At 59.4% G+C, this 110,607-nt stretch carries 97 protein-coding genes and 3 pseudogenes (1 of these 100 cut by a window edge); 50 read left to right on the top strand and 50 right to left on the bottom strand.

Annotated elements, in window-relative coordinates; translation table 11 throughout:
- From IB244_RS02940 to IB244_RS02930, 3 genes are all read left to right on the top strand, one after another.
- Positions 1-1,148, top strand: a 1,148-nt coding sequence (locus tag IB244_RS02940) for a cytochrome b (protein ID WP_192303107.1), incomplete at its 5' end; no start/stop codon positions are given.
- A 26-nt stretch (positions 1,149-1,174) separates the two neighbouring features.
- The gene (locus tag IB244_RS02935) at positions 1,175-2,068 is read left to right on the top strand and encodes a cytochrome c1 (protein ID WP_169684410.1); all 894 of its coding nucleotides are present in this window, start codon (positions 1,175-1,177) and stop codon (positions 2,066-2,068) included.
- Between the two features lie 138 nt (positions 2,069-2,206).
- The gene (locus tag IB244_RS02930; RefSeq protein ID WP_018860191.1) at positions 2,207-2,356 is read left to right on the top strand and encodes a twin-arginine translocase TatA/TatE family subunit; all 150 of its coding nucleotides are present in this window, start codon (positions 2,207-2,209) and stop codon (positions 2,354-2,356) included.
- 305 nt (positions 2,357-2,661) lie between these two features.
- Here IB244_RS02930 and IB244_RS02925 read toward each other — a convergent pair whose 3' ends face one another.
- The 7 genes from IB244_RS02925 to IB244_RS02895 all read right to left on the bottom strand — a co-directional run bounded on the left by IB244_RS02925 (position 2,662) and on the right by IB244_RS02895 (position 9,249).
- A complete protein-coding gene (locus IB244_RS02925) occupies positions 2,662-2,838 on the bottom strand; it encodes a hypothetical protein (RefSeq protein WP_192303105.1) in 177 nt (58 codons plus the stop codon).
- Positions 2,838-3,095, bottom strand: a complete 258-nt coding sequence (locus IB244_RS02920) for a type II toxin-antitoxin system VapB family antitoxin (RefSeq protein ID WP_192303103.1) — start codon at positions 3,093-3,095, stop codon at positions 2,838-2,840. The genes IB244_RS02925 and IB244_RS02920 overlap by 1 nt, the downstream gene beginning before the upstream one ends.
- A 462-nt stretch (positions 3,096-3,557) precedes the next feature.
- A complete protein-coding gene (locus IB244_RS02915; protein ID WP_246734286.1) occupies positions 3,558-5,156 on the bottom strand; it encodes a copper resistance CopC/CopD family protein in 1,599 nt (532 codons plus the stop codon).
- A gap of 16 nt (positions 5,157-5,172) precedes the next feature.
- Complete coding sequence (locus IB244_RS02910) at positions 5,173-5,700, bottom strand: YcnI family protein (protein ID WP_192303101.1); 528 nt, start codon at positions 5,698-5,700, stop codon at positions 5,173-5,175.
- Between the two features lie 56 nt (positions 5,701-5,756).
- Positions 5,757-6,200, bottom strand: a complete 444-nt coding sequence (locus IB244_RS02905; protein WP_112660841.1) for a pseudoazurin — start codon at positions 6,198-6,200, stop codon at positions 5,757-5,759.
- Between the two features lie 358 nt (positions 6,201-6,558).
- The gene (locus IB244_RS02900) at positions 6,559-8,502 is read right to left on the bottom strand and encodes a PAS domain S-box protein (protein ID WP_192303099.1); all 1,944 of its coding nucleotides are present in this window, start codon (positions 8,500-8,502) and stop codon (positions 6,559-6,561) included.
- A gap of 18 nt (positions 8,503-8,520) precedes the next feature.
- Positions 8,521-9,249, bottom strand: a complete 729-nt coding sequence (locus IB244_RS02895; protein WP_169684065.1) for a Crp/Fnr family transcriptional regulator — start codon at positions 9,247-9,249, stop codon at positions 8,521-8,523.
- Between the two features lie 236 nt (positions 9,250-9,485).
- Here IB244_RS02895 and ccoN point away from each other — a divergent pair, with 236 nt between their 5' ends.
- The 10 genes and pseudogenes from ccoN to IB244_RS02845 all read left to right on the top strand — a co-directional run.
- Complete coding sequence (gene ccoN / locus IB244_RS02890) at positions 9,486-11,108, top strand: cytochrome-c oxidase, cbb3-type subunit I (RefSeq protein WP_025662553.1); 1,623 nt, start codon at positions 9,486-9,488, stop codon at positions 11,106-11,108.
- Between the two features lie 8 nt (positions 11,109-11,116).
- Positions 11,117-11,851, top strand: a complete 735-nt coding sequence (gene ccoO, locus IB244_RS02885; RefSeq protein WP_018860176.1) for a cytochrome-c oxidase, cbb3-type subunit II — start codon at positions 11,117-11,119, stop codon at positions 11,849-11,851.
- Positions 11,852-11,860: 9 nt separating this feature from the next.
- Positions 11,861-12,013, top strand: a complete 153-nt coding sequence (locus IB244_RS02880) for a cbb3-type cytochrome c oxidase subunit 3 (RefSeq protein WP_018860175.1) — start codon at positions 11,861-11,863, stop codon at positions 12,011-12,013.
- A gap of 1 nt (position 12,014) precedes the next feature.
- Complete coding sequence (ccoP, locus tag IB244_RS02875; RefSeq protein WP_062374556.1) at positions 12,015-12,878, top strand: cytochrome-c oxidase, cbb3-type subunit III; 864 nt, start codon at positions 12,015-12,017, stop codon at positions 12,876-12,878.
- A gap of 11 nt (positions 12,879-12,889) precedes the next feature.
- Positions 12,890-13,078, top strand: a complete 189-nt coding sequence (locus tag IB244_RS02870) for a hypothetical protein (protein ID WP_018860173.1) — start codon at positions 12,890-12,892, stop codon at positions 13,076-13,078.
- Positions 13,079-13,444: 366 nt separating this feature from the next.
- The gene (gene ccoG / locus IB244_RS02865) at positions 13,445-15,013 is read left to right on the top strand and encodes a cytochrome c oxidase accessory protein CcoG (protein WP_192242183.1); all 1,569 of its coding nucleotides are present in this window, start codon (positions 13,445-13,447) and stop codon (positions 15,011-15,013) included.
- A complete protein-coding gene (locus IB244_RS02860; RefSeq protein ID WP_192242182.1) occupies positions 15,010-15,495 on the top strand; it encodes a FixH family protein in 486 nt (161 codons plus the stop codon). The genes ccoG and IB244_RS02860 overlap by 4 nt, the downstream gene beginning before the upstream one ends.
- Positions 15,492-17,780 carry a cation-translocating P-type ATPase gene (locus IB244_RS02855; RefSeq protein ID WP_192303097.1) on the top strand — a complete coding sequence of 763 codons (2,289 nt, stop codon included), beginning with the start codon at positions 15,492-15,494 and terminating at the stop codon, positions 17,778-17,780. The genes IB244_RS02860 and IB244_RS02855 overlap by 4 nt, the downstream gene beginning before the upstream one ends.
- Positions 17,777-17,935, top strand: coding sequence for a cbb3-type cytochrome oxidase assembly protein CcoS (gene ccoS, locus IB244_RS02850; RefSeq protein WP_018860169.1), 159 nt, complete (start codon positions 17,777-17,779; stop codon positions 17,933-17,935). Before IB244_RS02855 ends, ccoS begins: the two co-directional genes overlap by 4 nt.
- 999 nt (positions 17,936-18,934) lie before the next feature.
- Positions 18,935-19,021 (top strand): annotated as a pseudogene (locus IB244_RS02845) (transposase); the annotation flags it as partial.
- Positions 19,022-19,242: 221 nt separating this feature from the next.
- Here IB244_RS02845 and IB244_RS02840 read toward each other — a convergent pair.
- The 4 genes from IB244_RS02840 to IB244_RS02825 form a co-directional block, all read right to left on the bottom strand.
- Positions 19,243-20,538 carry a M16 family metallopeptidase gene (locus IB244_RS02840; protein WP_192303095.1) on the bottom strand — a complete coding sequence of 432 codons (1,296 nt, stop codon included), beginning with the start codon at positions 20,536-20,538 and terminating at the stop codon, positions 19,243-19,245.
- Between the two features lie 21 nt (positions 20,539-20,559).
- On the bottom strand, positions 20,560-22,689 hold the full coding sequence (locus IB244_RS02835) for a peptidase domain-containing ABC transporter (RefSeq protein ID WP_192303094.1): 2,130 nt from the start codon (positions 22,687-22,689) through the stop codon (positions 20,560-20,562).
- Entirely contained in the window at positions 22,686-23,972 is a 1,287-nt protein-coding gene (locus IB244_RS02830) for an HlyD family secretion protein (protein WP_192303093.1), read from the bottom strand. Before IB244_RS02830 ends, IB244_RS02835 begins: the two co-directional genes overlap by 4 nt.
- Before the next feature lie 107 nt (positions 23,973-24,079).
- Positions 24,080-24,349, bottom strand: a complete 270-nt coding sequence (locus IB244_RS02825) for a hypothetical protein (RefSeq protein ID WP_169684050.1) — start codon at positions 24,347-24,349, stop codon at positions 24,080-24,082.
- A 909-nt stretch (positions 24,350-25,258) separates the two neighbouring features.
- On the opposite strand from IB244_RS02825, the gene IB244_RS02820 reads away from it, so the two are divergent.
- From IB244_RS02820 to IB244_RS02790, 7 genes are all read left to right on the top strand, one after another.
- Entirely contained in the window at positions 25,259-25,453 is a 195-nt protein-coding gene (locus IB244_RS02820; protein ID WP_409564043.1) for a hypothetical protein, read from the top strand.
- 381 nt (positions 25,454-25,834) lie between these two features.
- Positions 25,835-26,593 (top strand): response regulator, encoded by a 759-nt coding sequence (locus IB244_RS02815; RefSeq protein ID WP_246734285.1) that lies wholly within the window; start codon positions 25,835-25,837, stop codon positions 26,591-26,593.
- Between the two features lie 62 nt (positions 26,594-26,655).
- Positions 26,656-27,777 carry a c-type cytochrome biogenesis protein CcmI gene (gene ccmI, locus IB244_RS02810; RefSeq protein WP_192303092.1) on the top strand — a complete coding sequence of 374 codons (1,122 nt, stop codon included), beginning with the start codon at positions 26,656-26,658 and terminating at the stop codon, positions 27,775-27,777.
- Between the two features lie 4 nt (positions 27,778-27,781).
- A complete protein-coding gene (gene ccmE / locus IB244_RS02805) occupies positions 27,782-28,234 on the top strand; it encodes a cytochrome c maturation protein CcmE (RefSeq protein ID WP_192303091.1) in 453 nt (150 codons plus the stop codon).
- Positions 28,231-30,219 carry a heme lyase CcmF/NrfE family subunit gene (locus IB244_RS02800; RefSeq protein WP_192241324.1) on the top strand — a complete coding sequence of 663 codons (1,989 nt, stop codon included), beginning with the start codon at positions 28,231-28,233 and terminating at the stop codon, positions 30,217-30,219. The genes ccmE and IB244_RS02800 overlap by 4 nt, the downstream gene beginning before the upstream one ends.
- Entirely contained in the window at positions 30,216-30,680 is a 465-nt protein-coding gene (locus tag IB244_RS02795; protein WP_192303090.1) for a cytochrome c-type biogenesis protein CcmH, read from the top strand. The genes IB244_RS02800 and IB244_RS02795 overlap by 4 nt, the downstream gene beginning before the upstream one ends.
- 73 nt (positions 30,681-30,753) lie before the next feature.
- Entirely contained in the window at positions 30,754-31,449 is a 696-nt protein-coding gene (locus IB244_RS02790; RefSeq protein WP_192303089.1) for a CBS domain-containing protein, read from the top strand.
- Between the two features lie 304 nt (positions 31,450-31,753).
- On the opposite strand, the gene IB244_RS02785 is transcribed toward IB244_RS02790, so the two are convergent.
- The 3 genes from IB244_RS02785 to IB244_RS02775 are packed head-to-tail and all read right to left on the bottom strand — an operon-like array spanning position 31,754 to position 33,237.
- Positions 31,754-32,314, bottom strand: a complete 561-nt coding sequence (locus IB244_RS02785; RefSeq protein WP_192241321.1) for a DsbE family thiol:disulfide interchange protein — start codon at positions 32,312-32,314, stop codon at positions 31,754-31,756.
- Position 32,315: 1 nt separating this feature from the next.
- Positions 32,316-32,471, bottom strand: coding sequence for a heme exporter protein CcmD (locus IB244_RS02780; protein ID WP_192241320.1), 156 nt, complete (start codon positions 32,469-32,471; stop codon positions 32,316-32,318).
- Position 32,472: 1 nt separating this feature from the next.
- On the bottom strand, positions 32,473-33,237 hold the full coding sequence (locus IB244_RS02775) for a heme ABC transporter permease (RefSeq protein ID WP_192303088.1): 765 nt from the start codon (positions 33,235-33,237) through the stop codon (positions 32,473-32,475).
- A 272-nt stretch (positions 33,238-33,509) separates the two neighbouring features.
- On the opposite strand from IB244_RS02775, the gene hemA reads away from it, so the two are divergent.
- From hemA to IB244_RS02750, 5 genes are all read left to right on the top strand, one after another.
- Positions 33,510-34,724 (top strand): 5-aminolevulinate synthase, encoded by a 1,215-nt coding sequence (hemA, locus tag IB244_RS02770; RefSeq protein WP_192303087.1) that lies wholly within the window; start codon positions 33,510-33,512, stop codon positions 34,722-34,724.
- A 358-nt stretch (positions 34,725-35,082) separates the two neighbouring features.
- Positions 35,083-36,933, top strand: coding sequence for an ABC transporter transmembrane domain-containing protein (locus tag IB244_RS02765; protein WP_192303148.1), 1,851 nt, complete (start codon positions 35,083-35,085; stop codon positions 36,931-36,933).
- Between the two features lie 247 nt (positions 36,934-37,180).
- Positions 37,181-38,245 (top strand): class I SAM-dependent methyltransferase, encoded by a 1,065-nt coding sequence (locus IB244_RS02760; RefSeq protein WP_246734284.1) that lies wholly within the window; start codon positions 37,181-37,183, stop codon positions 38,243-38,245.
- Between the two features lie 251 nt (positions 38,246-38,496).
- A complete protein-coding gene (locus tag IB244_RS02755) occupies positions 38,497-39,243 on the top strand; it encodes a histidine phosphatase family protein (protein WP_192303086.1) in 747 nt (248 codons plus the stop codon).
- Between the two features lie 397 nt (positions 39,244-39,640).
- On the top strand, positions 39,641-40,354 hold the full coding sequence (locus IB244_RS02750; RefSeq protein ID WP_192303085.1) for a DUF899 family protein: 714 nt from the start codon (positions 39,641-39,643) through the stop codon (positions 40,352-40,354).
- A 25-nt stretch (positions 40,355-40,379) separates the two neighbouring features.
- Here IB244_RS02750 and IB244_RS02745 read toward each other — a convergent pair whose 3' ends face one another.
- Complete coding sequence (locus IB244_RS02745; RefSeq protein WP_025661259.1) at positions 40,380-41,270, bottom strand: AraC family transcriptional regulator; 891 nt, start codon at positions 41,268-41,270, stop codon at positions 40,380-40,382.
- A 203-nt stretch (positions 41,271-41,473) separates the two neighbouring features.
- Here IB244_RS02745 and IB244_RS02740 point away from each other — a divergent pair, with 203 nt between their 5' ends.
- From IB244_RS02740 to IB244_RS02685, 12 genes are all read left to right on the top strand, one after another.
- The gene (locus tag IB244_RS02740) at positions 41,474-42,940 is read left to right on the top strand and encodes an alpha-glucosidase/alpha-galactosidase (protein ID WP_192303084.1); all 1,467 of its coding nucleotides are present in this window, start codon (positions 41,474-41,476) and stop codon (positions 42,938-42,940) included.
- A gap of 122 nt (positions 42,941-43,062) precedes the next feature.
- Positions 43,063-45,150 (top strand): ABC transporter substrate-binding protein, encoded by a 2,088-nt coding sequence (locus IB244_RS02735; protein ID WP_192303083.1) that lies wholly within the window; start codon positions 43,063-43,065, stop codon positions 45,148-45,150.
- 112 nt (positions 45,151-45,262) lie between these two features.
- Positions 45,263-46,270: an ABC transporter permease gene (locus IB244_RS02730; RefSeq protein WP_018858448.1), complete on the top strand. Its 1,008-nt coding sequence runs from the start codon at positions 45,263-45,265 to the stop codon at positions 46,268-46,270.
- A gap of 1 nt (position 46,271) precedes the next feature.
- Complete coding sequence (locus IB244_RS02725; RefSeq protein WP_018858447.1) at positions 46,272-47,405, top strand: ABC transporter permease; 1,134 nt, start codon at positions 46,272-46,274, stop codon at positions 47,403-47,405.
- Positions 47,406-47,415: 10 nt separating this feature from the next.
- Complete coding sequence (locus tag IB244_RS02720; protein WP_025661263.1) at positions 47,416-49,083, top strand: ABC transporter ATP-binding protein; 1,668 nt, start codon at positions 47,416-47,418, stop codon at positions 49,081-49,083.
- Positions 49,084-49,104: 21 nt separating this feature from the next.
- A complete protein-coding gene (locus IB244_RS02715) occupies positions 49,105-50,475 on the top strand; it encodes an alpha-glucosidase/alpha-galactosidase (protein ID WP_018858445.1) in 1,371 nt (456 codons plus the stop codon).
- Positions 50,476-50,629: 154 nt separating this feature from the next.
- On the top strand, positions 50,630-51,556 hold the full coding sequence (locus tag IB244_RS02710) for an ArsR/SmtB family transcription factor (protein WP_192303082.1): 927 nt from the start codon (positions 50,630-50,632) through the stop codon (positions 51,554-51,556).
- Positions 51,557-51,662: 106 nt separating this feature from the next.
- Entirely contained in the window at positions 51,663-53,174 is a 1,512-nt protein-coding gene (locus tag IB244_RS02705) for an alpha-N-arabinofuranosidase (RefSeq protein ID WP_192241314.1), read from the top strand.
- A gap of 245 nt (positions 53,175-53,419) precedes the next feature.
- Complete coding sequence (locus tag IB244_RS02700; RefSeq protein WP_169683414.1) at positions 53,420-54,520, top strand: ABC transporter ATP-binding protein; 1,101 nt, start codon at positions 53,420-53,422, stop codon at positions 54,518-54,520.
- Positions 54,513-55,448, top strand: coding sequence for a carbohydrate ABC transporter permease (locus tag IB244_RS02695; RefSeq protein ID WP_169683416.1), 936 nt, complete (start codon positions 54,513-54,515; stop codon positions 55,446-55,448). The genes IB244_RS02700 and IB244_RS02695 overlap by 8 nt, the downstream gene beginning before the upstream one ends.
- Positions 55,445-56,296 (top strand): carbohydrate ABC transporter permease, encoded by an 852-nt coding sequence (locus IB244_RS02690; RefSeq protein ID WP_192303081.1) that lies wholly within the window; start codon positions 55,445-55,447, stop codon positions 56,294-56,296. The genes IB244_RS02695 and IB244_RS02690 overlap by 4 nt, the downstream gene beginning before the upstream one ends.
- Positions 56,297-56,389: 93 nt before the next feature.
- Complete coding sequence (locus IB244_RS02685; RefSeq protein ID WP_062376168.1) at positions 56,390-57,715, top strand: extracellular solute-binding protein; 1,326 nt, start codon at positions 56,390-56,392, stop codon at positions 57,713-57,715.
- A 92-nt stretch (positions 57,716-57,807) separates the two neighbouring features.
- On the opposite strand, the gene IB244_RS02680 is transcribed toward IB244_RS02685, so the two are convergent.
- The 6 genes from IB244_RS02680 to IB244_RS02655 are packed head-to-tail and all read right to left on the bottom strand — an operon-like array spanning position 57,808 to position 64,566.
- Positions 57,808-59,088 (bottom strand): MFS transporter, encoded by a 1,281-nt coding sequence (locus IB244_RS02680; RefSeq protein ID WP_409564046.1) that lies wholly within the window; start codon positions 59,086-59,088, stop codon positions 57,808-57,810.
- A gap of 8 nt (positions 59,089-59,096) precedes the next feature.
- Positions 59,097-60,533: a M81 family metallopeptidase gene (locus IB244_RS02675; RefSeq protein ID WP_192303080.1), complete on the bottom strand. Its 1,437-nt coding sequence runs from the start codon at positions 60,531-60,533 to the stop codon at positions 59,097-59,099.
- A gap of 8 nt (positions 60,534-60,541) precedes the next feature.
- Positions 60,542-62,461, bottom strand: a complete 1,920-nt coding sequence (locus tag IB244_RS02670) for a beta-N-acetylhexosaminidase (RefSeq protein ID WP_192303079.1) — start codon at positions 62,459-62,461, stop codon at positions 60,542-60,544.
- A 25-nt stretch (positions 62,462-62,486) separates the two neighbouring features.
- Entirely contained in the window at positions 62,487-63,263 is a 777-nt protein-coding gene (locus IB244_RS02665; protein WP_192303078.1) for an SDR family oxidoreductase, read from the bottom strand.
- Positions 63,264-63,290: 27 nt separating this feature from the next.
- The gene (locus IB244_RS02660) at positions 63,291-64,154 is read right to left on the bottom strand and encodes a MurR/RpiR family transcriptional regulator (protein WP_169683425.1); all 864 of its coding nucleotides are present in this window, start codon (positions 64,152-64,154) and stop codon (positions 63,291-63,293) included.
- Between the two features lie 22 nt (positions 64,155-64,176).
- Entirely contained in the window at positions 64,177-64,566 is a 390-nt protein-coding gene (locus IB244_RS02655; RefSeq protein ID WP_169683428.1) for a RidA family protein, read from the bottom strand.
- A gap of 112 nt (positions 64,567-64,678) precedes the next feature.
- Between IB244_RS02655 and IB244_RS02650 the strand changes: the two genes are divergently transcribed.
- The 4 genes from IB244_RS02650 (at position 64,679) to IB244_RS02635 (ending at position 69,847) form a co-directional block, all read left to right on the top strand.
- Positions 64,679-65,164 carry a hypothetical protein gene (locus IB244_RS02650; protein ID WP_062376155.1) on the top strand — a complete coding sequence of 162 codons (486 nt, stop codon included), beginning with the start codon at positions 64,679-64,681 and terminating at the stop codon, positions 65,162-65,164.
- A gap of 19 nt (positions 65,165-65,183) precedes the next feature.
- A complete protein-coding gene (locus IB244_RS02645; protein WP_192303076.1) occupies positions 65,184-66,644 on the top strand; it encodes a M81 family metallopeptidase in 1,461 nt (486 codons plus the stop codon).
- Positions 66,645-66,660: 16 nt separating this feature from the next.
- Positions 66,661-67,761, top strand: coding sequence for a D-TA family PLP-dependent enzyme (locus tag IB244_RS02640; RefSeq protein WP_192303074.1), 1,101 nt, complete (start codon positions 66,661-66,663; stop codon positions 67,759-67,761).
- Positions 67,762-68,164: 403 nt separating this feature from the next.
- Positions 68,165-69,847 carry an arylsulfatase gene (locus tag IB244_RS02635; RefSeq protein ID WP_192303072.1) on the top strand — a complete coding sequence of 561 codons (1,683 nt, stop codon included), beginning with the start codon at positions 68,165-68,167 and terminating at the stop codon, positions 69,845-69,847.
- Positions 69,848-70,443: 596 nt separating this feature from the next.
- On the opposite strand, the gene IB244_RS02630 is transcribed toward IB244_RS02635, so the two are convergent.
- The 6 genes from IB244_RS02630 to scpA form a co-directional block, all read right to left on the bottom strand.
- Positions 70,444-71,577 carry an ABC transporter ATP-binding protein gene (locus IB244_RS02630; RefSeq protein ID WP_192303070.1) on the bottom strand — a complete coding sequence of 378 codons (1,134 nt, stop codon included), beginning with the start codon at positions 71,575-71,577 and terminating at the stop codon, positions 70,444-70,446.
- Between the two features lie 86 nt (positions 71,578-71,663).
- Positions 71,664-72,866, bottom strand: coding sequence for an ABC transporter substrate-binding protein (locus IB244_RS02625; RefSeq protein ID WP_210258366.1), 1,203 nt, complete (start codon positions 72,864-72,866; stop codon positions 71,664-71,666).
- Between the two features lie 61 nt (positions 72,867-72,927).
- Positions 72,928-73,788 carry a carbohydrate ABC transporter permease gene (locus IB244_RS02620; protein ID WP_025661281.1) on the bottom strand — a complete coding sequence of 287 codons (861 nt, stop codon included), beginning with the start codon at positions 73,786-73,788 and terminating at the stop codon, positions 72,928-72,930.
- On the bottom strand, positions 73,785-74,669 hold the full coding sequence (locus tag IB244_RS02615) for a carbohydrate ABC transporter permease (protein WP_018858423.1): 885 nt from the start codon (positions 74,667-74,669) through the stop codon (positions 73,785-73,787). The genes IB244_RS02620 and IB244_RS02615 overlap by 4 nt, the downstream gene beginning before the upstream one ends.
- A 13-nt stretch (positions 74,670-74,682) precedes the next feature.
- Positions 74,683-75,840: a Gfo/Idh/MocA family protein gene (locus IB244_RS02610; protein ID WP_169683441.1), complete on the bottom strand. Its 1,158-nt coding sequence runs from the start codon at positions 75,838-75,840 to the stop codon at positions 74,683-74,685.
- Positions 75,841-76,089: 249 nt separating this feature from the next.
- On the bottom strand, positions 76,090-78,228 hold the full coding sequence (gene scpA / locus IB244_RS02605; protein ID WP_192303068.1) for a methylmalonyl-CoA mutase: 2,139 nt from the start codon (positions 78,226-78,228) through the stop codon (positions 76,090-76,092).
- A 246-nt stretch (positions 78,229-78,474) separates the two neighbouring features.
- On the opposite strand from scpA, the gene IB244_RS02600 reads away from it, so the two are divergent.
- A complete protein-coding gene (locus IB244_RS02600; RefSeq protein ID WP_169683445.1) occupies positions 78,475-79,500 on the top strand; it encodes a hydroxyacid dehydrogenase in 1,026 nt (341 codons plus the stop codon).
- A 415-nt stretch (positions 79,501-79,915) separates the two neighbouring features.
- Here the strand turns inward: IB244_RS02600 and IB244_RS02595 are convergent, their stop codons facing one another.
- The gene (locus tag IB244_RS02595) at positions 79,916-80,749 is read right to left on the bottom strand and encodes a universal stress protein (protein WP_192241298.1); all 834 of its coding nucleotides are present in this window, start codon (positions 80,747-80,749) and stop codon (positions 79,916-79,918) included.
- Positions 80,750-80,902: 153 nt separating this feature from the next.
- Between IB244_RS02595 and IB244_RS02590 the strand changes: the two genes are divergently transcribed.
- Positions 80,903-81,157, top strand: coding sequence for a hypothetical protein (locus tag IB244_RS02590; RefSeq protein ID WP_169683449.1), 255 nt, complete (start codon positions 80,903-80,905; stop codon positions 81,155-81,157).
- A gap of 19 nt (positions 81,158-81,176) precedes the next feature.
- On the opposite strand, the gene IB244_RS02585 is transcribed toward IB244_RS02590, so the two are convergent.
- The 5 genes from IB244_RS02585 to IB244_RS02565 form a co-directional block, all read right to left on the bottom strand.
- Complete coding sequence (locus tag IB244_RS02585) at positions 81,177-82,547, bottom strand: ATP-binding protein (RefSeq protein WP_192303066.1); 1,371 nt, start codon at positions 82,545-82,547, stop codon at positions 81,177-81,179.
- A complete protein-coding gene (locus tag IB244_RS02580) occupies positions 82,544-83,221 on the bottom strand; it encodes a response regulator transcription factor (protein WP_192303064.1) in 678 nt (225 codons plus the stop codon). The genes IB244_RS02585 and IB244_RS02580 overlap by 4 nt, the downstream gene beginning before the upstream one ends.
- Positions 83,218-83,784 (bottom strand): cytochrome b/b6 domain-containing protein, encoded by a 567-nt coding sequence (locus IB244_RS02575; RefSeq protein WP_169683454.1) that lies wholly within the window; start codon positions 83,782-83,784, stop codon positions 83,218-83,220. The genes IB244_RS02580 and IB244_RS02575 overlap by 4 nt, the downstream gene beginning before the upstream one ends.
- A 1-nt stretch (position 83,785) precedes the next feature.
- Complete coding sequence (locus IB244_RS02570; RefSeq protein ID WP_169683456.1) at positions 83,786-84,052, bottom strand: PepSY domain-containing protein; 267 nt, start codon at positions 84,050-84,052, stop codon at positions 83,786-83,788.
- 452 nt (positions 84,053-84,504) lie between these two features.
- The gene (locus tag IB244_RS02565) at positions 84,505-85,404 is read right to left on the bottom strand and encodes a LysR family transcriptional regulator (protein ID WP_169683457.1); all 900 of its coding nucleotides are present in this window, start codon (positions 85,402-85,404) and stop codon (positions 84,505-84,507) included.
- A gap of 126 nt (positions 85,405-85,530) precedes the next feature.
- Here IB244_RS02565 and IB244_RS02560 point away from each other — a divergent pair, with 126 nt between their 5' ends.
- The 4 genes from IB244_RS02560 to IB244_RS02545 all read left to right on the top strand — a co-directional run bounded on the left by IB244_RS02560 (position 85,531) and on the right by IB244_RS02545 (position 88,366).
- Positions 85,531-86,010, top strand: coding sequence for a carboxymuconolactone decarboxylase family protein (locus IB244_RS02560; protein WP_192303062.1), 480 nt, complete (start codon positions 85,531-85,533; stop codon positions 86,008-86,010).
- A gap of 75 nt (positions 86,011-86,085) precedes the next feature.
- Positions 86,086-86,838, top strand: coding sequence for an SDR family oxidoreductase (locus IB244_RS02555; RefSeq protein ID WP_192303060.1), 753 nt, complete (start codon positions 86,086-86,088; stop codon positions 86,836-86,838).
- A 23-nt stretch (positions 86,839-86,861) separates the two neighbouring features.
- Positions 86,862-87,281: a cupin domain-containing protein gene (locus IB244_RS02550; protein WP_169683461.1), complete on the top strand. Its 420-nt coding sequence runs from the start codon at positions 86,862-86,864 to the stop codon at positions 87,279-87,281.
- 74 nt (positions 87,282-87,355) lie between these two features.
- On the top strand, positions 87,356-88,366 hold the full coding sequence (locus tag IB244_RS02545; protein ID WP_192303057.1) for a mechanosensitive ion channel family protein: 1,011 nt from the start codon (positions 87,356-87,358) through the stop codon (positions 88,364-88,366).
- Here IB244_RS02545 and IB244_RS02540 read toward each other — a convergent pair.
- From IB244_RS02540 to IB244_RS02495, 10 genes are all read right to left on the bottom strand, one after another.
- Entirely contained in the window at positions 88,349-88,837 is a 489-nt protein-coding gene (locus tag IB244_RS02540) for an RrF2 family transcriptional regulator (RefSeq protein ID WP_169683465.1), read from the bottom strand. The genes IB244_RS02545 and IB244_RS02540 overlap by 18 nt on opposite strands.
- 215 nt (positions 88,838-89,052) lie before the next feature.
- Positions 89,053-90,672, bottom strand: a complete 1,620-nt coding sequence (locus IB244_RS02535; RefSeq protein WP_192303055.1) for an FGGY-family carbohydrate kinase — start codon at positions 90,670-90,672, stop codon at positions 89,053-89,055.
- 2 nt (positions 90,673-90,674) lie between these two features.
- Positions 90,675-91,403, bottom strand: a complete 729-nt coding sequence (locus tag IB244_RS02530) for an SDR family oxidoreductase (RefSeq protein ID WP_169683468.1) — start codon at positions 91,401-91,403, stop codon at positions 90,675-90,677.
- A gap of 54 nt (positions 91,404-91,457) precedes the next feature.
- A complete protein-coding gene (locus tag IB244_RS02525; RefSeq protein ID WP_192303053.1) occupies positions 91,458-92,717 on the bottom strand; it encodes a sugar ABC transporter permease in 1,260 nt (419 codons plus the stop codon).
- Positions 92,714-93,535, bottom strand: a complete 822-nt coding sequence (locus IB244_RS02520; RefSeq protein WP_169683470.1) for an ATP-binding cassette domain-containing protein — start codon at positions 93,533-93,535, stop codon at positions 92,714-92,716. The genes IB244_RS02525 and IB244_RS02520 overlap by 4 nt, the downstream gene beginning before the upstream one ends.
- A gap of 84 nt (positions 93,536-93,619) precedes the next feature.
- The gene (locus tag IB244_RS02515) at positions 93,620-94,705 is read right to left on the bottom strand and encodes a sugar ABC transporter substrate-binding protein (protein ID WP_112643212.1); all 1,086 of its coding nucleotides are present in this window, start codon (positions 94,703-94,705) and stop codon (positions 93,620-93,622) included.
- 238 nt (positions 94,706-94,943) lie between these two features.
- Positions 94,944-95,840 (bottom strand): helix-turn-helix domain-containing protein, encoded by an 897-nt coding sequence (locus IB244_RS02510; RefSeq protein WP_192303051.1) that lies wholly within the window; start codon positions 95,838-95,840, stop codon positions 94,944-94,946.
- A 376-nt stretch (positions 95,841-96,216) separates the two neighbouring features.
- A complete protein-coding gene (gene lhgO, locus IB244_RS02505) occupies positions 96,217-97,446 on the bottom strand; it encodes an L-2-hydroxyglutarate oxidase (protein WP_192303049.1) in 1,230 nt (409 codons plus the stop codon).
- An 805-nt stretch (positions 97,447-98,251) separates the two neighbouring features.
- The gene (locus IB244_RS02500) at positions 98,252-98,704 is read right to left on the bottom strand and encodes an Lrp/AsnC family transcriptional regulator (RefSeq protein WP_192303047.1); all 453 of its coding nucleotides are present in this window, start codon (positions 98,702-98,704) and stop codon (positions 98,252-98,254) included.
- 38 nt (positions 98,705-98,742) lie between these two features.
- Entirely contained in the window at positions 98,743-101,598 is a 2,856-nt protein-coding gene (locus IB244_RS02495; protein ID WP_210334199.1) for an FAD-binding and (Fe-S)-binding domain-containing protein, read from the bottom strand.
- A gap of 273 nt (positions 101,599-101,871) precedes the next feature.
- Here IB244_RS02495 and IB244_RS02490 point away from each other — a divergent pair, with 273 nt between their 5' ends.
- Positions 101,872-102,771 (top strand): LysR family transcriptional regulator, encoded by a 900-nt coding sequence (locus IB244_RS02490; protein ID WP_192303045.1) that lies wholly within the window; start codon positions 101,872-101,874, stop codon positions 102,769-102,771.
- A 35-nt stretch (positions 102,772-102,806) separates the two neighbouring features.
- On the opposite strand, the gene IB244_RS33055 is transcribed toward IB244_RS02490, so the two are convergent.
- The 3 genes and pseudogenes from IB244_RS33055 to IB244_RS02480 all read right to left on the bottom strand — a co-directional run.
- Complete coding sequence (locus IB244_RS33055; RefSeq protein WP_409564042.1) at positions 102,807-102,971, bottom strand: transposase; 165 nt, start codon at positions 102,969-102,971, stop codon at positions 102,807-102,809.
- A gap of 161 nt (positions 102,972-103,132) precedes the next feature.
- On the bottom strand, positions 103,133-104,134 hold the full coding sequence (locus IB244_RS02485) for an NADP-dependent oxidoreductase (RefSeq protein ID WP_169683516.1): 1,002 nt from the start codon (positions 104,132-104,134) through the stop codon (positions 103,133-103,135).
- Between the two features lie 58 nt (positions 104,135-104,192).
- Positions 104,193-104,316: pseudogene (locus IB244_RS02480) on the bottom strand (short-chain dehydrogenase/reductase); the annotation flags it as partial.
- A 107-nt stretch (positions 104,317-104,423) separates the two neighbouring features.
- Here IB244_RS02480 and IB244_RS02475 point away from each other — a divergent pair.
- Positions 104,424-104,887: pseudogene (locus IB244_RS02475) on the top strand (winged helix-turn-helix transcriptional regulator); the annotation flags it as partial.
- 144 nt (positions 104,888-105,031) lie between these two features.
- Here IB244_RS02475 and IB244_RS02470 read toward each other — a convergent pair.
- Positions 105,032-106,438, bottom strand: a complete 1,407-nt coding sequence (locus IB244_RS02470) for an adenylate/guanylate cyclase domain-containing protein (protein ID WP_192303043.1) — start codon at positions 106,436-106,438, stop codon at positions 105,032-105,034.
- A gap of 501 nt (positions 106,439-106,939) precedes the next feature.
- Here IB244_RS02470 and IB244_RS02465 point away from each other — a divergent pair.
- Positions 106,940-108,193, top strand: a complete 1,254-nt coding sequence (locus IB244_RS02465; RefSeq protein ID WP_169683483.1) for a D-amino acid dehydrogenase — start codon at positions 106,940-106,942, stop codon at positions 108,191-108,193.
- A gap of 83 nt (positions 108,194-108,276) precedes the next feature.
- Here the strand turns inward: IB244_RS02465 and IB244_RS02460 are convergent, their stop codons facing one another.
- The 3 genes in view from IB244_RS02460 to IB244_RS02450 are tightly spaced (at most 34 nt apart) and all read right to left on the bottom strand, a layout consistent with a single transcriptional unit that may run on beyond the window.
- Positions 108,277-108,918: a ThuA domain-containing protein gene (locus tag IB244_RS02460; RefSeq protein WP_025661301.1), complete on the bottom strand. Its 642-nt coding sequence runs from the start codon at positions 108,916-108,918 to the stop codon at positions 108,277-108,279.
- Between the two features lie 17 nt (positions 108,919-108,935).
- Positions 108,936-110,036, bottom strand: coding sequence for a Gfo/Idh/MocA family protein (locus IB244_RS02455; protein WP_169683485.1), 1,101 nt, complete (start codon positions 110,034-110,036; stop codon positions 108,936-108,938).
- Between the two features lie 34 nt (positions 110,037-110,070).
- Positions 110,071-110,607 carry the 3' portion of an ROK family transcriptional regulator gene (locus IB244_RS02450; protein WP_192303142.1) on the bottom strand. 663 nt of this gene lie beyond the right edge of the window, so the window shows 537 of its 1,200 coding nt (coding positions 664-1,200); its start codon lies beyond the right edge, outside the window — the gene reads right to left on this strand; its stop codon occupies positions 110,071-110,073.

Genomic DNA, 110,607 nt, shown 5'->3' with positions numbered 1-110,607 from the left:
ACACCTTCGGCGCCATGCTGGCGGTCATGCTCGTCGTGCAGATCCTGACCGGCGTCGTGCTGGCCATGCACTATGCGGCGGAAACGACGGTTGCCTTCAACTCCGTCGAAAAGATCATGCGTGACGTCAACCACGGCTGGCTGCTGCGCTATATGCACGCCAACGGCGCGTCGTTCTTCTTCGTTGCCGTCTATCTGCATATTGCCCGTGGTCTCTACTACGGCTCCTACAAGGCGCCGCGCGAGATCCTCTGGATCCTCGGCGTCCTCATCTACCTGCTGATGATGGCGACCGGCTTCATGGGCTACGTTCTGCCCTGGGGCCAGATGTCCTTCTGGGGCGCGACCGTCATCACCGGCTTCTTCTCGGCATTCCCGCTGGTCGGCGAGTGGATCCAGCAGTTCCTGCTCGGCGGCTTTGCCGTCGACAACCCGACGCTGAACCGCTTCTTCTCGCTGCACTACCTGCTGCCCTTCGTCATTGCCGGCGTCGTCGTCCTGCACATCTGGGCGCTGCATGTCGTCGGCCAGACGAATCCGACCGGCGTCGAGGTCAAGACCAAGACCGACACGGTTCGCTTCACGCCCTACGCGACGCTGAAGGATGCGCTTGGCGTTTCGATCTTCCTGCTGGTCTACGCCTACTTCGTCTTCTACATGCCGAACTTCCTCGGCCATCCGGACAACTACATCCCGGCTGACCCGTTGAAGACGCCGGCCCATATCGTTCCGGAATGGTACTTCCTGCCGTTCTACGCGATGCTGCGCTCGATCACCTTCAACATCGGACCGATCGACTCGAAGCTGGCCGGCGTCCTCGTCATGTTCGGCGCCATCATCGTGCTGTTCTTCGTGCCCTGGCTCGATACCTCGAAGGTGCGTTCGGCGGCTTATCGCCCTTGGTACAAGCTGTTCTTCTGGCTGTTCGTCGCCAATGCCATCGTCCTCGGCTGGCTCGGCTCGCGTCCTGCCGAAGGCACCTACGTGATCATGTCGCAGCTTGGCACTCTCTTCTACTTCGCCTTCTTCCTGGTGATCATGCCGGTTCTCGGCCTCGTCGAGACGCCGCGCCGCTTGCCCAACTCGATTACGGAAGCGGTTCTGGAAAAGCGCAACAAGGTGGCGGCCGCCGAGCCGGTCAAGGCCTGAGCGTGCGACAGGAAGGGAAGAGACACATGAACAAGCTTGTTACCAGCCTCCTGTCGCTGGCCGTCGTCGCTGGTTTGAGCGGCGCGGCACTCGCCGAGGAAGCCACCCCGAACGGGGCTGCGCCGGCAGAGCATGCCGAAGGCGCAACGCCGCACTATCCGCTCATGCATCCGAAGCATGAGCACTGGACCTTTGCCGGCCCGCTCGGCCATTACGACAAGGGCCAGCTGCAGCGCGGCCTGAAGGTCTACACGGAAGTCTGCGCCGCCTGTCACTCGATGAGCCTCGTGCCGTTCCGCACGCTCGGAGCTCTCGGCTACTCGGACGCACAGGTGAAGGCCTTGGCCGCCAACTACGAGGTTCAGGACGGCCCGAATGCCAGCGGTGACATGTTCACCCGCAAGGCCATTCCGTCGGACTATTTCCCGTCGCCGTTCCCGAACCACGAGGCGGCGGCTGCCGCCAACAATGGTGCGGCGCCGCCGGACTTCTCGCTGATCGCCAAGGCGCGCGGCATCGAGCGCGGCTTCCCGCAGTTCCTGATCGACATGATCCCGTTCGTCGGCGGCTATCAGGAAGGCGGTCCGGACTACATCTACTCGCTGCTGACCGGCTACGACCAGCAGCCGCCGGCCGGCGTCCAGGTGGCCGAGGGCACGCACTACAACCCGTACTTCGCCGGTGCTGCTGCTCTCGCCATGCCAAAGCCGCTCTCCGACGGCCAGGTCACCTATGACGACGGATCGCCGGCGACGGTCGACCAGTACGCCAAGGACGTCTCCTCCTTCCTGATGTGGGCCGCCGAGCCGCATCTCGAGGAGCGCAAGCGCACCGGTTTCATGGTCATGGTCTTCCTGGTCATCTTCTCCGGACTGATCTACCTGACCAAGCGCTCCGTCTACGCAAACAAGGAACACTGAGGGCTCTGGCAGCATCGTTCCAAAGCGCTTCTCTTTGCTCAAGACCAACGATGCGCTGCAGGCAGTCGATAGAGTGATGCAGCTTTCGAAGCCGCACGGAAGCCTCCCGAACAAGAATGCGGCGGCAGGAGTTTAATGATGGGTTCCTTCAGCGCGTGGCACTGGCTCATAGTGCTTGCAATCGTGCTGCTTCTATTTGGCCGTGGAAAGATCCCGGAACTGATGGGAGACGTGGCGCAGGGCATTCGCGCCTTCAAGAAAGGCGTCGAGGACGAAAAGGACGAATAGACCTTCCGGCGGAGATCCCGACAGCGATTGGCGCTTCAATGGCCAACACGCCCACGCCGATTTCCCTTCAGGACTGCCGCGACAAATTGGCTCGCCCTGAGGAACAGCGCAGGGAGGATCACTGTTTTGGGCAGACGTGGCGCAAAGCTTTAGCGCAAGGGCGAGATTGGTCGATTTCTTGTGACCGCGTCGGGTTTCGAACAATGTCATGATCTTCGCGAACACGTCTCTGTCTGACGCAGCGGTAAGTGGCAAGGCCGCGAGTAGGAGTCGCTAGATCGCGAAGGCATAATGCCCGTGGGTTTTCATCGGGTCCCATGCCTCCAAGTAGAGGCCGCAAAGCAGCGGTGCAGATCGTTGCCAACCTTGGCATTGTCATCCACCGAAAGCCTGTCACGCACCGTGTGCAGGGTTATTCGCAACACTTCGTAGGCGACGCGCTGCTCGCAGCCGAGCAGTTCCGAAAGTTCGTGTCGATCCATCAGTTCGGAATTCCGTGCTCGTCAAAGCCGACGATCTCCTCGTCGTTGCGATTGTCCAGTTCCGGCAATTGCGCCACTCTTTCGCGGATCCGGCGCAGTTCGTCAAGGAGACGTTGCTGGGTACCATCGCCGTAGCCCAGGCGATGCAGGCGTTCGCTGAGGGCCTGATGAATGGCGGCGGTCTTGCTGATACCCTGGCGGCGGGCAAGCTCGTCGGCAAGCGCGACGGTGGCCGGGTTTTTGATGTTCAGGGACACGACAGGCTCCAAAAGTCTACCTTTTGTCGATTTTCTCGCTTGTGAAGCCGAGGCCTGTCAAGTTCGTCCGATAAGGGTGTCATCCTGCTCATCATTTGACTTTCCGCGCACGGAAATGCTGACGACCGTTGGAGTAACAAGGCTGAGTATCGGCGCCAGCGACGTTCTTACTGACTGCCGCTGCTCATTCTGTCTCGCTGCAATCGAAAACCTTCGACGTATCCAGCTTTACGGCGGGTCCACCCGTAGCGGCAGGCGTTTTCTATCTAAGTCGGTCTGGACGTCGTCGCGGCCGGGGCCTGCCCGCGCGCGCGGCCGGGCGAGAGCGTTTGATCAGACCCTGAGCGACAATCCAATTAGCGATTCAAATGGCACAGGAAAGAATGCCTCGAAAGCGGTCGCATTGGCATGCACACTTTCCGGATGATCCGCTAGTTCGATACTTTTGCAGTGACGGCCCGGCTACGGCCGCAGCTCGCCTTCAAGGTGCTTCATGGTGAAGTCGTCGATCAGCACTTCGATGTCGACCTTCCAACCGGTCGGATCGAATGTTGGCAGGCCGCTTGCCTCCCATCCACCTTTGGACGATTTCCTGAGGTCATACTTGATCGGCTCCACGCCGGCGTCTGGATTCCACGCACGCAGCGTTGCGCCCTGCGGATCGATCGGATCGAAGTCCGGAGTCAGGAAGTCAACCTCCGCCTTCGCCGTGCCTGCGGCCAGGTCGGGCACAAGTTTCAGCTGAGCCATGACTTCACCGGAATGAAGATGAATGGAGAAAGCCTGCGGCCTTGCGGCATATTGCAGTTGATCCGGCCCGGCGAAGCGCCAGAGTGACGCCGTGGCTACGATTGCAACAGCAAGCGCAACTTCAGCGGCGATTGATCGGCGGAGCTTTCGGCGAGCAGCCTGATCTCCTGCAGCAGCGGGCCTCGTCAGCCAGAATCGATTGTATATTGCGAGAGCGCAGAGAATTCCAACCAGGGCCACCTTCAGCACGAGCAGCCGGCCGTAAAGCGACAGCGGAATGGTCTGGACACCGGGCAGCTCAAGCCACGCGAGCGCCGCGCCTGCCATCAACAGCACGAAGAACGGCAGTGGAATGACACGCGAGAAACCCGCAAGCGGATCCGTGGGCCCCGTTCGACTTAACCGCCAAAGGGGAGGCAGGCTACCGATCCAGAAAAGCAGCGTCGCGCCATGAAGAACAATGCATGCCCGGGCGAGCCAGGGTGTCGCTACGACGTTGCAATGACCTGTGAAGGCGAAGGACACGGAGGCCGAACCCATCGCAAGAACCGCAAGCGAAAGGTAGGCAGGGCTGGCTCGACAGACGGGTATCGAAACAAGAAGAACCGCCACTAACGCCATGCCTGCGGCGATCGCAGCGCCGCTCCTGGAGGCGACAAGCAGCGGCTCCAGGCCGGCGAACGCCAGGCCGAGGCCCATTTCGTCCAACCCCTGCAGATAGACACCCGACGAGAAGAGAAGGACGCCCAGAACGATGACAAGATCAGGTCGCCTTGTGAGCGACATCGCCGGATAAAGCCATCGAGTGAAGAGCGTTCCGCCGATCAGGACGGCGAGGTATAGAATCGAGACTGTGTGTATCGACCATATCGCACCCTGTAGCAGTACGGAGGTATCGGCAACAGCCGGTGCGGAAATGGCTGATGGTGCGCCGACGTGAAATACGATCGAGCCCCCGACCGGATGTCCATCCTCGGAAACCACGCGATAACTGACAATGGCGGTGCCGCTCGAGATCGACCGCGGGATCGCCAGGTCGACTTCGGAGCCTGATGTTGCGGGAAGGTCGATCGAGTTTCCTTCGCCGATCCTGATGCTTGCCCGGACAACGCTGACCGGTTCGCTGAACCGAAGCTGGATATTGGCTGGCGCTGCTTCCACGACAGCGTCATTGGCAGGTGAGGCGTTCAACAAGACGGCATGGGCATATGCGCCGGAAGGCGAAAGAAAGCCCATGCCTGCCACAAGCAGTGCGCAAGCCGCATTTTTGAATGATAGACGTGTCGCCCAGTTGCGATTTCTAAGCCACATGGGCGATCACCTTGGATCAGGAGCGCGGCTGTTCCACAACGTCGAAATAGGGAGCCGGCTTCTCGTAGTCGTCGGACGACTTGCCCGCCGCGGGAATCTCGATCCAGCGTTCGGACGCTCCGTCTGTGCATTCCTGCACGATCGGGACGTAGACCCGTGTGCCGAGCGGCAGTTCCTTGGCCACCGTCCCGCGGAACACGAACTCGTCATATTCGTCGTCGGCGAGATTTCCACCGCTCCAGATGATCTCGGTGAGACCTTCCTTCACCGGCTTGCCGTACAGATCATAGCTCTTTTCGTAGCTTCCCTTTATCTTCTCGACGGTCCAGCCCGCCTTCGGCATCGGCTTGGCTGACAGCAACCCCTCGGGGACTTTTACGCGAACCTTGAGGGTGGGCTTTCCCTCGCAACCGTGGCCAATCCGGACCACTGCCTTGTAGGCTTTGCCAGAGATGCCTTGAGCCTGCTCAAGCGTTGCATGTGCGTGTGCCGCGCCCACCGCGAAGACACTCAGTAGGAGGGTTGCTGCTACCTGTTTGATCATGAAAGTGGTCTCCCTGCGCGGACTGGCGCAGTGCGCCAGTCCCTGCAGATTCGGGGTTATTGGGTAACTTGCGCGAGGTCGGCATCGAGACGCTTGCGTACCATGTTCGGTACCTTCGCGGTCTTGATCGCGTCCAGGTTTGCCGGCTTGTCGCCGACCTGGATCAGTGCCACCATGCCCATGCCGGCGTGCGGCGTGCACTTGATAACGTAAGCGCCCGGAACGTCGAACTTGGTCTGAAACTGTTCGTTCGCCTTGGATTTGAACTCAGCCGCGCCATCAGGAATGAGACCCTTGAACGTCTCGACATTGTGGCTCTTGTCGGTGGGCACGAAGGTGACGGTGTCGCCGGGAGCGATCTTGATGAAGCCCGGTTCGAATACCATTGCGCCGTCGGTGCCCTTGTTGAGCATTTGCACCTGATGCTCTGCTGCCATGAGCGGTGCTGCCGAGGCGACAAGGGCTACCGTCGCAGCGATCAGGCCGAATTTCAAACGCATTGCTTATCTCCTATTTTACGGGGCCGAAACGTTGGCCTCGGGAACGGTTCTAGGGCATGCGGTTGCTGCCTTCTTTGACGCTCGTCAAATTTGGGCAACATCGATTGCATATTCGCACCGATGATGAACCGCGCAGTCGACCGGTGATAAGACGAAGAGACTGGAAGGGCGGGTCTCGTGCTCGACGACCGCCTTGGTCGCGTTCACTTCGTTCGAGATCACGATATCGGAGCAATTCATTGAGGCCACATCACTCGCCTGCCCGTCGGCCAACCCGCCGGCTCGACGCCTGAGGAAGGCCAGTCTTCCAGCCCTCTCGAGGCAAGACGACAGATTCGGCTAATAGTGTGAAAACTGGCTACGATAGGCTCTGCTGCTGAGCCTTATCGAGCATGTCTCGAACCTTGAAGGCGAGATCGCGGGCCGTGTACGGTTTGCGCAGCCACTCAGCGCCGGGAATGACTTCGTTCGTCGCCAGTGCCGGCTCCGAGTACCCGGATGTGAAAAGAATGGCGATGTCGGGCCTGAGGTCGCGAACCTCTCTGGCGAGCTCGTCTCCGGTCATCCCACCTGGCATCACGATGTCCGTGAACAGCAGCGCGACGTCATCGTTCTCATAGAGCAGTTCAAGCGCGCGGCGTCCGTTCTCGGCTTCGAGCACCTGGTACCCCATGTCGGCAAGCCTCGCCAACGCCACCCGTCTCACCCGCGAATCGTCTTCGACGACCAGGATCCGCTCGGTTCCGCGGGGCAGGGCGCTTTCGACCGTGCCCCGATCCTGGCTTCCGGCGTCCGGCCTGGCGCCGCTGATTGCGGGCAGGTAGATCCGGATCGTGGTGCCCCGTCCGACCTCGCTGTAAATCTGAAGATGCCCGCCGGACTGTTTGACGAAGCCGTAGACCATGCTCAGTCCAAGGCCTGTTCCGGAGCCCACCTCCTTGGTGGTGAAGAACGGTTCGATGGCCCGTTTCTTCACGTCATCCGTCATGCCGTCACCCGTGTCGGTCATGGCGATGAGCACGAAATTGCCGCTTCGCACCTCCGGATACATCTTCGCATAGTCGGCATCCAGGTGAGTGCGCGAGATTTCTGTTGTCAGGCTTCCGCCCTTGGGCATTGCGTCCCGCGCATTCAGGGCGATGTTGAGGATGGCGTTCTGAAGCTGGGAGCTGTCGACCAGCACATTGAAGTCGGATCCCGAGAGGACCGTGGACAGCTTGATGTTTTCGCCCAACGTTCTGCGAAGGAGATCAGAGAAGCCGGTGACGAGTTGGCCGAGGTCTGCCTGTTTGGGGCTGAGGGGCTGGCGTCTGCCAAACGCCAGCAACTGCCCGGTCAGCTTGGCGCCGTCGGCCGCCGCATCCTGCGCCTCGCGCAGAATGTCGCGGAGCGGCCCGGGCGGCAGCTTGTCCTCGATCATTTCCAGATTTCCACTGATGACGGTCAGAAGGTTGTTGAAGTCGTGTGCGAGACCTCCGGTCAACTGACCAACGGCTTCCATCTTCTGCGCCTGGCGTAGATCTTCCTCGATCTTGAAGCGGCTGGTCAGATCGCGCACGAAACCTGTGAAGATGCGCTCGCCATCGGCGGTCGCTTCCCCGACATGAAGCTCCATGGGAAACTGCGAGCCGTCAGCGCGCCGGCCGGTGACGACCCGTCCGTAACCAATGATGCGCTTCTCGCCGGTGTGGAGATATCGGTCGATGTAGCCGTCATGTGCGTCACGATAGGGGTTTGGCATGAGATTGCTGACATTGCGACCGCAGATATCCTCCGCGGCCATTCCGAACAACGTTTCAGCGGCCTTGCTGAATGAAAGAACGATACCCTTCTGGTCGATGACGATCATTGCATCGGGAACGGTATCCAGGATCGAAGTCAGGTGGGCCTCTCGCGATCGCACGACCTCTTCGGCCTTGCGCAGCGCGCTCACGTCGCTGTTGGCCTGGATGACCGCCGGTTCGCCGTCGGGCAGGTTGACCAGGACGCAGCGGGTCGCGACGTTGATGTAATAGCCGCTCTTGTGGCGGTGAACGACCTCGCCTTGCCAGAAACCGCGCGACTTCAGATGCGTCCTTATATCATCCACGGGTTCAGGGAACCGGGTGTCGAGCAGCTCGTCGACACTTTCTCCGACGGCTTCCTCCCGCGCCCATCCGTACATGCTTTCGCAGCCGATCGACCAGTGGGTGATCGTACCTTCAAGTCGATGCACGATGATGTCGGCCCCGTCCAGCACGTGCACGAGCGCATCCAGCTCGTGGGGCGATGCGGTGCGTGGCGCTATCAATCGATGGGGCATGTCGGCTCTTTCAAGACATCAATGAACGCTACCCCTATGACAGGTCTTCTCCGAAAAATCATCAGAATTGCCCGACAGCTGGGCGAGGCGGGATTGACTGACGATCCTGAGGTCATGCCTGCCTTCCGGGATGACGATATTCTTGGCGGCGAGCTTGGAGATGGTCCGCGAGACGGTTTCGATCGTGAGGCCGAGATAGTCGGCGATGTCCTGCCGGTTCATGGGGAGGCGCAGGAGACCCTTCTTGAGTTGCGACTCGCTGCGTAACGCCAGCTTCAAGATGAAGCTGCAAAGGCGCTCCTCGGCGTTCTTCTTGGAGAGAAGCACCATCTGGTCGTGGGCGGCAGCCGTCTCCTTGCAGAGCAGGTTGATGTAGGCTGGTCTCAAGGCGTCCGAGCGCGAAACCTCATCGTGGAAGGTTTTGCGCGAAACCCGACGGATCTTACAGTCTGTAACAGCCTCGGCGGTGAACAGGAGGTCGCCTTGCAGGAAAGCGCCGACCACGTCGCCAGCGAACTGGAATGCTGTAATGACCCGGCGGCCTTCACCAATAATCCGGTGGAGCCGGACCACGCCTTCCACAATCTGGAAGAGGTGCTTGGCGGCATCTCCCTCCCAGCAGATCGCCTCGCCAGCCTCGACCGTCTCGGTGGCCGACATCTGAAATACCGATGCCAGCGGCTGGTCGCAGCTCAACTTGCTGGTGGCCTCTACGTTTTCGAAAGCGGTGTTGCCCTGCATCAGCATGTTCGTGCCCCTCGTTGATGTGAGGGCATAAGACGTTGGTCCTGTCACACGGAAATGATCGGACTGTGAGAGTTGGTGCGACTTTGTAACAGTCTGTAACAGCAGCGCCTGGCCGGCAGCAAAGTCGTGCTTCGTTGACATAGATCAAGGAGCATGGGTCCCCGCCATGACAGTCGTTCCCGAAAGTACGAGAAAGGCGGTCGCGGAGCGGTCGTCTGCGCACTGGGGACGACACCATGAACTACTCTACGGAAACGATGGCGGTCGCGGTTGCAGCATTTCTGGCACTGCTGGCCGCCGCATTCGCGCATGACCATCTTTTTGCTGTCCATATGAGCATTCTGTCCTTCTGCTTATTGGCGGGCACCGTGCTCCTGATCAGGAGGATCGACTTCTCTCCTGCGGCACGAATTGCCAAGCCGGACACCTCGGGCTATTTCGACGAGGTCATCCGGTATGGGCTTATCGCCACTGTCTTCTGGGGAGTGGTCGGTTTTCTCGTCGGCGTCGTTGTCGCCGCGCAATTGGCGTTCCCGGATCTGAACATCGCGCCGTATCTGAACTTCGGGCGGCTTCGTCCTGTACACACGTCGGCGGTCATTTTCGCGTTCGGCGGTAACGCCCTCATCATGACGTCGTTCTATGTTGTTCAGCGCACCTGTCAGGCGCGGCTCTTCGGAGGAAGCCTGCCCTGGTTCGTCTTCTGGGGCTACCAGCTCTTCATCGTCATGGCCGCGACCGGATACGTCCTGGGCATCACCCAGGCACGCGAATACGCAGAACCGGAATGGTATGTGGACATCTGGCTGACGATCGTCTGGGTGGCGTATCTCGTGGTTTACCTGGGGACGATCCTGAGGCGCAAGGAACCACATATCTATGTGGCGAACTGGTTCTATCTCGGCTTTATCGTGACGATCGCGATGCTCCACGTCGTGAACAACCTCGCTGTTCCGGCGTCGTTCCTCGGCTCGAAGAGCTATTCCGCGTTCTCAGGCGTGCAGGACGCACTGACCCAGTGGTGGTACGGACACAACGCCGTGGGCTTCTTCCTTACCGCCGGCTTCCTCGGGATGATGTATTACTTTGTTCCAAAGCAGGCAAATCGTCCGATCTATTCGTATCGCTTGTCGATCATCCACTTCTGGGCCCTGATCTTCATGTACATCTGGGCTGGACCGCATCACCTGCACTACACGGCACTTCCCGACTGGGCACAGACACTCGGCATGGTGTTTTCGGTCATGCTCTGGATGCCTTCCTGGGGCGGCATGATCAACGGCCTCATGACCCTGTCGGGCGCTTGGGACAAGATCCGGACAGATCCGATCATCCGCATGATGATCGTTGCAATCGCCTTCTATGGCATGTCGACCTTCGAGGGGCCGATGATGTCGGTGAAGACAGTCAATTCGCTCAGCCACTACACGGAATGGACCATCGGTCACGTCCATTCGGGCGCGCTTGGATGGGTTGGGATGATCACGTTCGGCGCGGTCTACTATCTGACGCCAAAGCTCTGGGGCCGCGAGCGGCTTTACAGCCTGCGCATGGTCAACTGGCACTTCTGGCTCGCGACCCTTGGCATTGTCGTCTACGCGGCCGTCCTTTGGGTCGCCGGCATCCAGCAGGGTCTGATGTGGCGTGAGTACAATTCGCAGGGCTTCCTGGTGTATTCGTTCGCCGAAACCGTCGCAGCGATGTTCCCCTACTATGTCCTGCGTGTCGCCGGAGGTGCTCTCTATCTGGCTGGCGGTCTGGTGATGGCCTGGAATATCTACATGACCATCCGCGGCCACCTGCGAAACGAAGCAGCAATTCCCACCGCCTACGTGCCCCAGGCACAGCCTGCCGAGTGAGGTGAAACATGGCATCGATACTGGACAAACATCAGATCCTCGAGAAGAACGCGACGCTTCTTCTCGTCGGCTCGCTCCTCGTGGTCAGCATCGGCGGCATCGTCGAGATCGCACCACTGTTTTACCTGCAGAACACAATCGAGAAGGTTGAAGGGATGCGCCCCTACACACCGCTCGAGCTTGCGGGTCGCAACATCTACATCCGCGAAGGCTGCTACCTTTGCCACAGCCAGATGATCCGGCCATTCCGCGACGAAGTCGAACGATATGGCCACTATTCGCTCGCTGCGGAATCCATGTACGACCACCCGTTCCAGTGGGGCTCGAAGCGCACCGGTCCGGACCTTGCCCGTGTTGGCGGCCGCTATTCGAACGAATGGCACGTCCAGCACCTCGCAAATCCGCGAGCGGTCGTGCCGGAATCGATCATGCCGAGCTACTCCTTCCTGAAGGAGCAGGAGGTCACGGTGAAGGACGTCGGCATGGACCTCAAGGCAAACGAGGATGTCGGCGTACCCTACACGCAGGACATGCTCGCCAACGCCGAAGCCGACATGAAAGTCCAGGCCGACCCGAACGGCGATACCACGGCACTCCTCGAAAGATATCCGAAGGCGAAGGTTGGCGACTTCGACGGTGATCCGTCGAAGCTTACCGAAATGGACGCCCTTGTGGCTTATCTGCAGATGCTTGGCACGCTCGTCGACTTCTCGACCTACGACGACGCCACCGGTTATCGATGAGGTGAACTGATGGAAACCTATACCGCTATGCGGCACTTCGCCGACAGTTGGGGCCTCCTGGCGATGGCAGCGTTCTTCGTTGGGGCCGTGATCTTCACCCTTCGTCCTGGCAGCGGCCGGACTGCGAAGGATGCTGCCAGCATTCCCCTAAAGGACGATTGAGATGTCGGAAAAACATATTGATGAAATCAGTGGCGTCGAAACGACCGGACACGAATGGGACGGCATCCGCGAACTCAACAATCCGATGCCGAGATGGTGGGTGTGGACATTCTATGTCACGATCCTGTGGGCGGTCGCATACGCTGTCGCCTATCCTGCCATTCCGATGATCACCTCGGCGACGAAAGGCTATCTGGGATTTTCCAGCCGCGCGGAGCTTCAGCAGGATCTCAATCAGGCAAAGGTCGCGCAGACGAAGTTCCACGACATGATCGCGGCAAAGACGGTCCAGGAGATCGATGCCGATCCTTCGCTTCGCGAATTCGCGATCGCGGGCGGCGCCTCGGCATTCAAGGTCAACTGTGCTCCCTGCCATGGATCCGGCGCAAGCGGCGGACCGGGATTTCCCAACCTCAACGACGACGACTGGCTCTGGGGCGGAGACCTCGATTCAATTCAGGCAACCATCGCCCATGGCGTGCGCTACGAAGCGGACGCCGACACCCATGTGTCCGAAATGCCGGCATTCCGTGACATGCTGGATCCCGTACAGACCAAGCAGGTTGCGGCCTATGTATGGAGCCTGACGAACACGCCTTCCGACGCGTCCGGTGCGGAGGCTGGCAAGCAGATCTTCCTCGATAATTGTGCTGCATGTCACGGGGAAGATGCCAAGGGCAAACTTGAGATGGGAGCCCCGAATCTCGCGGACGCGATCTGGCTCAAAGGAAGTGGCGAAGATGCCATCGTCCGTCAGGTTATGGCACCCAGGCACGGCGTGATGCCGGCATGGGCGGGCCGACTGGGCGACACTGCGGTCAAGGAACTCACGGTATTCGTCCATTCGCTGGGCGGCGGTCAGTAGAGGAGATCACAATGACGACGCACGACCACAATCCATTGCTTGGCCTTTATGGTACCCCTCGCGCGGTGATCCATTCCCGTGTCTCCGCACGCACCAGCAAGACGACGAATCCTGCAAGCGAACAGGAGGATGCGCAAAAAATTGGCAATTCGATCGTCAGTTTGATCTGCCTCAAGGACCAGAAGCCGACCAGCCGTTAGAAGCACTACTGTCCAGCGGGATGTAAATGCGCACATCCCGCCCCAGTAAACTCCGGCCGTACCTTTGAAGGTGCGGCCTCTTTTTTTGTCTCGCGGCCGAGGCTTGCCTGGTGGCGGTGGCCCCTAATGGCAGCAAGATCGCGGATCGTTTGACCTGGCTCAAACAGAGCAGGGCCGAGCTCTGCTATGTTTGCTGTGTCTAGTGGAGGTCACATCGCGGACCTCCTTCCGCGATCCCTCCGGGCCACGCCATCTCTTCAGGGCGTGGCCCTCCCTTTTTCGGGAAGCGCCCGGATTATTGATCTGCGTCAAGGAACCGGGAACGGCAAGATGGGAAAACGGCCGGGTGAAATTCGGACGAGCCCAATGAACCTCTACACCGCGCCAGATCCAGACAACGTCGAACGCGTCAATGCCGAGCCGGTCAATGCACGCCGCAATCGCCAGCCGCTTTATGCACCGCGAAAAAAGATATTTCCCAAGCGGGCGGAAGGTCGCTTCCGCAGGTTCAAATGGCTCGTGATGCTGGTTACCCTCGGCATCTACTATGTGTCTCCCTGGATCAGGTGGGACCGTGGCCCTTACGCGCCCGATCAGGCCATCCTGATTGACCTCTCGTCGCGGCGTTTCTTCTTTTTCTTCATCGAGATCTGGCCACAGGAATTCTACTACGTCGCCGGTCTGCTGGTGATGGCAGGTTTCGGGTTGTTCCTGGTTACGTCTGCCATTGGCCGCGCCTGGTGCGGATACGCCTGTCCTCAAACCGTCTGGGTAGACCTTTTCCTTGTTGTCGAGCGGGCGATCGAAGGCGATCGCAACGCGCGAATGAAGCTGGACGCCGGTCCCTGGACGCTCGGCAAGATGCGCAAGCGCATCCTGAAACACACGGTCTGGCTCTTGATCGGCATTGCGACAGGCGGCGCCTGGATTTTCTATTTTGCTGATGCTCCGTCGCTCGCCGTCTCACTGTTTTCCGGCACGGCGCCCATCGTCGCATATGCCACTGTCGCCACACTCACCTTCACGACGTATGTTCTCGGCGGGCTCATGCGAGAGCAGGTCTGTACCTACATGTGCCCGTGGCCGCGTATCCAAGGGGCCATGCTGGACGAGAATTCCCTTGTCGTCACCTACAATGACTGGCGCGGCGAACAACGGTCGCGCCACGCCAAGAAGGCCCAGGCGGCGGGTCAGGCGGTTGGCGACTGTGTCGATTGCAACGCCTGTGTGGCCGTATGCCCGATGGGAATAGACATCCGCGATGGGCAGCAGATGGAATGTATCACCTGCGCGCTCTGCATCGATGCCTGCGACAGCGTCATGGACAAGATCGGAAAGCCGCGCGGGCTGATCGCCTATGCGACGCTCAGTGAATATGCGAGCAACATGGCCATCGCCACTGATGGTGGCAGGGCGCCCGTCCAGCCGGCGAAGGTGCGCAATGTTGATGGAACCTTCATCGCCGGGATCCGCCACTTCAACTGGCGGGCCATCGCTCGGCCCCGGGTGCTATTCTACGCCGTCGTCTGGGCCTCGATCGGCCTGGCCATGCTGATCCACTTGTCGATGCGTGAACGCCTCGAGCTCAACGTCGTCCACGATCGCAATCCGCAGTATGTCCTCGAGAGCGACGGCTCCATTCGCAACGGCTACACGCTTCGAATTCTCAACATGGTTCCCGCTCCGAGGAAGATCGACCTCTCCATCTCGGGTCTGGAAGGTGCGACGATGCGCATTCCGGAACTGAGCAAAACGGAGGCCCGCAACTTCACCATAGCTGCTGCGCCTGACGCGGTCACCGCGCTCAAGGTCTTCGTAACCCGAAAGCAGACCGGCGCCGCCCTCAACGAGTTTCTGTTCTCGATCGAGGACGAAGGCCATTCCGATCGCGCGACCTACCGCGCGGCGTTCAACGCACCAGGAGAGAACAGATGACTGCTCGCACCCATGGCTTCACTGGCCGCCACATGTTGTTCGTCACGTCTGCATTCTTCGGCGTCGTGATCGGGGTGAACGTGACCATGGCGTGGTTGGCCTCGTCCAGCTGGAGCGGTCTCGTCGTGGAAAACACCTATGTGGCCAGCCAGGAATTCAACAAGAAGGCGGCCGCAATAAAGGCGCTGGCGGCTACCGGGATCTCCGGCAGCATCTCGATGTCGCATGGAGTGTTCCACTACAACCTCAAGAACCGTGACGGGTCGCCGGTTGCGGCGGATATAGTTGTCGCCAACTTCAAGCGCCCCGTGGGCGATCACGAGGATTTCAATATCTCGCTCGAAAAGGCTGGCGAAGGCAGCTTCACGACAAGCCGTCACGTGCCTTCTGGCGACTGGATCGTCGAATTGATTTCGCGCCGAGGCGATGCCGTCGTCATGCACGAGGCCGTTCGTTTTGATACTGCGGGGTTCGGCCAATGACCTGCTGCACAATGGACGCCGACGGCGTGCTGGCAATGAGTGCGACATCCTTCAGTTCCGAGGAAGTTACCCTTGCCAGTCACCCACTCGGTTCCGGTCTCTTCCAGCTCGATCTCAGCGTCCCGGATGCTCACTGCGGAGCCTGCATCGCGACGATTGAAAGGGCACTTGCAAAACTGCCCTTCGTTCGCAAGGCGAGAGTAAATCTAACATCCCGTCGCGTCAGTTGCGTATATGCCGACCAGGTTGAGGGGCGCCCGACGGACCCTGCGGAAATCATCAACGCTGTAAATTCGGTGGGCTACCGAGCTCATCTGTTCGCGCCCGTTGCAGCGGAAAACGACAAGACCAGGAACCAGCTTCTTCTGGCGGTTGGCGTCGCAGGATTCGCGGCCGCAAACATCATGCTGCTTTCGGTGTCGGTTTGGTCAGGAGCAGATGCCGCCACCCGCGACATGTTCCATTGGATTTCCGCGATGATCGCAGCACCGGCGCTGGTATACGCAGGTCGCTTCTTCTTCCAGTCGGCATGGAACGCACTGCGGCACGGCCGCACGAACATGGACGTTCCGATCTCGCTCGCGGTGACGCTGTCTTATGCCGTCTCCCTGTGGGAGACGATGCACCACGGCGAGCACGCCTGGTTCGACGCGACAGTCTCGCTGCTCTTTTTCCTTCTTATCGGCAGGACGCTTGACCACATCATGCGAGAGAAGGCGAGGGCCGCGATCAACAGCCTCGCGAGAATCTCTCCGCGTGGCGCTCTCGTGGTGTCCCCCGACGGCTCGCGTCGCTACGTCGCGATCGAAGACATTTCAGTTGGCGACGAAGTCGCCGTTGCTGCCGGCGACCGTATTCCGGTCGATGGTCTCGTCTCCAAGGGGGAGAGCGACCTGGATCTTTCGATCGTCACCGGCGAAAGCAATCCGGTAGCGGTTTCAGAAGGCGCAGCCGTAAGTTCGGGAGCGATGAACCTGACCGGCTCGCTGGTGGTTCGGGCAACGAAGCTCGCCAGGGATTCGTTGCTTGCGGAGATCATCAACCTGATGGAAGCTGCCGAAGGAGGACGCGCGCGTTACCGACGCATCGCTGATCGTGCTGCAGCCTTGTACTCGCCTGTAGTGCATCTGCTTGCCCTCGTCTCATTTCTCGCCTGGGGGTTCCTGGGCGGAGACTGGAAGCAGGCCATGCTTGTGGCGGTGGCCGTTCTTATCATCACTTGCCCCTGCGCACTCGGCCTTGCTGTCCCTGTCGTACAGGTTGTTGCGGCAGGAGAATTGTTCCGGAAGGGAATAATGGTGAAGGATGGCTCGGCGCTGGAACGTCTGGCCGAGATTGACACGGTTGCGTTCGACAAGACAGGAACACTGACGCTCGGAACCCCGCGCCTTGTGAAAACCGTGGCGGACGGCGACGCCGACGTCGCGCTCGCGGCGGGGATGGCACTCCACTCCAGGCACCCGCTCTCTCAAGCCCTTGCCCGCGGCACCCCGATAGCTCCCATGCCGTTCGATCGCGTGAGCGAGATCCCGGGCGGCGGTCTGGAAGCACGTCACGGAGACGGGCACTACCGTCTGGGTAGTGCTGCCTTCGCCTGTGCGCAAACCTCAAATTCGGCCTCGCCCGATAGTCCCCTTTCGGAGGTTGTCCTTACGAGCGACGGCGTCGTGAAAGCTCGCTTCTTCTTCGAAGACGTGGTGCGGCCGGGCGCGGAAGAGACGATCGCCAGACTTGATGAAGGACGTTTTGAAACATTCATCTTCTCGGGTGATCGTCAGTCTGTCGTCGACGCTACGGCGGCCAAGCTTGGCGTTCGTCGTGCAGTCGGCGCCTTGTCGCCAAAGCAGAAAGTCGACGAATGCGAGACCCTGAACGAAAGTGGACGACGGGTCTTTATGGTCGGGGATGGTATCAACGACGCGCCGGCGCTTGCCGCTGCGCATGTTTCCATGGCGCCGGCTTCGGCCTCTGATATCGGGCGCCAAGCCGCTGATCTCGTGTTCTTTACCGAACGCCTCGATGCAGTTACCGAGGCTATCCAGATCGCACGACAATCGGCGGCATTGATTAGGCAGAATTTCGCCCTGGCGATCGGCTATAACGTGCTGGCGGTTCCGATTGCCATAGCTGGTCTCGCCACGCCCCTGATTGCCGCGGTTGCCATGTCCACCTCTTCCATCATCGTCGTGACAAACGCTCTCCGTCTCACTGCCTTTGGAACCCGTCCCTTATCGCGGCTTTCAAGGGAGCCAGTTGCGCTCGTCAAGGAGACAAAGACGGCATGAACATGCTCATCTACCTCATACCGATTGCCCTCTTCATGGGGGGCATCGGCCTCGCGGCTTTTCTCTGGTCGCTGAAGAGCGGCCAGTATGACGATTTACAAGGTGCAGCATGGCGAGTGCTCGCCGACGACGAGGCCGATAGCTCGAAACCGTGAAAAGGCATGGAACTCGATCGCTTAAGTTCGTTGTCCACCTTTCCAAATGTCGCCCAAATTGGCCCCGCCTCTTACGAGCGGGGCTTTTGTCTGGCGATCATCATCCGTACACAGAACGCGATCCGGTTTCGATCCTAGGCGTCGAATAGCGACGACGGCAACTCAACAGTTATTCGGCTCGGTCCCGCGAGGCGGATTGCCACGGCTTCTCGCAGGAGAGCAAAACGAAGCTCCAATGCGGTGATCTCCGGCGACGTTGGCAGCTTGGTCAATTCAGTTGCGAAAAGGTCGAACTCCCTTCCGAGCGAGGTTTCATCAAAAGGTGTGTTCACTTGCTCTCGACCGATGTTTGCTTGAAGACTCAACCGCCATGGACTTACAGCGAGTGCTGCGAATGCGCTAAACCTGCGAGTGGTCATGCTGAATATCCAATTAACAATCTCGCGGGCGGCGTAGAAAATTGGGCCGGTTCCGGAAGCTCCGAGGGGTTTTCACGCGAGGGGGCGTGCCGGAGCATCCCGGTGTCCGGTGAGTTTTGGACGGCACAAGTTATGCGGGACAGGGCGGGCTTGGATAGTGGACAAAGGTCCTGAAGCCATCAGACCCGAGTCCGATCTGTTTCGGACTAAGGTCTGATATTGTGGACTTGAACGCATCAAAGCTTCCTTTCCAGTCAGTCGCAAACTCCGGCCCTGCTTGTGAAACGAAATTTAGCAGCCAAAGCGCTGCGTCTTCATCGGTATTGCGAATTCAACTGACTATCTTATTGATCCGAGGGGGAAGGGGCGAATCTTCCGGTCGAGGTCACGGCAATCGACCTTCACGGTTTTTCGCATCGAACTCCAGTTCGCGGCCCTCGGAACCGGGCCGGCGCTGACGCATGCGGATTTCGTCGTGATGTAAGCAACGATCGACACCGTTGGTTGACCGCTATTGCGCAAGCCACCCTAGGCTTTATTCGAAAATCCGTTGGCGAAGGCATTGAAGCGATCAGACGGATCGAAGGGCGGACGTCCGCCGTTTCCGGCGGTGCTGATGTTCAAGATCCGGGTCTTGCAGGCGCTCTACAACCTCTCGGACGACCAGGCCGCGTTGCGCACCAGCGGCGGCGACGCCGCTCCTGACGGTTGCGAGCTCCGTCATCAGCCGATCGAACAATGACGTCTTGCTTGTCCGTCGTCCCGTACCCTCCGATGCTCCCGGCCTGATCCCAAGGACGAATTCGGCCAGCACTTCCTGCTGACCCGCAAGGCACGCGATATCAATCCGGCCGACCTGTGGTCGCCAACCGTCACCCCATAGCCAATTTACCGATCGGAGGACGTGCTCCCGAGCACCGACCTGATTGCGGTCAGCATCACCTCTTCGTAGTCAATGGGCTCTGGTTGACCGACAACAGCGATTGTGGGTTTCGCCATATCAATCAGTGTCGATGCGGCCTCCCTCACATCTCGCGTCGTGACGCTTCGAATTCGATTGATCTCATCTTCCGGGGATACGATCGTACCAAATGACAGCATAGACGTGCCTACCATGCGGGCCGCGTCAAACGGTGTTTCCCGGGCGCGGACCAGGTTGACGAGGCATTTGTTTCTTCCACGATGTACGGCCTCGTCATTGTCCGCCGCTGCCATCTTCGAAAGTTCAATGCCCATCAGCCGGAGGGCATCTTCAACATGAGTTGCCGATGTCGCCGCATACATGCCGAATAGACCGAAGTCGGAACCGTGTTCTGACCACGCTCCGACCTCATACGCCAGACCGTGGTCCCGCCGGATTGATCTGAACAAGGGGGACGACATTCCCGTTCCCAATGCCTCCGCAAGGACTTGAACCGCGTAGCGATGACGGTCACCTGCCCATGCCGTTGGAAATGCGCAGGCTACGATAGACTGACTTAACTCCGATCGGGTCTGTAAAAAAAGTCCGCCTGAGTAGGCCGCCTTGGGTGCTTCTTTGCGCGTTCGGCTGGAGACCAGCATAGGATCCAGAAACCGGTTGGCAAGCACAACCAAATCGTGGTGGGATATGCCGCCAGCCGCTATCAGTATCATGTTTTCAGGCTGATAGTTCTCGATGACGAAATCCATCAGATCTGCTCGGCTTAGCCGTGCCACTGTCTCTGGGGTGCCCAGAACTGATTTTCCGAGGCTCTGATCGGGATAGGCCCTCTGTGCCAACCCCGCCAGCGCGCTGACCGCGGCATCATCCTGGGCTTGCAGAATTTCTTGTAGAATGATCTGTCTCTCGACATCCATATCCTCGGGGTCGAGTCGAGGGGATATCACTACCTCTGTCAGGATCGCGACCGCTTCAGGAAGCATTTCCTTCAGCCCCTCAACATAATAGAGCGTGTAGTCCTTGCCCGTAACCGCGTTGATTGTCGCCCCGAGGCTTTCAATCCGCTGTGTAATCTCATCGGACGCGTGGTGCCGCGTGCCCTTGAATGCCATGTGTTCGAGAAAATGGGCGGTTCCGTGAGCGGCTCCATCCACCCTGGAACCAGCCCGGATCATAATTGCGACCACGGCGCTTTCAAAATCCCTGAACGCGATCGAGACAACTTGAAGGCCGTTTGCAAGGCAGGAGTAGTCAATATTCATGGCAACTCCAAATTCTATCGCTCAGTCAAATCTTTTGCAGGATTTTTTGATGTCCCTGGGCACTACCGTTATCTGGCCATTATTGACTTCGATCAGCGTTGTAGCGCGATTCATCAGTGCTGGCCTATGCGCAATCACAATGCGGGTGATGGTCATCTCCGACAAAATATCCGCTATGGCTTCTTCTGCTCGTTCATCCAGATTTGCCGTACCTTCGTCCAACAGAAGAAGCTGCGGCTGCCGGTACAAAGCCCGCGCCAACAGCACGCGTTGACGTTGTCCTCCCGAGAGCGAGGACCCCATATCCCCTATAAGTGATCGATATTGCATAGGCATGCGAATTATATCGTCATGAACTCTCGCCGCCCTAGCTGCTTCGATAACACGATCCATACTAAGATCAGCTTGAAAGAACGCGATGTTGTCGGCAATAGAGCCGGACAAAAGGCGATCGTCTTGCATGACTGCGCCAATCTGGCGCCGGTATAATTGCCAATGTTGCGGAGATACTGGACTTCCATTGACGAGCACTTTGCCGGAGACGGGATAGTGCAAGCCCAGGAGAACTTTGAACAGGGTGGTTTTGCCGCCCCCTGACGGACCCGTGATCGCCACGAATTCTCCGGGCTCGATTTTGAAGTTTACGCTGTCCAGAATAAGTGGTTCAGCCGAGGCATAACGAAAGGACACGTTCACCATTTCAAGTGTGCCAATCGTCTTGTCGTAGGAAACTCCCAGCTCGTCTGCCACTTCCGTAGGGGTTGTGACGATGTCAGCCAAGCGGTCCAGATGCACTTTCAGAAGCCTGAACTGAACGATCTCACCGACGAGCGAGGCAATCCTGTCGCTGAAGGTTTGCCGGAATGAGAGAAAGGCCATTAGCATGCCGATCGAGAAGCCACTACCGGTGAGTATTAGCCGAGCGCCGACATAGACAACAGCGACGCTCTGCAGGCCGATAATGGCTGATTGAATTGCTTTGAGGACGACCTCGAGGCGGTCAAATCGCAATGCGGTATTGATCGCTTCGGCGTAACGGTTCCGCCAGTTGGCCTCGCGATCTATCTCACCGCCAAGGACCTTGATGGTAGTGGCGCCGCGCACAGTCTCCATCAGATAGGACTGTTCTACCGCGGAGCTAATGAGTTGCTCGTTAGATCTCTCTTTCATAAGGGGATAGAAAAAAGCTGTGACAAACAGATAAATCAACAGTGAAAACAACACTACAACAGCGAGTTGCGTTGAATAGGCAAGCAATATTATGGCGGCAACAATCGCCATCGTGCCATCGATCGCCACGCCGACCATTCCGTGTGTCAAGGCTTCCTGTATAGACTTGGTCGAGCCCATTCGGGACAAGATATCTCCGATATGACGCTTCTCGAAGAACGAGGCAGGTAAGCGGAGGAGGTGCCGAAATATGTTACCGACGATCTGATAGAGAACAGTGGCTGCTAATACGTGCAGGCTCCAATTGCGTAGGGCCTCGGTCAGAGCGTAAACGACGACCAGAAGGGCGAAACCCACTGCCACCACGGCGAGGAAATCGAGGTCACCTTGCTCTACTGCTTGGTCGATGACCAATTGGATCTGAAAAGGGATAGCGAACGCTGCCACCTGGAGAGTGGCAGAAAGCGCCAACACCTGTAGGGCGACAGGCCAAACGCCTGTTATCTTGGACCAGAGATGCGATGGCTTGAGAGGGGAAAGTGCGGCTATCCTGGAGAAATCGGCGCTTGGGGTGAGCTCAAGCACAACGCCAGTGAAATGGTCAGAGAGGGCGTCTCTCGACAATGTCCGTATCCCGAAAGCGGGATCGTGGACGACTGCTCTTCTTCGGCCGATCCGTTTCAGGACAACAAAGTGATTGAGGTCCCAATGGAGGATCGCGGGCAATTTGACCCTGGACAGGGTGTGGATTTCTGTCCGGAAAGCCCTTGGGGCGAGATGCATCTGGCTGGTGATGTGCATCAAGGTCCTTAGGGTCATCCCGTTCTGAGAAACCTCGAACCGCTGACGAAAGCCGTTTAGATCCATGCCATGACCGTAATACCGGCAGATCATCGCGACACATGCCAAACCACACTCAGCTTGTTCTGCGGTCTGAACGATCGGCAAGCGGTCGGGAAGTCGAGGCAATAGACGGTTCATTGTAGCCGTCTCACGGCATATATGGGATCGAGCAGCCACTCGAAAAGAGTTCGTCGCTCAATGACCAGGTCTGCGGACAGAAGCATTCCCGGACGGATCTGAATCTGATGCCCATAAGCCCGGATTTGGGTGCCGGCCAAGGTGGCTCTTACTCGAAAGGCCGGCTCCTTCGGCGTGACGCCGGGTGTAGAAATTTCGCCGGGTGCGAGTATCGTTCGCGATACGGATCGGACCGTTGCCTTGGCTGTCCCAAATTTTTGATAGGGAAACGCCTGGTATCGTACGCGAACTTCCTGCCCGGCCACCACAAAACCCGCGGCGCGGGATGGAAAATATAATTCAACTTCCAGCGCGCTACCTGCGGGGGCGATGACAGCAAGCGTCGCTCCGGCCGCCACGTCCTGTCCAACCATCACCGGGACGGCGACAACTTGGCCGCTAACAGGCGCGGTGACTTCGTAAGAATTCAACAACGCCGTCTTAAGTTGCTTTTGCTCCAATTCGGCGTCGATCGCGCGCGCTTTCGCCGCTGACGCCTTTATCTCGAATGGCAGGCCGTCCAAATTCGCTCTGACGTCCGTTATCCGACTTTCGAGATCCAAATTGGTTCCTTGGGCTTCGGAGAGATCCTGCTGAGCGATCAGGAGTTCGAGCTGCGCCTTTTCTCCATCTGTCGCTGTTATCGCGCCCTTCAGAACGAGTTGAGCGGTTCTAGCTGCTCGGGTTTCGAGAAGGGCAACCCGCCGCATTATCGTCTGCTCGTGTTGTTTTGCCACCTCCAGTGCTGACTCCAGGACCCCAATCTGTCCCGATAGACGGGACTGTTCTGTTCTGAGCTTTTCAAGTGAAAGTCTCTCTTGCTCTCGGTTAGAGTCGATTTCAACGCCCGCGCTGCGCCAAAGCATTCGGCCAACATCGTTTGACTGAAAAGATGACGTCACCTTCATCATCGCAACCTTTGAACCGGCATCGACATCGGTCCCATCGTCGATGCTGAGGCTTTCGACAATTCCTCCATGCCGCGCCTGTATCCGGATCAGGCCCGCTTGAGGCACAACCCACCCTTCAACAACCTCGATCCGTGAATAGGTCGCCATGGTAACAAACACTGCCGCCGTTAGAATGGTCGAAAACAGCACAGCGCCCAACAGCGTGAAAGAAAGCGGGATTGCTAATTGTACCTCGCCTTTAAGGCCGTCGCGCTGGCTGACAAACACCTCATCGCGGAACACATTGGGTGGGTCACGATCCGCTGGGCTTTGCTCTGAATCGTTCTTCTGCAATCGCGCTTCCGGCGGCCTAGGAAAAGAACCAGTCCCACTAACGCTAGTTTGCACTGGGAGGGGACGCGTCCCCCCAGTGCTCAGCGTCAGCTATTTTGGGAGCGGCGCTATTTTTTGCCGCCACCGCCACTCAGCCCACCCCGTATTCCACCCGCAATGGCGCCTCCGACACCACCAGCTATCGCCCCGTGGCTGATACTTCCCCCGACGGACGCAGCGCCAGCCGCTCCCCCGATCGCGCCGGAAAAGCCGCCGATAGCGGCGCCTTTGGCGGCGTCGCCAATTCTGCCTCCGCCGTAAACGACATCAAGCATCTCATCCGAAAGCGGCTGGAAGTCGTCATCTACAGTGATGTCTGTCGAAAGCGCATGCTGCATTGTCTCTTCCTCTCATTTTTCTACTGATTGAAGAATCTCGCGACGGGGCCATAGAGCAGGACAGCAAGTGCGACTACGATTGATATTGCGATCACGTTGACGTTCATTCCGATGTATTGCAGCGCAATACAAGCAAGGACCGTGAATGAGACAGTCCAGAAAACTTGTAGCGCGAGACTTACAATTCTGACGTACATCTTTTCACTCCAAACTGCGTTGCAAATGGAATGCGAGGACGTAGAGGCTTATTCTGATGATATTCTTTACCGACGTCACCACTTGCTCACGTCGCGTCCTTACCATTTGAATAGTGTCGAAGGAGTTCCAGGTTTCATATCCGTAGAACTACCAATGAGAGTATCGTTAACGTTCTCCTGTAGATGGATCGCATGCTGCGGCAATCAGCGGTTCGTATCCTCGGGAGGTGACTCTCGTCACGCGTCGCTTCAGCAGGAGCCGCGCTTTCTCGGCCGGCGATATCCAGGCTCGGACATCGCGCTTCATCGTCGAGGAGCCGTTCTACTATGAGAGCAGTTCCAGTGGCGGCCATACTTGCTTGAGTGCCGGAATGGGCGGCCGCAAAGCGGGCAGGTGATACGGCCTGCCGAGAAGCTGGCTTCGAAGAACGGGCCTCCACCTAGCTCCCATTACAGACGGGACAGCGATACTTATCGCATCGAGATCGATATAGCGAAGTTCAGGAACACATTCTCCGCGGACACTCAGGATGAGGTTTTCTGCCTTTTCAATGCCCTGTGGGCGTTGGGAATGATTGAGGACATTTCGATCCCACTCTGACTGGCGGCGAACACATGAGTATCATCGCGGGCTTTCAGTGATGGCCAATTTCAGTCCGTCTATCCGTTTGCAATCTCCGAGCTCTTCAGGAGCCGCAATTGCATCACGCTCATGGATGAGCCAGACGCCTTCCTTCATCCTGAGTGGCAATCCGATTTTCTCGGACAGACGCACGCCATCTCTGATGATGGCACTCGCACCAAGCACATCCTTATCACATGCCATAACGCGCTTACGGTCGAGACGAAGGTGGCGAGCAACATCCGCATGCTCGAGTTCAACGGGGAAAAGACAGAGGCGAACTGATAAGGTCACTATCTGCCGGGCTGATAACGTTCACAGAGGAAAAGCTCAGCTCGACATCACCCATGTATTAAAGAATACGACCGGACCAGTCCTGTTCATTGAGGGAGTAACGGACGAAATTATACTCGAAACTGCTTGGACCAAATTCTACCCAGACGCTCCCCGCCCATTCGATATCCAAGGGACTTTTGGTTGCGGTTCCCGGGGCGCTGTTGCGAGAGGGCTCCATCTACGCAAATCATCCAGGTCGACCCTTTTCGGGCTATCTGATTTCGATGAGGCGTATAGCCAGATGTTTTTGCGGACAGGAAAGCGCAACCGGCATCAACTGCCTGCGAACCGGTGGCATTGTCCCTCATCCTACGTTATCTGGATGGAAGGATGACAGCAGGGCACAAGGCACAGATGGACGCTGACCGTATTCTGGTCGTCGACGATGACGCGCGCATAAGACAGATGCTAGTTCGCTATTTTGAGGACAACGGATTCCGCGTGACGGCCGTCGGTAACGGCACAGCCATGCGCTCCGAATTGGCAAGGGAATCCTACGCGGCCATATTCCTCGACCTGGTACTGCCGAACGGAGAGAACGGTCTCGAACTGCTGCGTGAGCTTCGTGGCACCTCTGACGTGCCGGTCCTGATGCTGACCGGGCAGGACGATGTCACCGACAAGGTGGTTGGACTTGAGGTCGGCGCCGACGATTACATTGCCAAGCCCTTCCATCTCAGAGAGCTTCTTGCGAGGCTTAGGACCGTGCTGAGAAGACGCACCTCCTCGGGCCTGCCTTCCAAGTCCGGCGCCCTCGACGAGGAAAGCCTGGAGTTCGAAGGCTGGAGGCTCGACGTCTCGCGAAGGCGGCTCACCTCTCCCCTCGGCGCCGACGTGTCCCTGACCACCGGCGAGTTCGACATGTTGCTCGTGTTTGTCCGCAACCGGGGTCGTGTGCTGTCGCGGGACAAGCTCATGGACCTGACCCGAAACCGGAATCTCGAGGCCTTCGACCGGGCGATCGACGCCCAGATCGTCCGGCTTCGCAAGAAGATCGAGACAGATCCCAAGAGCCCGGAGCTCATACAATCCGTACGCGGCGTGGGTTATGTGTTTACGGGGCGGCCAAGCTACTCTTCCAGTATTTGATCTTCGTCAATGTGTGCCTTGCGGGTTTGGCTATTTTCCGACCAGCAACGGCGTCAGGAAAAATGACTATCTGGATCCTCTTCGCGGTGATGACGACCGCAACAACAGCCATACTGCTGCATCCACTTTCTTCGGGGCGCGCTCGGCCGATACAAGCAAGGAGAGCCGACAACCTCTACCGAAAGCAGCTTCTGGAACTCGAAAACGAGCTTGCATCCGGAGACATTCTGCCAACTGAATACGAGTTGGCCCGGGCAGAGACAGCGCGGCGCCTTTTCAAGGAGAGCGAAGCGCCAGAACGCCGTTTATCGGTAAAACGGCCCGGTTACTGGCTCCGTCCTGTCGTCGTCGCATTTCTTCCCTTGCTGAGTGTCGGACTGTACGTCTCCCTTGGATCACCTGACATGCCCTCACGCCCCCTGCAAGCAAGGCTGGCAGATCCAGGACAGGATTTTGCAATTCTTGTAAGGAAGACCGAAGACCATCTTTCTCGCAGCCCGAATGACGGCCGCGGATGGGACGTTATAGCACCTGTCTATCTCCGAATGGGCCGTGCAGCCGATTCGGAGCGAGCTTACCGGAACGCGCTTCGTCTCCTCGGACCGCAGGTTTCGAGGCTCGAGGGACTGGCGGCGGCGTTGATAACGCAGTCTGGCGGGGCGGTTGCCGAGGACCTTCATGCGGTCCTCTTGCAGATACTGGCTATTGAACCTGACAATCCACGCGCAAAATTCTATCTGGCACTCGGCCAGGAGCAGGCTGGCAGTCAGGCTGAAGCAAGGAGTGCTTTCGAGGCGATAGCCAGGAGTTCTCCGGCAGATGCCCCCTGGCTGCCGCTCGTCAACGAGCACATTGCCAAGAATGGAGGCCCTATTGCCGCCACAGGGAGAAAGGGGTCGGACCGACCAAAAGGCGAGCGCGGCCTTTCGACCACACAGAGCCCTGATGCGGCAGAGCCGCAGCACACGATACAGGCGATGGTCGAAAGCCTTGATAGCAGGCTTCGGGCTGAGCCCAACAATTTCGACGGCTTCATGCGGCTTGTGCGTTCTTATGCCGTGCTGAACGAAAGAACACGCGCGGTCGAGGCGTTGCAGCGCGGGCTCGCGGTCTTCCCTGCGACGGGCGAACAGGGAAAGCAACTGGTCGCACTGGCGCGCGAACTTGGCATTGAGAGGGAATGACGGAATGACACGCAAGCAAAAGCGCCTGGCGGTGATCGGCGGCGGCATGAGCTTCATCATTGCGGCGGTGCTTCTCGTCATGTTCGCCTTCAGCCAGTCGGTGGCCTATTTCTACATGCCTTCCGATCTGGCGAAAACGCCGGTGGCACCGGAAACCCGTATACGTCTCGGTGGCCTGGTGGGCGAGGGCAGTATCGTGCGCGGGAAAGGATCGACAGTTCGATTCGCGGTCACCGACCCCAGCGGAGAGAGCGTCAGCGTCACGTACGCCGGCATTCTCCCAGATCTGTTCCGGGAGGGGCAGGGCGTGGTGACCGAAGGCCGGTTCGAAGGGGCGAGCCATGAATTCGTCGCCGATACGGTACTGGCCAAGCACGACGAGAAATATATGCCGAAGGAAGTTGCCGACAAGTTGAAAGAGCAAGGGCTGTGGCAACACGCGGGAGAACCGCAATGATCATCGAGATCGGCCACTATGCCCTGATCCTGGCGCTGGCGACGGCGCTCGTGGTTTCCATCGTGCCGGTGATCGGTGCAAGGCGCCTCGACCGTGCGATGATGGATCTGGCCTCTGTCGGGTCGCTGGCGATGTTCGCGCTGGTGGCGTTCTCCTTCGGAGTCCTGACCTACGCCCACGTCGTCTCCGACTTCTCTGTCGCCAACGTCTGGGAGAACTCCCATTCGCTTGTGCCGCTGCTGTTCAAGTTGTCAGGCGTCTGGGGCAATCACGAGGGCTCGATGATGCTCTGGCTGCTGATCCTGGTGCTGTTCAGCGCCCTGGTCGCGGTCTTCGGACGGAATTTGCCCGATACGCTGCGGGCAAACGTGCTCGCCGTGCAGGCCTGGATATCGGTCGCCTTCATCCTGTTCATCCTGCTGACCTCCAACCCCTTCATGCGACTGGATCCGGCCCCGGCCGAGGGGAAGGACCTCAACCCGGTGCTGCAGGACGTCGGTCTGGCGATCCACCCGCCGCTGCTCTACCTCGGCTATGTCGGCTTCTCCGTCTGTTTCTCCTTTGCCGTGGCTGCCCTTCTCGAAGGCCGCATCGATGCCGCCTGGGCGCGCTGGGTGCGGCCCTGGACGCTGGCTGCCTGGACGTTCCTGACGCTCGGCATCGCCATGGGCTCCTACTGGGCCTATTACGAGCTCGGCTGGGGTGGCTGGTGGTTCTGGGATCCGGTCGAGAATGCCTCCTTCATGCCCTGGCTTGCCGGGACCGCGCTGCTGCATTCGGCGCTCGTCATGGAAAAGCGCGAGGCGCTGAAGATCTGGACGGTGCTGCTTGCCATCCTGACCTTCTCGCTGTCGCTGATGGGCACGTTCCTCGTGCGCTCGGGGGTCCTGACCTCGGTGCACGCCTTTGCCAGCGATCCGACCCGCGGCGTCTTCGTCCTGTTCATTCTGCTGATCTTCATCGGCGGGTCGCTGTCGCTCTTTGCCTTCCGCGCGCCGCAGCTGTCGGCCGGCGGCTTGTTTGCGCCGATCTCGCGCGAAGGGGCGCTTGTCCTCAACAACCTGATCCTCACCGTCGCCTGCGGCACGGTGCTGACAGGCACGCTCTATCCGCTGCTTTTGGAGACGCTGACCGGCGACAAGATCTCGGTCGGGCCGCCCTTCTTCAACATGACCTTCGGCCTGCTGATGGCGCCGCTGCTGGTCATCGTTCCCTTTGGCCCGCTGCTGGCCTGGAAGCGCGGCGATCTGCTCGCTGTTCTGCAGCGGCTCTATCTGGTCGCGATTCTGGCGTTTGTTGTTGCGGTGGTCTTCTTCTATGTCCAGCACGGCGGTCCCGTGCTTGCCGTGCTTGGCCTAGCTGCGGCGCTGTTCCTGATCTTCGGCGCGATCGCCGATCTGTGGTATCGCGCCGGCGTCGGCAAGGTCGCGGCCTCGGTCGCCTGGAGACGCCTTGCCGGCCTGCCGCGCTCGGCCTTCGGCACGGCGCTCGCGCATGCCGGGCTTGGCGTTGCCGTCCTTGGCATCGTCGCGGTGACCACCTTCGAAACCGAGCATGTCATCGAGATGAAGCCCGGCCAGACGGTCGAAGCCGGCGGCTACGCCGTGCGGTTCGACGGCATGAAGCCGGCGACCGGACCGAACTACAGCGAAGAGCGCGGTCACTTCACCATCGGCCGCGGCGGCGTCGAGGTTGCCGATGTCTGGTCGTCCAAGCGGATCTACACGGCGCGGCAGATGCCGACGACGGAAGCCGGCATCGTGACGTTCGGGCTGAGCCAGCTCTATGTGTCGCTCGGCGATCCGACGAACGACGGGGGCATGGTCGTACGCATCTGGTGGAAGCCCTTCATTCTCTGCATCTGGGGTGGCGCGGTGATCATGGCGATCGGCGGCTTCGTGTCGCTGAGCGACCGGCGCCTGCGTGTCGGGGCGCCGAACCGCAGGGCAAAGCCGCTGCGTCCTGCCATGGAGCCGGCCGAATGATGAGGCGTCTGCTCCTGGTGATAGCGATAGTTCTGTCGGCCGCGCCGGCCTTTGCCGTCAATCCGGACGAGGTTCTTGCCGATCCGGCGCTCGAGGCGCGCGCCCGGGCGATCTCCGCCGAACTGCGCTGCATGGTCTGCCAGAACCAGTCGATCGACGATTCCAATGCCGAGCTTGCGAAGGACCTGCGCCTCCTGGTGCGCGAGCGGCTGACCGATGGCGATACGAACGAGCAGGTGATGAACTACATCGTCTCGCGCTACGGCGAGTTCGTGCTGTTGAAGCCGCGCTTCGAGACGAAGACGATCCTTTTGTGGGGCGCGCCGCTCCTGCTCGTCGTCGCAGGCGGGCTGTCGCTGATCGTCTTCGCGCGGCGTCGCGTGGAGGTGCCGACCGGCAGTCGCCTCAGCGAAGAGGAAGAGAAAAAACTCGACCGACTTATGCATGGCGATGGTCTTTGACTGAGATCAATGTTGAACTGCTTTGCTCATTCTACCGTCGTGCCAGCAGCATTCCGGAAGAGCGAGGCATGAGATGCAGGCCAAGGACATAATGACCACCAACGTGGTTTCAATCAGCCCGGCGGCTAGTGTGCGGCATGCAGTCGCTGTCATGCTTCAAAACAACATCAGCGGCCTGCCAGTCGTCAGCGACGAGGGACGCGTTTGTGGTATGCTGACGGAAGGCGATCTTCTCCTCCGGCGGGAAATCCGGGTTTCGCTGCGGTCATCTCGCGTGTCCGAAGTCACCTCGGAACTTGACCTTGAGCGCTACATTCGCACTCATGGCTGGTCCGTGGCAGATGTCATGTCTCCCGACGTCATTGTCGCATTGCCGGAGAGCGAGGTGTCAGACATCGCCGATAGCCTGCAGGCCCACCGAATCAAGCGGTTACCCATCGTTGAGAACGGGCGACTTGTCGGTATCGTGAGCCGGCGCGACATTCTGGCAATCATTCTCGACGCGCCGCCGACCACACTTCCTCGGGAGGATGAGAGTATTCGTCTGGCGGTACGTACGCGTCTGAGGTCCGACCTCGGTTTGACGCCGCAAAGGGTGCAAGTCTCTGTCAAGAACGGCGAAGTGACCCTGGACGGCCACCTGGAATCGGATCTGAAGCGAACGGCAGTGCGCACGCTTGTCGAAAGCTTGGGAATCGGCGGCTATCGCGACCGACTGCATGTCATCACGCCCGACAGTGCAGACCGCTCCGACATTGCCTCGGGCTAACATCGATCTTCAGTAGCAACCAGTCGGTTGGTTTCGCAAACATGAACTTGAGAAGCGGTCGCGAAGGGCACCTCTACTGGAGCCGTTGGGACGAGGAGGCTTGTTCGCTTCGCGCCCCGAAATCGAACAAGCCTCTGTCAAGTTCCCAGCATTGACACGGGCATCGCCCGACCCGCGACAGCAATATAGGACAGCACCGGAACGAAATCTTTGACCGATGTCAAAGATGGCAAGTTCCGATTGGCGCTCGGGTGGCGGCCACAGATCGGACATCGGCCAGGCGAGTCGCAAGTCAAGATGAACGTCACCCGTCCGCGAGGGCCTGGTCCAAGAACGGGCGAATATCTTTGGCAAGCGCAGCTGCGTCGAGTGGACCAACGTGCTTGGCCACGATGCGTCCATCCCGGTTGATGACGAATGTCTCCGGAACACCATAAACGCCCCAGTCGATCGAAGCCCTGCCTCTTGCATCGATCCCGATTGCGGCGAAAGGATTCCCGTTCTCGCGTAGAAATGGCAACGCCTTTTCGGGAGCGTCCTTGTAGTTGATCGCAACGACGGTGATGCGGGTGTCTTTGGCGAGTTCCATCAGGACCGGGTGCTCCTGACGGCATGGAATGCACCATGAGGCGAAGATGTTGACGACGGTCACCCGCCCCCGGATGCCGGCGTCCGCCAGTCCTGGCGTTGATGAACCGGCGAGCGGCGGAAGATCCACATGTGGATGTGGTTGGCCGATAAGGGAGGAGGGGAGTGTAGAAGGAGTGTATCCGTCGGCCGATTCCCGGTACAGCACGTTGCCCACAGCACTTGCGATTCCGAGGAATGCGACGAGCGGGATTGCCGCTACGAGGTAACTCCGCATCCTAGCGTTCTTCGCGATTTGACCGGCGACGCACGACCGCGAGCGCCTCGACCTGTCGGCGGTAGCTTCGGCTGGTAATCCAAACCTTCGCCGCCATCGCAAACATCACCGAGAAGGCCAGCGCGTAAGCGGCGAAAACATACTCCTGATGCGTCATCTCAACTATCCCTTTGTGACGCGGCCCTTGCTGCGAGCCTGTAATGAGAGATCAACTTTCTTCGCCAGATCTCGTTTCGTATCGATGCGACGTAAAGCGTCGCAAAGAGCGCGGTAAAAGCGAGGCCCATGATCAGCAGCGGTCGCAGAAATTCGATGTCGAGAGCGGGCCCGTCAAATCTCAGGACACTTGCGGGCTGGTGGAGTGTGTTCCACCACTCGACCGAGAATTTGATGATCGGAATGTTCACGAACCCGACGATGATGAGAACCGCGGAGACGCGGGCAGCCCGCGTCGGCTCGTCAACGGCGCGATTGATCGCCAGTATACCAAGGTACATGATGAACAGCACGAACATGGACGTCAGCCGAGCGTCCCAGACCCACCAGGTCCCCCACATCGGCTTACCCCAGATCGCGCCAGTGACAAGGGACACGAAAGTGAACGCGGCGCCGAGAGGCGCTGCCACGCGGGCTGAAACGTCTGCCAAAGGGTGTCGCCAGACCAGCGATCCAACGGCGTTCAGCGTCATGACCGTGTAGCACAGCATCGCCATCCACGCCGCAGGAACGTGAACATACATTATTCTGACAGTCGCGCCTTGCTGGTAGTCCACATCGGAACTGAAGGCGAGGTAAAGGCCAATCAGAAAGAACAGCATCGTCAGTGCCGATAGAACGGGGATTGCCCGATCTGACATCTCGACGAACCGGGTGGGCTGCGCGAGGCCTTTGACGTATTTTGCGACGTTTGAATATGAACTCATGCCACGAGCCATAGCGCCTGATTGCGCCTCGATAATTGATCCTGGTCAAACATCTCGAAGCGACCCGGAGTGATCGAAAATATTTGAAGACCGCTTCAGCGCCCCGATTGCACGAAGCCTGGCCGGCAGCACAAAAGGCGCGACAGCATGGCGCGTTCCAAATTTTGCCGTGCTTCCTCACGGAGCCTGCGAGATGTTCAGCAACTTGACGGAGATCAAATACGGGGCTCGGGAGCCGGTGTATCGCTGCTTGCAGAATCAAGGAGCATGACATGGATTTCGAGGCGTTTTTCAAAAGCGAGCTGGATGGCCTTCACAGCGAAGGTCGCTATCGCGTTTTTGCCGATCTTGAGCGTCACCGCGGCAGCTTTCCGCGCGCCACGCGACACACGGCGGACGGCCCGAAGGAAGTCACGGTCTGGTGCTCCAACGACTATCTCGGCATGGGCCAGAACCCGAAGGTGATCGAGGCGATGAAGAATGCCATCGATCACTGTGGCGCGGGTGCGGGAGGCACCCGGAATATCTCTGGCACCACCCACTACCACGTTCTGCTCGAGCACGAACTGGCCGACCTGCATGGCAAGGAAGCGGCGCTGATCTTCACCTCGGGCTATGTCTCCAACTGGGCGGCGCTCGGCACGCTCGGCGCCAAGATCCCCGGCCTGATCATCTTCTCCGACGCCTTGAACCATGCCTCGATGATCGAAGGCATTCGCTACGCCAAGTGCGACAAGGTGATCTGGAAGCACAACGACATCCATGATCTCGAAGCCAAGCTGGCCGCCGCAGATCCGAAGGCGCCGAAGCTGATCGCCTTCGAATCGGTCTATTCGATGGATGGCGACATCGCCCCGCTCAAGGAGATCTGCGATCTTGCCGACAAATACGGCGCGATGACCTATCTCGACGAAGTGCATGCCGTCGGCATGTATGGACCGCGCGGCGGCGGCATTGCCGAGCGCGAGGGCCTGATGGACCGCCTGACGGTCATCGAAGGCACGCTCGGCAAGGCATTCGGCGTCATGGGCGGCTACATCGCCGCCTCGACGGCGCTGTGCGACTTCATCCGCTCGTTTGCCTCTGGTTTCATCTTCACGACGGCGCTGCCGCCGGCGCTTGCTGCCGGTGCGGTTGCCTCGATCCAGCATCTGAAGGTCAGCCCGTTCGAGCGCGCACGCCACCAGGATCGGGTCCGCAAGCTGAGGGCGCTGCTCGATCAGCGCGGCATTCCGCACATGCCGAACCCGAGCCACATCGTGCCTGTCATGGTCGGCGATGCGGCCAAGTGCAAGTGGATCTCCGACCTGCTGCTCGACAATTGCGGTGTCTACGTGCAGCCGATCAACTACCCGACGGTGCCGAAGAAGACCGAGCGCCTGCGCATCACCCCGACGCCGCTGCACAGCGACGCCGACATCGAACATCTCGTCGAGGCGCTGCATTCGCTCTGGGCGCGCTGCGCGCTGGCGCGGCACGTGGCCTAGCCAGCGCTATTCGGACTGGCAATTGCGAGCGACAGTGCTCGTCATTGCCCGTGGATGGTCAAGGATTTCGCTCATTCGAAATGAGCCATACGCTACGGAAACCAAAACGCAACTGCGACGGACAAGGCTCTGCCAGGGCGGGGATGCTTGGAGATAGTATTGGCGACTGTTCCCGGCCCTGTCGACTGCCTCCTGCCAACCTGAAGAGGGTGTCAGTCGCCGGCGGGCGAGGAAACCACACCCGTTCGGCAGCCCCGGCATGGCCAGAAGGCCCGCCAATAATTGATCGCGATCAAAGACGTCTTGGTCCTTCCGGTGGACAAGACGTTATCGAATTCCTCAGGAGAAGACGGCCTTGATGATAGCTCAACACGACCGGCAAGCTGCCATCGCGCAGAATGATCAAGCAGATGGAAAGGAAGGTCCGGCGCCGTCGAGGCGGCAAGCCCTGGCACACCTGCGGCGGCTTGTTCCTCTTCTTGGAAGCCACCGACGATTGACAATCGGCGCGACGCTTGCCCTCACCGCCGCAGCCTTGATTTCACTTGCGCTACCGATGGCCGTTCGGCGCATGATTGACAACGGCTTCGGGCAGGGCGATGGCGAATTCATAAACCGCTACTTCCTGATGGCAATGGCTCTGGCAGTGGCTTTGGCAATTGCCAGCGCTCTTCGATACTATTTCGTGACGGCACTGGGAGAACGCCTGGTAGCCGATCTCCGGAAGAAGGTCTTTGGCCACGTCCTGTCACTTCCCGCCCAGTTTTTCGATTCGAACCACTCCGGCGAAATTGCCTCGCGTCTCACCGGTGACACTGCCCAGATCAAGACGGCGGTCAGTCTGACAGCTTCGGTGGCGTTGAGAAACTCAATCCTGTGCGCGGGCGCCCTCGGCATGATGTTCGTGACAAGCCCTGGCCTGTCATCGATCGCCCTCGCGGTGATCCCGTTGATCCTCGCACCGCTGATTGTCTTCGGCCGCTCAGTCAGGAAAAAGTCCCGAGCGGCCCAGGACTCGCTTGCAGGCGCCTCCGCCTATGCCAGCGAAATCATAGCGGCAAACCGGACGGTGCAGTCTTTCAACGCCGAAGATACTGCCCGTCAACGGTATGTCTGCGACGTCGAAATGTCCTATGGCAAATCCGTTGCGGCGGCACGCTCGCGCGCTTGCCTGACAGGCTTTGCCATCGCACTCATATTCGGCAGTGTGGTCGGCGTCCTCTGGCTTGGGGCGCACAGAGTCCTCGCCGGCACGCTCTCGCCAGGAAGTCTCAGTCAGTTTCTGATCTACTCGGTGATTGCAGCCGGCTCCTTGGGCTCTCTATCGGAAGTCTGGGGTGAGCTGGCGCAGGCAGCAGGAGCCGCCGGTCGGCTTTTCGAGCTGCTGAATGAACAAACCTATGATCGCGAGCCTGAGGCAAGCATGCCGCTTCGCGGCCCCGTCCGCGGTGGCATCGAGGTATCAGATCTGCATTTCTCCTATCCCAACACCCCCCAGAAAGAAATCCTCGCCGGACTTTCCATGACGGTCTCTCCGGGAGAGACGGTCGCTCTCGTCGGGCCATCGGGTGCCGGAAAGAGCACGGTCTTTTCGCTTCTGCTCGGATTCTATGACGGCAGCGCCGGACGCCTTTCCATCGATGGACGAGACGTGCGCTCCATCGCCCCGCGAGACCTCCGCAAGGAGATTTCGATCGTGCCACAAGAGGTGACGATTTTCGCGACCACCATTTTCGAAAACATCGCGTTCGGAAGACCCGAAGCAACGCGGGACGAGGTCGTCGCAGCCGCGATCAAGGCCCAGGCGCATGGTTTCATCACCGGCCTTGAGAATGGATACGACACTGTCGTTGGCGAAAGGGGTCTGACCCTTTCTGGAGGACAGCGGCAGCGGTTGGCGATTGCCCGCGCTATACTGAAGGACGCCCCTGTCCTCCTGCTCGACGAGGCAACCGCGTCGCTTGACGCCGAGAACGAGCAGCTCGTACAGGAGGGCTTGGAACAGCTCATGGACAATCGATCGACCATCGTGATCGCTCACAGGCTTGCGACCGTTCTCAAGGCCGACAGGATCCTTGTGGTCGATGCGGGCCGGATCGTCGAGCAAGGAACGCACGCCTCTCTAATGCGCAACGGCGGCCTCTACAAACGGCTGGCCGAACTCCAGTTCAAGGGGCCCGCCACCGACTCGGAGCTGGACGCAGCGTGAGGCGCCATCCAAACCGCACAACGGTCGATGCAGCTATGCGAGCCAGTTCGACTGCGAGCGAGGGTGGAATGACGAACCAAACCTTGTGACCGGCGCAGGGAAGTGGTGCGCTGAGGTCGTGGTGACGCGCAGGACGTGGGATGAAGGCGTTTCTGTGTTGGCAAAGCCTTCAGCCACTGTTTGGGGATTGGCTCGCCATTTTGGGGTCGGTTTGTTAAGCTGCCGCTAAGCCAAGCGAGGCTCGGACATGCCAAACGATCCACCGCGATCTCATCTGGCGGCAATGAAAGGAGACGGCTTCTACAACCGTCATTCCTCAATGCAGGCCACTGGCATTTCAGCACTCCTTTCATTGTGGGAAACGGCGTGCCGGACAATCGCCGCGGGCGAGGGTCCCTTCACCATCGTCGATTATGGTTCCTCACAAGGCCGCAATTCGATGACCCCCATGCGCGTGGCGATTAAGGCGTTGAGGCTCCGGTCGGGACCGTCCGTGCCAATCGAAGTCGTCCACACTGACCTTCCCACGAATGATTTTTCGGCTCTGTTTGAAGCGCTTTCTTCAAGCCCTGACAGCTACATGAATGAAGCTTCTGACGTTTTTCCCTCTGCGATCGGCAGGTCGTATTTCGAGCCATTGTTCCCACGTCAACGCGTGGATCTCGGATGGTCGACGTGGTCATTACAGTGGATGAGTACCGGAATGATCGAAGCGCCTGATCACATTCTCGCCGGAATGAGTGCCACGCCTGAAGTGATTTCTGCGGTAAAGCGACAACAGGCGAAAGATTGGGAGCGCTTCCTGGTCCTACGGTCACGGGAAATGCGCCCTGGCGGGAAACTCGTGGCGGGCTTTACGGCCCGCACAGCCGACATCACTGGTTGGGAATGGCTCCTTGGCGAGCTCTGGTCGGCATTGAGCGACATGAGGACGGATGGCTGGCTTTCGGAACGAGAGCAGACCCGCATCACAATACCGATCGGCATACGGACCTTGGAGGAGATCAGAAAACCGTTCTTGAAAGGTGAAAATTTCGCCGATCTAGAACTCGAGCATCTGGATCTCGTCAGGCTTGCTGATCCTTGTTGGGAGCAATTCGAAAGGAACGGTGATGTGTTGGCGTTCGCCAAGCGTCACACGGCAATGATGCAAGCCTGGTGCGAGCCGACAATCGCGAGCTTGATCGAGCCATCTCGCAATCCGGCCGCATTTGTCACTGAACTGTTCAACCGGTTTGAGCGTAGACTGGTTGAAGGTCCCCGGCCTCACGAACCCTACATGGCAGCCGTGGTGTTATCCAAACGAGCCTAGCCAGAGAATTGGCGCGCGGCGGAAATTTGACATTCTCGATGATCCTTATGCCGACAAATCTCTTTGTGCCAATACGGGTATGTTCCATCCGGGCAGCCCTCTTGCGAGAGGCTCTGGAGGTCTTTTCCGTCCCGTCTGCCCTGACAGCCGGCCAGGTGATTGGTGGGCGCACAGCTTGCTGCGTCTTCTGCATTGCAGCCAGCCGGCTCTCACTTCATGATAAGCGCATCGGATATCGAAAGCGGCGGCTAATGCATATCTTCCTCGTTCGACACGGCGAATCGCTAGGCAATATCAATGAACAAGCCTACCGTCAGTTCGGCGACCATAATGTTCCGTTGACGCAGTGGGGGTATCGGCAAGCACTGGCGGCCGGGCGAGCGATCGCAGCCTATCTTGCCGAATTGCCGCGCGGACAGATACGACAAATTGACGTCTGGTATTCTCCCTATATGCGGACGCGGCAAAGCAAGGACGCCTTGCTGGAGGCGCTGCCTCCCGGATTGGTCAGAAGCGTTCGTGAGGACTACCTGTTGCGCGAGCAGGATTTCGGTCTCTTCACCGAAATCTATGACCACGCGGAGCGAAGACAGAAATTTCCTGATGAGTTCGAGAAATGGGCGAGATTGCGGAGCAACAGCGGGAAGTTCTACGCAAGGCCACCGGATGGCGAGAGCAGGGCGGATGTGGCCCAGCGGCTTCGTCTATTCCTTCAAACCGTGACGAGCGACGTGCGCGACGGCAACAACGACCTGATCATCGTCGGCCATGGTGTCACCAACAGGGCGTTCGAAATGAACTTTCTCCAGCATGCCGTCGATTGGTTCGAGCGCTCCGACAATCCGGGAAATTCCGACGTGACTTTAATCGACGGGACACACGCGCGCGGCTTCAGATCAACCCTGTTGCACAAGGCCGAAGACCGCCGAACCGGAGATGAAGAGTTGCGCGATGCCTATGGATCCGAACTGACGCTCACGCCGAAAGCCACGCCATAGCTTGGCGCCGCAAACCCGCCGATCTATCGCATTATACAGAAAAGTGCGACTGCTTCGAGCCAGGGCGTGAAGGGCCTCCATTGGAGGGAGGGTTCGAAGCACCGGTTGCCACGATGCCTCGAAGCCTCCCTCGTCCTTCCAGGAGATGAAGGACAAGAAGGACATAGGTCGCAAATCGGAGCGGGGAAGGGGGCCAAAGCCTGAGACAAGCGAATATGGTCCATCTGCAAGGCGGATAGTAGGCTAGCAAAATCAAGCACCTGGCAAATGAACCCTTGCGGGACCATCAAAAAGTCAGAACGAGTTGTCGATTTTTGCCGTCCCCAAACGTTCCTTGTTGGACGGCGGTTTCGAAATCCGCCCAGTCGTCCTTTCAATATCAGGAGGAGTTGATGTGATGGATGCGAACAATCTTGTTTCCGCGCGGGAGCTGGCCAGAAGAAACGGCCTCAGTTTTCCGAACGAAAGCCCCGAGTATCGGCAGGCCCGCGATGAATTGCTCGCCGAGGAAATCGAGTTGCGCCGACATATCGAACGCGTTGCCGAGCAGCGCCGCGCGCTGCCGCCAGGCGGTCAGGTCCGGATGGACTATCGCTTCCAGGGCCCCGATGGCGCGGTTACGTTGAGAGACCTGTTCGGGGGCAAATCCACATTGGTGATTTACAGCTACATGTATGGGCCGCAACGCGAACGACCATGCCCGATGTGCACGTCCATGCTGTCGGCGCTCGACGGAGAAGTCCCCGATATTTACCAGCAGGTCGCCTTTGCCGTCGTCGCGCGCTCGCCGATTGAACGCTTACTGGCGTTCAAGAAGGAGCGCGGCTGGCATCACTTGCCACTCTACTCCGACACGACGGACGAATTCAGTCGCGACTATCACGCCATTGGTCCTGATGGCGGCGATGACGCTGCCTATAACGTCTTCACGATCAAGGATGGCGTCATCCATCACTTCTGGAACCCGGAAATGGGCCCCGCAACTGCCGATCCCGGCCAGGATCCGCGCGGCGCGCCAGATTTCATGCCGCTGTGGACCGTGCTCGACACAACGCCGGATGGGCGGCCGCCGACCTGGTATCCGAGCCTTACCTATAGCAGTGGGCCGTAGGGCAGGGCCGTCAATAAGGCGGGCGTCAGCCTTGCCTGCCGACGCTCGCATACATGCCCGTGGTCCGAAACTCGGTCGGGTTCGTGCCATAGATGCGCCGAAAGACCTTGGAAAAATAGTTCGCGTCCTCGAAGCCTGAGCGGATTGCGACCTCCTTGACGGGCATGTTCGCGGTCTTGGTCAACAGTTTGACGGCCCGCTTCAGTCGTTTCTGCAGGACGAACTCGGCCGGCGGCAGGCCCTCGTTGGCTGCGAACATTCGCGAGAAATGGGCCCTGCTGAGGCCTGCGACCCGCGCAAGATCCTCGACCGGCAGAGGACGTTCCAAATTCGCCATGATGTAGTCGATGACATGCTGCATCGTCCGGTATTCTTCACTGAAAACAGGATGCGAACCGAAGACATCGTCGTACAGCGCCATGGCCGCCTCATAGGCGATTGCCGAAGCCAGGCCCGGCGTCTCCGCGCCATTGATCAGCCGGAGACTGCAATCTGCCAGATGCTCGATCGTTTGCGGTTGCAGTTTCAGGATCGGTCCGGTCACCGCGAGGATCGAGCGGTGGATGCGCAGCGCCTCCTCGCCGTTCATCGAAATCCAGAAAAACTCCCAGCGGTCCCCATCTTCAAGCCAATAGCGGTGATTGTGCGGGACGAGCACGAGCAGTGTCTCGCCTTCTTTCACCCGAAGCTGGCGATTCTCGTAACGCAGGTTGCCCGCGCCTTTGATCGTATGCTGCAGGACGGTGAACGGTGTTTGGCCGCGCTTTCTGCCATCCCAGTCGTAGGTCGCATTCTCCCGGATCTCGTAGCCTGTGCTGGTCGGCATTGTGTGCAGGCTCTGGCGGCCACGCGGCAGCGACACGGTCCTCATGACCGGCCCGTTGTCAATCAATTTTTGCAGCACAAAATTACCCATGAAAGCATAATCCTTCTCTGGCGGCCCCGCCGAATATGCGCATAATCCGCCCCCAAGAGAGAGAACACCGCCTGCACCGAGGAGCGGCAGGGAGGAGAATAAGCCGGATTTCTGGCCTTTTTTGGCTTCGGGCGCAAGTCCGGGTCCATTTCTTCTTCTCATCGTTCAGCGCCGGCAAATTTGATCGCATTGAGGCAAGGATCATGAGTTTCAAAATCGCTATCATCGGCGCAGGCAGCGTCGGCTTCACAAAAAAACTGTTCACCGACATCCTCTGTGTGCCGGAATTCCAGGACGTCGAGTTCGCGCTTACCGACATGAGCGAACATAATCTGCAGATGATCAAGCAGATCCTCGACACGATCGTTTCGTCCAACAAGCTGCCAACCAGGGTTACGGCGACGACGAACCGCCGCGAGGCACTGACGGGTGCGCGCTATATCATCAGCTGCGTGCGCGTTGGCGGCCTGGAAGCCTACGCCGATGACATCCGCATTCCGCTGAAGTACGGCATCGACCAGTGCGTCGGCGATACGATCTGCGCCGGCGGCATTCTCTACGGCCAGCGCAATATTCCTGTCATTCTGGATTTCTGCAAAGACATCCGTGAAGTCGCAGAGCCGGGTGCGAAGTTCCTGAACTACGCAAACCCGATGGCAATGAATACCTGGGCCGCCATTGAATACGGCAAGGTCGATACGGTCGGTCTCTGCCATGGGGTCCAGCATGGCGCCGAACAGATCGCTGAGGTGCTCGGCGCGAAATCGCCTTCCGAACTCGACTACATCTGCTCTGGCATCAACCACCAGACCTGGTTTGTCGATCTCAAACTCAATGGTCGCAAGATCGGCAAGGACGAGCTGGTTGCCGCCTTCGAAGCCCATCCCGTCTTCTCGCAGCAGGAAAAGCTGCGCATCGACGTGCTGAAGCGGTTCGGGGTCTACTCCACGGAAAGCAACGGCCATCTGTCCGAGTATCTTCCCTGGTACCGCAAGCGCCCCGACGAGATCACCAAGTGGATCGACATGTCCGACTGGATCCATGGCGAAACCGGCGGCTATCTTCGTCACTCCACCGAGACCCGCAACTGGTTCGAAACCGAATTCCCGCAATTCCTGGAGTCGGCATCAAAACCGATCGATCGGGCCAAGCGTTCAAACGAGCATGCGAGCCATATTCTTGAAGCCCTCGAAACCGGACGTGTCTACCGCGGCCACTTCAACCTCAAGAACAACGGGATCATCACCAACCTGCCAGCCGATGCGATTATCGAGTCCCCCGGCTTCGTCGACCGCTTCGGCATCAACATGGTTTCCGGTATCACGATCCCCGAAGCATGTGCGGCCACCTGCATGGCGTCGATCAACGTTCAACGCATGTCGGTTCATGCGGCCGTCAGTGGCGATATCGACCTTTTGAAGCTCGCCGTTCTGCACGATCCGCTGGTCGGTGCCGTCGCGACGCCGGAGGAGGTCTGGCAGATGGTCGACGAGATGGTCGTCGCCCAGGCGCGCTGGTTGCCGCAATATGCGGATGCAATCCCGGCTGCCAAGGAACGTCTGGCGAAATCGACTGTCAAGACCCGCGACTGGGCAGGTGCCGCCCGTCGCAACGTCCGTTCCATCGACGAGCTGCGTGCCGAAAAGGCTGCACTCAAGCAGGCCGTCTAAAGCTTCCGGACACGGGTGGCGATGGGGCTCCGGGAGGGAACTCATCGCCGAAGGCCCGTCGCCGGATCGTTTGAGGAGAAGCGGGGTTGCCACAAGCACCCCGAAAAACAAAGGGAGAGACGATGAGTAATATCCGCAACCTTGGCATTCTTGCCGGACTGGCGCTGAGCGTCTCGGTCTCGGCATTGAACGCCTATGCTTCCGAGCCGACGACACCGCCTGTTCCGCCGCAGTTTCCGGCGGAAGGCAAGATCAAATACGTATCGAGAGACTCCATCGAGGAATTCAAGGCGCTTCCACAGTATCACGAGCCGGACTGGGTCACGAAGAACTTCGTCGACAGCGGCAAGCTGCCGCCCGTCAAGGATCGACTGCCAAAGGAACCTCTCGTCTTCAAGACCGACAACATGGTCGACGGCATCGGCGTTTATGGCGACACGATGCGCCATGTCATCGGCGGCCGGCCGGAAGGCTGGAACTATGGCGCCGGCCAGACACAGGGTTGGGGCGGCATCGATATCGGCCTGTCGGAGTGCCTGACGCGCACCGCGCCGCTCTTCCAGGTCGAAGCAAAGGATACCGAGCCGCTTCCCAACCTCGCCAAGAGCTGGGACTGGTCGCCGGATGGCCACAAGCTGACCATGCATCTGGTTGAAGGTGCCAAGTGGTCGGATGGCGCGCCGTTCAACGCCGACGACATCATGTTCTACTGGGACGACGAAGTCATCGATCCGAACGTTTCGCCGCTTGGAGGCGGCGCATCGCCTGAGGCCTTCGGCGAGGGAACGACGCTCAAGAAGATCGACGATTACACCGTCGAATGGACCTTCAAGGATGCTTTCCCGAAGCAGTATCTCTACACGATGGCCTATCCGAGCTTCTGCCCGGGCCCGTCGCATATCCTGAAGCCGCAGCATCCGAAGTATTCGAAGAACACTTACGACCAGTTCAAGAATGCCTTCCCGCCGGAATTCATGAACATGCCGGTCATGGGTGCCTGGGTGCCGGTCGAATACCGTCCCGACGACATTATCGTCATGCGCCGCAACCCCTACTACTGGAAGGTCGACGAAAAGGGCAACCAGCTGCCCTATCTCAACGAGTTGCACTACAAGCTGTCCACCTGGGCTGATCGTGACGTGCAGGCCGTTGCCGGTTCCGGCGACTTCTCCAATCTTGAGCAGCCCGAAAATTTCGTGGCTTCGCTGAAGCGCGCAGCCGAAAAGACGGCACCGGCACGTTTGGCCTTCGGCCCACGCCTGATCGGCTACAACATGCGCATGAACCTCTCCGCAAACGGATGGGGCGACCCTGATGCCCGCGGCCAGGCCATCCGTGAACTCAACCGGAACGAAGACTTCCGCAAGGCAGTCACCATGGGTCTCGACCGCAAGGCAATCGGCGACTCGCTGGTCAAGGGTCCATTCACGGCGATCTATCCCGGCGGCCTCTCATCGGGCACGAGCTTCTATGATCGCAACTCCGTGGTCTATTATCCGTTCGACCTCAAGGGTGCGAAGGAACTGCTCGCCAAGGCCGGCCTGAAAGACACCGATGGCGATGGCTTCCTGAACTTCCCGGCGGGAACGGAAGGCGGCAAGAACATCGAAATCGTGCTTCTGGTCAACAATGGCTACGCCACGGACAAGAGCCTTGCCGAGGGTGTCATCGGCCAGATGGAAAAGCTCGGCCTGAAGGTCATTCTCAATGCGTTGGATGGCCCGAAGCGTGACGACGCCCATTACGCCGGCCGTTTCGACTGGTTGATCCAGCGCAGCTCGCCCGAGCTTGCCTCGGTCGTCCAGAACACCGAACAGCTGGCGCCTGTCGGTCCGCGGACGAGCTGGCAACATCGTGCCGGCAAGGACGGCAAGGTTGACCTGATGCCTTACGAACAGAAGATGGTCGATATCATCACGAAGTTCCAGAGCAGTCAGGACAACAACGAGAAGGTCGAGCTGATGAAGCAGTACCAGAAGGTTGCGACCGAGAATGTCGATACGGTTGGCCTCACGGAATATCCGGGTGCCCTGATCGTCAACAAGCGCTTCTCGAACGTCCCTGCGGGTACTCCGATCTTCATGTTCAACTGGGCCGAGGATTCCGTCATCCGCGAGCGTCTGTGGGTGGCCGCCGACAAGCAGGGCAAATACGAGCTGTTCCCCGAACAGCTGCCTGGCAAGCCTGGCGACAAAGGTCCGAACAACTAAGAGCTCCCCTCCCAACGAGGACTCCGGTCGCGCGTGAAGCGCGGCCGGGCAATATCAACAAGCCAGCCGCACCGACAGGCGCGACCGGCGGCAAGGAGAAGCGAACCGTCCGATGTTACGATTCCTGCTCGTGCGCATAGCCTCTGCGATTCCGGTCCTCATCATTTTGAGCATCGTGACATTCGCGATCATCCAGGCTCCGCCCGGTGACTATGCCGACTACATCCGTTCGCAGCTGATCAATCAGAGTGGTGCCTCATTCGCGCAGGCGGATGAACAGGCCCAGGCATACCGGATCGCCCACGGCCTCGACCAACCGATGGTCATCCAGTACGTCAACTGGATCAAGGGCATCATTACCCGCGGCGATTTCGGCTACAGCATGTTCTACAACAAGCCTGTTGCCGATGTCGTGGCCGAACGCCTGCCGCGCACGCTGGCGCTGGCACTGGTCTGCCACATCTTCGCATCCGTGCTCGGCATCGGTTTCGGCATCTGGGCCGCAACCCGCCAGTATAGCTGGATCGACAGCCTTCTTTCCGGCATCTCCTTCCTTGGCATGACGGTGCCGCGCTTCCTGATGGCGCTGATCATCGTCTACCTCCTGGTCTTCCAGTTCAACGTCTCGGAAATCGGCAGCTTCTTCTCGCCGCAATTTGGCGGGGCGCCGTGGTCCTGGGCAAAGTTCGTCGATCTCGTCAGCCATGTCTGGCCGGTCGTCGCCATCGCCACCTTCGGCGGGCTCGCCTACAACATGCGTGTCATGCGCGGCAATCTGCTCGATACGCTGAACGCGCAATATGTTGAAACGGCTCGCGCCAAGGGCCTCTCCGGCAGTGCTGTTGTCATGCGCCACGCGGTGCCGAACGCGCTGCATCCGCTCGTTATGTATCAGGGCGTCGTGCTTCCCTACATGCTGACCGGCGAGATCGAGACCGCGATCATCTTCTCGCTGCCGACCGTTGGACCGGCGATCGTCGGCTCCATGGCAATCGGCGACGTCTATGTCACGGCCACCTTCATGATGGTGCTTTCCGCCACGCTGATCGTCGGCAACATCATCGCCGACATGCTGCTTGCCATGCTGGACCCGCGCGTCCGCCAGTACGGAGGAGCCTGACATGCTCGCCTTCGATTCAGCTCCTCCGCCACCGCACGAGGAAATCACCAAGCACCCGCATAACGGCAATGAAAGCTATCTTTCGCTCGTCTGGCGCCGGCTCCGGCGTTCCTGGACAGGCATGATGGGCCTAATCCTCGTCGGCCTGCTGCTCTTCATGGCGATCTTTGCGGATTTCTTCGCGCCGATGGATCCAAAGGCGACCGATGTTGGCTTCGCCCCGCCTCAGCTTGTCAGCCTGCGCGACAAGGACGGCAACTTCGCCTTTCCGCCGCGCGTCTATGCGCTCGGCGAATCCGAGGAACTCGATCCGGTCACGTTCCAGCCAATTGTCGGGCCGGACTACAACAACCCGCGCTATCTCGGCTTCTTCGTGAGAGGCGCTGAATACAGGCTCCTCGGCCTCATTCCTGCCGACCGCCACTTCTTCGGATCGGTCGATGGCCAACCGGTCCATTTCCTCGGAACCGACAAGTTTGGTCGTGACATCCTCTCGCGTGCCATCATCGGCTCACGCATCTCGCTGATGATTGCGCTGACCGTGGTCTTCATCGTCACCATTGTCGGAACAACCGTTGGCATGGTCTCGGGCTATTTCGGCGGAACCTTCGATGCATGGGTGCAGCGCTTCGTGGAAATCGTCCTGGCCTTCCCGCAGTTGCCGCTTTATCTGGCCCTGACGTCGCTGATCCCGGTCACCGCACCAACCAATGTGTTCCTGGCATTTGTCATTGTCGTCATGTCGGCACTCGGTTGGGCGCAAATGTCGCGCGAAGTTCGCGGGAAGACGCTGGCGCTCGCCCGTATAGACTATGTGCGCGCCGCCATGGCGGTTGGCGCCACTGACCGGCGCATCATCTTCCAGCACATCTTCCCGAACGTGATGAGCCACGTGATTGTTGCGGTCACCCTGCATATCCCGAGCGTCGTGCTGCTGGAATCGTTCCTCGGCTTCCTCGGCTTCGCCGTAAAGCCACCGCTGATTTCCTGGGGCCTGATGCTGCAGGATACCGCAAATTACTCCGTGATCGGGACCTACCCCTGGATCCTGGCGCCTGTCGGCTTCGTGCTGGTCACCGTCTTCGCCTTCAATGCACTGGGCGACGGTCTGCGCGACGCGGTCGATCCTTATTGAGGTGATGAAGATGGCTCTCTCACTCGTCAATTCCTTCGCTCCGCCGGTGCGCCACGACCACGAGGCGCATCAGGAAAAACCCGTCATCGACGCCCGCAATATCGGCGTCAAGTTCAAGGTCGAGCACGGCATCGTCGACGCGGTAAAGGATATATCCTTTCAGCTCTACCGTGGCGAAACGATCGCCATTGTCGGCGAATCGGGATCCGGCAAGTCCGTGACTGCCCGCACGGTCATGGGCCTTTTGTCCAAGCGTGCAACCGTCTCGGACAAGTCGAGCGTCCACTATGACGGCAACAACATCCTGACATTTTCGGAGCGTCAGCGTCGCAAGCTGCGGGGCGACCGGATCTCGATGATCTTCCAGGAGCCGATGAGTTCACTGAACCCGATCTACACGATTGGCAGCCAGATCATCGAAGCGATCCGTGTCCACCGCAAGATCAGCCGCAAACAAGCCGAGGCACGGGCCCTGGAGCTCTTGAACCATGTACAGATCCCCGATCCGGAAGCGCGGCTGAAGCAGTATCCGCACCAGCTGTCGGGCGGGCAGCGCCAGCGTGTGATGATCGCCATGGCTCTTGCCAACGATCCTGATGTGCTGATTGCAGACGAACCGACGACGGCGCTTGACGTCACCGTGCAGGCCCAGATCCTCAATCTCATTCGCAGCCTCCAGACGGAACTGCGAATGGCGGTGATCCTCATCACTCACGACCTCACGGTGGTGCAGAAGTTCTCCGACTATGTCTACGTCATGCAGCATGGTGAAATGCGCGAGCACAACACGACGGAGCGCCTCTTTGCCAATCCGCAGCACGCCTATACCAGGCATCTTCTTGGCTCCGAGCCGCGTGGGCAGGCCAATCCGTTGCCCGAAGGCTCTGACATTATCCTCGAGGCGCGCGACGTGAGGGTCTCGTTCATGATGCGCCACGGCAGTTTCTTCAAACCGCAATTGAAGGAACTGGTCGCCGTCGACAGCCTGAACCTGACGCTACGACGTCACGAAACGCTGGGTCTCGTCGGCGAGTCCGGCTCCGGCAAGACGACCTTCGGACAGGCGCTGCTGCGACTGAACGACCCTGATGGCGGAGAGATCTTCTTCGACAAGCTGCCGATCCATGGCAAATCCCGCGCCGAGATGCGGCCGCTTCGCTCACGCATGCAGGTCGTCTTTCAGGATCCTTTCTCCTCGCTCAACCCGCGCATGACGATCGGCCAGATCATCGAGGAAGGGTTGGTCGTCAACCAACTGGGCGCGACCAGGGCAGAGCGGCTTGATCGTGTTCGCGAGGCGCTGATTGCGGCAGGCATGCCGGGCAATATCCTGTCGCGTTTCCCGCATGAATTTTCCGGCGGCCAACGCCAGCGCATCGCGATCGCTCGCGCCATTGCGCTCGAGCCGGAGTTCATCCTGCTCGATGAACCGACCTCGGCGCTCGACCTTTCCGTCCAGGCCCAGATCATCGAACTGCTTCGCAAGCTGCAGGACGAGCGCGGCCTCAGCTACCTCTTCATCTCGCACGATCTCAAGGTCGTGCGCGCCCTCTGCCACCGTGTGATCGTCATGCAGCATGGCAAGATCATGGAAGAGGGCCCCGTCAACGAAGTTCTCACCAATCCCAAGACCGCCTACACGGAACGGCTCGTCAAAGCCGCTTTCGAAGTCGCCTGATTGCACATGCCGGAGGTTATAATGGCAAGAAATCCAAAGATTACGTTCATCGGAGCTGGCTCCACCGTCTTCATGAAGAACATCGTCGGCGACGTGCTGCAGCGCCCGGCGCTGTCGGGTGCGACCATCGCCTTGATGGACATCAACCCGCAGCGGCTTGAAGAAAGCGCCATCGTTGTCAACAAGCTGATCTCGACGCTTGGCGTCAAGGCCAAGGCGGAAACCTATTCAGACCAGCGCAAGGCCCTGGCTGGCGCCGACTTCGTCGTCGTCGCCTTCCAGATCGGCGGCTACGAGCCCTGCACAGTGACCGACTTCGAAGTCCCGAAGAAATACGGTCTGCGCCAGACGATTGCCGATACACTTGGCGTTGGCGGCATCATGCGGGGCCTGCGAACAGTGCCGCATCTCTGGAAGATCTGCGAGGACATGCTCGCTGTCTGCCCCGAGGCGATCATGCTGCAATATGTCAACCCGATGGCGATCAATACCTGGGCGATCGCGGAAAAATATCCCACGATCAGGCAGGTCGGTCTCTGCCACTCCGTGCAGGGCACAGCAATGGAACTGGCCCACGACCTCGACATTCCCTACGAGGATATCCGTTACCGTTCGGCCGGCATCAATCACATGGCCTTCTATCTGAAATTCGAACATCGCCAGCCAGATGGCTCCTACAAGGATCTCTATCCGGATCTCGTGCGCGCCTATCGCGAAGGCCGTGCGCCGAAGCCCGGCTGGAACCCGCGTTGCCCGAACAAGGTCCGTTACGAGATGCTGACCCGTCTCGGCTACTTTGTCACTGAAAGCTCGGAGCATTTTGCCGAATATACGCCTTACTTCATCAAGGAGGGCCGCGAGGATCTGATCGAGAAGTTCGGCATTCCGCTCGACGAATATCCGAAGCGCTGCATCGAACAGATCGAGCGCTGGAAGGGGCAGGCCGAGGCCTACCGTTCGGCCGACAAGATCGAGGTCAAGCAGTCGAAGGAATACGCGTCCTCGATCATCAATTCGGTATGGACGGGTGAGCCGTCCGTCATCTACGGCAACGTCCGCAACAATGGCTGCATCACGTCGCTGCCGTCCAATTGCGCCGCCGAAGTGCCGTGCCTCGTTGATGCATCCGGCATCCAGCCGACGTTCATCGGCAACCTGCCGCCGCAGCTCACGGCACTCATGCGCACCAATATCAATGTCCAGGAGCTGACGGTCCAGGCGCTGATGACGGAAAATCGCGAGCACATCTATCATGCCGCCATGATGGACCCTCATACAGCGGCCGAACTCGACCTCGACCAGATCTGGTCGATGGTGGACGAACTGCTCGCCGCCCACGGTGACTGGTTGCCCGCATGGGCGCGCACCGGCCGCAAGGTTCAGGCCGCCTGACCATCTCTCTCCCGGTCACGGCCCCAAGAGGTCCCGCGGCATCGCCGCGGGACTTTTGCTATCGGGTAGATAAAGTCGAGGGCCCGATTGATTAAATCAATATCTCTGATATAGAACCAATTGCGTAATCTTGTCCTGTGCCGATCGGAGCCCCATGAGCCGCAGCTTCCTTGTCGTCGACCCCGAAGAGGGTATGTCTATCCTCAAGGGACTGGCATCGCCGGCTCGCGTGGCGGTGTTGAAGCTTCTGCACGAGAAGGGCGCGCTCAACGTCAACGAAATAGCTGATATCCTTGATCTGCCGCAATCCAGCGTGTCGACCAACGTCCAGGTGTTGGAAGAGGCGGGGCTTATCCACACGGAAACCCAGAAGGCCCGCAAGGGCAATCAGAAGGTCTGTCGCAGCGTTTATGACGAGATCCTGGTGGTCTTCAAGAATGAAATCAAGGAAACTGAACCAGACGCGATCGAGGTATCGATGCCGCTTGGTCTCTATACGAGCTTCGAGGTGACGGCGCCTTGCGGACTTTGCTCGGCCGACGGCATCATCGGGTTGCTCGATGTACCCAATACCTTCCTTGATCCCGACCGCATGAAGGCGGGGCTCATCTGGTTCACACGCGGGCATGTTGAATATCAGTTTCCCAACAATGCGCGATTGACGAATACCAGCATCCGCGAAATCGAGTTCCTGATGGAGCTAAGCTCCGAGGTTCCCGGTACCAGCGCCGACTGGCCCTCCGACATAACCCTGACGGTCAACGGGGTCGACATCGGAACCTGGACGTCTCCGGGTGATTTTGGCGACAAACGCGGCGTATTCACCCCGGATTGGTGGAAACTGAAGGGATCGCAGTACGGCAAGTTGAAGAACTTCCGCATCAATGACGACGGCGCCTTTGTCGATGGACTGCGCATTTCCGAGATCACGCTCGCTGACCTGAAGCTCGACGAACATCATTCGATCCGCTTGCGCATTGGTGTGCGCGACAACGCCAAACATCCTGGCGGCATCAACATCTTCGGGCGCGGATTCGGCAATTACGACCAGGACATTCTGCTGCGTCTCAAGACTCGGTAAGTCTGTCCGATTTTCTGCATTTTGGTCTTGACCACGCCCCGGGCTTCCGCTTTATTCATCTCAAATTGTGATACAAATCACAAATGACGATACAGTGGAGGATCTCATGAAGGCCGCGGTTACAGCGCACAGCAAATACACGATCTCGGACATCGACCCGCGCCTTTACGGCTCGTTCATCGAGCATCTCGGTCGGGCCGTCTATACGGGCATCTACGAGCCGGATCATGCCACCGCCGACGAGAACGGCATGCGCCGGGACGTCATCGATCTCGTCAAGGAATTGAATGTTCCGATCGTACGCTATCCCGGCGGCAATTTCGTCTCGGCCTACAATTGGGAAGACGGTATCGGCCCCAAGGAAGACCGTCCGACTCGCCTCGACCTTGCCTGGCATACATCCGAAAGCAACCAGGTCGGCATCCACGAATTCGCCGATTGGTGTGTCTCGGCGAATACGGAGATGATGCTGGCCGTCAACCTCGGTTCGCGTGGTCTCGACGAGGCGCGCAACTTCCTCGAATATGTCAATCATTCTGGCGGCAGCGAGTGGAGTGACAAGCGCATTGCCAACGGAAGAAAGGAGCCCTGGGACGTCAAGCTCTGGTGCCTCGGCAACGAAATGGACGGACCCTGGCAGATCGGCCACAAGACGGCGGACGAATATGGCCGTCTGGCACATGAAACCGCCAAGGCCATGCGCGCCTTTGACAGCTCCCTCGAACTCGTCGTCTGCGGCTCGTCCAACGCACACATGCCGACCTATCCGGAGTGGGAGGCAACGGTCCTCGACCACACCTACAATGAGGTCGACTACATCTCGCTGCACATGTACTTCGAAAACCGCGCAAAGAACACGGCCAACTATCTCGCCCGCAGCATCGAACTGGACAATTACATCGGCACGGTCGCAGGCGTCATCGATTACGTCAAGGCGAAGAAGCGCTCGGCAAAGAACGTCTATATCTCCTTCGACGAGTGGAACGTCTGGTACCACTCCAAGGAGCGCGACAAGGCAACGCTTGCCGGCGCCAATGGCTGGCCGCATGCGCCGGCCCTTCTGGAAGACGACTACAACTTCGAGGACGTGCTCCAGGTTGGCTGCATTCTCAACACCTTCATCAATCGCGCCGATGTCGTCAAAATTGCCTGCCTGGCGCAGCTCATCAACGTCATTGCACCCATCATGACGGTCCCGGGCGGCCCGGCGTGGCGTCAGACGATCTTCTATCCCTACTATTTCGCTTCCGTCTACGGGCGTGGAACTGCGCTGAAACTGATGGTCGACAGCCCGAGCTACAAGGTCGACGACCTTGGAGATGTGCCCTACCTCGACGTATCGGCGGTCCATGATGCGGACAAGAAGACGGTGACCTTCTTCATCGTCAACCGCCACGGAACCGAGACGCTCGATCTCGATGCGAGCCTCCTCGAATTCGGCGCCTTGCGGGTCATCGACGATCAGGTCGTGGCCCATGCGGATCTCAACATCACCAATACCGCCGACAAGCCCGACAACGTCGTGGCGAAGGCCGTCACGGGCACCAGCTTTGCCGATGGCAAGCTCAGCGCCAGGATCGCGCCACTCTCCTACAGGATGATCCGCCTGCAGGCATAATATAAATCCGCTTTGCTGATACATATCAAACGATGTGTTGACAAAGCAATTGTATGATTTAACGTCAGCGCACCGGTTTTGACGTGCCACTGGGAGGAAGAGATGGGAGCGACAGCTTCTGTTCTGGCACTATCACTGACTGAGGGACATTCGCCGATAAAAGCGGATGCATACTCGCTCTCAGCATGCCTGCCATGTGTCCATATCGGTTTTTCGGGTTCTGACTGCAATCCAGGAGCAGCCGGATGACCGCGAATATCGAAATCCAGAATGTCACCAAGCGCTACGGCTCGATGACCGTCCTCGACGGATTGTCACTGTCGATCAAAGCCAACGAGTTCCTGGTTTTCCTGGGGCCGTCGGGCTGCGGAAAATCGACGCTGTTGCGCATGATCGCTGGGCTGGAAAGCGTGGATGACGGCACGATCTCCATCAATGGCGAGCGCATCGACACGTTGCCGCCCGGTCAGCGCGACATCGCCATGGTGTTCCAGTCCTATGCGCTCTACCCGCACATGACGGTGGCCGACAACATGGCCTTCGGACTGCGCAACATCAACCTATCGAGCGATGTGATCTCGAAGCGAATTGCCGAAGCAGCCCGCATGCTCGAGATCGGCCACCTCCTGGAGCGCAAGCCCGGCCAGCTGTCCGGCGGCCAGCGCCAGCGCGTCGCCATTGGCCGCGCCATCGTCAAGGAACCGAAGGCGTTCCTCTTCGACGAGCCGCTGTCCAACCTCGATGCGGCGTTGCGCGTTCGCACCCGCGTCGAACTCGCCCAGCTGCGCAATCGGGTGAGATCGACGATGATCTTCGTGACGCATGACCAGATCGAGGCAATGACGCTCGCCGACCGCATTGTCGTCATGAACAATCGCAAGATCGAGCAGATCGGAACGCCGATGGAGATCTACTCGCGTCCGGCCAGCCGTTTCGTCGCCACTTTTGTCGGTTCTCCGACCATGAACTTCCTGACCGTCGCCCTGTCGGAAGAAAACGGTTTCCTGCGCGCAAAGCTTCCCGACGGCACGCAACTCAAGACCGCCATCCGCGCAGCTGGGGTCAAGGGTGGCGAGTACTCTCTGGGCATTCGTGCAGAGGCCGTCAAGCTCGCCAACGGCGTTGCTGCGACGACGACGGGCAAGGTGGATGTCCTCGAGCGTCTTGGTGATCGCACCCTTCTTTATACGCGCCTCAAGGATGGCAGCGTCGTCATTGCCGAGGACATCGGCAACAGCCGCGTGGCAATCGGCGACGAGGTGGGGCTGACGCTCGACGGGACGCGCACGCATCTCTTCGATGATGCCGGTCACGCCTGGCACAATGAGGAGGCCGGTCATGGCTGAGGCCGCACTCGATCGTGCCGAGGCGACGGCTGCGGCCGCCGAACGGCGCAACATCCAGAACATCAATGCGCCGCAATGGCGCAATGCCCTCTTCGTCGCGCCCTATCTCCTCGTCTTCGTGGCCCTTCTCGTCGTGCCGCTCTTCTGGGGCATCTGGCTGAGCCTGCACAAGGCGGACGCCTTCGGCGTCGGCAAGTTTGTCGGCCTGACCAACTATATCCGCCTCTATAACGACCGCATCTTCCTGCAGGCGATCGGCAACACCTTCTATTTCGTCTTCCTGACGGTACCGGCGCTGGCGATCATCGGCCTGCTTCTGGCGCTGGCTCTGAACCGCCGCACCCGCACCGCCGCCGTGCTGCGCGCCTTCTATTTTTCCTCTTCGGTCCTGTCGGTGACGATCGTGACGTTGATCTGGCGTATCGTCTTCATCGGCAATTTCGGTTTGCTGGCGACGATCTACGGCTGGTTCGGAGCGACTGCGCCCGCTTTTCTCTCTGATCCGCGGATTGCCATGATCGGCATTGCGATCGCCACCGTCTGGTGGTGCATCGGCCTGCCGATGATGCTCTTCCTTTCGGCCCTGCAGCAGGTGCCTGGCGAGATCTACGAGGCGGCAGCTCTCGACAATGCCAGCCGCTGGCGCACGCTCTGGTACATCACGCTGCCCTCTATCAAGCGCACCTTCGTGCTCGTCGTCATCATCCAGATCGTCTTGCAGTTCCAGCTCTTCGGCCAGGCGCGGCTGATGACGAACGGTGGCCCCAACAACGTCTCCAAGCCGGTCGTCCTCTACATCTACGAGGCCGCTTTCACCAAGTGGGACCTCGGGCTCGGTGCTGCCGCTTCCGAAGTCCTGTTCATGATGATCCTGATTGCCGCCATGGCGCAGTACATCGCCACGCGGCGCAAGGGAGAAGAGGGATGAGCGGATCTGTCTCGGGCAATATCGTCGGCCGCACCTTGGGTGACCGCATCATCCTCGGCCTGGTGATCGCGCTGGCCCTCGTCATGGTGGCGCCGGTGGTCTGGGTGGTGGCGCTCTCCGTGAAGGACAATAAGGAACTCATGCTGGACATGAACTCCGTCTTCCGCGCGCCCTACACGATCAAGAACTATATCGATGTCATCGGCACCTCCTCGGTTTTCCGCTGGGTGTTAAACAGCACCATCGTTTCGGGCGGCCTGACGCTCGCGACGCTGGTCCTTTCCTCGCTTTCCGGCTATGGCTTCGCGCGGCTGAACTTTCCTTACCGCAACGTGCTTTTCGTCATCGTGCTGCTCGGCCTTGCCGTGCCGGAACAGGCCGTGCTGATTGCCCGCCAGCAGATCTTTGGCTGGCTGAAGCTCCACAACACCTATCCGGGGCTGATCCTGCCGGGGCTTTCCGCACCCTTCGGCGTCTTCCTGATGACGCAGTATTTTCGCGCCATCCCCAAGGAGCTGGACGAGGCGGCCCTGCTCGACAACGCCAGCCGCTTCAAGATCTTCTGGAAGGTGCTGTTGCCGCTCACCATTCCGGCACAGGCAACGCTTGGCATCTTCACCTTCTTCAGCGCCTGGAATGACTATCTCTGGCCGCTGATTTCAGGCACCCGCAAGGAGATGTTTACGCTGACCGTCGGGATCGCCTCGACCCAGATGAATTTCGCGCAGTCTCAAGGTCTCGGCTTCCTGATGTCCCAGGCAGTCTTCGCCAGCGCGCCGATCCTTATCCTTTACCTGTTCTTCCAGAAATACATCGTGACGGCCGTATCCGGCACCGCCGTGCGCTAGGGCTGGCGACAGAGACCACGTTTTAAGTGCAACCGGCTCCCGAGGAGGGGGCTCACGTCAAGGGGTGGGGAACCCCAAAGAGGAGGAGTTGGAATGACGCATACTTTCAGAAAATACATGCTTGCGGCGGCCTCGGTGATTGCCCTTGCCGGCGCAAGCCCGGCCTTTGCCGCCACCGAACTGACGGTTCAGCGCTTCTTCGGCGCGTGCGATGCCGACTTCGGCACCAATACCGATGTCAGCAAGGCTGTCGGGGAATGCGGTATCATCACCTCGCTTATCAACAAGTTCAACGCGGACAATCCGGATGTGCATGTGACGGTGACGACCGTCGAATGGCCGGGTTATGACCAGCTGACGGCACAGTTCGCCGCCGGCGACCCGCCGGATATCGTTACTATCCACCAGTCGGTACTGGCTGACTATCAGTCCAAGGGCCTGCTGATGCCGCTGGACGACGTCCTGAAGTCCGTTGGCGTTGCGTCTTCCGACTTCACCGATGCCAGCTTGAACGGCGTGACCAAGGACGGCAAGATCTACGGTCTGCCGATCGACAACTGGACCATGCTGTACCACATCAACTTGGACCTTTTCAAAAAGGCCGATCTCCTCAACGCCGACGGCACGCCGAAGTTGCCGACCAGCGTTGATGAACTCATGGCTCAGGCCAAGCAGTTCAAGGAAAAGACCGGCAAGCCATACTTTGTCCAGAACCTGGCGAACGAAGTCGCGCTTTATACCCGCAATCTTTATACCTACCTGTTCCAGCAGGATTCGAACTTCTTTGCCGATCCGAAGCAGGTGAAGATCAATACGCCCGAGGCCAAGAAAGTCCTCGAGATGTACAAGGCGATCTACGACAACGGTTATACCACCAAGGATCTTGACTATGCGGCCGGCATCAACGCCTTCCTCGCAGGCGAGGGCGGCGTTCACCTGAACGGCACCTGGGTCATCGGCGACTATACGGCATCCTCCGAAAAGGCAGGTACCGCGCTGAACGCCGGCGGCTATGCCGTTTATCCCTATCCGCAGCTCTTCCCGGGCAAGAAGGCGCAATATGCCGACGGCCACAGCTGGGCAGTGTCGCAGAAGGACCGCAGCGACGAGCAGACAGCTGCCATCGGCAAGTTCCTGAAGTTCTTCCACGACAACGACTTCGACTGGTCGCGGACCGGCCACCTGCCAGCTGTCAAGGCGGTTCTGGCTTCCGATCAGTTCAAGGCTCTGCCGCATCGTGACACGATTTCAGCAATCGCCACGCTCGGCACTCCGCTGCCGTCGACCGTCCAGCGCCAGTTTGCGATCCAGGACATTATCGGCCAGGAAATGAGTGCTGCGATCACCGGTCAGAAGGAGATCGATGCAGCGCTCACCGATATGGAACAGCGCATCAACGAGTTGCTCGCCAACATCTGAGGCTTATTCTCCCAAGCCAAGAGAGCAAATGCCCGCCGCGGTCCGCGGCGGGCATTTGCAGTTGAAGGGGGCTGGTTGGAGATATGCCGGTCTCAGCGCCGTTTGTCTCCGTCAAAGAAAAGCAGCAGGAAAAGCCCGCAAAGCCCTGCTGCAGCACCGATGATTGCCGTACCGGAATAGCCGCTGACGCCAGTGCCGATCGCAAAGAGAAGGGCGCTCAGCCCCGCGCTGACAAAGATGTTGACGGATATCAGCGCACTGCCAAGGCCCGGCCGCTCAGCGATCAGATCCTGCAGGTAGGTGATCGGAATGCTGATGAGTGCTGCCGCGCCGACACCACTGATGAGGGTCAAGGCGTAAACATGCCATGGCGCAGAGGCAAAGCCGAGCAACAGAAGGTACACGACATAGATGATCGTGCCGATCGCCAGCGCCGTAACGTGGCTCATGATCCGTTGGGCACGGCCCCAGACGACGATGAAGACCACCTCGAGCAGGGCAACGATGCCAACCAGGATCCCGATATCGCCGACCGTCCCGTGTGCGGGGCCCGTAACGATCAGTGGCAGGATGGCACCGTTCACGTGAAGGGTGCTGCTGATGAGCGCCACCGCGATCACGCGGACGAAGACGCGAGGTGAGATGACTTCTGCGAGTGCAGCAAGATAGGAAAGATGATGCGTGGCTGCATTGTCGGTTCCGCTCTGGCGTGGCAAGAACGCGGCGATCAGGCAAAGGCACACCAGGCAGGCAAGGCTTGCGAAGAGATAGGCGGGCAGCATGCTTGTTGACCGCGACAGGAGTATACCGACAAGCCCTGGGACCAGCACCCAGGAGAGTGAAATCATCGCTCTCACGCCCGAGTTTACCGTCGCCACGTCACCGCGTGGCATCCCGTTGGTGGTGGCGCGCACATTGGCAAAGAGCAGGGAATTGAGCGCGTTGTAGATTGGCAGGAGCAACAGCGCACTGAGGACAAAGGTTGCCTGTGCCGGAAAGACGTAGACCGCGCCATAGCCGAAGATGCCGAACACGGCGACCGACAGCATCAGCCTGCGGAACTCACCAAGTCTGTCCGCCAGATTGCCGAGCAGGATGCTGACGGTGACATTGACGGCTGCTGCAGCAAAGATCAGCGCCGAGTACAGGCCATTGCTCAGGCCAAGCTCGCGGATCGCAATGACAGCTTGATATGGCGAGGTCGCCGCGCCGGCAAAGCCAAAGGCGAAGATCGCAAGCATGCTGACCCGAACTGTCGGGTTGCGGAATACATCAGGCAGAAAACGGGTCATGATGGGTCGAGGGAAGGAAATCAACCGGCGATGCGGATCGAGACGCCTTAACAGGTTCGACGCGAGGCCGAAACCTGCCAGGAAAAAAATCAGTCTTTCCAGCGCGCCGAAAGGCGTGCCTGCGGCATATAGGCAAAGTCGCGGTCAAAGGGAAAGACCGGCCGGATGCGTCGTTTGCTCACCAGAGCTTCGATGTCCTGGTTCACCACCCCCTCAGTCAGGGCCATCAGGTTGGGGTTGGCGATCGGCGCAAGTTCCGGAGAGAGGTAGCCCGACTTTACCACCAGCATGCGCACTGACTTTGGATCGAGCCCAAGGCGCGTGAAATCGGCGATGTTGTGATAGGGCCGTCGGCGGCCAGCAAGCACGACCATAATCCCTCCGGTCCGCACCACCGCCTGACGCTCGTCAAAGGCGCCGGGATCATCGAGGAAGACAACCTCTGCTTCCACGTGGACAGGCGAGCTCGACGGGTCAAGCGTCGCACCGATATCGAGCCCGATCCTTGCGCTCTTGCCGGCGGCAAAGCACGCCTCGACAGCCGGCCGATCCGTAATGCCAGCAAGCAGCGCCCCGTCAAACCGCCGCTCCAGCAAAGCCTTGAGAACATCAGCGCGATCCCCGACACCGCCGCCTGTCGGATTGTCGGCGGAATCCGCAAGGATCACAGGCGCTGTAGAGGCTTCCTCCGCCAATTCAAGCATCTGTTCGAGCGGCCCGGTCACCGGCCCAAAAACAAAGTTTTCCCGCGCATTCCAATAGGATGCGGCGATCTCTTCAGCTGCCCGTGCTGCCGCCTGTCTGTCGGTCGCTGTGACAACCGCGCAGGCGCTCGCCCGCGGTTCGTCCGCCCAGACATAGCCGATCATCAGATTTGCATCGAGAATGCCGGCGCGCCGGTCGATGTCGGGCAGCGCCTTGTAAAGGCTTCTTGCAGGCTCGTCCTCGGTCGAGGTTCGCTCGCCCGGCCAGAGCACCGGCACCGGTGTCCAGGCTACACCGGGTCGTCTGCCGGATCTCAAGGCGTCCACAAGCATCGACCAGGCACGTATCATTGTGTCCCTGACGTCGATGTGCGGTGCGGTGCGATAGGCCGCGAATATGTCGAGTTGGTCGACAATCTTCTGACTGACATTGCCATGCAAATCATAGCTTGCAGCGACCACGCAGTCCGGACCGACGGCGGAGCGGGCCGCCGCGATCCAGTCGCCTTCGGCATCCTCCATGCCCTCGACATTCATGGCGCCATGCATTGCAAGGTAAAGCCCGTCGACCGGCAGGACAGCCTTCAATCGATCAAGAAACTCCGCCTTGAACGCCTCATATGCAACAGCGGAAACCGGGCCGCCGGGCACTGCGCGCGCGTGAAGTAGCGGGAGATGTTCAACCCCTTCCGCTTCGAGAAAACTGAAATAGTCGGAAGCAAGGAGATCGGCTGCACGCAGAACGCGAAAATCGTCGACCGCCATCAGCACCGGCGAATAGGTGCTGCATTCCGTATGAATTCCGCCAACCGCAATCCGCATCGCCGGCCTCACAGTTTTGGGCTAAGGGGAACGATCGCGGCGAAGCGATGCCAGTCCTTCATCGCCCGCGGCGTCCACGCCGCCTCGGCAATTGCCGGCAACCTTGGGAAGACCAGCCGGTTGAAATAGCCGCGCGAGAGAAAGTGTTCCGACCAGATACAGGCCTGAACGCCCTTCATCCTGTCCTTCAGTTCCTCCGGAAATTCACCTTCTGCCTCATAGGCATAGGTGTGGGCCGGCGGCACTGTCCCGGCCCAGCTTGCACCGGGCTCCTGAAAGGCCTCCGCCTGCACCATGTCGAGATAGTAGGCTTGGCCAGGGGTCATGACGACCTCGTAGCCTTGTCTGGCGAGATCGATCCCGACCTGCGGGTTCTCCCAAGCCATCAGCAACGTGTCTGCGGCGGCGACACCGCCGCCATGGGCCACTTCGTTCCAACCGGCCAACTTGCGACCACGCGCGTTCAGCATGTCCTTCACGCGCTTGAGGAAATAGGACTGCAGCGCAAACGTTCCTGAAATCCCTTCCTTCTCCATCAGCGCCTTGGCAAGCGGGGAGGCAAGCCATGAGCCGTTCGCCACCTCGTCACCACCGATGTGGAGATAGGAAGAGGGGAAAAGCTCGACCATCTCGTCGAGCACGTTCTCGAGAAATTCGTAGGTCCCGGGCACGGCTGGATTGAGCGCGTTGTTCGGATAGCCCTGCACGGAGTGATAGCTGTCCGGCGCCTCCTGCCCGTCGGACAGATCAGGCAGCGCCGTCAAGGTGGCCGTGCTGTGGCCCGGAATATCGATTTCGGGGATGATCTCGACGTTCAAGCCTGCAGCGTGAGCGACAATGTCGCGAACGTCCTCCTGGGAATAAAAGCCGCCAACCGGCTCGGCACTGTTGCCGAGTTGAGGCAGGAGCGGCTCATCCGGCCCCCGCAAGACGCCTGTCGTCGTCAGTTCCGGATAGGCCTTGATCTCAAGTCGCCATGCCTCGTCGTCAGTCAGATGCCAATGGAAGATGTTGACCTTCAACCAGGCAAGGATGTCGATCAGGCGTTTGATATCAGCGACCGGATAGAACTGCCTGGAAACGTCGAGATGGCACCCCCGCCAACCGTATCGCGGTTTGTCGGAAATTGTCCCGGAGACGGGAAAGCGGAACGTCTGTGGATGGCTGCGGGCGCCGTGCAGGAGTTGCGAAAGCGAAGTCAGCCCGTATTGACGTCCGGCAGCATCGGCAAAGGATAGCGTGATCGTCGTGGGCGAGAAGGCAAGCTTGTAGCCGTCCGGAGCTATCGTCGGATCAACCGAAAACTGCAGGGCCCGGCCCTGCGGCGAGGCCACGAGATTGTAAGGTGCGTGGTCGCTCTCAAAGAGGCGCCGGAAGAGCGAAAGGGCAGTTGAGACGGCGCGCATGTCGTCAGCCGAGGATCCTTCGGCGGGATAGAGAACGACAGGAAAGCCATCGCCGGGCCTGGCGTCGATTTCTGCCGGCCATGGCTGCAACGAGAATGGAAGCGTGAGCCTGCCTTCCGGGAGAAGCATCGGCGGCGGTTCATTGACGCGACCTTCAAGCAGCAGATCGGACACTCCAACCGTGACATGCTTGCCATCAGCAAGCGTCACATAGGCGGACTTGGCGCCATCGGTGCAGTGGCGCGCGGGCCTGTGCAGGCCACTGACGGTGAAAGTCCAACTCTTGCCCGGTTCGAGGACGAAGTCGGTTGGCGGTGCAAACTCGTGAAAATTGGCATTGCGGCGCACAAAGGTGGCATTGTCGCAGGCCTTGGCATCGATGACACGCGTCAGCGAGGTGTAGACCAGCGTGAAGCCGGAAAGCGCAACATCGGAAAGATTGAAAAGGGAAAAGCTAAAGCGGCCGTTCGGGCCACCATCCGGCTGCCACGAACTTTCCAGGCGGTAGGGCGCCACAGTCATATCTGTTCCTCTCTTGCTATGTCTTTCAGTAGTGCTCGGATTGCGAAAAGGTACGGGCAAGTTCCGCCTGACCGGCGGTCAGGCCGCAGTCCACCGGCAGGCAGACGCCGGTGATGGCGGCGGCCTGCGGGCCAGCCAGAAATGCAACGGCATTGGCGACATCCCGGGGATCGACAACCCGCTGCAGCGGGTACCAGCGGCGCGCTTCCTCAAAGACATTAGGATTGGCGGCAGCACGCGCCTCCCAGGCCTGCGTACGCACGGTGCCGGGCGCAACCGAATTCGAGCGGATCCCGAGCTTTCCATATTCCACCGCAATCAGTTTGGTCAGATGCAGCAGTCCGGCTTTCGCTGCGCTGTAGGCAGGATGGCCGAAGACGTTCATGCCGTTGACGGATGCAATGTTGACAACCGAGCCCTTCGCCGCTTCGAGCTGTCCCTCGACGGCGCGGAAGCAGAGGAACGCCGCCTCGAGATTGAGGGCATTGTCCATCCGCCAGATCTCGGCCGTGGTATCGTGCAGGCTGACGGCGCGCGCAGCACCGGCATTGTTGACCAGCGTCCTGACGGCACCGAGCGTCGCGGCACGCTTCGCCATCTCGGCAACACTTGCCTCGTTCGTTACATCACAGCCACACGCGATGAAGCGTTCGGCCGCGCCCAGCGTGCGGGCGGCCCTCTCGGCGGCGGCAAAGTCGATGTCGACCATCAGGATGGTATCGTGATCCTCGGCAAGCCGCTCGGCAATCGCACGGCCTATGTCACCCGCAGCACCGGTCACGATTGCTACCGTCTTTGTCATTCTCTACCCCTCTTTGGCATGGAATGGTCAGTCCCCGAGCAGTTGCCGGTCATCGCCATCGCGGTGGGCAACGAGCTGCTGCTTGATGCGGCGCAGCGCCACTGCCGCCTTTGGCTGGATGGCATAGGCGACGAGGCTGGCGAGAATATCGACCGCCGCCAGATAGGCGATGCGCGTGGAGGTGGGCCGGAAGATATTGTTGCCCTCTTGCAAATCGATCGGCACGACGATTTCGGCTGCTTGCGCGACCGGGCTATTGCTCTGGGTGAGCGCGATCGTCGTCACCTTCGACTCGCGCGCAAGAGCGAAGGCACGCACGAGCTCGGTGTTGCGCCCGGTGAAGGACGAGCCGATCAGCACGTCGGTCTGCTTGGCGGCGGCGGCCATCATCAATTGCATGCCGTGATCGGAGCTTGCGGTGACATGCAGGCCGAAGCGAAACAGGCGGTTTTGCAATTCACTGGCAATCATTGATGAATTGCCACCAGAGCCGAAGGCATAAATCATGTCGGCGCGTGCAAGTCGCCCGGCGGCAAGCTCGATGGCAGCAAGATCAAGTGAACGATGAAGCAGGAAGAGAGCGTTCTGCGCCTTTGTTATGATGTCTTGCGCGACATCGCCCGGATTGGTGCTTTTCGGCTCAGGTTTCAGGTACCGCATCCCGACATAGGCTGTTCGGGCAAGCTGGACCTTGAAATCGGAGAAGCTCTCGCAGCCAAGCCGCCGGCAGAAACGCGTGACCGTCGGCGGCGATACGTCAGCCTTTTCGGCAAGCTCGATGATCGAGGCGTTCACCGCGAACTCGAAGTCATTGAGAAGGATATCCGCGATACGGTTTTCCGAGGGCGAAAGCCGGGGCTTCTCTTCCTGCAATGTAGAGAAAATGTCCAACCGAGCTCTCCCGTCGTTTGCGCTATTGATCCTTCGGCTTATACGCTACGCAGTCGATTTCAACCTTGCAGTCGACCATCATCGATGACTGGACGCAGGCGCGCGCCGGCGGGTGGTCGCCGAAATATTGCTGATAGATGGCGTTGAAGGTCCAAAAGTCGCGAGGGTCGTCGAGCCAGACGCCGCACCGCACCACATGCTCGACGCCGTAGCCGGCTTCGTTGAGAATCGCGATCACGTTCTCGATCGTCTTGTGCGTCTGCGCGACGATGTTTCCATCAATGATCTCGCCATTGTCCATGGCAACCTGGCCGGAAACATAGAGCCATCCGTCTGCTTCGACGGCGCGGGCAAAGGGGAGGGGCTTGCCGCCGGCACCTTTTTGAACCGTGCCATAACGCTTGATGGACATTGGTCGATCCTTGCAAATTATTTTCGTATTAAGTTGACAAGTCACCATAGAAAGCCGAATTTGACCAGCGAAAAACAGCATTCATGAAAAGAATTTCAATGCGGGGGAGATAATGCGCGATCCTTTCAAAAATCCGTTTCCTGCTTCGGACGCTGCCCGCCACTCGATCTGGGAGATGCTGGTAGCGCGCGATATCGACGCATTCCTGGCTGCCGACTGGTCGATGGTCGAGCATGATTTCGTCGAGGAAGGCTTCCTCGGCATCGACGGACGCAAGCAAGTCAGCCCCGACAAGTGGCGCCTGGCGTTTCCGACTTTGTCGGCCTACCGTGACGAGTGGCTGCGTCAGGCACGAGACTTTGCAACACAATCCTTTTCTGAGGACACCCGTAGCGCCATCTTCACGACCACCACGCTTGAGGACATCGAGATCGAAGGTGAAATGGCGCTGGTGCGCAAGAAGTTCGATGGCGGCCTTACGAAGGCCGATGGTACGCGTGATGTGATGCAGTGGCAGACGCTCTATTATTGCCGCCTGCATGAAGGCCGCTGGAAGATATGCGGCTTCACCGGCTACCTGCCGAACCCGATGGGCTGATCAACACAAAGGCAAACCCTTGCGCATTTTTACGGCGGCGCTCGCAACCGAGACCAATACGTTTTCCCCGATCTGCGTCGATCGGCGGGCGTTCGAGGCGTCCCTTTATGCGCCCCCAGGGCAGCACCCGGAAACCCCGACCCTCTGCACGGCGCCAATCACCGTAGGGCGGCGTGTTTGCGCCGAGAAGGGATGGGAGCTGATCGAGGGTACGGCGGCGTGGGCGGACCCGGCCGGACTGGTGAACCGCTCGACCTATGAGGGGCTTCGCGATGAGGTGCTGACCCAGCTTGAGGCCGCGATGCCGGTCGACGCCGTTATCCTCGGCCTGCACGGCGCCATGGTCGCAGCCGGCTACGAGGATACTGAGGGCGACATATTGGCGCGTGTACGCGCGATTGTCGGACCTGATGTCCTTGTCTGCGCCGAACTCGATCCGCACAGTCATCTTACAGCCAGAAGGCTGCAGGCCGCCGACTTCTTTGTCTACTTCAAGGAGTTCCCGCACACCGATTTCGTCGATCGCGCGGAGGATTTATGGCGCATTGCCAGCCAGACGCTGGAGGGTCGATCAAAACCGGTCATGTCCGTCTTCGACTGCCGGATGATCGATGTCTTTCCCACCTCGCGCGATCCGATGCGCTCCTTTGTCGACAAGATCATGCGGCTTGAGAAGGAGGACGCTGATATCCTCTCGATCTCGGTCATTCACGGCTTCATGGCAGGCGACGTGCCGGAAATGGGTACGAAGCTGCTTGTCGTCACCGACGACAAACCGGAGAAGGGTGAAGCCCTGGCGCGTGAACTCGGCCTCGAGCTGTTTTCGAAGCGTGGTACCTTCATCATGCCGCAGATCGACGAGATTGAGGCCGTAACGCAGGCAGTCGCAGCGACGTCCTGGCCGGTCGTCGTCGCCGACGTCTGGGACAATCCGGGCGGCGGCACTGCCGGCGATGCCACCGTCCTGTTGCAGGAACTCCTTGCAAGGGGTGTGAGAGATGTTGCGATCGGCACGATCTGGGACCCGATGGCGGTGCAGATCTGCATGGCGGCGGGAGAGGGGGCCGAAATTCCCCTGCGCTTTGGTGCCAAGTCCGCACCCGGCACCGGCAACCCGGTCGATGGCGTCGTCAAGGTCGTGAAGCTCGTCACGAATGCTGAGATGCGTTTCGGCGAGAGCTTTGCGCCATTCGGCGATGCAGCGCACATCGTACTCGACGGCATCGATATCATTCTGAATTCGACCCGCGCCCAGAGCTTCGACCCAAGCCTTTTCTCGGTCATGGGCATCGATCCGACGTCCAGGAAGATCCTGGTCATCAAATCGACCAATCATTTCTACGCATCCTTCTCCAAAATCGCTGCGGAGATCATTTACTGCTCTGCCGGAACGCCTTATCCCAACAATCCGGCCAAGACACCCTATCGTCGGGCGCCGAAGAACATCTGGCCGATGGTCGAAGATCCCCACGGCCGCTAGCGCGGAGAGCCGTCACATGCAGCAAAATTCGTTTGCCGTCGTCGCCAAGCCGGGCGACAGGGTTGCCGACCTTTCAACGCCGCGGCCGATCATCGATGAGGAGCGACTGGCGGCAAACATTGCCCGCACGCAGGCCTACATGGACAGGCACGGCCTGAATTTCCGTCCGCACATCAAGACGCACAAGATCCCCGCGCTTGCCACCGAGCAGATCGCGGCAGGTGCCAAGGGCATCAATTGTCAGAAGATCAGCGAGGCGGAAGTGTTCGCCGCGGCCGGCTTCGAAGACATCCTGATCACCTTCAATATCCTTGGCGCGCAAAAGCTCGAGCGCCTTGTCGCGCTCAACGACAGGATCTCGGGTCTGAAGGTCGTTGCCGATAGCGCCGTGACGGTCGACGGACTGTCCTCTACCTTTCAATCCCGCAAGCCGCTGACCGTTCTTGTCGAATGCGACACTGGTGGCGGGCGCTGCGGTGTCCAGACGCCTGAAGAAGCGAAGAACCTTGCCAAGCGCATTCACGATGCGCCGGGCCTTTCCTTCGGCGGCCTCCTCAACTACCCGAAGCCCGCTTCCGCCGAGGCTGTGCAAGCGTTCCTCGGCAAAGCGCTACTGCTCTTGAACGCTGACGGCATTGCCTGTCCAATTGTCAGCAACGGCGGCACGCCAAGCCTGTTTGAGGCGCATCTCGTGAGCGCTGCGACCGAGCACCGCGCTGGCACCTATATCTACAACGATCGCTCCATGGTTCGTGCCGGCCACTGCAGCGAGGCCGACTGCGCCATGCATGTACTGGCAACCGTCGTGTCGCGCCCGACCGCAGATCGCGCCGTCATTGACGCCGGATCGAAGGCCCTGACGTCCGATCTGCTTGGCTTCTCCGACTTCGGAACAGTCGTCGGCTATCCCGAGGCGGTGATTGCTGGTCTGTCCGAGGAGCATGGCGTCATCGACCTTTCAAAATGCGGCGACAAGCGTCCTGAGATCGGCGAGAAGATCCGCATCATTCCCAACCATACCTGCGTTGTTTCCAATCTCTTCGACACGATGGTGTTTCATCGTGACGGCGTGGTCACGCGCGTCGAAAACGTGGCTGCGCGCGGTCTTGTCTGGTAGGGCCTTAGGTGCAGGGCCTTAGGTGCAGGGCGTTGGGTGCTTTCCCTATCAGCCTCGGTCGTGTGGAGGTTTGCGTGCTCGCAACCTCTTTGGTGCGCGCAGACAGGAGAGCTCGCGACCCTCAATCTGGCGGCGAAAGCCAAAATGTGTAATACTCGTTCTGGACGACCGCAGTCTTTGATGCGGGCCGTTAGAACGAATGTGTCATTGCCGCCACCGACCCCTTCGGTGGCGCAAGTGCTATCGCCGCCCTATGGCGAGTCATTCGAAGCAGCATTGACTTCCAACAGGCCCACGCCGGCGGGCTATGCCACGCGATTCTTCGGATTGCATCCGCAGGAGCGCCGCCCTTTGCGTTGGGCGTGAATTGTGATTCAGGCAGATTCAAGAAAGGGTACATGCCATGAACAGCATGAGAAACCTTTGCTTTGGTCTATTGGCTTCCGCACTGACATCCGCGCTGGCTGCGCCGACTGTTGCGCAGCAGCAGGCAAAACCCAATATCCTTGTGATCATGGGCGATGACGTCGGCTGGTTCAACCTTGGCGCCTATCACCGGGGCATCATGTCCGGGAAGACGCCCAATCTCGACAAGCTCGCATCCGAGGGCTTGATGTTCACCGATTACTATGCCGAGGCAAGCTGCACGGCTGGCCGGGCGAGTTTCATCACCGGTGAAATTCCGTTGCGCACCGGCTTGACGACTGTCGGCCAGGCGGGCGCGGATGTCGGCATGCCCGACAAGGCGGCGACCCTGGCCACCGTCCTCAAGACAGAAGGATACGCCACCGGACAGTTCGGCAAGAACCATCTTGGCGACTTGAACAAGTATCTTCCGACATTGCATGGCTTTGACGAGTTCTTTGGCTATCTCTATCACCTCGATGCGATGTCAGACCCCTATTGGTATTCGTTTCCGAATGACCAATCCTACCGGGACAAATTCGGTCCGCGCAATCTGGTCCACAGCTTCGCGACCGATACCGACGACACGACCGAACAACCGCGCTGGGGCAAGGTCGGCAAGCAGAGGATAGTGGACGAGGGCCCCCTGGCACCCTATCCCGACATGTCCAAGGTGCCGAACATGCATGACATCATGCCCAAGGCCAAGTACGACATGGGCACGTTCGATGAAGTGCTGGTCAAGGCTTCGTGCGACTTCATGGACAAGGCCAAGACCGATAACAAGCCGTATTTCGTCTGGCACAACACGACGCGCATGCACGTCTGGACTTTTCTGTCGCCCAAGTATCAGGCTCTCATGAACAGCGACAGCAACTATGGCCTCGAGGAAGCCGGCGTGGCGCAGCTTGACGATAGCGTCGGCGCTCTTTTGAAATGTGTGGAAGATGCTGGCGAGACCAGCAACACGATCGTCGTGTTCACCACTGACAACGGGGCGGAGGTCTTCACCTGGCCAGACGGCGGCATGACCCCGTTCAAGGGCACCAAGGGCACCGTGATGGAAGGCGGCTTCCGCGCGCCAGCCATCATTCGGTGGCCGGGCAAGGTCAAGCCTGGAACGGTCGAGAACGGCATTTTTTCAGCGCTGGATTGGTTCCCGACGCTAGCAGCGGCAGCCGGCAATACTGACATCACCGACCAGTTGCTGAAGGGTGTGCAGCTGGGCGACAGAACCTACAAGAACCATCTTGACGGCTACAATCAGCTGGACCTGCTGCTCGGCAAATCACCGTCCGCACGGCATGAATTCTTCTATTTCGGCGGCCCTGCTCTCGGGGCAGTTCGCATTGACAACTTCAAGTTCCAGTTCTTCCAGCAGCCCCAGGGCTGGCCCGGTGGAAAGGTAACGACGGACATGCCCACCATGGTCAATATCCGTCAGGATCCGTTCGAGCGCACCCCGTCGATTGGCGAGCAAAGTCTCAATGACCTTGGTGGAGGATACATGAATGACTTCTTTGCCCGCGAGTTCTGGCGGTTTGTCAGCGTTCAGGACGAGGTCAAGAAACTCGCCCTGACAGCGGTCGATTACCCGCCAATGCAGGATCCGGCTTCCTTCAATCTGGATGCGGTCAAGAAACAGATAGATGCCGCTATCAGGAACAAGCCGGGCAACTGACGAATAGAACTCAAGCAGCGGGCAGCCGGCAAGGGCTGCCCTTGCTGTCCGCGCAAACAGGATCATCGTATGACGCCGAGCCAACACCGTCTGCGAGGTCCGCATTGCCTGAGGCGAGGCACGCTTTCCATTGGCTGCAATCGAGAAGCACCCCGGCAAGATGACCTGTGATGCCAGACGCCGCGCCTTCCTTTGGTGTAGGACACTTGACCTTACGCGATTGAAAAGCATCTTCTTTTGTGTGGGCGTTAGGCACGCGGGAGGTCACGTCGATGAGAGTTTCGGTTGCATTGGGAATGGCAGCAAGTCTGTTGGCAATATCGGCGGCCGAGCCGCCCTGGCAATGGCAGACCTTTCACGGCGTACGGATGGATTCCGACCCCGTGCTGCTTTCGCGGTTTGACAGGATCTATCGCTATTGCTTGCCCGAAGCCAACTATCGGGGCTCTCCTTATCCGACAAATGCCTGGCACATTACAGCGCTGAGAAGCTGCATGTACCGATTCGGGGTCGCGGACCGGGGGGCTTATTCCTATCCGGCCAACAGGCTCTTCTATCCTCTCTTCTGAGGTGGAGCGCCAGCACGGGGTTAATGATCACGCAGCCGTGGGGTTGAGGAGGTTCATGTCGATGCTCGTCAGCTCCACATGGCGCTCGAACGAGATGCCTACCTCATCGAACAGATGGCAGTCGGCAACGTTGATCCCGGTGACGAGTGGCTGATCCGGGTGAACAGCGGCGCGCCCCTGCAGCGTCGCGCAGAAATTCTCGCTTTCGCTGTCGAGCGACGCGTAGGCGACCGTCTGGGCGCCAAGGCGCTCGATGACAGACGGCGTAACGGTAAAGGCGATGTCGCCAGACCCGATCTGGATATGCTCCGGACGCACGCCCAGGGTCAGCTGTTTGCCAATAGCGCCGCCTCTTGGCGTGACAGGGATCACCGCCTTCTGTCCTTTGTAGTCGATTTCGATGCCGGCATCGCTGATACCTGTGCAGGTGACGGGCAAGAAGTTCATCTTGGGATTGCCGATGAAGGCGGCAACAAAGATGTTGGCAGGCTTGTGGTAGAGTTCCAGCGGGGCGCCGGTCTGGGCGATCTCGCCGGCATTCAAAACCACAATCCGGTCCGCCATGGTCATCGCCTCGATCTGGTCGTGCGTGACATAAATCATCGTCGCCTTCAGCTGGCGGTGCAGTTTGGCAAGCTCGATGCGCATGTCGGCGCGCAAGGCAGCGTCGAGGTTGGAGAGTGGTTCGTCAAACAGGAATATCTTCGGTTCGCGCACGATCGCGCGGCCGATTGCAACGCGCTGACGCTGGCCGCCCGAAAGCATGCCGGGCTTCTGCTGCAGGCGCTGGTCGAGGTGGAGAATGCGCGCTGCATGCTCGACCTTGGCCTTGAGCTTTTCCTCCTCCATCTTTTCCACCCGCAGCGGGAACGCGATATTCTCGAACACAGACATGTGCGGATAGAGGGCATAGGATTGGAACACCATGGCGATGCCGCGCTTGACCGGCGGCAGGTCGTTGACCCTCAGCCCGTCGATGACGATGTCGCCGCCGGAGGTTGCGTCCAGGCCGGCAATCATGCGCAGCAAGGTGGATTTGCCGCAGCCTGATGGCCCGACGAAAACTACGAACTCGCCGTTCCTCACCTCAAGCTGAACACCCTTGAGAACCTCGAAGTCGCCGTAGAACTTCTGAACCTTGTTGAGAAGAAGCTGTCCCAAAACTTGTCTCCGGTCACCGCCGCTGCGGCACTGTATGCGATAGTCAAAGGGATCGCGGTTGTTGCGCCCGCGATCCCGACAAAGGCTTACTTGAACGCTTCGATCTCGCCAGCAGCCTTCTTGAGAGCATCGGCCGGCTCGGCCTTGCCCGTCACGACAGACTGTACCATTTCGATCATCGAATTCTGGAAGCCCTTGTAGTCGGTGAAGAGCGGCTCGGGACCGCCGAAAGTGATACCGTCGATGAACGGCTTCCACGACGGATCAGCCTTGACGAACTCATCGACCTTCGGTGACGGACGCAGCGGCGTCAGGCCGGCACCACCCTGAAGTTCGTATTCGCCTTGCGGGCCCGGCGAGGTGATGAACTTGGCGAATTCGATCGCCTTGTCTTCCACACCCGTACCCTTGAAGACCGCCAGGCTGTCGGTGATCAGCAGCGTGCCTTCACCCTTGGCCGACGGGCCGAGCGGCAGCGGTGCGACGCCCCAGTTGATCTTGGTGTCCTTGAGGCGGGCAGCAGCACCCGAACCTGCCTGGATCATGCCGACCTTGCCATCGAGGAAGATGGCGCGGATTTCGTTCTGCTCGTAGGCGGTTGCGCCTTCGACGGAGTAGGGCGTGATGTCCTTGTAGGCCTGCAAGGCGGCCAGGACTTCCGGGCTGTCCATGACGATCTTATCACCGTCGATCACCTTGCCGTTGTTGGTGTAAACCCAATGCATGAACTGATGCATGGTGTTGTCGAAGGTCTTCGCCGGGAGGCCGTAGCCTGCAATGCCGGTCTTTTCCTTGATCTGCTTGGCGGCGGCAATTTCCTCAGCCCAAGTCTTCGGCGGGTTCTCCGGGTCGAGGCCGGCCTGCTTGAAGATGTCCTTGTTCCAGTAGAGTGCCTTGGTCGAGAAGGCGACCGGCACGCCCCACTGGTTGTTGTCGAAGGTGACGGTGTCGACGATGTTCGGGTAGTAGCTCTTCTTCTCGTCGTCGGTCATCGGCACCGGAACGATCAGATCGTTCTGGGCGAATTCCTTCAGCGTACGCGAACCGACATAGGCCATGCCGACCGGAGTGCCGGCAGCAGCCAGCGTCGTGGCCTTGTCCTGGCACTGTTCCCAGCCGACAACCTCAGGCGTGACCTTCCAGCCTGGGTTCTTGCCTTCCCATTCCTTGATGTATTTCTCGTGGATCGGATCGATCTTGTCGCCGCAATAGATCCAGCTGATCTCCTTGTCAGCCGCGTGCGCGGTCATTGCGCCGAGCGCGGTAGAGCCGAGCAGGGCAAGGGCCATCAGCCCGGTCTTGAATTGAATTGTCACGTTGTTAGCTCCCGTTTTTTCTCTGGTGGTTGACTTACTGTTTCACCGCGCCCGCGGTCAGACCGCTGACGAGATACCGTTGAAGGAAGAAAATCACGATCATGGCCGGCGCAATGCCGACGAAACTTGCAGCCATCAGTTCATTCCACACGACTTCCTGGCGGCCGAAATAGGCGAAGAGTCCGACCGGCAAGGGCGCAAATTCGGTCTTGGAATTGAAGGTGAGCGCGAAGATGAACTGCTGGGCATAGGAGCCGATGAAGGTGGTGATCGCAACTACCATGATGCCCGGCATGGCGATTGGCAGGATGACCCGGCGCAGGGTATAGAAATGGCTGGCGCCGTCGACGAATGCGGCTTCGTCCAGCTCCCGCGGAATGCGCATCATGTAGGTTCTGAGCAGCCAGATCGCCGAAGGGATCAGGAAGGCAACGCCTGGAACCATGATGGCGAAATAGGTATTCAGCAGGCCGAGCGTTCGCATCAGCCGGAAGAGCGGGATGAGCAGCACCGCGCCCGAAAACATGTTGACGGCCAGGAACGCGCCGAGCAGCAGCCCGGCGCCTTTGAATTCAAACCGCGCGAACGCATAGGAGGCAGGGATGACGAGCACCAGGACAACGGCGGTGACGATGGTCGAGATAAAGAAGGAATTGAAGATGTAGCGCGCAAAGCCCGGTACGCTTACCCACATGGTCCGATAGGCCTCGAACGAACCGTTCTCGGGGATGAACCGGTAAGGCGATGAAAAGAGCTGGCTGAGCGGCTTCAGCGATACCAGGAAGCCCTCGACGAAGGGCGCAAGCACGAAGGTAAGGAACACCAGGATGCCGGCATAGATGCCGATGATCTCATACCATTTGTACCGATGGATCAGCAGATGCGGCTGTTTCATCGCTTGTCTCCGGAAGTAAGGCGGCTGGTCACGCGGAAGTAGCAGACGCAGAAAATCGACAGGAAGATGCAGATCAGCACGGCGCGCGCGGCGCCTTCCCCGTATTTGTTCGAGCCGATCGCGGTTTTATAGGTGTCGATGATCATCGTCGTCGTTTCGCCGCTCGGGCCACCACGCGTCAGGATCCAAATGATGTCGAATGAGTTGAACGTAGCGATCAGCGACAGCATCGACATGGTGATCATCGACGGGACGATCAGTGGCAGGGTAATGCGCCGGAAGCGATAGAAACGGCCGGCCCCGTCGGTCCAGGCGGCCTCATAGAGATCCTGCGGAATCGCCTGCATGGCCGCGAGCATATAAAGCGTGACCAGCGGAACGCCGATCCAGACATCGGTGATGATCGTCGCCCAGAACGCCGTGGACCCCTGCGCGAGAAATGCGACCGGCGCGTCCACCAGCCCGAAGCGCTGCAGCATGCCGGAAATCATCCCGAACTGGCCGTTGTACATCCAGCCCCACATGAAGATGCCAATCGCCATTGGGACAATCCATGGCGGCATGGTCAGGACGCGGAAGAGCGCCCTGCCGGGAACCGCAGAATTCAGCATCGTTGCGCCGAACACACCGATGATCATCTTGATGGAGACGGAAAAGAACGTCCAGATGAAGGTGCGAATGATGACTTCGGCGAAGGTAGCATTGAAGATCTTGCTATAGTTCACCCAGCCGACCCAGTTCGTCGTCTTCTTCAGCGACGCATCGGTGAAGGAGAGGATGAATGTGTCGACCAGCGGATAGGCGACGATCACTGCGACATAGAGGACTGCCGGAAGGAGAAGTATCCAGGCAAAGATGACTGCGTTGCGTTGGACGCTCATCTTGCCGCCCTCCTCAAGCCGCTCTTGCGTGCAGGGCTTCGTCGAACCTGTCCCAAATCGGGCGTAGATCGATCACCGCCTTTTTCATCCTTGCCTCGTCCATCGATAGGGCAAGGATGCCGGCCTCAAGGGCATTGAGTGTCGAAACAGGAAGTTCGGTACCGGTACGCACGCTGTCGAGCAAATCCGCTGCCATCTGTTCGTCGGCACCGTAATGCTGCGAAAGCTCGGTCGCCACGTACTTGTTCTCAATCACCTTCTTGCCCGTCAACTGCTCATGGACGTCGAGATAGCCGCGGACGAAATCGCCCTCCGCCATGCCGCGCGATCCCATGATGGCAAAACGGCGGAACTGGTCGGGAACGTTGAGGTTGGTATGGAAATTCATGCCGACGCCATTGGCATATTCGACGATCGCCACCTGATAGTCGATGATGTCGCCGTCGCTGTCGAAAACCTTGTCGGAGCCCATCCAGCCGCTCGGCTTGCGGTGAAAAAGCTCCAGGTCGTTGATGCCTTCGCGTGCGGGATCGTTGGCCGGAATGAAGCTCTTGCGGCCGCCGAAGCTTGCAACGCGCTCCGGACGAGCGCCGACGACGCCGTTGTAGAGATCAAGATCGTGGCAGCACTTTTCCAGCATGAAGCTGCCCGAATAACGCTCGTAGCGGCGCCAATCGCGCATGAAGAAAGCGCCGTGGTAGGGCTCGATATGCTCCGAAGCCTCGATCGAGACGATCTGTCCAAGCTTGCCTGCGGCCTGAATGGCGCGAAGGTCCTTGTAGAGGGGCGAATAGCGAAGGACGAGACCAACCATCAGGCGCTCATGACCGAACTTCGCCATCAGACGGGCGAGCTCAATGCTTTCGGCGATCGTCGTGACGATCGGCTTTTCGCAGAAGACCTTCAGGCCACTTTCAAGACCAAGCCTGATATGATCGAGATGCATGTGGTTGGGCGAACCGATCATCAGGAGATCGAGCTTCTCCCTGGCGATCAGCTCCTCAGGGGAAGCATAGGCCGTGCCGGCAGAGATGCCTTTTTCGACAAGACCCGGAAGACCTGCCGGATCGGGGTCGACGTAACCCACGATCTCGAAGCTTTCATCGACGGACTTGAAGACGTAGCCAAGATAGCCGAGCCTGAAACCTAGCCCGATAATTCCCACTTTCATGCTCTTCTCGTTCCCATTCACGTAATTTATTTTCGTCAAGTTGGGACAAAATTTCGAACTCGTCAACACGAATCCCGCGAAAAGTTGCAAGCATGAAATTAATTTTCATAACCGCCCGTTTTCCAGCTTCACTCGCCTTCAAACGGGCATGCACGCCCATTTCGGCTGCGTGCAAACGCCGAACGATCGCCTCAGATGCTGCTGGAGGGACGGCAACGCCTAGAGAGGGCCTTGTCGCACGGCTCGAATCTAGCGGTTTCGCCGCTTGCCCTCAAGCAGGTCAAGCACCGAATTTGCGGCGTCCAGAACGTTCGTGCCCGGGCCGAAGACAGCCGCAACCCCGTGGTCCATCAGGTACTGGTAATCCTGCCGCGGAACGACCCCTCCCACCACGACGATGACATCGCCGGCGCCCTGTGCCTTGAGTTCGTCAACCAGTTGCGGTGCCAGTGTCTTGTGGCCAGCCGCCAGCGACGACATGCCAACCACATGTACCTTGCTGGCGACCGCGAGGTCGGCGGCTTCCTTTGGCGTCTGAAAGAGGGGGCCTGCCAGCACATCAAAGCCAATATCGCCAAACGCCGAGGCGATCACCTTGGCGCCGCGGTCATGACCGTCCTGGCCAAGCTTGGCAACCATGATTCTCGGCCTCTGACCGAGGACCTTGCCGACTTCGACCATGCGGTCCTTCAGTACTGCCAGCTCCGGCTCGTTGCGGTAGGCTTGACCATAGACGTCCCTGATGACCTCGGGCTCGGCTGCGTGGTCCCCGAAGGCCCGACGCATGGCATCCGAGATCTCGCCAACAGTTGCCCGCGCGCGCGCCGCTTCGATGGCTGCCGAAAGCAGGTTCCCCTTGCCGCTGCTTGCGACCTCCTCAAGCACCTTGAGGGCCGCTTGTACTGTAACGCCATCGCGGCGGCGTTTCGTGTCTTCGATCCGCGCAATCTGGGCGGCGCGCACGGCTGCATTGTCGATCGCCAGGATCTCGAGCTCTTCTTCCGTGTCGAGACGATATTTGTTGACGCCGACGATGACCTCTTCACCCTTGTCGACCGCCGCCTGGCGTCGCGTCGCCGCTTCCTCGATGAGCCGCTTGGGCAATCCCTCGTTCACCGCCTTGGTCATGCCGCCGAGTGCCTCGACCTCTTCGATCAGGGCCCAGGCCTTGTCGGCAAGCGCCTTTGTCAGGCTCTCGACATAGTAGGAGCCCGCAAGTGGATCAACGACATTGGTTACGCCCGTCTCATGCTGAAGAATGAGCTGCGTGTTGCGGGCGATGCGGGCAGAAAACTCCGTCGGCAAGGCGATTGCCTCGTCGAAGGAATTGGTGTGGAGCGACTGAGTGCCGCCCAGAACCGCAGACATTGCCTCGAAGGCGGTGCGGATGATGTTGTTGTAGGGATCCTGCTCCTGCAGCGAGACGCCCGATGTCTGGCAATGCGTGCGCAGCATGAGGGAGGACGGTTTCCTGGGCTCGAACTCCTCCATGATGCGCGTCCAGAGCAGGCGCGCAGCACGCAGCTTCGCTGCCTCCATGAAGAAATTCATGCCGATGGCGAAGAAGAAGGAGAGGCGGCCGGCAAAATCATCGACGTTCAATCCCTTGGCGAGCGCGGCACGAACATATTCGCGCCCGTCGGCAAGCGTGAAGGCGAGTTCCTGAACCAGCGTCGCGCCGGCCTCCTGCATGTGATAGCCGGAGATCGAAATGGAATTGAACTTCGGCATCTCCCTTGCTGTGTATTCGATGATATCCGCAACGATGCGCATGGAGGGCTCCGGCGGATATATGTAGGTGTTGCGGACCATGAACTCCTTTAGGATGTCATTCTGTATCGTCCCCGAAAGCTCGGCCCGGGACACACCCTGTTCCTCGCCGGCAACGATGAAGCTCGCAAGTATCGGAATGACGGCGCCGTTCATCGTCATCGAGACCGAGATTTTCTCGAGCGGGATGCCATCGAACAGGATCTTCATGTCCTCGACGCTGTCGATCGCAACTCCTGCCTTGCCGACATCGCCGACGACGCGCGGATGATCGCTGTCATAGCCGCGGTGGGTTGCAAGATCGAAGGCCACGGAAACGCCCTGCTGGCCGGCAGCGAGCGCCTTGCGGTAGAAGGCGTTGGAGGCCTCTGCGGTGGAAAAACCGGCATATTGCCGGATCGTCCAGGGGCGGCCAACATACATCGTGGCACGGGGCCCGCGGGTAAAGGGTGCAAAACCCGGCAGCGACCCGAGGTGCTCGGCACCCTCTATATCGCCCTCGGTATAGAGCGGCTTGACGTCTATCCCTTCGGGCGTGTGCCAGACGAGTGCGTCGGGGGAAGCCTTCAGCTCTTTCTCGGCAAGAGCCTGCCAGTCGCCAAGCGTTTTCTTCGTCATGCTATCCTCCGGCATTCTTCTTTTGCCGCAGGCTAGCACTTTAACGACGCGAGGCGCGATAGAGCTTTAGGATATTTTATGAAGAAGCTATTCCGGAAAACTTGCTGGTCTGAAGGGGGCCTTAGGCAGCCCCAAAAAGTTATCAGGCAGCCGCTGCGATGCTGCACGAGACTGAACTGGTTCCCGACGCTGTGATTCTTTCAACATTCCACTACTATAGCCATCCTTTATTCGATGGGAGGAAACATGAGCCGCGCCGTAGTCATCGTCGATCCATTGCCACGCACCCTTGACCTAATCATGGAGCCCGACGTCCGCGCGAGGTTGGAGCGGCTAGGGGAGGTCGTCGTTTCAGAGGACAAACCGATGCCCTCGGCACTCGTAGACGAGCTCCTGCCAGATGCCGTGCTCATCTTCGGGCAAACGGACATGCCAAGGGAGCGCCTGGATCGAGCGACGAAATTGAAGGCGATTATCAACGTCGAATCCAACTTCTTGCCCAATATCGATTACAAGACCTGCGTGGAGCGAGGGATCTGGGTCATCACGCCAGCTGCAGCCTTCGCGCCCCCGGTAGCCGAGGCGGCGTTGGCCATGGGGCTCGATCTTGCGCGCGGTATCACTCAGGCGGACCGAGACTTCCGGGCAGGCGTCGAACAATATGGGTTGGCTGGCAACCACGCGACCTTCAGGTTCGCGGGAGCGCCGGTCGGCATCATCGGGTTCGGCGATCTTGGGCGACAGTTCAGAGACCTGATCCGGCCGTTCAAGAACACAGTTCGGGTTTTCGATCCGTGGCTCCCTCGGGAGATCATCACCAATGCAGACTGCATTCCGACGCCTTTGGAAGAAGTGCTGACAGAAAGCCAGCTGGTTTTTGTCTTTGCCAGCGTGACGAGTGAAAACCAATCATTTCTGGGCAGGCGAGAGTTCGCAATGATGAGGAAAGGCGCTGCTTTCATTCTTATGAGCCGCGCCGCGGTGGTAGACTTTCCTGCGATGTTGGCAGCTGCCGAATCCGGTCACATCCGTGTCGCGACCGATGTCTTTCCCGAAGAGCCGGTGCCTGCAAATGATCCCGTGCGTTCCGTACCGGGGATCCTTCTTTCGGCGCATCGCACCGGTGGAACACGCGATGCTTTCTATGCCCTGGGCTCCATGGCCGTCGCCGATGCCGAACTGATAATGAGAGGATTGCCTCCGCAACTTTGCCGACGGGCAGATCTGGCGACGGTCAGTCGGCTCCGGTCGAAGCCTGTGACGGTGTCCTAGTCATCTTGGATCTGACGCTACATTGCTCGGCCTCTTCATGGGTGATTGAGCAATGGCAAACGCGACTGGTCGACACAATCGGCCGCTGGTTCCCGGTTCGGCCAAGAATAGCCAAATCCAAGCACACTCTCGCGCGCAGCCACTGTTGCCGAGGAGGTCTGGCGTCCATGAACGGCGCATGCATTCTTATTTTCGGCATGGCACAACGACGTTGTTTGCAGCTTGCGAAGTCGCCGCCGGTATTGTCTCGTCACATGCCATAAGCGGCATCTTGCCACCGAGTTCCTGGACTTCCTGACAGCGATCGATGCGACTGTGGCGCCCGATTTGGACGTGCTAGACAACCTTCGCGGACACAGGCACAGCACGGCCATCTGCCGGCCAGGCCACCTAACCGGACCGCCAGCCTTCGACATTACCGCGACAGGAAGAGCGGGATCCGGCTTTCTTTCAGCATCGAACGGGTCACACCTCCAAACAGGCGCTGCTGTATCCGTGGGTGGTTGTAGGCGCCCATGACGACCATGTCGGCTGTCACGTCCGTCGCGTGTTGTCGCAAGGCCTCGTCCACGCGCCGCCCGCCGGTGGCCACCTGGTCAACCACCACCTTCACGCCGTGGCGGGTGAGGAAGGTGGCGATGTCAGATCCGGGCTCTTCGCCTTTCTCCAAACTTCTCGCAGCGGGGGCCACGATCGTCACATGCACGGAATCACAGCCCTGCAAGAATTCCATGGACTGGTGGGCGGCCCGTGCTGCCTCGTCGCTCGAGTCCCAAGCGAGCAGGATCGACTTCGGAAACGAGCATACAGCCTGCTTGCGGGGGTTGATCAGGATCGGTGTCGGGGACCGGAACAACGTGCCATCGATGATACGCCTCTGAAGGGCCTCATTGCCGGCGGCTTGCGCGCCAACAAGGACGAGATCGGCGTAAAGCGCATGCTCAGCAATGTCTTCCTCAGCCCATCCGAACTCAGTGTAGATCTCCTTAACATCAAACGACAGATTGGCTTTTTCTAGAACCTCTATGACCGCATTCGTTTCCTCGGCGAGGTGGCCGATTTCCCTTTCCTGGCCATCGAGCCAGCTCGTCGATATCGCTTCATAGGTGCCGACCGATGGAATGCCCCCCATGCAGATCACAAGGGCGCTCATATGAGCGCCCTGCGTTTCGCAAAACTCTATTGCCGACTTGACGTCCTCGTCCCAGCAATCGACGTCAAAGACACACATAGCGGTTTTGATGCTCATCACAGTGCCTCCTTCCTGACGGCTGTGATCGTATCACGTTCCAGGAAAGTTTCCTTGCTCTTCGTCGACGTCGGTGGGACCCCAAATCGGATTGAGAACTCCGGCGAGAACCGCTGGGCGTTAGCCTGTTTTAAGAGGCGATTAGCGCTCATCATGTCGAGCCGCATGCTTCCGGCGAAGCGGACAGAAAAGCTCTCTTGTCGCCCAGTCGAGCGTTCGCGGCGACATCATCGCGACGACCCAATGGTCGTCGTCCGCCCGTTCGAGCAGGTTCTCGCCTTCGCTTCTTCTGGCGGGAGGCAGGGCTTTGCGGCGGCCGTACCCGACGCGGCAGTGACCGACATTGCTGCACGTTCTGGCAAGGACGAGAAAGCCTTGCTCCAGACATTGGTCTCGTTGCCTCGTTAAGGCCGGAAACCATAGTTTCTTACGCCCGACCCCATCGCCGGCCGGCGATTTCGGGCGTGCCTTCCCCGCTCTTCCTTTCGAAACCAATCTCGAAGGCAAGACCCAGCCTGGACTCGGACTGGTGAAGCGAGGCCCGGTGCAATTCAGCAATCCGCCTGACGATCTTCAACCCGATGCCGAGGCTGCCATTGCAGTCGGACGCACTGATTTCTCGATGCATACCACCTGGATACCGATCCTCGACACGGATCATATTGCTGCCTACCTTCACAAGAACATCAGTGCCTGCCGGCGTATGGCGTACTGCATTCTCGACGAGATTACGCACGGCGTCTCGCAGTAGCGCGGGCGCCCCTTGGACAATGGCGGTTTCTACTTGAGGACAGAACGCCAGAGAGTGGTTGTTCTCATAGACCCATGGTGCGAGTTGCTCGACGACGGAGGACGACAGCATAACGAGGTCAACGGCCTCAAAGGTCCCGTGGTCGAAGCCATCAAGTCGGGCGAGGGTCGTCAGTTCAGCGACGAAGCGTACGAGGTCGTCCAGATCGATTTCCGCCCTGCGGGCACGCGGATGGTCGATGTTTCCCAGCTCAAGCTTGATCGCCGCAAGTGGGGTACGAATTTCGTGCGCGATGCCCGATGTGAGAACTTTCTGTGACGTCATCAGTTCGCCGACGCGCTCGAAGGCGCGATTGATAGCGATGGCGAGATGGGCGACCTCACGCGGCATCTCGTCGAAACTCAGGTGCGAATTTGCGTCCATCGGATCAATCTTGTCGGCGGCATTGGCTGCTGCACGCACCGGCTTCAGGGCCTGTCGTACGGAGAGCAGGGTGGCACCGAGAACGAGGACCAGCAAGATACTCATCGGCACCAGCATATGTTCGACCACCTCCTTCCAGAAGACGGAGGAGACGACGTCTTGCGGATCGTCGATTGTTGCGACGTCGACGACGAACCGTTGATTTCCAACCACGAATGCGCGACCGCCGACCAGTGATAACGGCTTGCCTGGCTTTAGAGACCTCAGCCAAAAATCCGGCGGGTTTACATCCGCTGGAAGAAACCGGCTTTCGCAGGCCTCGTCGCAGGACTCGAACACAAGTGCGCCGGTAGCATCGCGTATCCTCGCGACATAGCCCGATGATCGCTCTTGGTAGCGATGTCTGACATTATCGGGAAGCTGGTATCGGACGCTTTTCCCATCCACGCTTATGCCGGAGGCTAGACGCTCGGTTTCCTGCTCGACAAACAGGCGCGACAGCTCGCCAACGTTCCAATAATAGTCGGAGAATATTACGGAGAGTTGCAGGACCATTGCGAGTACTGCAAAGAACGCAATCCGTCTGGTCAGGATTGCACCGAGGGTAGGACGTGAACGGCTCACGCGCGCTCCTCTCGTATCATGTAGCCGACTCCTCTTACAGTTTCGATCGACGAGCCCGTCCGATGTCTTTCGAGCTTCTTGCGTAGCCTCGAGATCGTCAGTTCGACAGCATTGCTGCTTCTTTCATCGCCGTATTCTGAAAATGCGTGCTCTATCTTGATTTTGGAGACCACCTTGCCGCCATTGCGCATCAGAAGTTCGAGTAGATCCTTCTCCGATGGCGTTAGTGCGATCTCTGCGTCGGCGCAGGTTACTCGTCGCGAAGCGATATCGAATTGGATGTTAGCGAATTCCAATGTCGGCATCGTGGTGACAGGAGCCCGCCGCATGAGAGCGCGAATGCGCGCGATCAGCTCTCCGTTATGAAAGGGCTTCGCGAGGTAGTCATCCGCGCCTGCATCCAAGCCAGCGATACGCTCGTCGATCGCGCCGCGCGCCGTCAGCACGAGAACGGGCGTCTGAACCTTTGCACCTCGCAGTGATATCAGAAGATCGATCCCGTCCTCGTCAGGCAGGCCGAGATCAAGAAGGAGAAGATCGTAGTCCGCGCCCTCAGCAGCGAGCCGTCCCTCCTGCGCGGTCGCGAAGGCGTCGATTTTCCAACCGACGCGTCTGATGGCCTCGCAAAGCAGTTCGCGAAGACGTGCGCTGTCCTCGAGGAGCAGAATTCTCATGCCTTCTTCCGACCAGTAACCATGGACCAGACGAGATTTTCCCGGTGCCTCCAGCTTTCGAAAACGGCGGCGCCGGCGTGGATGAACGCCAGGACCATGATGCTGTTGGCGATTGCGCCGTGCAATTCCTCCAGCCACTTTTCTCCCCAGAAGGCATCGAGCGTCGTCATCCAGCCCGTCAGCGCCGTAGCCGCCAGCAATGCCATCAGGCAGAGCATCATCACCGAAGCTAGAGGGTTGTGGCCGATGTAGCGCTTTTCATTCCGATTGCGGATGTCCACGATGTGAGCCATCACCTTCGAAGGCGTTGGCACGAAATCACTGAAGCGAGAATGTTCGGTACCGACGAAGCCCCAGACAGTACGGACGACAATCGCGGCGGCAACGACATATCCTGTGACACGGTGCCAGTACTTGCCCTCCTCAAGTATGAAGAGGTTGAGCATGCATGCCACGACGACCGTCCAATGAAATGCCCGGACGACGGGATCCCACACCTGGAGCGTGCACGTGGCAGTGGTGGAGGGCCTTGAGCCCTCCGTCATCGATGAGACCCGCGTCATCTCAGTCTCCGTTCTGGACAATGGCACCAGAAACCGGGTTGAAATAGACCTCGGCCCGACTGCCGTTCTTGTCCCTGCCGTAGATTTCGTAGCAGTTGCCCGTGATTTCGAACGTCTTGACCTTGTAGCCCATGGCGTCGATCTTTGTCTTCATGGCTTCTTCAGACATCCATTTGGACTTCGGTTCACCGGTGCAGCTCGGGCTTGCGAGCGCCAAGCCCGGCATTGCGGATGTGATAGCGATGGCGGCGATAAGTTTCAGTTTCATGGAAGATGTCCTCTGTTGGTAACCCGTTGCGGGAGACGGGGATACCGATACGACTGGGAAGCTGTCGGTTTCCTGTCTGACGAACTATCGTCCAACGAGCGTCGTTTCTCGCTTTGCGCCAGTGCCCCGTCGCGCTCGGGCCTGGCAGCGGTTAACGGCAGCAGGCGCACATCCGGCCGGAAGGCTCGTTAGTGTCGCGAAAATTCGGGTTCTCGGGGCATTCCAGCTTCAAACACATCTCCGTCCGAACGAATGCCCACGCGTCGCTTCACGCCGGGCTTAGCATTCCTGAGCTCAATTGATGCCGCGCCTTGAGCTTCTGCATGATCCTCGCTGGCACGGTCAGGACGAAAGCACCGGCGGCCGTAGATCACCCACTTCACTTCCCATTGGAGACCGAACCGACAGAGACCATCGACTTCAACGACCTCGACCACGACGCGCGGCAAATCCTAGGAGGCCATCAACGGGTCGTCCCTCACCGTCTGCGCCAGGAAATCAAGGACCGCGCGGACCCGCAACGGCAGGTTCTTGCGCGATGGGTAGACGACGTTGATCGGCAGGCGTGCCGGAGGAAAATCGGGCATCACGTTTATCAGCCTGCCGGCCTCGATGTCGGGGCAGGCGAGGATGTGCGAGAGCACTGCAAGACCGCCCCCGGCCAGTACCGCGCGATGCACCGCGACCGCATTGTTGGCAATCAGGCGTGGCGCGATGCGCACCGAGGTCTCGTCGGAACCATTGGAAAATGTCCACGACCGCAAATCTCCGGCGCGGCTGTAGCAGATGCAGTCATGGCCGCCGACGTCGTCGGGCGTTTCGGGCATGCTTCGTCGTTCGACATAGCTCGGTGCCGCAACGAGAAAGGCGGTCGTCCATCCAATCCGCCGGCACATCAGATTGCAGTCAGAGACGGGGCCGAGGCGCACTTCAAGGTCGATGCCATCGCCGATCAGGTCGGACGCCTCCTCGCGAAAAATCAACTCGACGGAAAGCCCGGCATGGCGATCGAGCAGACCGGCAAGACGCTCGCTGACGTAAAGACCGAGCGGCGCGGGCAGGGTGAGCCGCACCCGACCGGATACCGTGGTGGCCTCGGCACAGGTCGCTTCGTTGAGCGCGTCCACTGCTTCGACCACCTTCAGCGCCATCGCAATCATCTGCTCGCCCTCGACCGTCAGGGCAAGTGCATTCGTGCTACGATGCAGCAGGCGCGTGTTGAGATGTCCTTCCAGAGCGGAGACCTGCCGGGAGACCGCCGGCTGTGTCAGGTCAAGGTCGATCGCCGCTGCAGAAAAGGAGCCCGTCTCCGCAACCCTTAGAAAGGCTCTCAGCGCAGATACGATGTCCATTCGTCCCCCATACATTTCGACATAAGCCTTATGCAGCAGTCTAGGTCGGAAGCGCTTTACTGTCCAGCAATTACGGATATCTTATGTCCATAAGGATACATGATATCCGTAATTAAGGAGACAGACATGTCACAGCGCCTCAACTACGCACAGCATTCCCCTGAACTCTTCAAGAAGATCTCGGATCTCAGCATGAGCTTGAAGGACAGCACCATCGAGCAGAAAATCCGCGATCTCGTGAACATCCGGGCTTCCCAGATGAACGGTTGCGCCTTCTGCCTCGACATGCATGTCAAGGAAGCCAAGATCCACGGCGAAAGCGAACTGCGCCTCTATCATGTCGCGATCTGGCGTGAATCGAACCTCTTCGTTCCGCGCGAGCGGGCAGCTCTTGCCTGGACCGAGGCCGTCACGAAACTTCCGGAAGGCGGAATTCCCGACGAACTCTACGAGCGGGTCCGTGGTCAGCTCTCGGAAAAGGAAGTCTCCGACCTGACCTTCTCGATCATGGTCATCAATGCCTGGAACCGCGCGAGCATCGCCTTCAAGGCAGTACCCGGCTCCGCCGACAAGGCCTATGGCCTCGACAAGGCAGGCCTCAACTAAGCCGGCCTCAACTAGGCCTGCAACCTCATAGCCATCAGCACCGCGGCCGGCGGCCGCTCGAAAGGGAGAAGTCCCATGAAGATTGTCATCATCGGCGGGACCGGCCTTATCGGCTCCAAGACAGTGGACCGCCTGCGCAAGCGGGGACATGAGGTGATTGCCGCCTCTCCGAACACCGGTGTCAACACGATCACCGGCGAAGGACTGGCCGCCGCACTTGCCGGTGCAGAGGTCGTCGTCGATCTCGCCAATTCGCCGTCCTTCGAAGACCGGGCCGTGCTGGAATTCTTCGAAACCTCGGGACGCAATCTGTTTGCGGCTGAGAAGACCGCCGGCGTCAAACACCATATCGCGCTGTCAGTCGTCGGGACCGAGCGGCTGCAGGAAAGCGGCTACTTCCGCGGCAAGCTCGCCCAGGAAAGGCTGATCAAGGCCTCCGGCGTTCCCTACACGATCGTTCATTCGACGCAGTTCATGGAATTCCTGAGCGGTATCGCGCAGTCGGGCACGGTCGGCGACAAGGTTCATCTGTCACCGGCCTATGTGCAGCCGATCGCCTCCGACGATGTTGCCGACGCGATGACGGATGTGACCCTTGCTGCCCCCGTCAACACAACGATCGAAATCGCCGGGCCGGAACGCTTCAGGCTCACTGAACTCGTCGCTCGCTACCTCAAGGCGATGGGCGATCCACGCAAGGTCGAGCCGGATCCGCAGGCGCCTTACTTCGGCGCCCTGCTGGAGGATGGTTCACTGGTCTCGGACAACAACCCCCGCCTGGGACAGATCACCTTCGAGCAATGGTTCAAATCATCCTTGCGAAAATAACCACCCACGAAAGGAATTTCGAAATGATGAAGTCGCTTTTTGTCGCGGCTGCGCTCGCAGCCGCATCATTCAACACAGCCTTTGCCGCCGAGGCAGGCGGGAAGGCTGCCAAGGTCACGCTCGTCTATGAGCATGAACTGCCGAACGCCCCGGGCAAGAGCATCAAGGGTGTTCTGGTCGAGTATGGTCCGGGCGGCTTTTCCGAGGGGCATACGCATCCGAATTCCGCCTTCATCTATGCAACGGTCCTCGAAGGCTCGATCCGCAGCCAGGTCAATGATGGGCCGGTGAAAACCTACAAGGCCGGCGAGAGCTTCTCGGAGATGCCTGGCGACCGTCATGGCGTCAGCGCAAACGGCAGCAAGGCAAAGCCGGCCAAGCTCCTTGCCGTTTTCGTGGTTGACACCGACCAGAAAGAGCTGACCTATCCCTTGAAGAAGTAGGCGAGGACGGGGCCGGGTGTCGATCGCGCACTCGGCCCCCCCAAAGCGCAGCAATTATCGCGATCGGAGCTGCCATGTTCAACGACCCACTTTCGTTGCCGCTTGTTCTGATCAACATTCTGGGCGTAGCCGGCATTGTTGTCTGGCATCTCCAGGGCCGTGACCGCCCGACTGCCCGGCTGATCGTCCAGATCCTCTTCTTTGCAGGCATGACCGCCGTCCTCGTTATGGCAGGCATCCTGCCTCATCGCGTTGAGGAGACGCAGCTTGCCGGCGTGATGGCATTCCTGTCCATCTCGGCAAGGGTATTGTGGTGGACACATCTGGCATGGACCCTCATCGGCTTCGTACGGATCTATATCGTTCTGGAAAAGAGGCCGCGGGAAGCGCGGCTGTTGCAGGATCTGATCGTTGCCGTCGTCTATCTCGGTGTCGCGCTGTCCATCCTGGGCTTCGTCTTCAAAGCGCCCATCGGCACCCTGGTGGCAACGTCGGGTGTGGTTGCCATCATCTTCGGCCTGGCGCTGCAAAATACGCTTGGCGACGTGTTCTCGGGGATCGCGCTGACATTGGGCCGGCCCTTTGCCATCGGTGACTGGATCTTGCTTGGCGACGGCACCGAGGGCCGCGTCATCGAGAACAACTGGCGCTCCACCTTTCTGCTCACCGGCGCTCACAATGTCGTCATTCTGCCCAATAGCGTCCTTGCGAAGGTGGGTCTTACCAACCTCAGCCGTCCCGATGAAACGCATCAGATCACGCTGCTTGTCCGGATCGCGGCAAACCATAGCCCGCAGCTTGTCGAGGAGGCGCTGCGAACCGCGTTGCAATCAAGCACGCGCATCGTCCAGGATCCACCGCCGATCGTCGCTCTCAAGGGGATCGATGCTGTCGCAATCGAGGCAGAATTGCAGTTTCGCGTGACCAGTCCAGCAAACAGGACGCCGGCGCGCAACGAAGTGATCGATCTCGTCCACAGCCACTGCCGGGAAAGCGGGCTCTCGCTCGCAATGCCCCCACAGAGCTATCTCTACGCATTGCCCGACGCAAGCGAGGTCAAGCTGCGATCAGCCAGCTCGCTCTAACACCCACTCGAAGCTGTTCTTCCAAAGGTCTTGCGGAATATCCCTCGCAAGGGTCTCGATCAGATCGGAAAAGCTGACGCTGCGCAATTTCTGGCGCCACGCTTCGTCGGCTTCCCACATGACGCGCGCCACCGCGCATGGACTGCTTTCGCAATAATCGTGGGGCCGACAGGGATTGTTGGCTCTGATGTTGTTGCAGACAAAGGTCTGCGCCTTGCCTTCGACGGCCTCGACGATGTCGAGAAAGGTCAGATCGGCGGGTGCTCTTGCCAGTCTGTAGCCGCCAGATGGGCCGAGCGTCGTATGAACGAGACCTGCTTGAGAAAGGCTCTGCAGCGCCTTCGAAAGATATTCCTTCGGAAGTCCGTGGAACTCGGCCAACGCCTTCGTCGACAGGTAACGGCCTTCGGGCAGACCGGCAAGTATGGCGCAACAATGCAGCGCCCATTCGACTTGGCTTTTCAGGATCATCATTTCCGTCCGAAAGGGTACCGAGCGGCACCTATTAAGGACAGAAAATATCCCTATTTCGCGGCAATGTAAACGGGACAAGAAAGCAACAAGCGTCCAGGTCGCCAGCAATAAGCCAGCGACCAGCCGTGAAGCCCGGGACCGATCTGCTCCGGTATTCAGGCACCCCCGGGCTGCAACATGGAAGCAAAGGGATGTGGACGACACCAGCCTTGTCAGATCATCTCTCGCAATCGTCGACCCGTTTCCTGCAGCAGCTTGAACGCCTGATATCGCCGATCGTGTTTGTCTCGAAGCGCCCCTGAAACAGGGCGATAGACCTTTGCAATACGCGACATGACAGCCATCGCGCTGGAAAGGTCCGGGTAGTGCCCGCCGGCGACCGCCCCGAGCATTGCAGCCCCAAGCAGCACCGGCTCAGGGCTTGTCACGCTGGCCACCTCCGTTGCCGTGGAATCCGCGATCATCTGCAGGACGAGGGGGCTGTTTGCCGCTCCACCACTGGCCATGATCAAGTCGATACCGATCGCCTTGTCGGCCAATGCGTCAAGCAGTTGCCGCAGCCCGCAGCCGAGACCTGCAAGGCCCGCCACGTAAAGTGCGACAAGCGAAGCCTCGCTTTCGTCGAGCGTCAATCCGGCGATCAGGGCTCGCGCATCAGGGTCGGCAAAGGGCGCCCGGTTGCCGAGAAATTCGGGCACGACGACGATGCCGTCGGCGAGGTCGGCAACACCATCCCCTGCGCGAGCGGCTGCTCGCTCCAGATAGCCGACGAGCGACAGTCCCTCCGCCTTGGCACGCGCCTCGATTGCGCCGGCGGCCGGGTGCATGCGCACCAGATAGTCGATTGCGGCGCCTGCCGCCGACTGTCCGCCCTCGTTCAGCCAGAGGCCTGGAACCATCGCGGAAAAATACGGACCCCAGACCCCATCGACAAAGGTGGGTTGCCCTGTTGTCGCCATCGAGCAAGCCGAGGTCCCGAAAATATAGGCGAGCCGTCGGCCGATGTCAGCGCTTCGTTCTGTATCGATCTCACCTGCGCCCAGCGTCCCAATGCCTCCAGCATGCGCATCGATGAGCGCGGCGCCAACAGGCGTGCCGACCGGCAGGGCGAGATCGGCAGCCGCTTCGACGGAAAGCCCGGTGCCGAGCGCGACGCCCGGCGCGACAATATCCGTCCCGATCCGCCTGAATTCATCGGCGGCCAGATCCTCCAGGCCGATGGCCCGAAAATAGTCGGCGTCCCAACGCCCTTCATGGGCGAGATAGGTCCATTTGCAGGTCACCGTGCAGACCGATCGTGCCAGGCTTCCCGTGGCACGCCACGTCAGATAGTCGGAAAGGTCGAAGAAGTGGGCGGCCGCCTGGTATTGCTCGGGGAGGTGCCGCTTCAGCCACAGGAGTTTCGGGGTCTCCATCTCGGGCGAGATGCGGCCACCGACATAACGCAGCACCGCATGCCCGCCGTCGTTGATTTCGTCGGCTTCCGCGACCGCCCGGTGATCCATCCACACGATGATGTTTCTGTCGGGGTCACCGGAACGGCTGAGGCTGATCGGGGCTCCGCCCCTGCCGACAGCCACCAGCGAACAGGTGGCGTCGAAGCCGATGCCGGCGATCAAGGCCGGGTCGATGCCCGCATCTGCGACGGCCTGACGAACGGTGCCGGACACTGCCCGCCAGATATCCTCGCTGGACTGCTCCACGACGCCGCCAGCTTCATGCCAGATGGCAATCGGCTGCTTGGCTGATGAGAGAAGATCACCGCTCTCGTTGAATACCCCCGTGCGCGCGCTGCCGGTACCGACATCTATGCCGAGAAAATAGCGTGCCATGTCTAGAGATCCGTGCTGTGAGGCAAAATGACGAGGTCGCGAATTGTCACGTTGCGCGGTCGCGTCAGCATGAACATGACGGCGTCGGCCACTTCGCTGGCCTCCATCAGACCGCCTGCTGCGATGGTCTCCTCGAGCTTGGCCTTCGGCCAATCGCTGATCAGGGCGGTGACGACGGGGCCCGGCGCGACGGCGCCGACGCGGATGCCGTGCTTCATCACCTGTCGCCGAACAGTGTGAACAAACGCCTGCACGGCGAACTTGGAGGCAGTGTAGATCGGCTCCCAAACCACGGGAACCAGGCCCGCGATCGAGCTCGTCATGATGATGTCGCCGGTCTGCCGTTCAACCATATGCGGCAAGACGGCCTGAACGGAGCGAAAGGCAGCATTGACGTTCAAGTTCAGCATGCGATCCCAGGCATCGGGATCCCCTTCGACGACATCGCCGCCGATATAGGCACCGGCATTGGCGTGGAAGATGTCAAGCTTGCCGAACTTTTCCAGGATCTGCGGCATCATCGTTGCAACGCTTTGCGGGTTCGTCAGATCGATGACCAGCGGAAATGCCTGCGGGCCGAGTTCAGAGCAGATATTCCTCAGTGAATCCTCTGCCCGATCGATGAGAACGACACTGACGCCCTCGGTAAGCAGCGCCTTGGCGCATTCAAGGCCGATCCCCGAAGCCGCGCCGGTGACCGCTGCGACCTTTCCCGAAAGTTCCTGTCTCATAGCATTCCTTACCTTTTAACTTGGACCTTTTATCTTGGGACCTTTATCTTGGGTCTACGCGCGTCCGTGCGACACTCTTGAACGGCGTGCGAGTGAATCGACGATGACGGCAATGGCAAGAACGGCACCCGTGATCATGTAGCGAAGCGACGATGACAGATCGAGCAGCGTCAGTCCGTTGGCGATCGACTGGATGACGATGATGCCGAGCAGGGCCGAATAGGCACTGCCTCGACCGCCAAACAGGCTGGTTCCGCCGATGACGGCAGCAGCGATGGCATTGAGGTTGACGTCGCCCGTCCCGGCCTGCTGGCTTGCCGATGCAAGACGAGCCGCAGACAGCACGCCACCCAGCGCAGCCAGTATCGAGCAGAGCATGAAGGCGCTCGTGTAGATCAGGCGGACATTGATGCCGGCACGGCGCGCAGCCTCGCGATTGCCGCCAACAGCGGTCATTGAGCGCCCCCATTTGGTCCGGGTCAGGGCGTAGCTCATGGCCACGACCAATCCCACGAACAGGCCGAACATCCACGGAATGCCGCGGTCCTGGTTGAGATAGAAGACGATGAGCTCCAGCACACCGGTGATGAGGATTGCACGCAAGACGAGGCTGCCGAGCGAGCGTGAGGACAGGCTTGCCTCACGTCGGCGAACGACGGTCCGGTAGCCGGTCACGAACAGCACGATCCCTGGGATGGCGGCGAGTACGTAGGAAACAGGATCGGGCATGACGAGCAGCTGTCCGAAATTCACGACCGCCGAACCGTAAGGCAGGTTGATCGAACCGGTCGCGCCGAGAAGATAGAGTTGCATGCCGAGAACCGCCAGCAACCCGGCCAGGGTCGAAACGAAGCTCGGCATTCCCAGGCGGTTGAACAGCAATGCGTACAGTGCCCCGATGAGGCCGCCTGCGACAAGGGCGGCAAGGATCGCCAGGGCAACCGGCCAGCCTTCGTTGACCCACAGCATACCGACGAGTGCCGAGGCAAAGCCGCTGATCGAGCCGACGGAAAGGTCGATCTCGCCGACCATCAGGATGCAGACTATGCCGAGCGAGATAACGCCAACCGTGGAAGCGTCGAACAGCAGGTTGACGAGATTGTTGGCCGAAAGGAAGATCGGATTGAGCGAGGCGAACACTGTCCAGATGAGAACCAGCCCGACGACAACAGGCAATGATCCAAGGTCGCCCGATCGCACGCGATCTGCGAAAGCCCGGACGGCGCCGCTGACGCCGGTTTCATGTTTGACGCGAACGTCGCTTCTATCCAGCAACGGCGCTGATGGCGCGTTCTGATTGGCGTTGCTGCTCATAGGCTGTCTCCATCAGTGATCTCCCGCGACAGCTGGCGTCGGCTTGCCCTGCGGGAGACGGAATTGTCGGCAGCTCCAGTGATGGCACTGACGAGTTCCTGGTTGGTTGCGTCGGGATAGAATATTCCATTGTTGCGACCGAGGCGCAGGACCACGATGCGGTCCGCCACGGCCCGGACGTCTTCCATGTTGTGGCTGATCATGATGACGCCGAGGCCACGGTCGCGGACCCGTTCGATGAGGTTCAGGACCTCCGCCGTCTGTGCCACGCCAAGTGCGGCCGTCGGTTCATCGAGCATGATGAGCTTCGGTTCCAGGAGCAGTGATCGGGCGATCGCCACCGTCTGGCGCTGACCACCGGAAAGCGAGGCGATGGGGATGCGAACGCTTGGGATGCGCGCCGAGAGTTCATTCAGAAGCTTCCAGGAACGCACCTCCATCGACACTTCGTCGAGCTGCAGCGGACTGGTCTCCCGGCCAAGGAAGATGTTGGCGACAACATCCAGATTTTCGCAAAGGGCGAGATCCTGAAACACCGTCGCAATGCCCAGATCAAGTGCGGTGCTGGGGTCGGAGAGCGTCACCGGCTTGCCTGCGAAGGTGACCGTGCCCGATGTCGGCTGGTGCACGCCGGCAAGAATTTTGACGAGCGTCGACTTTCCAGCACCATTGTCGCCGACCAGAGCCACGACCTCTCCCGCATGCACGTCGAGATCGATATCGGTCAGGGCCGACACGGCGCCGAAATTCTTGGAGACGCCACGCAGGCTAAGCACCAGCTCGCCGGTCGGCGGCGCGTCGTGTTGATTGTTCGTCATCGAGGCAAGCCTTTCCGTATTTTCGCATGATACCTGCAATGAGCCCCCCGACGACAAGCGCCGGAGGGCCCTCGGGAGGAGCTGTTAGCTGCCAATGCCAAGCTTCTTGCAGCCTTCCGCGTAGCGGTCGCCGCAAAGCTGTTCGGGTGTCTGGATCGGCTTGCCGTTGACCGTCTTGTCGATGATCTCGGCCTTGAGGTTTTCGGCCGTCACGAGTGCCGGCGTGAACAACTGTGTCGGCGTGTCGAACAGCTTGGTATCGGCCTTCGGCGTTTCGCCGGCGAGCAACTGCATCGCGACGTTGGCCGCAGCGGCAGCAACGATCTCGCTCGGCTTGGAGATGGTGTTGTACTGGTCTCCGGCGATGATCAGCTGCAAGCCGGCAATCGTCGCGTCATTGCCTGTCACTGGCGGGACCGGATCCACACCAGCCGCCTTGAAGGCGGCGACCGCTCCACCGCCGGTACCGTCATTTGCCGCCACGACGCCGATGATCTTCTTGCCGAAGCGCGTGATCTGGCCACTTGCCCACTGCTGAGCCTTCGGGGGCGCCCATTCCGGTGTGTCATATTCGGCCAGAACCTGGTATCCGCCCTCAGCGATGCCCGCATGGATGCCCTTCTTGATGAGGCCGGCGGCCGCGTCAGTCGGCGAGCCGTTGATTTCGAGCAGACCACCATCTTCCGGCTTGACGTTGTTCTTCTTCAGATGCTCCACGAGCGATGCGGCAATCATCTTGCCGATCTCTTCATTGTTGAAGGAAACGTAGTAGTCGGCTGCTGCGGACGGGATCGGGCGGTCATAGGCGATGACCTTGACGCCCTGGCTCTGTGCCATTTTCACCAGCGAAGCAGCAGCGGTGGAATCGACCGGGTCGAGTATGATTGCCTTGGCACCCTGCGAAATCGCAGAGTTGAACTGCTGCTGCTGGCGCGATGCGTCGCCGTTGGCGTTCTGGTAGATTACCTTGCAGCCGGCGCAGAGCTTTGCCATTTCGGCCTGGAAGCCCGGGAAATCATGCTCTTCATAGCGTGTCGAGCTCTGGTCGGGCATCAGGAAGGCGACGGTCGCGTCGGTGACTTTTGCCGATTGTGCAAAAACGGACGTTCCACTGAGAAGGCCCAGCGCCAGAACCGCGGCGCCTGCGAGTTTCGTCGAAAGTTCAGTCATTTTCGGTTTCTCCATTGAAGAGATCGATTGTTGCGGTTACTGACTCAGACCCGTGGCTGGCCCGAGTTCGAAAGCGTGCAGAGCCCCGGTCCGAAGCTGACGGTCAAAGACGGCAGCCGGCCGCACTTCTGAGCTGCACCTGTTTCCAAATTTGAAGACAAGCGATCCCTTGCGGAGGCCACGGTCTCCGTTCGCACTCGCCCTCAATGTGTCCTGTCTCCTCCCTGTCCTCCTTGAGTTAGGCGGCCTCCACCGCTTTTTCGTTTTGTGCCCTCAGGGCTCGGAACCTCGAGGGCGGCATCCCTTTCTGCGCGAGAAAGTGCCTGTTGAAATTCGAAAGGTTGTTGAAACCCGATGCGTAGCAGATATCGATCACCGCCAACTCCTGGCTGCTCATCAGCAGCTGACAGGCCAGGTTGATGCGCAGCCGGTTGACATACTGAACCACCGAGAAGCCGGTGTGCTTGCGAAACGACCTGGAAAATGCGCTCGGCGTCTGACCGGCAATCGCCGCCAGATCGGTCTCGGAAAACGGTTCGGTCAGGCGCTCGCGGATATACGCCAGCGCCTTGTTGGTGCCGATCGACATGTAACCGGAGGGATCGGGCTGGTAGTCGGATGTCGTGAGCGCGACGTGATTGCTGGCGCCGGTCAGGAGTTCGACGAGTTGCATGAAGAGTGCGATGCGACGGGCACCCACGGCCTCCAGCATTTCCTGCATGATCGGCTTTGCAAGTTGAGCCGTCTCGAGCGGGAAGAGCACGCCCCGACGGCTATCGGCAAGCACCGAGCGGAATCCCTTGAGCTCCGGAAGAATGGAAAGCAGGCCATCGATGAAGGCCTCGGAGAATTGCAGAACCAGGCATCGCTGCTCGATGCGCTTGTCGTCGACAACGTCGCTCACCCAGTTGTGGGGCAGGTTTGGGCCAGTCATGACAAAATTGCCCGGCTGGAAGTCACCGATGAAGTCGCCGACAAAATAGCAGCCGGACGTCTCGGTGATGAGGTGGATCTCGTATTCGGGATGAAAGTGCCACCGCACCGTATGATAGGGATATCCGTGCGACCACATCTTGAAGGACTCGCCGGATCGTATCTGGACGACTTCCAGATCGGGCTCTGATACATCCCGCATACGACAACCCCTCCCTGGGATCCACTCTGCTGCCAGGCCTTGAACGGAGGAGCTCTCCCGGCTCCATCCCGCGACCATGGAAGAAGTTTAGCCGGATGCGACAGGGGGCTCCACCACATTTGACCCCGCCGGCCGATACTTTTTTGTCATCCGATTTAGCGTTACGTAGATGCCACTTGGCATATTTCCAGCTGAATCTGCTTTTGCCGCCGGCGACCGCGGCCGCTGTGGCGGGGAGAATGCTCAGGCATGAGAGACACGTTCACGTCACCCCCTCGGGCGAAGTGGACCACATGGTCACCGGCATATTGCTCGCCGTTGATCGGGCTCGCGATCCCTTGACGCGCACGAACGTCAAACCGGCCCTGCCAGAACGCTAGGCTCGAGCGTGCTCCGGGACGGCGGGCGCCTTGGTTGCCTCGCCCTCAAGCAACCGGTCCACGATCATCCGGCCGATCGGGATGGCCGAGGTTGCCGCGGGTGAGGGGGCATTGCAGACATGCAGCATTCGTTCGGTCTGCTTGAAGAGAAAATCATGGACCAGGCTTCCGTCGTCCATGACTGCCTGAGCGCGAATGCCAGCCTGTGGGCTCTGCAGGTCATCAATTCTCAGGGACGGGCAATATTTCCGGCATTCGGCAAGATAGCGGGCGCGAGATGCGGAATTGGCGAATTCTGAGATTGCCGAGCGCCAGTTCCTCCGTGCCATTTTCCAGAAGCCGGGAAATGTCGTCATACTGGCGACATCAGCGATCGCAAAGCTGCCCTTGGCATAGCCCTCGCGCGCAAAGCCAAGCACTGCGTTCGGGCCGACGGTCATGCCACCGTCGATCGTTCGCGTCAGGTGAATTCCGAGGAACGGCAGATCCGGATCGGGGATCGGATAGATCAGGCGCTGCGTGACCTTCGCCTTCGATGCCGGCAGTGCGTAGTATTCCCCCCGGAAAGGCACGATCCGATGGCTGATCTTCACGCCGGCCATCAATGCGATGCGGTCCGATTGGAGACCGGCGCAGGCTATCAGTCTTCTCGCTTCGACAGGACCGGACGCGCTTTCGATGCGCACGCCCTTCTCGTGTTCGTGAATGGCTCTGACTGCCGTTCCGCGCCTGATTTCGCCGCCTCCGGTCTCGATCGCCCGTGCCATGGCACGGCAGACAATTGCATAGTCGACGATCCCCGTGGAGTGGACGAGAAGGGCACCGAGACCCGCGATATTGGGCTCATCGGTTCTCAGTTGCGCCGTCGACAGCCGCGCATAATCGATGTCGTTTTGGCGCGCCCTGTCCTCAAGCGCCTCCATGCGCTGCATCTCCGCATGATCAGTCGCGACCAAAAGCTTCCCGCAGGTTTCGAAGGGGATGCGGTTCTCAGTGCAGAAGCGCTTCGTCGCCTCGGCGCCCTCACGGCAAAGCTTTGCCTTCAGCGAACCGGGAGCATAGTAAATTCCGGCATGGATGACGCCACTGTTGTGGCCTGTCTGGTGTCTCGCAAGCTCGGGCTCCTTTTCCAGGATTACGATGCTGGCGCCCGGCATTTTTTCCTGCAACGCCATGGCGACAGCCAAACCGACGATGCCACCGCCAATGATACAATAATCATACATCTTGCTGCCCGACTCCGACTGCTGCCTGTTGCAAGGCTAGCACTCGAGCGCCACGCCGTCTTGAAGTTCTTATGACGTAACTTGCTCGTCAGGCGCGGGCATAGAGCGCGCGGTTCTTGTTGCTGGGGGGGGCGCGTGTCGACGCCATGGTCGGGGGAAATTGGCAAACGGCCGGGTTCTCACCGTCATAACGAAAAGAACCCCGCTGAAGGAAGCGGGGTTGGAGTTTTTGAACCCCGGAAGTCGCGGTTTCAGGGGCAATTGAGCGTTGAGGCTCAGCGGGGAAGAAGATGCGCAAAGCCCAACCCCAAACGGATAGGGCGCCCGTTGGTTCCCATTTCTTTCAGAACCTCACCCGAGGCGGGCTTATGACAGGAGGCCCCCCCGGCGGGGGTTGGCGCAAGGGAGGCCTCCTGTTACGGCGCACCTTCGGGACGCCGGTCCCGAAAGCGCCCCACACTAAACCTTATTTACAGTCCTGCTAATATGATTTCTCGCCAGACCTGGACGAAAACGAACCAACTTCCCCATGTTGCGACCTCTTGTTTGTCAAGGAGAGTGCACTCAGTATTCCAATTAGATCTCTCGAGGTCGAAATGGCTGAATGGCATCTCCGCCTCGCCATGCGTTCGGGGCAAATCAGGTTCCGTTTGAAGTTACGGGCAACATCGGCGCCATCGGCCGACGAGCACGGCCAGCGGTCGCCGCACAAATCCAACCCGAGCAGCATATGGACAAAGGGCCCAAGCCCGCGCCGTTCCAGCTCGTTGAACGCTTCGTCGGCGCGGCGCCCCCTCCCAGAAGTCTATTTCTCGCGTGTCGATAGGACGTTGCGGATGGAAAAGCTGGAATTGATCCGCAGCACCCCAGGCAGGGCAGAAAGGATTTCCTTGTGGATTCGTTCGAAAGCGCCGGCACTCTCGACGTCAACGCGAAGCATATAGTCGGACCCGCCCGTCATCAGGAAGCACTCGCGGATCTCCGGATACTTGCGCACGGCGGCTTCGAAGCGATTGAGGTATTCCTCCGTCTGACGCTCCAGTGTGATCTGGATGATAACCGCAATTGCTTCCTCACCCACCACATCAACTATGGCTGTATAACCTCTAATGATACCTGCCTTTTCCATCAGGCCTATGCGGCGCAGGCAGGCGGAGGCGGACAGGCCGACTTCCTTGCCAAGGTCGACATTGGATATCCGGGAGTTCAGACGCAATTGCCGAATGATTTTCCTGTCGAGAGCATCAATCTCATACATTGTCGCCTCATCTATTTAAGCCGCGGAAGGTACCGCCTTCATCCAGCATCGATTGCGTCGGCAATCCATCGCATGGGATGTTCACCCCGAATAGAAGAGAATCGCTTCGTTTGGCAACGGCATGAAAAGCCGGAGACCATCGCCTCGTCTTCGCCCTGCAGCTGGCCCGCCCAGGAAAGATCAAAAGTCTGCCTGCTGAGGGCTTGGTGCCGCTCCTGATGGCCAAACATGCCGGCCATGCCGCAACATCCGGTTGCCGCAATTTCGACCGGCGCGCCAAGAGCAGCAAGAACCCTCTTCCAGTCCATCAGGCTACCGCCAGCGCTTTCGCTGCAATGGACGAACAGCTTGCGTGGCAATCGCGCCGCGGTCAGCTTCGGCAGGGCGCGTCCCCGGGCGATTTCCTCGCTCAGGAATTCCTGGACAAGAAGAATAGGCTCCCCCGCCAGGCCGGCCTTCTTGTATTCCTGGCGGATCATCATGACGAAAGCCGGATCGACCCCCACCATCGCCCTGCCGGATCCGGCAACTTCGTCGATCGCCGACCTCAGCTTCCTGGCCTGCCTGATGAACCGGGTTCTGTCGCCGAGCACGTGGGCCGCCTTTCCCCCCGGGGACATCGCGACAAAAACAGGCCGGTAGCCAAACCGGCTAAGACCATCGGCGAGCGCCAGGGCTGCCTGCGTGTCGAAAAGCGCCGTAAACGGATCCTGCCAGATGAAGACCGTTTCCTCGTGCCATTGCCGTTTTGCGATCACTTCGGCGGAAAAGGTCTGATATCCGCCTCTGCCCACATCGTGAAATGCCAGTGCAGGAAGGTTGCGCAGACCAGACAGTGTCTCCATCAGCGGGTTGAACAGTCTTGCAAAAATCGCCGCGAATTTTCTGTGACGAACCAGAACCGGTGAATATTCTTCGAGCAACAGCGCTGCCTTGTCCGCCAGTGATCGTCGACGCTTCCGATAGAGCCGGTCGAGGAAATGCGATTTCATCTCGGGTATGTCGACCTGCACCGGGCAACTCGTCGCACAGGCCTTGCAGCCAAGGCATCCGTCGAGCGCGGCCAGGACATCATCCTCCAGTTCCTCGGTCGCATGGCCGCTCTGATGCATCTGGTGCCAATGTCTCAGCGCGTCGGCGCGGCCTTTCGGGGAATGGCGAAGGTCACGGGTCGCCTTGAACGAGGGGCACATGACGGTGCTGCGCTGATAGCTCAGACACTGCGCATTGCCGTTGCACTTGAACGCCAGGCTGAGAGGATCGCCGTCTTCGGTGTTGACGCTGCGGAACGGGGTCGTCTCGATACCCATGAGGGCACCCGGTTCACCTACGAGTTTTCCCGGGTTGAAGCGATGCCGCGGGTCGAATGCCCGCTTGATGCGGCCGAACGCCTTGTAGGCCGTGGCGCCAACGAACTCCGCCAGGTAGGCGCCGCGCACGCCCTTGCCGTGCTCCCCCCAGAAGATGCCGCCATGCCTGCGCGTCAATTCGAACACGCCGTCCGAGATCGCCTTCATGATGGCCCTGTCTTCGTCGCGATCGATATTGAGGGCAGGGCGGATGTGCAGGCAGCCAACGTCGACATGCCCATACATGCCAAAGTTCAAGCCGTTGGCGCTCAGCAGCCCCGTAAAATCCCTGACGAAGGCGGCAAGGTTTTCGACAGGCACCACGCAGTCCTCGACGAAAGCGATTGGCCGGCGTGTGCCACCGACCTTGCCGAGCAACCCGACACTTGCCGCCCTGACCTGCCAGAGCGCAGCCATTTCGATATCATCAACAGCCACGTGGCTTGCGATTGCGCCGGTAAGCGTCAGCGCGCTCTTGCGCAGGACTTCAACCTGCCGTGCGAGATCGGCTTCGTCGTCTCCGACGAACTCCACGAAATTATAGGCAATCGGCTGCCCGTCGCGAGCGCGAAGCCCGGCAGGCAGCGCCTGCAGAATTTCGGCCGTTTCGGCCAGGCCCTGGACCCATTCGTCCATGACTTCGATCGCCAGCGGATCATGCGCCAGAAGGGCACCGCCCGCATCAAGTGCCGCGGCAAATGTCTCGAAGCCGATGACGACCAGTCGCTTGAATTTCGGCTTCGGCAGCAGGCGCAATCTTACCCGCGTGACGAGACCGAGGGTGCCTTCCGCGCCGATCGGTAGCCGCCACCATTCGAGATCGCCTCCAGGCGGTTTGGCCCGCTCGAGATCGTAACCAGTAAAACGCCGTGAAAGCGCCGGCACTTTTTTCAGCAGTGCTTCGCGACCCGACTGACAGGCCCCCTCGATCTCCAAGAGCATTGCATGAGCCCAATCGGGGGGCGGCGCGGCACTATCCAATGTCCGCGCGCCATCGAGAACGAGTTCCATTCCAAGGATATTGTCGCTGGTCTTGCCGTAGCGGCGCGACCCCTTGCCCGACGCATCCGTGCTCACCATGCCACCAATGGTGCAGCGGCTCGCCGTTGATGTCGTCGGCGCAAAAAAGAGACCGGTCGACGCAAGCTGCGCATTCAGTTCATCAAGAACGATGCCGGGCTCCACCTCTACCCACTGCTCTTCGACGTTCACCGCCAGTAGACGGTTCATGTACTTCTGAAAGTCTACGATGATGCCGGCATTCAGGCTCTGGCCGTTGGTGCCCGTGCCGCCACCGCGCGCGGTAACGGGAACGCTGCTGAGATCATCAGTATCGAGGACACGCATCAGCCGTCGCACGTCCTCGGCATCGCGTGGGGCAACGACGATATCCGGCGCGATCGCATAGACGCTGTTGTCGGTGGACATGGCCGCGAGAAGTGCAGCATCACTTGCGACGTCGCCACGAAAACCGTTTTCCTTCAGAAGAGCAGGAAGTCGTTCAAGAGCAGGATGATAAAGGGGCTTCTTTATGTTCTGGTGCATTATCACTGTAACCCAGGGGCATCACGGAAAGGCATTGAACCACAAAGACGACGTTCGTATAATTAGAAAGATATGAAGATATTTTCGGAAAATACGAACCTGGGCCTGCGCCATCTCCGAGCCCCGCTAACGGTTATGGAATCCGATCCGGTAAGCAATGATCTCAAACTCGCAAAACAATCATTCTGACCCGGGGTAAAAGATGATTCCAGAATCAGGGTGCCTCTGCGTCCCGCCTCGACCAACCACCGCTGAACTGGAGCTATTTCTTCGATGAAGATATTTCCAGAAAACACGAACATCGGTTTGCGACACCTGAGGGCAGCGCTCACTGTAATGGATGAGGGGTCCTTTACCCGAGCTGCGCTGTTGCTTGGGGTCGTTCCCTCAGCCTTGACCGAAACAATTCGGACACTCGAAGCAGAGTGCCGGACGGCAATTTTTGACCGGAAATCTCGTCCGATACGAGCGACTGAAGCGGGTCAGGAATTCCTGGAGGGCGCACGCGATATTCTCGCTCGTTTTGAGCTTTCGCTCGCAAATGTGCGACAGGTAGGTGGTCTCAAGCGGGGGCGGGTGCTCATAGGCGCTGCGCCATCCGCCGTCCTTACTCCGCTTTCTGAAGCGATCATTAAATTCCGCTCAGATCATCCTGGGATCGACGTCATTGTTCACGACGACGTTGCCGAGCGCCTTGCCAGTCTGGTTGTGGACGAAACGCTTGATTTCGCATTGGCCGGGCCGGGTTTCAAGTCGGCCGAACTGCATGAAGAAAAGATCAGCGAAGATAGATTTGGTCTCGTTTGCCATAAAAGCCATCGCCTGGCCCAGTCTTCAGCTTCGGTCCTTCTGTCCGACATCGATCCAGATGACCTGATAGTCCTCGACGGGCAGGCCGGTATTGCGAGGATGCTCGCGGACTGCGCTGACCTGCCGCAACAGCTGACTGTCGGCCGCATTCAAACATTCAGCACCATCGCCCAGTTGACCTTGATCAGTCGCAACGCTGGCGTAGCCCTGCTGCCACAGCAGGCTGCCGATGTCATCCAAAGTGACGAGATCGTCTTTCGCGAGATCGCTGACCTACACCTGGTGCGCTCGCTCTATCTCTTAACCCGCACTCGCTCGACTTTGCCGCCTGCGGCAAAGCGCTTTATCGCCTACCTCACTTAGCACCTCTCACAGGATAAGCAGGATCTTGCCTAGGTTTAGGACTTACTAATCAGAGCCAGACTGAAGACGCCGAGCCTGCTCCAGCGGATGAAGCGATTGTAAAGCATCGTGCAAGCACCGTATTCCTTTGGCGCGTCGCACCGGCGCAATCCGTTGCGAATGACCAAGATAGTGCCACTTACGATCTTACGGTCATCCACTCACGGAAGGCCGCGTGGAAAGTAGGGCTTTATTCGGCGCATTTGCGCTTGGGATAACAGCATTATATCACTCATTGCAGCCCTCGTTGCACTGCAAGGAATCAATCCCTGGATATTGCTGCAAGTGGCAAATGCCGCTGACCTCTATTCGCCCCCAGACGTCACTTCACAGCGATGACGACCTTCCCCTTCGCACGACCCGTTTCGACATAGTCCAGAGCCTCGTTTGTCCTCTCGAACGGGAAGACCCGGTCCATCACTGGACGTATGTGACCGGCCTCGATCAGGGAGGTGATCTTTCCGAGCTGCCCGCCGTTGGCTGCCATGAAGTGAAACGAATAGCTGATCCCTCGGCGTCTCGATTTTCTCCTGATACCAGAGCTCAGCAAGCGCATGACCTGTTGAAGTAGCCAGCCGGAGCCGTTCTGCCTCGCGAAGTCCGGATCGGGCGGACCGGAAATCGAGAGCAGCTTGCCGCCCGGCTTTAACACAGCAAGGGATTTCTCCAGCGTATCCTTCCCGAGGCTGTTCAGCACGACGTCATAGCCCTGCAGCACTTTCTCGAAGTCACCGTTCTTGTAGTCGACCACGACGTCTGCGCCGAGACTTTTCACAAGAGCGATATTTGCCGAGCTCGTGGTGGTGGTCACATATGCCCCAAGATGCTTGGCAAGCTGGATTGCGATCGTGCCAACGCCGCCCGAGCCGGCATGGATCAGGACCTTCTGCCCCTTCTGCACGTTTGCCCGCTCGACAAGCACCTGCCATGCCGTAAGGGCGACAAGTGGAACGGATGCGGCCTCTTCCATGGTCAGATTGTTCGGCTTCATTGCTACATCGGCCTGGTCCATGGCGATATATTCCGCAAATGTCCCGATGCGATCCTGGGCCGGACGGGCATAGACCTCATCACCGGGTTTAAATTGCCGGACCTTGGCCCCGACCCGGACCACGACGCCCGCGACATCGTTGCCCAAAACCAGTGGAAGGCGGTAGGGCAGGACGAGCTTGAACTCTCCGTCCCTGATCTTGCTGTCCAAAGGGTTTACACCGGCGGCATGGATCTCGACCATGACGTCGTTCTCACGCAATTCCGGCTCGGGACCTTCGCCAAGCCGCAGGGCACCGCCTTTCGCATAGCGATCGATCTGGAATGATTTCATCATACTAACTCTCGTTTCTAGGATGAGCTGGCAGCGCCAGCAGTGCGGCGATGAAGGCTCAATCGCGAAGTTTGTTGAATTTCCGAAGGTTCTTGTCGACGAAGGACTCGGGGCAGGAAGCGGCGGATGAAGCGGACCTGTCTCGCCGCTTTTCCGGCGGTGTAGCGTGGTTTAGGCAATGCCTATTCTGTTTTGCTCATCGGCCTCCGCTTTGATTTTGTCATGGAACATCGATGAACAATCAGTTACTATCAAATTGATATCGAGTCACTACTAAAAAGATATGGACATGAAGAATCTTTCGAACCAGCCCTGCCTGATCGCTCGAAGCCTCGCGCTTGTTGGGGACGCATGGAGCATGCTGATCATGCGCGACGCCCATGCGGGGCTGACCCGCTTCGACGATTTCCGCAAGAGCCTCGGTATCGCGCCGACGATGCTGACGGGGCGACTTTCAGGCCTGACTGATGAGGGGCTGCTGGAGAAGCGACGCTATTCCGACCGTCCGCCAAGGGACGAGTATGTGCTGACGGAAGCCGGCCGCGACTTTCTGCCAGTGCTGTTTGCGATCGGCGCGTGGGGACGCAAGCATCGCGGCGGCGGTAAGGTAACCCGGTTCTTCGACGCCGAGACCGGGACGGAGATCGATCCCGTCACCATCGACCGCGTGACTGGCGCTCCGGTCGGAACACGTCCTATACGTATCGCCGCACCCGAATAGGCCGCCCCGCAGCAGATGAAGCCGCGCCTGACATCTCTGCGAAGCTCGCGTTGAGCGCCTTTTCGACCGCCAATCCTTGCGGCTTGCCGTCGAGCAATTCGTTGCTGGCACGAGCAGCGCTCCCGGAATAGGGCGGAAGCGGATTTCAAGTTCGGATGAGGTCGACAGGGTGAGGCTCAGGACAGCGCGAAGATTCTCACCTCCCTCGCTATGCCCTGAAGTTCCTCCATTCGGGAAACCGACGTGATGCCGGTGTCACGCAGGATTTCTGAAACGTGGGTATCCTTGACAATCGCTTCCGTCGTCATGATCACATTGGGATCAGCAAGGCCCTGTACGCGGGAGGCAATATTGACGGTCTGACCGAAGTAGTCCTGCCTGTCGTTGAGGTTGACTGCGAGACATGGTCCCTCATGGATGCCGATCTTCAGGAGAAGATCGTCGCTGCCGTGCTCGGCATTCAACTGAAGCATCGCCTCGCGCATCCGGAGCGCGGCGGCCACCGCGCGGTCGGGGCTCGGGAAGGTCGCCATGACGGCGTCGCCTATTGTCTTGACGACCGCCCCGGCCTCCGCAGCAACTATCTCGTGAAGGACCCTGAAGTGCGCTCGTACCAGATCGAATGCGGCAAGGTCACCGACGCGCTCATAGAGCGCGGTCGAGCCTCTCAAGTCAGTAAAGAGGAAGGTGAGGCTGGTGATCTTGAGGCGCTGGTCGACGTCAAGAGTGTCGGTCCGATAGATGTCCCGGAAACTCTGGTTCGACAGGAGACGTTTCGCCGTGAGAAAAGCTCGCCTGCGGCCCAGCAGATCGTGTAGCTCGTCCCCTGCAACACAGACGTTCGGTATCACCCTGCGTTCGGTGTGGTTCTCAAGCATGAGGCGCAGTGGGCCAGGACGAAGCGGGACCGTTTCGTTTAGCGCATGCGCCTTACTGATGACCATCGATAGGTTTTGCCGTTCGTCGGTGGGCTCCCCCTTCACGTCGATGAACTGCGCCGCGTGTGTTGCCGGATCGAAGATGATCACGAATTGCGCCGGCAGGTGCAGTGAGACGAAAGCCTTCTCACCCGGAGCCAACTCGATCATCTCCAGTTGGATGCGTGCGAACCTTGCTTCGAAGTCCTCTGGCAGGTCGACTCCGGAACTGAAGAAGATCTGTCGGTAGTATTCAAGGGGCGGAAGCCGATCGGGCTCGTGGGCAGAAATCCTGCGAACCCTCGGACTGACCGTGAACGTCACCTCGACCATTTCGTCGAGGGTTGGTTCATATCCGGCCGCGCAGAGCGCGCACTGGTACGTTTCCTGATCGACTGTTTTCAGAGTTGCACCGGTGTCCAGAACGCCGCCGCAACCTGGGCAAAGGACATTCCAGGTCATGTCGAACGCGCCTATGCGCGCTGCATGCAGAAATGCTGCGATCGTTTTCTCTTCGTCGAGATGATGCGTATCAGCAAAGGCGAGCACATTGATGCGATTAAGATCGCGATCGGACCCATGCGTGACTACGCGCTCGATACAGTCAACCGTCTGCGGGTCAGCCGCCTGTCGCAGGCTGGCAAAAAGCGCGTCCACTTCATTCATGAGACAAGTCTCCGTGTGCGTAATCACAAGGGATAACAACGCCAAGAGCCGAATTGTACCATGGAATTTCCTGATCGAAATCTCGCCATCAATGCGATTGAACCCTCAAGCCTCCGCGACAGCATCGTCTCGAGCGTCAGGCTCACGAACCCGCAGCCGCACGAGCCTGTCTCCGGCAGCAGAGCGGTTCATCAGCGACCTCATCTAGCGCAGTCCGCACAAAACTCTCAGTGATCTGATGAAAATTGCGAAAATACGACCGCAATTGCTTGTTTCCATAACGGATTGAGCGAAACTTCCGTTTGACGAACGATATCCTCACTCAAGGTAAATCGGGACCGATCATGGACAGCAGTACCTTCAACGTGACGCTTGCAACGGACGGATGCGGCGTCCTTTCCATTGACGATGGCGCCCCTGCCGTAAACTGCCGACGGTCTGGAGCGCTGCTGCCATCGCCGCTACATCAGAGCTGACGTCTTTCATTTTCTGGGGTGCACAATGAAGATCACCGTTTTGGGCGCCGGCGTCATCGGCGTCACCACAGCCTACTATCTGGCAAGATCGGGACACGATGTAACGGTGCTGGAACGCCAGAGCGGACCAGCGCTGGAGACGAGCTATGCCAATGCCGGTGAGATCTCGCCGGGTTACGCGTCGCCATGGGCCGCCCCCGGAATACCTCAGAAGGCCATCAAATGGCTCTTCATGAAGCATGCGCCGTTGATCATCAGCCCAACTGTCGATCCGGCCACCTGGGCCTGGGTGATGGCAATGCTGCGCAATTGCACCTCCGCGCGCTATGCCATCAACAAGAGCCGCATGGTTCGCATTGCCGAATACAGCCGCGACTGCCTGATTGAACTGCGCGCTGAGACCGGCATTCCGTATGACGAGCGAACCCAGGGAACCCTGCAGCTCTTTCGCACGCAAAAGCAGCTGGACTCGATCACAAAGGATATCGAGGTTCTTGCAAAGGACGGCGTGCCGTTCGAGGTGCTCGATCCGGCCCAGTGTGTTGCCGCCGAACCCGGGCTTTCGCCGGTGAAGCACAAGATCGTCGGCGGATTGCGTCTTCCCAACGATGAGACCGGTGACTGTTTCAAGTTCACCAATGAACTCGCCAAGCGTGCCGAGGCACTGGGCGTCCATTTCGTCTACGGAACCGATGTCCACAAGCTGCGGATCGACAACAACAGGATCAGCGCGGTGGAAACATCGCGCGGCGTGTTCGATGGCGATGCGGTCGTGGCCGCGTTCGGCAGCTTCACGCCAAGTCTGCTGAAGCCGCTCGGACTGAAGATCCCGATCTACCCGGTGAAGGGATACTCGATCACGGTTCCGATCATCGACGAAAGCCGCGCACCAGTCTCGACGATCATGGACGAGACCTTCAAGATCGCCATCACCCGCCTTGGCGACCGGATCCGGGTTGGCGGCATGGCCGAAATCTCCCGCTTCAACAAGGACTTGCCGACGTCCCGCAAGGCAACGCTCGTGCATTCCGTCGAAGATCTGTTTGGTGGGGCAGGAGACCAGAGCCAGGCGCAGTTCTGGTGCGGCCTACGCCCTATGACGCCCGACGGAACGCCGATCATAGGCAAGACCGTCTACGACAACCTTTACCTCAATTCTGGCCACGGCACGCTTGGCTGGACGATGGCATGCGGCTCCGGCCGAGTGCTGACAGATATCATCAACAGGGCAAGACCGCAGATATCGATCGAGGGTCTCGATCTCAGCCGCTACGGCTGAGTATCCGAAAGGCAGAATTCGTACGCTATCCTGATAAAATACCGGCGCCGCGATGGCAGCGCCGGGGTTTCACGACCGGGTGGTCAGCGTGCCGCCCAGTTGGCACCACGCCTGAAGATGGTCTTCATCTCGGGCACCGAGAATTCCTTGGCCTGGTGGCCAAGCGAGGAATAGAAAACGCGGCCCTTGCCGTATTTGCGTTTCCAGGCGACGGGCATGACGACACCATCGATCCAGTAGGCGTGATCGCCGGTGAACCTCGTCGTGGCCAGCACCTCATTCGAGGGGTCGACGTGCATGTAGTATTGCTCGGACGTGTAGGGGAAGTCGGTAATGCCTTCCATGATCGGGTCGTCCGGGCGAGTGACATTGACGGTGTAGTCGATGATGTTGCCGGGGTGTGCCACCCACTGGCCGCCGATGATGAACTGGTATTCGACGCATTCGCGGAAGCTATCACCAGCGCCGCCGTGGTAGCCGGCAATGCCGACGCCGCCCTCGATCGCGGCCGCGAGGTTCTTGATCTCTTCCTTTTCGATCTTCGACATCGTCACGATCGGCACGACGAGGCTGAGATCATGGACGGACGGATCCGCAAAAGCCTCGGTCGTGTGCTCGACGTAGACCTTGAACCCGTCTTCCTCCAGCATGTCCTTGATGATTGCGGCGCATTCCTGTGGCTCGTGGCCACTCCATCCGCCCCAGACGATCAGTGCTTCACGCATAGTCTTCCTCCTGATGATTACTTGGCCAGTCGCCCGTCGATGAGCGACTGTGACAGCGGCATGGGCCGCTCTGTTTGAGTGGTGATGGCAACCGTGCGCCCGCTCTCGGAGGCAGCATGGAAGGCCTCCATGACCTCGAGGACATGCAGAGCCAGGTCGCCGTTGGCGCGATGCGGCCGGTTCGAGCGGATGGCATGGGCGAGATCCGCAACGCCGATCGAGCGATAATTGCCGTCGCCATAGGGCGCCGTCAGCGGCTGCTGTTCGAAGGCGCCACCTTTCTTCAAAACTTCAACATCGCCTCCGAAGTGATTGGGATCGGGAACGATCAGCGTGCCCTCGGTGCCGTAGATCTCCAGTGGCACATGCTTGTGTCCGGCAACGTCGAAGCTCATTCCGATCTGTACGACCGCACCATTGGCGAACGCCATGAGACCGGCGACATGGGTGGGTACGTGTACCGGAATGTGTTCCCCGTTTCTCGGTTCGCTGGTGATCACGCGCTCCTTTCGCGGCGTGATGGCGAAGCCCGCCACCTGCGCGACCGGTCCGAAAAGGTTGACGAGATCGGTGATGTAGTAGGGGCCCATATCGAGCATCGGTCCGCCGCCGACCTCGTAGTAGAAGGCCGGATTTGGATGCCACCGCTCGTGGCCGGGGCACATGAAAGTTGCTGTGCCGCCGACCGGCTGGCCGATGACACCCTGATCGATGAGGGCACGCGCCGTCTGATGTCCGCCGCCGAGAAACGTGTCGGGAGCCGCACCGATGCGCAGCCCCCTGGCCTTGGCGGCTTCGGCGAGCTTCTTGCCCTCCGCGAAATTGATGCCCAGCGGCTTTTCGGAATAGGCATGCTTGCCGGCCGCAAGCGCCTGCAGGCCGACGGCAACGTGAGCCTTCGGGACCGTCAGATTGACGATGATTTCCACTTTCGGATCAGCGAGAAGCTCATCAATCCTCTTTGCCGGCACGTTGAATTCGCTGGCCTTGGCTTCTGCCAATGCGTGGTTGAGATCGGCCACACCGCGAACCTCAAGGATGGGGAAGGATGCCATCGCTTTCAGATAGGCGCCGGAGATATTGCCGCACCCGATGATGCCGATACCGACTGGTTCCATGATTTCCTCCCGTTGGATGTCGTGATTTTGCTGCTCAGAGCGCTGGACCAGTGGTGTTCCAGGGCGACTCGTAGAGTTCGTAAAGGGCCACCGCAGCAGCTCCTTGCGCCCAGAAGTCGTCCGTCGAATCGTCGAAGACGAGTTCGGCAACGCCCTTCAGCGATGGCGGAACGGCGAGCGCATAGGCGTTGCGCAGGCTGTCGAGAAATGGCTCACCTAGCGCAAGGCTGGAGCCGACGAGGATGACGCGGGGCGGCGCAAACAAGGTGACGATGTTGGCGATCGCAACGCCAACGGCTTCGCCGGCCCGGATGGCCGCGCCAATCAACGTACTGTCCTCGGCCTTGATGAGCGCCTGGGCATGCGTCATGCCGCGTCCAAGCTTGATGGCTTCGGCAAAGCGGCCACTGGCCGGCTGCTCGCCAAGGATTTCGCTTTCGCCAGCCTGGCTCGATAGCCGCACGACCCCGTTGGGTCCTATGCCAAGCACCAGGTCGCCGAGATTGTGGCTGAGGCCGCCAGCACCACGAAACAGCTGATTGTCATGAAGCACGCCGAGACCGAGTGTCTG

The organism is Rhizobium sp. RHZ02 (assembly GCF_014851575.1).
GTDB lineage: Bacteria > Pseudomonadota > Alphaproteobacteria > Rhizobiales > Rhizobiaceae > Rhizobium > Rhizobium altiplani.
Note: the sequence above shows the minus strand (reverse complement) of the source record. Positions and strands in the feature narration are given on the sequence as shown.

Coding starts and splice junctions, on each gene's coding strand:
- IB244_RS02935 (WP_169684410.1), top strand. CDS start 1,175: ATGAACAAGCTTGTTACCAGCCTCCTGTCGCTGGCCGTCGTCGCTGGT.
- IB244_RS02930 (WP_018860191.1), top strand. CDS start 2,207: ATGGGTTCCTTCAGCGCGTGGCACTGGCTCATAGTGCTTGCAATCGTG.
- IB244_RS02925 (WP_192303105.1), bottom strand. CDS start 2,838: ATGGATCGACACGAACTTTCGGAACTGCTCGGCTGCGAGCAGCGCGTC.
- IB244_RS02915 (WP_246734286.1), bottom strand. CDS start 5,156: ATGTGGCTTAGAAATCGCAACTGGGCGACACGTCTATCATTCAAAAAT.
- IB244_RS02910 (WP_192303101.1), bottom strand. CDS start 5,700: ATGATCAAACAGGTAGCAGCAACCCTCCTACTGAGTGTCTTCGCGGTG.
- IB244_RS02905 (WP_112660841.1), bottom strand. CDS start 6,200: ATGCGTTTGAAATTCGGCCTGATCGCTGCGACGGTAGCCCTTGTCGCC.
- IB244_RS02900 (WP_192303099.1), bottom strand. CDS start 8,502: ATGCCCCATCGATTGATAGCGCCACGCACCGCATCGCCCCACGAGCTG.
- IB244_RS02895 (WP_169684065.1), bottom strand. CDS start 9,249: ATGCTGATGCAGGGCAACACCGCTTTCGAAAACGTAGAGGCCACCAGC.
- ccoN (WP_025662553.1), top strand. CDS start 9,486: ATGAACTACTCTACGGAAACGATGGCGGTCGCGGTTGCAGCATTTCTG.
- ccoO (WP_018860176.1), top strand. CDS start 11,117: ATGGCATCGATACTGGACAAACATCAGATCCTCGAGAAGAACGCGACG.
- IB244_RS02880 (WP_018860175.1), top strand. CDS start 11,861: ATGGAAACCTATACCGCTATGCGGCACTTCGCCGACAGTTGGGGCCTC.
- ccoP (WP_062374556.1), top strand. CDS start 12,015: ATGTCGGAAAAACATATTGATGAAATCAGTGGCGTCGAAACGACCGGA.
- IB244_RS02870 (WP_018860173.1), top strand. CDS start 12,890: ATGACGACGCACGACCACAATCCATTGCTTGGCCTTTATGGTACCCCT.
- ccoG (WP_192242183.1), top strand. CDS start 13,445: ATGAACCTCTACACCGCGCCAGATCCAGACAACGTCGAACGCGTCAAT.
- IB244_RS02860 (WP_192242182.1), top strand. CDS start 15,010: ATGACTGCTCGCACCCATGGCTTCACTGGCCGCCACATGTTGTTCGTC.
- IB244_RS02855 (WP_192303097.1), top strand. CDS start 15,492: ATGACCTGCTGCACAATGGACGCCGACGGCGTGCTGGCAATGAGTGCG.
- ccoS (WP_018860169.1), top strand. CDS start 17,777: ATGAACATGCTCATCTACCTCATACCGATTGCCCTCTTCATGGGGGGC.
- IB244_RS02840 (WP_192303095.1), bottom strand. CDS start 20,538: ATGAATATTGACTACTCCTGCCTTGCAAACGGCCTTCAAGTTGTCTCG.
- IB244_RS02835 (WP_192303094.1), bottom strand. CDS start 22,689: ATGAACCGTCTATTGCCTCGACTTCCCGACCGCTTGCCGATCGTTCAG.
- IB244_RS02825 (WP_169684050.1), bottom strand. CDS start 24,349: ATGCAGCATGCGCTTTCGACAGACATCACTGTAGATGACGACTTCCAG.
- IB244_RS02820 (WP_409564043.1), top strand. CDS start 25,259: ATGGATGAGCCAGACGCCTTCCTTCATCCTGAGTGGCAATCCGATTTT.
- IB244_RS02815 (WP_246734285.1), top strand. CDS start 25,835: ATGACAGCAGGGCACAAGGCACAGATGGACGCTGACCGTATTCTGGTC.
- ccmI (WP_192303092.1), top strand. CDS start 26,656: ATGACTATCTGGATCCTCTTCGCGGTGATGACGACCGCAACAACAGCC.
- ccmE (WP_192303091.1), top strand. CDS start 27,782: ATGACACGCAAGCAAAAGCGCCTGGCGGTGATCGGCGGCGGCATGAGC.
- IB244_RS02800 (WP_192241324.1), top strand. CDS start 28,231: ATGATCATCGAGATCGGCCACTATGCCCTGATCCTGGCGCTGGCGACG.
- IB244_RS02795 (WP_192303090.1), top strand. CDS start 30,216: ATGATGAGGCGTCTGCTCCTGGTGATAGCGATAGTTCTGTCGGCCGCG.
- IB244_RS02790 (WP_192303089.1), top strand. CDS start 30,754: ATGCAGGCCAAGGACATAATGACCACCAACGTGGTTTCAATCAGCCCG.
- IB244_RS02785 (WP_192241321.1), bottom strand. CDS start 32,314: ATGCGGAGTTACCTCGTAGCGGCAATCCCGCTCGTCGCATTCCTCGGA.
- IB244_RS02780 (WP_192241320.1), bottom strand. CDS start 32,471: ATGACGCATCAGGAGTATGTTTTCGCCGCTTACGCGCTGGCCTTCTCG.
- IB244_RS02775 (WP_192303088.1), bottom strand. CDS start 33,237: ATGAGTTCATATTCAAACGTCGCAAAATACGTCAAAGGCCTCGCGCAG.
- hemA (WP_192303087.1), top strand. CDS start 33,510: ATGGATTTCGAGGCGTTTTTCAAAAGCGAGCTGGATGGCCTTCACAGC.
- IB244_RS02765 (WP_192303148.1), top strand. CDS start 35,083: ATGATAGCTCAACACGACCGGCAAGCTGCCATCGCGCAGAATGATCAA.
- IB244_RS02760 (WP_246734284.1), top strand. CDS start 37,181: ATGCCAAACGATCCACCGCGATCTCATCTGGCGGCAATGAAAGGAGAC.
- IB244_RS02755 (WP_192303086.1), top strand. CDS start 38,497: ATGCATATCTTCCTCGTTCGACACGGCGAATCGCTAGGCAATATCAAT.
- IB244_RS02750 (WP_192303085.1), top strand. CDS start 39,641: ATGGATGCGAACAATCTTGTTTCCGCGCGGGAGCTGGCCAGAAGAAAC.
- IB244_RS02745 (WP_025661259.1), bottom strand. CDS start 41,270: ATGGGTAATTTTGTGCTGCAAAAATTGATTGACAACGGGCCGGTCATG.
- IB244_RS02740 (WP_192303084.1), top strand. CDS start 41,474: ATGAGTTTCAAAATCGCTATCATCGGCGCAGGCAGCGTCGGCTTCACA.
- IB244_RS02735 (WP_192303083.1), top strand. CDS start 43,063: ATGAGTAATATCCGCAACCTTGGCATTCTTGCCGGACTGGCGCTGAGC.
- IB244_RS02730 (WP_018858448.1), top strand. CDS start 45,263: ATGTTACGATTCCTGCTCGTGCGCATAGCCTCTGCGATTCCGGTCCTC.
- IB244_RS02725 (WP_018858447.1), top strand. CDS start 46,272: ATGCTCGCCTTCGATTCAGCTCCTCCGCCACCGCACGAGGAAATCACC.
- IB244_RS02720 (WP_025661263.1), top strand. CDS start 47,416: ATGGCTCTCTCACTCGTCAATTCCTTCGCTCCGCCGGTGCGCCACGAC.
- IB244_RS02715 (WP_018858445.1), top strand. CDS start 49,105: ATGGCAAGAAATCCAAAGATTACGTTCATCGGAGCTGGCTCCACCGTC.
- IB244_RS02710 (WP_192303082.1), top strand. CDS start 50,630: ATGAGCCGCAGCTTCCTTGTCGTCGACCCCGAAGAGGGTATGTCTATC.
- IB244_RS02705 (WP_192241314.1), top strand. CDS start 51,663: ATGAAGGCCGCGGTTACAGCGCACAGCAAATACACGATCTCGGACATC.
- IB244_RS02700 (WP_169683414.1), top strand. CDS start 53,420: ATGACCGCGAATATCGAAATCCAGAATGTCACCAAGCGCTACGGCTCG.
- IB244_RS02695 (WP_169683416.1), top strand. CDS start 54,513: ATGGCTGAGGCCGCACTCGATCGTGCCGAGGCGACGGCTGCGGCCGCC.
- IB244_RS02690 (WP_192303081.1), top strand. CDS start 55,445: ATGAGCGGATCTGTCTCGGGCAATATCGTCGGCCGCACCTTGGGTGAC.
- IB244_RS02685 (WP_062376168.1), top strand. CDS start 56,390: ATGACGCATACTTTCAGAAAATACATGCTTGCGGCGGCCTCGGTGATT.
- IB244_RS02675 (WP_192303080.1), bottom strand. CDS start 60,533: ATGCGGATTGCGGTTGGCGGAATTCATACGGAATGCAGCACCTATTCG.
- IB244_RS02670 (WP_192303079.1), bottom strand. CDS start 62,461: ATGACTGTGGCGCCCTACCGCCTGGAAAGTTCGTGGCAGCCGGATGGT.
- IB244_RS02665 (WP_192303078.1), bottom strand. CDS start 63,263: ATGACAAAGACGGTAGCAATCGTGACCGGTGCTGCGGGTGACATAGGC.
- IB244_RS02655 (WP_169683428.1), bottom strand. CDS start 64,566: ATGTCCATCAAGCGTTATGGCACGGTTCAAAAAGGTGCCGGCGGCAAG.
- IB244_RS02650 (WP_062376155.1), top strand. CDS start 64,679: ATGCGCGATCCTTTCAAAAATCCGTTTCCTGCTTCGGACGCTGCCCGC.
- IB244_RS02640 (WP_192303074.1), top strand. CDS start 66,661: ATGCAGCAAAATTCGTTTGCCGTCGTCGCCAAGCCGGGCGACAGGGTT.
- IB244_RS02635 (WP_192303072.1), top strand. CDS start 68,165: ATGAACAGCATGAGAAACCTTTGCTTTGGTCTATTGGCTTCCGCACTG.
- IB244_RS02625 (WP_210258366.1), bottom strand. CDS start 72,866: ATGGCCCTTGCCCTGCTCGGCTCTACCGCGCTCGGCGCAATGACCGCG.
- IB244_RS02620 (WP_025661281.1), bottom strand. CDS start 73,788: ATGAAACAGCCGCATCTGCTGATCCATCGGTACAAATGGTATGAGATC.
- IB244_RS02615 (WP_018858423.1), bottom strand. CDS start 74,669: ATGAGCGTCCAACGCAACGCAGTCATCTTTGCCTGGATACTTCTCCTT.
- IB244_RS02610 (WP_169683441.1), bottom strand. CDS start 75,840: ATGAAAGTGGGAATTATCGGGCTAGGTTTCAGGCTCGGCTATCTTGGC.
- scpA (WP_192303068.1), bottom strand. CDS start 78,228: ATGACGAAGAAAACGCTTGGCGACTGGCAGGCTCTTGCCGAGAAAGAG.
- IB244_RS02600 (WP_169683445.1), top strand. CDS start 78,475: ATGAGCCGCGCCGTAGTCATCGTCGATCCATTGCCACGCACCCTTGAC.
- IB244_RS02595 (WP_192241298.1), bottom strand. CDS start 80,749: ATGAGCATCAAAACCGCTATGTGTGTCTTTGACGTCGATTGCTGGGAC.
- IB244_RS02590 (WP_169683449.1), top strand. CDS start 80,903: ATGTCGAGCCGCATGCTTCCGGCGAAGCGGACAGAAAAGCTCTCTTGT.
- IB244_RS02580 (WP_192303064.1), bottom strand. CDS start 83,221: ATGAGAATTCTGCTCCTCGAGGACAGCGCACGTCTTCGCGAACTGCTT.
- IB244_RS02575 (WP_169683454.1), bottom strand. CDS start 83,784: ATGACGCGGGTCTCATCGATGACGGAGGGCTCAAGGCCCTCCACCACT.
- IB244_RS02570 (WP_169683456.1), bottom strand. CDS start 84,052: ATGAAACTGAAACTTATCGCCGCCATCGCTATCACATCCGCAATGCCG.
- IB244_RS02565 (WP_169683457.1), bottom strand. CDS start 85,404: ATGGACATCGTATCTGCGCTGAGAGCCTTTCTAAGGGTTGCGGAGACG.
- IB244_RS02560 (WP_192303062.1), top strand. CDS start 85,531: ATGTCACAGCGCCTCAACTACGCACAGCATTCCCCTGAACTCTTCAAG.
- IB244_RS02555 (WP_192303060.1), top strand. CDS start 86,086: ATGAAGATTGTCATCATCGGCGGGACCGGCCTTATCGGCTCCAAGACA.
- IB244_RS02550 (WP_169683461.1), top strand. CDS start 86,862: ATGATGAAGTCGCTTTTTGTCGCGGCTGCGCTCGCAGCCGCATCATTC.
- IB244_RS02545 (WP_192303057.1), top strand. CDS start 87,356: ATGTTCAACGACCCACTTTCGTTGCCGCTTGTTCTGATCAACATTCTG.
- IB244_RS02540 (WP_169683465.1), bottom strand. CDS start 88,837: ATGATCCTGAAAAGCCAAGTCGAATGGGCGCTGCATTGTTGCGCCATA.
- IB244_RS02535 (WP_192303055.1), bottom strand. CDS start 90,672: ATGGCACGCTATTTTCTCGGCATAGATGTCGGTACCGGCAGCGCGCGC.
- IB244_RS02530 (WP_169683468.1), bottom strand. CDS start 91,403: ATGAGACAGGAACTTTCGGGAAAGGTCGCAGCGGTCACCGGCGCGGCT.
- IB244_RS02525 (WP_192303053.1), bottom strand. CDS start 92,717: ATGAGCAGCAACGCCAATCAGAACGCGCCATCAGCGCCGTTGCTGGAT.
- IB244_RS02520 (WP_169683470.1), bottom strand. CDS start 93,535: ATGACGAACAATCAACACGACGCGCCGCCGACCGGCGAGCTGGTGCTT.
- IB244_RS02515 (WP_112643212.1), bottom strand. CDS start 94,705: ATGACTGAACTTTCGACGAAACTCGCAGGCGCCGCGGTTCTGGCGCTG.
- IB244_RS02510 (WP_192303051.1), bottom strand. CDS start 95,840: ATGCGGGATGTATCAGAGCCCGATCTGGAAGTCGTCCAGATACGATCC.
- lhgO (WP_192303049.1), bottom strand. CDS start 97,446: ATGTATGATTATTGTATCATTGGCGGTGGCATCGTCGGTTTGGCTGTC.
- IB244_RS02500 (WP_192303047.1), bottom strand. CDS start 98,704: ATGTATGAGATTGATGCTCTCGACAGGAAAATCATTCGGCAATTGCGT.
- IB244_RS02495 (WP_210334199.1), bottom strand. CDS start 101,598: ATGCACCAGAACATAAAGAAGCCCCTTTATCATCCTGCTCTTGAACGA.
- IB244_RS02490 (WP_192303045.1), top strand. CDS start 101,872: ATGAAGATATTTCCAGAAAACACGAACATCGGTTTGCGACACCTGAGG.
- IB244_RS02485 (WP_169683516.1), bottom strand. CDS start 104,134: ATGAAATCATTCCAGATCGATCGCTATGCGAAAGGCGGTGCCCTGCGG.
- IB244_RS02470 (WP_192303043.1), bottom strand. CDS start 106,438: ATGAATGAAGTGGACGCGCTTTTTGCCAGCCTGCGACAGGCGGCTGAC.
- IB244_RS02465 (WP_169683483.1), top strand. CDS start 106,940: ATGAAGATCACCGTTTTGGGCGCCGGCGTCATCGGCGTCACCACAGCC.
- IB244_RS02460 (WP_025661301.1), bottom strand. CDS start 108,918: ATGCGTGAAGCACTGATCGTCTGGGGCGGATGGAGTGGCCACGAGCCA.
- IB244_RS02455 (WP_169683485.1), bottom strand. CDS start 110,036: ATGGAACCAGTCGGTATCGGCATCATCGGGTGCGGCAATATCTCCGGC.